We start from the raw sequence: 97,473 nt of genomic DNA, 5'->3' as shown, positions 1-97,473 counted from the left end.
TTAAAGAAAAGACAGAATATCTCCTGTCTATATATTTTCCGGGTCTAACTGCGTTCGAATATGAAAATGTTAGGTATCTCATGATGAACGCTTTTTTAGATACCACCGTAGATGAAAGTGTATTTGTTTTAAGAACAAATGCAATCAGTAAAATCGTAGAAAATCAATCTGATTCAATAAAGGAATTATTTGATAAGGATGTTTTAGCTAACGCAATTAAAGAGATCGAAATAGAATTAATCAAATATGAGCAACTATTGAAGAAAAAAGGAGTTTCAGACAGTTTAGAACGTATTCTAAAAGTCGTGGGTTCGTGTACCGAACAGTGGGTACAGGGGATGAAAGAACTGGGAGTGCAGCAGATGAACAGTAGGTATCTGATGGCAGGAGCCACTTCCTCGTATACCTTAAACATATTGGAATTATTCAAAGCGATGGGAGAAGTGTATTCATTATCGGAAAAGGAACTTGGTAATGTCGAACTCTTTGGACTTGAAGGGATTAACAATGTTTCATTTTCGGAATATAGAGCATTTTCTTTAAAGACTACTCCACATGCAAGTGATAAGCAGGATGAACAATTTTTAATTGCTGCTTTTATTGACCATACTTTAAAGGAACAACATCTCATACACGCTGTCGGCGATGAAACTATTATTTTTGACGCTGAGTGTAAAATATGTGTGCCTGATAAACTAAATATTGAAGATATTGTAATGGACATCTCGAAACCATATGGAACTATAGTGCATCAGGAGTTTTACCGATCCTTTCAATATAAATGTATGCGATGTATTAGATTATTAACACACGACGCCAATTGTCCTTTTAATAAAAGCTTTAAGGAAGGACTGATTTGATGGATAGGATTATGGCCGAATTAGAGATTTCAGATTTTCTTACTTATGAAGAACTTCCTTCCTGTAGAATCTGCAACTTGGATAAAGATAAAGTACTTGTTATTTGTTCAATAACATACCTTGAACAAATTGATGATATCGTTACAAAATTACCCAGTTTAAGAAACAAGATAATGACACAAATGAATAACCCCAAAAACAAGGAATATGTCGAGAATGAAAAAATCCCCATGTCAAAATTTTTGTGGGATATGTATGTAGTCGCCCTTCATCAATATAAAAGTGAAAAGGAACTCTTTAGACCTGCAGATATAGCCAAATACGAACGTGACAGATTTGTAGCAAGAAAAATCGTAATTCAATATGAGCATTTTGAGGAGCTTAAGAGAAAGTTTATTCGGCTGTTATTTCCTGAACGAGTATTGGATGGATTCTCAATTATAGACAATCAAGAGAACGAAGAAGAATTAGATTTTGAAGCAATAAAATTGTTAATTCAAAACATTGAAAACGTAGTAAGTAAGGGGGACTGAATTTGTATCTTTCCCAAGTAAGAATAAAAAACTTCCGCGGCTACGGCGAATACGAAGGCTCACCAGACAATTGCTTTGTTTACGATGAGTTAGATTCTCCCTTAGTAATTTTTCATGGGTACAATGGATTCGGTAAAACATCATTTTTTGAAGCAGTGGAGTGGTGCTTGACTGATAATGTTTATCGTCTGGAAAAGTTCTATGTAGATAAAACTTACCAAGCCAATGAATTAAAGAGAAGCCATTATTTAAAGTTTTATCACCCTAAATATGGGAATAATGAACTTAGGGAGATATATGTAGAATTACTATTTGACAATGGATTGAGAATAGTTCGAAGAAGTAATAATAAAGTTCTTCGTACCACTGATAAGGATGCAAGTTATTCATCAAAAGTATTTATGGGAATAAATGAGTTAGTCGAAACTACAACGGAAGAAGTGTTGCATAAATTCATTTCAAAAACAAAAGACAAAGAAGCATTTTTTCATACTCATATGCTAGGCCAAGAAAGTATAAGCGATTTTCTAAGAAATAATTCTCCTTCGCAGCGAAGGGAAATTTTTATGCATCTGTTACAAGAAGAAGAGCTAAATAATTTGTATCAGGCACTTAGTAAATTTCAAGCAAAAAATAATTCGTTAACTTTAAAGTACAATGACTTGACCACCAAATCTGTAAATTTAAGGACTTATCAACAAGGGATCACAGATTTCATCAAAAAATTGGGTTTTGATGATATTATTCATTATATAAAAGCGATTAATGATGACTATACAAAAATTAAATTGGTTTTAACAAGTAGTGATCTCGGGAATCTCCCGATAAATGCTTCATTGTTAGTGGCTGAATCAGGTATTGGTTTTAGCAATTGTGTTGAATATTTGAAAACATTGAGTGCGGAGCATCAAAAAATTGTTGCGTTTCGTGATGACTTGAATTCAAAATATGAGGAATTACTGCGGCTTAATAAAAGGTTTGAAACATTTTCATTGTTGGAACAAGCTAAAGTACAACTTCAAAGATCAGAGGCGGCTGCACGCTTAAAACTAAACAATAGTGATTCGCTGAGTGAACAAATACGTAGTTTAAATCAAAAAATTGTTTCTTGTGAATCAAGTATTGATTCTATCCAGCGAAAAAAAGTTACTCTGGAAGAATATAGATATACATTCCTACCATTATCAAAGTATATTTCAAGCACAGATGTTGATGAGCGATTTTGGGCTGAATTAATCCAAGAGCAAGTCAAATGGGAAAAGTTTGTTATTGAGTTTAAATCGGAACTTGAAGTAAATATAGAGAATCTCGGTATTGAGGACATAGATAAAGAGTGGTTTCGTGAAATTCAGAGGCAGTTAATCAATATACAGGATACAAAAAAACAATTGAATGAAAATTTAGAAGATATACTTTCTCAAAAAAAATCCGTTTCATTATTAAACGTACAATATCAAGAAGCTTTAATTCATGTCAAAAAGTTGATAAATGATAACTTTCAAAGCACTGATAAGTGCCCAGTTTGTTTAAACGAGGACTTTTCAAATCCTAAATATTCTTCATTGCAAGGTTGGGAAAGTAGTTCATCGATAGCAGAGAAGATTATTCTAATAATTGATTCAACTTTCGCCGCGGGCAACGAACAGGTAGCGCTGTTAGTAGAAAGAGAAAAGGAAATTCATGATAAAATTAGGTCGCTTGAAAATCAGTATTCTCTAAGAATTGAACAGCCGTTGCGTGTGAGATTGGATAATATAAATCAAAAGTTCAAAGAAAAATATGATGTTGTGGAGAAGCATCTTCAAAAAGAGTTGATAGCTCAATCTGCTATTAAAGATTCTTCAATTTCGACGAGAAACGAAACTCAATTACAACTCAATAGGATTCGTGAGTCAATAATTAGTTTATTCGGGAATGAGATTAAACTTGAAGAACTTGAAACTTCTCTTCTTGATCAAATTATTACTCAATCACAAGAATGGTTTCTCTCGAACTTAAGTGAAACGGGTTTTTCAAGTAGTCCAAGTATTAGTGAGGTCGAAAGCGAACTTGCTTTGCTAAGAAAAGAGTACCTTAACGGTAATGAGCATGAAAGTGTGAAAACCAATTTAGAATCCACAAAAAAAAAGTTAGCTGCCATTGAGAGTCTTATAGCATTAATAAAAGAAGTTTTAAACAAGAAGCTTCCTGATGAGTATGAAGTTGCAGTAGTTCGATATGAAAAATTGGGAGAACTGATACGAAGCGAGGCAAGTAAATGGCACGGAAGATTGCTTGGGAAACAAAGACAGATAGTAAAAGAAAGGTTGGAGAATCATCCTATCATAAGCTGGGTCTACGAAACGATAAACCCACATCCATTTCATAAAAGTTTACATATTACAAATACAGAACGTGGAACCAATTTTATAGGGCAAACCCAGTTAGAAGATAAAATTGATCTCTATCTTGACCAGATATTTAGTGCAGCACAATTGAATATATTGGCTTTAAGTATCTTTCTTGGCCTTGGTTTGACCCAACGATATAGTCAACTTCAACAGCTTTTTATGGACGATCCTATTCAGAGTATGGATGACGTTAATATTTTGGCGTTCATTGATGTTTTGCGTGCAATTATGGATTCAAAATACAGCAATAAGCATATAGTCGTTTCGACTCACGATGAAGATTTTGCCCAGTTACTTTCAATAAAAATGAGAAACAGAAAAATGGTACAATACAGAATTGTGGGTTATACAGAGGAAGGTCCCCAAATTATAAAAATGAAGTGAGAATCAAGTTTGATGTAAATAGAGCCCGATTGTACAAGAGAACGCCCTTTCAGCGGCGTTCTCTTTTTATATAGATACTTTCAAAAAGCCGGTTGCCCTGAAATATCAGCGCAAACCGGCTTTTTGCGTGAAAGGAGAAGTGTAAGATGACCAAGGTGATCGCCCTCGCCAATCAGAAAGGCGGCGTGGGCAAAACCACAACGGCGGTCAACCTGGGGATCGGATTGGCAGCCGATGGGAAAAAGGTTTTGCTGGTCGATGCGGACGCGCAAGGCAACCTGACGGATTCGTTAGGGTTCCACGAACCGGATAACCTGTCGGTATCTTTGGCCACATTGCTGGCGAAAACGATGCTGGAAGAATCCTATGAAGCGCGGGAAGGTATTTTGCATCACCATGAAGGCGTTGACCTGATGCCAGGCAATATTGAATTGTCCGCTGTTGAGGTATCGCTCGTCAACACGATGAGCAGAGAAACGATTTTACGTTCGTACATCGATTCCGTTAAAGCCGACTACGATTACGTGCTGATCGATTGCATGCCGAGTTTGGGCATGTTGACCATTAATGCGCTTGCCGCGGCGGACAGCGTCATCATTCCCGTACAGGCGCATTATTTACCGGCCAAAGGAATGACTCAACTGTTGCAGACCATTTCCCGTGTGCGCAGGCAGATCAATCCGAAGTTGGTTTTGGACGGCGTGCTGCTCACGATGGTAGACAGTCGGACGAAATTTGCCAAAGACATTTCCTTTATTCTTCGGCGCGACTACGGCGACAAGCTGCGCGTGTTCAACACCGAAATCCCCTTATCCGTTCGCGCGGCGGAAACAAGCGCCAAGGGGAAAAGCATCTACGTCCATGATCCGGATGGGAAAGCTGCGGGGGCTTATGCCGCCTTTACGAAGGAGGTGCAGAGCATTGGCAGCGAAAGACGACATGCGCGCCAGCATCAAACTGGCCACAGTCGCTGATTTATTCTCGACGGAGGAGAGCCGCGCCGACCAGCAGCGGGAAAAGGTGATGGAAATACCATTGTCGGAAATCAGCGATTTTCCCGGACATCCGTTCAAGGTGAAGGCGGACGAAGCGATGTTGGAAATGGCAGACAGCGTAAAGCAATACGGCATTCTCGTTCCCGGCCTGGTACGTCCGAAGACGGACGGCGGCTATGAAATGGTAGCCGGGCATCGTCGTAAAAAAGCGAGCGAACTGGCAGGCAGAGAAACGATGCCCTGCATCGTCCGCGAACTGGACGACGATCAGGCGACGATCATCATGGTGGACAGCAACCTGCAACGGGAAAATATTGCGCCAAGCGAGAAAGCATTCGCCTATAAGATGAAGTTGGAGGCGATGAAGAGACAGGCGGGCAGACCTAATAGAGAAAATGTGTCCCAAGTTGGGACACAAAAGCGGTCCGATCAATTGTTGGCAGATCAGGCAGGCGAAAGCCGCAATCAAATCCAGCGTTATATCCGCCTTACCGAACTGACCCCCACCATTCTCGAAATGGTGGACGATAAACGGATCGCGTTCAATCCGGCCGTAGAACTTTCATACTTGGCCGAAGAAGAACAGAAAGCCTTGTACGAAACGATGCAGTCTGAAGACTGCACGCCTTCGCTGGCGCAGGCGCAGCGCATGAAAAAACTGAGTCAGGACGGGCGGCTTAACGTGGATGTCATCTTCTCGATTCTCACGGAGGAGAAACCGAACCAGAAAGAAAAGATGACCATTCGGCGCGAGCGGATAGACCGTTTCTTCCCGAGGGACTTTACCGAAAAGCAAAAGGAAGACCTGATCGTACAACTACTGGAAAGCTGGTATAAAAAACGGCAACGGGAACAGGAACGTTAACCTGTATCCTGTTCGGCAGGCACTCTCCCCTAGGACGGAGAGCTTTTTTATGCCCATTTTTGGGGAGGCGATTCATGATGTATTTCACGAAAGGGAGGCGTCGTCAATATGAGCGCCTGATGCAAGAAAAGCCGGGTTTCAACCGCTTTGAAGTTTTGGAGGATGAGACCGAGCAGCCGCGCACGCGAAAGAAGAAATCTCGTGAAGCCGGCCAATCAAAGCGAAGCCGGGGAACGAAGGAAGACCGCAACTTTCCAGGAAAAGAGGACGGACAATGGAAGAAATAAAGCGAATGGTGGACAACTATGAAGTCGATCAGGCCATCTCCATCGGGAAGGTGGAAGTGCTGCTTGGCATAGACGAAACCAATGCCGAGCGTTCGTACATGGTATGTACCTGCACCCGAAACAATTCGTTGGGTGTCGAGCAATATTACGCGATTGCGTTAGGCGAGGATTATCTTGAAGCCGTGCATGACTTTATTTCCCGCGTGCAATGGGAACTGGAGGATCTCAAAGAAGAAAGGGCCAGTGTCAAGGTGCCCCTATCTCCCCTTACCCAAGCCCAATGCCAGCCGATTCGCGAAGACATGCGCATTGACAACCAGGTTGTTGTCATCCGACCGGAACGGTTGCGACCCGAATATCGCACCGCTGTTAACCAGCTTGTGCTGGCACTAAGCGGTTTTGGCACCTCTGCCAATTCCCGAGGTCGCGCCGTCTACGTGATCAATCTGTATACCGGTGAAGAGGCTCGCTGGAATCGGGAGGATTTTATGGGTCTGATAAAACCGGAGCATATGCCTGCATGGGCGCAAGAAAAACTGGAGCAGCATCAGATTGGAACTCAGCAAAAGCCGAAGCGCCGTGACGAAGCCCGGTAAAGTCATTCGATAGCACTTCAATCTCGGATTGAAAGGAGACGTGAGCGATGTCGTGGACTTATCGGCACCGCAAGACGCTTATGATCGCCGCGATTGCCGTAAGCGTTTGTTTACTGGCGGCTGCGGCCATTTATTCTCTGATAAAGCAATCAGAGCAAGAGCAGAAACAGCAGCAAATGAAGGAACAATATGAAAAGCAAATCGAAGAACTGAAAACGATAGAAGAACAATCGCGCAGAAGCGTTTGGACTGTGGCGCGCACCATTCCTGCCGGCGGCACCGTGACGGCGGAAGACCTCAAGTCCGTCCCGATGCCTGCGAATCTGGTGCCGCAAGGGATGATGACCGATCAGAACACGGTTATCGGCAAAAGCGCCAAAATCGAATTGCAGCCAGGCACGCCGCTGATGCCGTCCATGCTGTACGAGAGCGCGCCGATCCCGAAGGATTTGCGGGTGCAGGAGTTTCATGTCATTCAGCTTCCCTCCAATCTGCAAAAGGGACAGTACATCGACGTGCGAATCAACTTCCCGACTGGCGAAGATTTTGTCCTGCTGGCGAAGAAGAAGGCGCGGGAGTTGTCCGGCAATGTCATCTGGCTGGAAATGAACGAGCTGGATATATTACGGACTTCAAGCGCGATCATCGATGCCTACTTGCAAGGCGCGCGGCTGTATGCCCTGCCCTACATCGAGCCGGGCTTGCAGGAATCGGCGGTAGTCAATTATCCCGCCAATCCGAAGGTGCTCGATTTGATGGAACATGATCCGAACCTGCTCGAAAAAGCGACAACCGAGCTTGCCCGCCAGCTTCGCCTGACACTTGATGACAATCTCAAGGCGATGAGCGAGTCGGACAAACTGCGCGTAACGAGCGGCAGCGTAACGGTTCAGCAGCAACTGCAAAACGAACGGATTGTCACACAGCAAGGCAATGCCCTGCATGAGGCGACCCCATCGCCGCCACCGGCAGGCGCAACGGCTACGGTCGACCAGGAACCGCCAGCTGCACAGCCGCTGACCTCCCCTTCCGTTCCGACAACGACGAATGAGAATCGGCCGGAAACGTCTGCGGAGTCTACGCCATCTGTTTCGACAGATCCGGCACCAGCTTCGCCGTCTGGAGAGCCTGCAAAAGTGGATAAATTAGAGCAAATTTTTAATCAGTGAAGGAGGCCGTCATGAAAAAAGTCGTGTTTTTCGGCGCGTCGGACAAAAGCCACCTGCTCCTTGTGCTGGGCAAGCTACTCACGGCGATGGAGCGAAAGGTGCTGATCGTGGACTCCACCCTTGCCCAGTCCATGCAAGGCTATTTGCCGCGAGCGGATTTCGGCTATTCGTTGCGGGAGTTTGAAGGCATCGATGTGGCGACCGGGCTCATCACGCCAGCGCAATTGGAACGCTCCCTGTTTCAAGCCGGAGGCGAAGCGGCATACGATGTCATGCTGCTCGACACCGATCACACCGAATTTGTGAAAGGACGAGAGTTGCCGGGCTATGACAAGCGGGTTTGGTGCAGCAATTGGAGCCGGCTCAGCATGCATAAAAACGCGGAACTGATGCAGCGGCTGTGTCTTCACGAAGCGGAAGGCCAGCCGCTCACGTTTTACAAACTGATTGCTCCCACTCTGCCGATCGCCATACCCGAGTCGTATATCGATTCGCTTCTGGCGCAGCAGTTTGTACGCTGGGAGGACACCGTGTTCCGCTTTTCGCTTGATGAAGGGGATATGTCGGTCGAACTGGACAACCAGCATCATGGGCGCATCGACATCAGGCGGCTATCCGGGACGTATCGCCGGAACGTGTTGGACATGCTGCAACAGTTGTTTGATTGCGATGCCAAAACCGCCCGGCGGGCATGGGCGCGATCCCGAAGGCGCACGTAAATTCGGTAATGTTGCACGAAAGGAGATGAAGCAATGGGTTTTACCGTGGTGTTTTGGAGTCCGGTTTCGGGACAGGCAGGTACGACGAGCAACCTGATCGCCGCCGCGGCGCTGCTCGGACTCGAATATTCCTCGCGCCTTTTGTTGCTTGGGCATTTGCAAAGCGAATACGCGGCCATCGAACGCAGCTTTTACCCGAGACGGAGCTGGATGAGCAAAGCGGACGCCCCGCCTGACGCGGGCATCGACGCGCTGCTCAGGCTTTTACAAAACCGCAAGCTGGAACCGAACAGGTTGCGGGATTACACGCTGCCGCTGCTCGCCGACCGACTCGACATCCTTCCGGGATCGAACAAGCCGGATGCATCGTTTGTTTCCGCCGCACAGGAATGGCTTGGACCTCTTTTGGAACTGACAAGGCGCGCTTACGATCTGGTATTGCTGGACGGCGGAAGCGGCAACCTGTCGGCGTGGACACAGGCGCTGCTGCGTCAGGCGGATTTGCTGGTCGTCTGTCTGCCTCAAAATGGGCTCAAGCTGGAGCAGGTCTTTCCGCTGGTGGAGGCGCAGCTTCAGTCCGACCGGAAGCATTTGCTTGTATTCGGACAATATGACCCCGGGTCGGCGTTGACCGTCAAAAACATTAAGCGCCATTTTCATCGGCGGGAGCTAACGTACCCGATTGTCCATAATACGGGCTGGCTGGACGCGACCCAACAAGGAGAAGCCGTCCGTTTTTTATTTCGCAACCGACAGGTGCCGTGCAATCATAAAAACTATCCCTTTATGCAACAGGTGCGGACACTGGCACAAGCGATCGTCCAGCGCGCCGGATTAAGCAAGCCTTTTTTCGGCGGGAAGGAGGACGATGACCGATGATGTTCGCGCTGAACGGTTTGCTTCTGGCGGGCATCCTCATTGCGATCGGCGTCTTGCTCTATTTGCGTATGAGCCGTCGCTTGCCGGAGCAGCCGGACGAAAAGCCGGTCTATACGCTGGAAGCGATGACCGCGTTTGTGAAAGAGGCGCTGCACGAGATGACGAGCAGCAACCTGATTGACTTCGGCTTGTCGGAAGAAGAATACCGCCGCCGCAAAAACAAGCGCGCAGAACTGAAGAAGGCGCTGCGGGGCTGCACGTCCGGAGATTTGCGGGACAAGGCGTATGTGAAGCAGGTAATCGCCGATTTGCTCGAACAGCGTTATACCTTGGACGATAATAACCTGAATCGCCTCCTGCCGTTTGACGACCCGCAGGCGCTCACATCGCAAGATCAATTTGACATCCTGCTCTATCTCTATAAAAAACAACATCGTTTGAGAGCGCTGGACGAACTGATCCGCAAATACGAACTGGACCGCCCCAAGCGGAGCATGGAAGACGAAGAGACAGAATCGTACCGGATTACCGCCGACGAAATCCGAGATATTTACAAGCAGGAAGCGCGCAAGCTGTCTGCCGGGGACAAAACGCAGATCGTTGTGCAGCGGATCTACCAGCAGTACAAAGGGTTTAGCGTCATCGACGAAATCCGCGACATGAAAATCGACGGCGTATCGGGCGGCGTTTCCGGCATCCCGCCCTCGATGTGGGAAGGCGAATGGAGCCTGGAGGAAGAAGCGCAGCTGCGCGAGGTGCCAAGGTCGCATGACAGCGTGTGGCTGTTTTATAAAGGGAAATCTATCCATTTAAGCTTTCTGTCCTTCGGCTCGGAGCAAGAACTGAGGCGCGTGTGCCAGAACGTGTACAAACATAATTTTCCCGGCCAATTGTCCGAGGCGAACGGCTTTAAGGTGAACGAAATGGCCGATGGCTCCCGCGTCGTCGTGCTGCGCCCCCGGTTCAGCGAATCGTGGGCTTTTTTTGTGCGCAAATTCGATGTGCAAAACGCCACGCTCGAACAATTGATTCAGGACGACCATGCGGAGCTTCCCATCGGACTGATCAGATATCTCGTCATGGGCGAGCGCATAACGGCCATTACCGGCGCGCAGGGCAGCGGCAAGACGACGCTGCTCACGGCTATGGTGCGCTACATTCCGGCCATCTTGCCGATCCGGGTGCAGGAAATGAGCTTTGAGCTTCAGCTGCGGAAAATATACCGGGATCGCAACATTTTAAGCTTGCGGGAAACGGAAACGATCTCCGGGCAGGACGGGCTGGACATCCAGAAAAAAACGGACGGCTCGGTCAATATTTTGGGAGAAGTGGCGACCGACCCGGTTGCCGCCTGGATGGTGCAGATGGCGCAGGTCGCTTCGCTGTTCACCTTGTTTACGCATCATGCCAAAACGTTCCGCGATCTCGTCTATTCGCTGCGCAATTCGCTGCTGAAGACAGGGGTGTTTACGAACGAAAGAGTGGCCGAGCAGCAGGTCGTCAGCGTCATCAATTTCGACATTCACCTCAGGCGGGACGCGGACGGACATCGCTACATCGAACGGATTACCGAATGCGTCCCGGAGGAGCAGGAAACAGCCTACCCGGAGACGTTCCGCCACAAAACGACGACCGAGGAGAAAATGACGGCGTTCATGGAGACGATGCTGGAATATTTCCGCCGCTCAACGGACCGCCCGCTATACGTCGCGCGGAACGTCATCGAGTACCGAGACGGATGCTATGTCGCCGTTCATCCGTTGTCCGAGCGAAACCGCAAGGAAATCGCCGCATGCCTCGCCGGGCCGGACCAGGCGGCGTTCGAAGCGTTTTTGGCGGTTCACTGGGGGGATAGCGATGAAGATTGAATGGCTGTCCCTGTTGCTGGGCGCAGCGACGGTGCTGTTCCTCGCGATGGTGGCGGCGTTTCAATGGGTATCCCGCCACGGTTCGGACGTGGAGGCCGTTCGGCAGTATGAAGCGTTGCGCAAACCGGGCAAAGCCCGCAAGAAGCAAGCGCTGCACAGCGTGTTGCAGCAGCTGTATCGCCTAAGCGAAAGTGTACCGATTTTACGCGGTTATTTGCTTCAACTTCGCAAACGAATGACCATTCTCCAACTTGGCGACGAATGGAAGCTGCGGCTGGAGACGATGAAGTCGGCGCTCCTCATATGGGGCGTGCTGCTCGCGGCGGCTGTTCCGCTGGCTATCGGCGTGCGCGACCCGGCCGCGCTCGGCATGATTGGCATCGGCTTCTGGGTTGGCCACGGAATCCTTTCGGACAATCTGGTCCATCGGCTGGAGACGCGACTGCTTCGGCAACTCCGGCATTTTTTTTCGGATGTGCGTCATCATTATCATCGTCACGGCATGGTGGAAGAAGCCATTTATGAAGCGGCGGACGGCGCGCCGTATGAGATGGCGCTGCACGGACACGAAATATACGAAGTGCTCACGGCAAGCGATGCCGAGCATCGGCTGGCGCAATATATCGAGAGCGCGCCGAACCGCTATTTGCAGGGCTTGGCCGGGCTGTCGCATCTGGTGAAGGAATACGGCGACAAACGAACCGCAACCGGTTCCGTGTACTTGAAGGCGCTCGGGAAGCTCGCGACCAAACTGAATCTAGAACTGCTGCGCCGCGAGCGCCTCAGTTTCCTGTTGCAAGGACTGACCGCCATCACGCTGTTGCCGCTGCTGTTTACCCGGCCGATCGAAGCTTGGGCCAGCCATTACTTTCCGGCCATGGACGCCTTTTATGCGAGCACGACTGGCTGGATCGTGAAAATCGGCCTGATGGCGGTCGTATGGCTGTCCTACGTTCTGCTGCGGAACATTCAGGAACTGGACGCGAGTCCAAAACCAACCGGCCGAAAAAGATGGGAGAAACGGGTTTACGAATGGCCTTGGATGCGCTGGCTTGTGCATCGTTTCGGTCCCGCCCCCGGTTCCCGGGAAGCTGACCGCATGGTCAAGCTGCTTAAAGACACCGCATCGCCGCTTCGTCTGGAATGGCTCTATGTGCAGCGCATCGTGGCGGGTGGCATGGCTTTTCTGGCAGTGCTCGGGATGTTTATTACGCTTCATGCCGCAAGCCGGCATCAAATCCTGTATGCGCCGGTAAAGCCGGGCATCCTGTTCGGCCAACTTTCGCCGGAGGAGGAAGCCAAGGCGCGCGAGGCGGCAGCGCTCGATCGCCGCATCATCGATCGCGTAAAGGAGGTGAAGCATCGCACCGAAGAAACGGTGATGGCCCTGCTCCGCAGCGAAACGCCGACGGCGAATCAGGACGATCAACTTCGCGCTGCGGCTCGGCGCATTATGGGCAAGCTCACGAAGCTGGACAATCAATATTTGAAGTGGTGGGAAGCGCTCCTCGCCGCTCTCGCGGGATGGGGCGGCTACGCTATGCCGGTCGGCGTTCGATTGTTCCAGCGGCGCATGCGGCAGATGGAGATGAAGCATGAAGTGGATCAACTGCATGCGGTCATCGCCATGCTGGCGGATCTGGACCGGATGTCGGTCGAGCATCTGCTTATCTGGATGGAACAGTTTGCCCGCGTGTTCAAGGAACCGCTGCAAACCTGCTTGCTCCATTTCGAACAGGGCGCGGACCAGGCGCTGGCGCAGCTGAAAGAGGATGCGCCGTTTGTGCCGTTCGTCCGCACGGTCGAAAAGCTGGAGCTGGCGGCGCAAAGTTTGCCGATTCGGGAAGCGTTCGACGATCTGGAGTCGGAACAGGCTTACGCGCAGGAGCAGCGCAAACAGGAGTACGAGCAATTGATCGAGCAAAAGGCAGGCTGGGGAAAATGGATCGGGTTTGCGCCGATGATGGCTCTCATTTTCGGCTATCTGGTCATTCCGCTCGTCATCGTCAGCTTGCACCAGATGTCCGTATACTACGAACAGCTTCAGCGCATTCAGTAAGCGGACATGTTGCGGCGCTTTCCAAACGGGAAGTGTCTTTTTATTTCGAATTTCATTTGAAGGAGAGATCGGTTCATGTCTAACGCGCAAAAAGCACTCGTGATGGCGGCAGGCATTTTTCTTGCCATCGCGCTCATTACCCTCGCCGTCGTATTGTTTATTTCCGCGCAAGACTCCACCAAGGCGGCGCAAAGCAATTTCAGCAATATCCAGACGGAGCTGTCGCAAACGGCGTTTACGGTGTACGACAACACGACGTTGTCGGGCAGTCAGGTGGTCAACGCGCTGCGCAAGTTCAGCGATCAAGATCAGTTCGGCATTCAGATCGTCACCGGGAAAAATCCGGCAGGTCAGTGGTACGGCAAGGTGATCAACACGGGTGTTCCGATCGACAGCGTGACCTACGGCTCAGTGGTTGGTGAAGCGCCGGGGCAACTTAGCCATGCGCTCGATGAATCGAATGTGAACTACGTCAATCCGAGCGGCAAATTTCGGGCGCAACTGGTGCACGACAGCAGCAACGTCATCCGCGGCATTGTGTTTCGGCAGCAGTAAGCGCCCGTTGCTGAAATCACAACGCTGATGGGGCGTCCTTTCGGGTATAGACGGACGCCCCGGCGTTTCCAAGGAGGAAACCGATGGAACATGCCCCCAGAACGATGCTGGAAATGAGCGTGGCCTGTCTTCTCTTTCTGATGGCCGCAACGAGCGGACTGCTGCTCTTTCAAACCGGGGCCGCGCTGAACGCCACCGCCTATGTGTCGGGAAAGTCGCTGGACCGCAACATGCAGATGACGTTTTCGCCGATTGCCGGCGACGGCACCGTATCCGGCGCAGAGGTAGCGCAATCCGTTGCCCGGCTGGAGACGGGAGACGCGGAAATCGTGGTGGACGGCGTTCGATACGTGCCGCCGCTCGATCGGGACCAGTTCGTCCCCGCCGGCATTCGCCTGAATGCCCGGTATACGGCAGTCACCCAGCGTGATGCGTCCGGACAACTGCTGCGCCTCATTTTCGCTTCACGCTAAGGAGAATGCCATGAACAGTTTCTCGAAAGTTTTCGCGGTGCTCATTGCCGTTTTATTGCTCTATCTCTACCCCATTTCCGCAGCCTTCGACCAGCAGGACGATATTTCGGAACTGGTCGTATTGAAGGCGACGACAACGTTTGTGGATGCGGTGCGGGACAAAGGCTTTGTGTCGCCGACCATGTATACGGACTATATGGAGACGATTGCGGCAACGGGCAACACCTTCGATGTGCAAATGGAACACGGCAGCAAAAAGTACGTGCCGGTTTACGACGACCCGACAAGGCCGGATACGTTTCGGGGCAGCTACGAAGTGCATTACGACAAGTTTTACAACGCGCAGATTTTGCCTGTTCTGTTCCCAAATAGCGCGGCTGCAAAAGACGATCCGGCGCGACGCTACAAGCTGCGGGTCGGCGACACGTTTGCGGTCACGGTCAAAAATAAGAACCGGACTCCAGGTACGATTCTGTTCGATTTTCTGAACCAGGCCATCAGTCCGAACGAAAAAATCTTCATTCCTTACGGCGGGGTGGTGCGCAATGAGGCTGATTGAATGGGCCATTGTCGGGGCGCTCATTTTCCTGCCGTTTGCGACCGTGAACCGGATCGAGGTCGAAACGCAGCGGAAGGCGCTATTGACCGAGCTGCGCTATAACGCCGCGCTGGACGCAGCGGTGGATGACGCGGCGCGGATGTTGACCGTCAATACCGACCAGCGGCGGGAGACGCAATACGAATCGGCCAAGCGGGTGGCGCTGAACAAGGACGAGGCGATTGCCGCTTTTTTTCGGACGCTGTACGCAAGCTTCGGCATTGCCGACGATCCCGTTGCGCAAGGCGTACTGGGTCGGTATATCCCGGCTATTGCGGTGATTGGTTACGACGGTTTCTACGTCTATGCCGAGGAGGAGTGGACGGGAGCCGACGGGAACACGGAACGGAAACCGGTTTGGGGAGCGAAGAAGCCGTATGCCTACGCCGATTCATCGGGCAACAGCCTTTCGTTCACGCTGGACGATTTCGTCCTCGCTTACGATGCGGGCAGCCGGAGCTGGCACGAAGGCTTGCGGGCCGACGTCGGGCAGCAGACGAATATTGCGCTATTAAAGGATGCGGAGCGATTTGAGCAGGTGCGTCGAAGCACCATCGTCCGCGCAATTGAAGACGAACTCGCCTACCGAATCAACAAACACAACGAATCGGTTTCCCGATACGGCTTTTCTTACACCTTCACGCTGCCGACCATTTCGCAGGAGGAATGGCACAATACCGTGGATGACGTCGGGGTGCTTGCCTTTATCCAAGGCATTCCGATGGGAGGCAAGTTTTACAACAATTATGCGCTCGGCGGAAGCCGCGTGCTCAAGAAGCCGGAGATTTTCGGGGCCAGGAAAGGAAGCATGAAGGTGTATTATCGCAGCACATGCGGCTTTGCTTATCCGGTGGAAGAGACGTTTTCCAGCGAACAAGCGGCCGCGCAAAAAGGCTATATGCCGCTGGACTGTCCTGTCTCGCCATCTTAACGAGACGGCGGTGATTTCGGAAAGTGGACACGCCGTCAGATCGGCTCTATGATGAACCTGACAGTCGAAATCTTCCAAACTTGTCATGACCCCTATTAAGAGAGGAGCGAATGGCGTGAGAAAATGGATAATTACAGGACTTGTCGCCGCGATGCTTTGCAGCTTGTTCACCGTAACGGCAAGCGCGGCGAGCCGACTTCCGTCCTTTGTCGGCGTCGTCATGGACGGACAAAAAATCTGGTTTCCCGATGCGCAAGCATTTGTCGATGAAAACAATCGGACGCTCGTGCCGGTTCGATTCATCGCGGAAAAGATGGGCGCAAACGTAGGCTGGGAGCCCAAAACCATGACCGTACCGATTGAGCGGGACGACCTGCATATTGTGCTTACGATCGGCGATAGCAGGGCGCTCGTCAACGGCAAAGAGGTGGCCTTCGATTCGAAGGCGATCACCAGCGGCGGCCGGACGTTTGTCCCGCTGCGTTTTGTCAGCGAAGCGCTGGGGGCGGAAGTGAATTGGGATAGCCCGACATCGACCGTATTTATTTCCACACAAGAAGACGCCAATGCAAAGTACGATGAATGGGGCCGCCTGATTCGCACAACCCATTTGCCGAAGAACGCGAAAGATTACCCGTACATTCTGGCCGATGTGCCGAATGAAGCGTATGAGATGGCCTATCCCTACTCGCATCCTACGGACAGCAAAGTTTCATCGGTATTGTATTCAACCATACCGGAATTCAATAAGAAAAACGTGGATATATGGATGAGCCGACTGAAAACGTTTGGTGCACTCTGGCTGAACGTGGATTACAAAACGATTGACGATTCTTGGGCGCAGGCGGTATTTGCCACGAAGGTGCAAAGTTCCAATGCGGAATTGAAATACATCCGGCGGTATGTGGATTGGGTTAAAGAAAACAAGATTCAAATTGAAGGATACCTTGATCCCGAGCCTTCCATGATCTATCGGAACGGATTCGGCGATAATTATATCCGATCCAAATTCAGGATTAAATTTGTTTCGTTTAAGGAAAGTAAAGACTTGCTCTATGATGAAAGGTTCCCTAACCAACAATCTTTTGAAAAGGGAATTTGGTATGAAGGCTACACCGATATCTCGATGTCCACGAATGTGGGAGGCGATTGGGGGCCAACGTTGAAAGTAAGTCCGAGCGCTAGTTTATTCTACAACCATACGATTAAAAGGATGGAGTAGAGATATGAACAAATTGCATAAACGATTCTTGAGCATGCTGCTGGCATGCTTATTTTTGTTTTTCTCCATTCCAACCTCTGTTTTCGCGGGACCTCCCGATGTCAGAACTGAAAATGGCACCATTAAATTTAAGATCACCAGTACGGCTGCAACATCGTCCATTAAATACAGAACCGTGGGTTGGACGGTGCGCCGTGACCAATTATGTTCGAATACGACGCCCAAGCAGTGCGGCGATCCGAGAAGCGGCCAACACGCTTCTTTTTTGGACCAGCAAGTACGGCAAGTAGGACAGGAACCGAATCCGCCCATCCCCGGCCAGCCTGTCACGACCTATTACGAAGTCAGCGAGGCGCTCGTCACGGAAGGCATGTGGAAAGCGGGCATGGGCGACATCAAAGACAACGACGACTTATATTTGTATGCCATCATGGTGTCTATCGACGGAAACGGCAACGTGCGCAAAGGGCCCTTTTATACGCTGGATGAGATCAAGAGGGCCGAACCTTGGGCGCATCCGGACGACTTGGACGATTATTTCGGCATTCATGTACCCTATCGAAGCGCGGAATTTCCCGTTGATGTCATTGCGAAAACCGTGAACGGAAAAGTCATAGAGCAACCGCAAGCTACGTTTCTAAAGGGCAAGTACAAAGTCGGGGAAACGATCGATCATGAATTTCCCGAAACAATTGAGGACAACGGAAAAACGTATACGATCGTTCGCTCCTATTTATCGCCCAAGCAGGACCCGACGCGGAAAGACTGGCTGCAAGAAAATCCCGAAACGAATCCGAAGGTGCGAACGAGAAGCTTTACGGTACATCTGGGCGGAACGGACGCGGTTGCCGAATACGCAGAGAACAATCCGGTGAAGGCCATCTATCAAAAAGAAGACGGCACCAAACTCAAAGAAGTGGACAAAGGCGTTTTCGCAACCGGCGAGGAAGCGAACCATACGTTTGAAGGACAAATCACTTCCGGCGGTCAGACGTATGAAATCATCCGCTCTTACATTACGAACAATAACAAACCCGACGAGAAGCTGTTCGTTCTGGAAAAAGGCGACCCGAAGCTCAAAGAGCGCTCCATTCTGGTGGGATCGGGCGGCTCCAACTTTATCGGCATTTACAAAATTCCCTCCTCGGTAACGGTCGCGTCCCGGATTGAAGCGCCGGAAACGGTCGACCAAAACGTGACCGAAGTGGACGGGGATTTTGTTTTTGAAGTCAAGTCGCTAAAGAATTTGAAGTCATACGAAATCACGGATATTCGAAATGCCAGGCTCGTTCAAACGGGCGACAAAACCGGAAACCTCTCCGGCACGTCAACGAGTAAAACGATTCCGATCAAAATCCCGTTCACGTCCGGCGACAAAGTGAGCGTGCAAATCACCGTCGTTGTGAAGGATGTGGACGGCAATACGGGGGACTCGACATCTGATCATACGGTACGCAAAGGCGACGGCGGCGGAGAACCGCAGCCCGGCGCTTCCCAGCAGGCCGAAGCGATGGAGCCGAACGTTTCTGCCGTCATTCAGGCGGATGCGCGCGGCGCAGAAAAATTTGATGTGCTGCAAGGCATTCCGACTTCAGAGAGCCTGTATGTGAACGCTTTGGCCAAATCGTACTTGTATCGCAACACGTTCATGGAAACGAGCGGCACGAAGCAATACCCGATTCAGGTGAGTAAAACATATACCCTCACCTGGACGGAGACGCGATCCGGCCCGCCCGATGCGGACGGGAATCCGACGACCATTACCGTTCCGCGTTCAGATACACAGACGGTCAGCAAAAACTATTCGATTGAACGCAAGTACAGCTTCTGGACGATTCAAAATCTCGAAGTGTACGGCATTCAGAAGGCGACGGTCTCCAATTATGCGCTTCCGTCGGGAACGGTTACGCTGGAGCCGAATGGCTATGCGCCGCCAACCGTTTCCGCCGCGCATGATGCGTCGCTCAACGCGCATATCATCGATCCGGTCTATTCGAATGTGACGCTTCCCGGACAAACGATTTCCGGCGGCTCCAGGCGGCCTTCCGTACCAAACGAGGACTGGACCAACGAGGCCGAGAAAGCCATCGGCAAGATCAAGGTGAAAAATGACTCATTCGTTTTTAACGGAAATACAATCATGGACAATCGAATCGTTGAGGAAAAAGCACCGACGCCGGGGGCGATACCGGCCCCGCCGATGATTGGGCAAGATGTGCTGTACGGCAAAGGTTATCTCATTGACGCTTCCAAAACGAACAAAGCGAATCAGCCGAGTACCGGCACCATAACGTATTCCCTGATTAAAGGCATCGGTGGCGGAGCAAACAAAACGTTTTCCATTGTCGGCATCAACCCGGTAACCGTGCATACGCCGGTGGTGAACTACGCCTCGGTGTCGGACGATCAGGCCCACAACCAGAAAACGCAGCCGACTGCCGGGCGGTCGGCGCTCATTCTGGACCGGCCCTTCACCGTGACGATTCCGACAAGCGGCCCGCACAAGGACATCAAGGGCTACGGCAATCGGGATTATGCCAAGTATGTGAGGGACAAGCAGGTACGCTTTCCGTTCGATGTGTACAAAGCGGATCGCACGTCGTTCGTCCCCAAGGACACGTGGGTGTCCATCCCGGTCGGTCAGTTGCAGACGACCTTCTACTTGCCCGTTTGGGTGGACGAGGGCCATTACGACGTGTTATTCCGAACGTTTGCCGAGAACAGCCCGGCTTCCTTCACGTCCCAAATGAATGCCAACCTGGACTTGTCCAACCATGTGGCTGCGCAGGCGGTTCCAGTGGAAGTGATCGGACGTCTCTATGATTTCCGCATCACCGACATTGCCGATTTTGCCTGGGAATCGGTGTTTCGCACCCAAAAAGGCAGCGCGACGCCGACAGGAAACGCCTATTGGGTCGGCACGAAAGGTATTGACGGCGCACCGCGCGGCAACACCCCTCCTTACGTGCTGCCGGTACGGCAAGGCAGTCACCCGGAGAGCGGCAAGAAAAATGTTGCGGTCAAAACGGGTTACCATTTCAAATTCGAAGTCATGACGAAAGGCAACATGTTCGGCTCGGGCGACGGCATCCTCATTACACCGACGTTTTATTTTGTGGACAGCAAGGGGAAGAACAGGCAAGAAGTCGATCTTTACTATCATTCAGGCGGTCAGCGTTTTATTCGTATCGGCTCCGGCGACGATGTGGAGAAACGGTATGTGACGCTCGACGCTCGCCTGCGCAATGTGCCGAAGCAGGAGTTGACCGACACAGCCGCAACGCTTTGGTCGCTAAACGGTTCGCCCGGAGCGAGGCAGACGTTTATCGATCAATATGTAAAGGATGCGCAGAAGCCGACCTATGTGGGCGGCTACGATATTATGCTGCTGCCGCCTCAGCTTCGGACGTTTGTCGGAAGCACGCAGGTGCCCTCCGGCATCGATGCGGCCCGCGCAAACGCTTCAGTTCAGCGATGGCGGGGGGACTACAGCGTGCCCGCCGCGCCGTACGTGGTGCCGAAAGGCTTCAATCTGGCCGAGTACGGCCGCACGCACCGGCTGGACGACAATGCGCCCGTATTTCTGAAGGATGGGTACATCATCGTCAATTTCAACATCGAAACGATCCGCAATCAAGACTTGAAACATCCGCATCTGCAATACAAAAACGCGCCGCTGGACAATCAGTGGCGAATGGAAGGGTTTCAGCGCAGCTTCGTCGATCCATACGGGGCAACGTTCTCCCTGCTGGACGGCGACGTCGTCTTTTATCATGCCAATTTGTCCAGCTACGACGACTTTGGGACGGGCGGCACCCATTAAATTCACCAGACGGGAGGGATAAACATGTTGGAAAAGCTGCAAAGTGCCGCGCCAGAGGATACGGCTTATTTTTATTCCGCTTCTGCCGCAGAGGAGATCGAACGTGGCTGCATCGGCCACCTGCGCGGCGATTTTGGGCGGTCGGGCGAGGAGTTCTGGGTAACATGGTTTCCCCGGCGCTCTCCCTTGAAACGACTGCTTTTAAAGAAGAATTGGGTAAAGTCTTTCAAGCTATCGGCGATCAGAAGGTGCTGAAAAGCCGCCAGCATATGTTACGATTTTGCAGCGAGCATCCGGAGGCGCGCATCGGCGGTGCTTGGAGCACGGATGTGTACGGGTTTTGCATGCAAACGCAGGATCACCGCTACTATTTGCGCTGCTTTCCCTTTGCCGGGGATTACAACTTTTACTTGTACTGCTATGCCCGGCCGGAGCGCTTGGTGGAGCAGCAACAGCAAGCGCCTTCCACGCTTGCCGCACAGAAGAAAAAACGGAAACGCAACGATAGGAGGACGCAATGAACGATCTCACTCGTTATCGGCTGCTGGACGGAGCCTCGCTTCCGCTTGCGGCCAAGCTGGTGTTCTGCTATTTACTGGATTTGGCGGGCGGAAAAAACAGCCCCGTGTGGCTTTCCTCCCGTCGGCTTGTGGCAGATATCGGACTTTCCCCTTCTATGTGTGTCGCAACCTAGAGCGAACACCTACCAGCCGGGAGGAAAAGAATATGATGGAAAGACTGCAAACGGCCGTGTCGGAAGATGCGGCCTATTTTTAGTGTGCCACGCATGACGATTAACTAGGCGGTGAAAGTCCGCTGTGGGGGTTTGTAGTTACCAACCACTAGCCAAGAGCAAGGGTGTCCATCGCGAGGTGGAATCTGAAGGAAGCTGGAGGCAAAATTCCGACCCGAGGAATACGAACATCATCAGGCATAAGGCATGGGATGAGTTTGCTAAACAAAACGAAGTCCGATCAACTACACGGACATGCCAATGTAAATGGTGCGGGTGCATGGAAGGAAAGTGAATCGTCTTACCGTGGGAGGTCTCATGGACGTGAGGAGATGCAGTTCGAATCACGGTTGAAACAAGATTTATCATGAGAAATCAGCAGAAGCCATAGTACCGCATGCAGTCGACAACGTGCGGGAAGGGCAGAACCTAAGGAGGTGTAGGTCAATGAAAGTCACCAAAACAGGAACAAAGGGCAGCCAACTTTCGAAGGAAGGCTTCACGCAGAAAGATAGTGCGGAACACAAAGGATATGCGGAAGCGCACATTCCTGCGAGGATAACTGAAACGGATAACACCGACGCAAGCTTGACGAAGGATGGACTGCTTGAGCAAATTGTGAGCAGAAACAACCTGAACGAAGCGTTCAAGAGAGTCAGAGCGAACAAAGGCTCTCACGGAATCGACGGGATGGGAGTAGATGAACTTCTACAATATCTCAAAGAGAACGGAGAGACACTCAGGCAGTCAATCCTGGACGGAAAATACCGTCCGAATCCTGTTCGAAGGGTGGAAATCCCGAAGGAGAACGGAAAGAAAAGAAACTTAGGAATACCGACGGTTGTTGATCGAGCCATCCAACAGGCAATCGCCCAAGTACTCACGCCGATCTACGAGAAGCAATTTTCGGAGAACAGCTTCGGTTTCCGCCCCAAACGAAGCGCACACGACGCAATCAAACGAAGCCAGCAATACATTCAGGAAGGATACAAGTACGTGGTAGACATGGACTTGGAGAAATACTTCGACACGGTGAATCAAAGCAAACTGATCGAGGTATTGTCAAGAACCATCAAAGATGGGCGGGTCATCTCGCTCATCCACAAGTACCTGAGAGCTGGCGTTGTTGTGAAGCATAAGTTCGAGGAAACGGAAGTCGGCGTACCGCAAGGGGGCAACCTGAGTCCAATACTAAGCAACATTATGCTGAACGAGTTGGACAAGGAACTGGAGAGCAGGGGCCACAGGTTCGTCCGCTATGCAGACGATCTGCTCATTTTCTGTAAGAGCAGAAAGAGCGCTGAGCGAACGCTGATGAACATCCTTCCCTTTATTGAGAAGAAGCTATTCCTCAGAGTAAATCGGGAAAAGACGGTCATCGATGAAGCGAGAAGGGTGAAATTTCTTGGATTCTCCTTTTACTCCAACAAAGGAGAGACGAGAGTCAGAATCCACCCGAAATCCATCGCGAAGATGAAAACCAAGGTCAAAGAGCTGACTTCAAGAAGCAACGGAATGGGGAACGAAGACAGAGCCATGAAACTCAGAAGATACATCATGGGCTGGGTAAACTATTTCAAGATTGCCGACATGAAGAAACTGCTTCAAACCACGGATGAATGGATGCGAAGGCGAATCCGCGTGATCTTCTGGAAACAATGGAAACGAGTAAAGACAAAGTTCGAAAGGCTAAAGTCACTCGGAACCCATGAGCAAAAAGCTTGGGAATACGCAAACACAAGAAAGAGCTACTGGAGAACCTCCAATAGCCCAATCCTCTCTAAATCCCTCGGCAACAATACCATAAAAGGACTCGGATTCTTATATTTTTCTGATTATTATCGTCAAGTCACTGTGTAAACTTAGGAACCGCCGTATACCGAACGGTACGTACGGTGGTGTGGGAGGTCGGCTGCTCAAATAATGGGCAGCCTCCTACCCGATTTCCGCTTCGATCGAGAAGGATACGGAACGGGGATGTATTGGGCACCTGCGCGGTTACTTTGGAAGCAACGGCGAGACGTTCTGGGTAACCTGGTTTGAGCATTTGCCAACATTGAAAACATTGACTTTTCGGGCAGAACTGGATGCGGTTGTGCAAAACTTGAAGGAGCAAGGGCTGCTTCAAAGCCGCAGCCGGATGCACCATTTGTGCATGCTGCATCCGGAGGCACGTCTATCGGGGGCGTGGCATTCCGGTGTATATGGCTTTTGTTTTCAAACGGAACACCATCGGTACTATCTGCGTTGTTTCCCGCATGCGGGAGACTACAATTTCTATCTGTACTGCTACGTCCGGCCGGAGCGTTTGTCGGAACGATCGCCGGAGCGATAGCGTCTGCCGAGGAGGAAGTTTATGAATGATCTTACCCGGTATCAACTGCTGGCCAAAGCGAAGGTCCCTCCTGCAGCAAAGCTATTGTACAGCTACCTGATGGACCGCGCGGGCGGGCGGCATGGCTGCGTCTTGTTGTCCGGCAAAAAGCTGGCTTCGGAGGTGGGTCTCTCTCCTTCCACTGTCCGCCGAAATCTGCATCGCCTGCAACTTATTGGACTCATTCGGATTACGGCTCGTTATTCCGAGGAAGGCATTCGCCTGACCAATCAAATAACGTTTCGGTAAGGGAGGCGCTCTCATGACAGCCAAGTTGCAGCGCATCGTCGAACTGGCTGCCAGCACGGCTCGCACGGTGACGAATCACCCTGACCGCTGGGCGGATTTTTTGCGGGCGGCGGCCTGGAACTATAAATATCCGTTTCAGGATCAACTGTTAATCTACGCACAACGTCCTGACGCAACGGCCTGCGCGCCGATTGACGTCTGGAACAGACGGCTGGATCGCTGGGTGAAGCGCGGTGCAAAAGGGATTGCCCTGATCGAAGATCGGGGCAACCACTTGGGCCTGCGCCATGTGTTTGACGTATCGGATACCCAGAGCAGACGCCAGCCGCAGGTGTCGCTTTGGCGATTGCAGGACAGCGATACGGCTCATGTCATCGAAACGCTGGAAAATGCGTTCGGCGCGTCGGATGAGATGGAACCACGTGCGGATCTGCCTGCTGCGTTGCTCGCTGCTGCGCGGAATGCGGTGGATGACAACAGCGCCGATTATGTGGCGGAGTTGATGAAAGAGCGGGAACACAGTTTGCTGGAAGACCTGGACATACCACATGTGGAATTACTGTTCAAGCAAATGGCCGAAACGGCCGTCGCTTACATGGCGATGACCCGTTGCGGACTCGATCCCGCACATTACATCAGCATCGAGGATTTGTCCGGCATCGGGTATTTCAACACGCTTCCTGCGCTGTCCCACTTGGGCGCAGCGATTAGCGATGTGTCCGAGATGATGCTGCGGGAAGTGGAATCGACCGTCCGAGCGCTGCGCCGGGAGGCACAACGTGCAAATGAGGGTCAGTCGCTTCATACCCTTGCAAGACCCGATTCCTTGCCGCACAATGAAGCTACCCTGCAAGAAAGGAAGGATGAACATGGAACTGACGTACACGCAGCAAGGGGATTATTTGCTGCCCAATCTGATGCTGAGCGAAGCGGAGACGCCCATCGGGAAGTACGGGATGATGCGCAAAACGTTTCTGAAAACCGAACGGAAGGGTATGTACGCCCAACTGATGTTGTCGGAGCAGTTGAACCGGCATCTGGCGGACATCGACCGGACGGCGCGGGAGCAGATCGACCGGACGATGCAACAGATGCTCGCGTCTCACCCGGCACCGGACAAGGCGAGCGATCCGCTGGGCTGGACGGGACACATGAACAACCTGAAGCAGCAGGCGGAGGAACTGATTCTCGCGGAACTGATTTATCATTAAAATGGTACGACCGGGAAACGGAGGACCGAAGCCTTCCGTTTTTTCATGACCATGCCATCATCAATGACATGCTCCGAGCCGCGCCGCTGCGGGAGAGCAAGTCGGACATTGCAGCGTTTTTCCTTGCTCATGAGGATGAGTTCGAGCGTGTGTTATATGTGCGCGGTTTGTTTCCGGCAGGCATCACCGAACTGACGCTTGATGAAGGCGTGCAGGCCGGGTTTGAACCGTATCGCAACGTTTTGCATCTGTGGACGGGGACGGCGGAGCAACGAACGGCGCAAGGCTTTTACGATTGGGGCGTCATCGCCGGGCATATCGCCAGCATGATGCTGTTGAACGAATTTGACTTGTCGCGAAAGTTAGAACCATCCATCGAGCAACAGACGCTGTGGATGGAACAAGCGGAGGACGCAAAAGCCTCCGCTTTTTTCATGCCGCAAGCGGTCATTGACGCCATTTTGCAAAATGGCAGCGGTTTCGAGAACGGCAAGTATCGCATTGCGCTGCATTTCCAGCAGTCGCTGTCCGCACAGGAGAACGCCGATTTCCTGAAACGGGAATACGGAACCGGCGGGCGCCTTCCCGCGCTGATCGGCACGGATATTCACATGAATTATGACAGCAAAGGCATCACGCTGACCCGCGGCTCCATCATGAACCCGGATACGCGAGTCGTGCTGCCGTGGATGAAGGTGCAGAAACGTATCGGCGAACTGCTGGCAGCGGGTCGTTACTTGAACCGGCAGGAAGCCGAGCGGTTGCCTGCTTTTGCGGAAGAACAAGAGGAAAAGCGGCGGCTGCAAGCGGCGGAAATGGCCAGGCCCGATGTGCCGCAGCCGGATGCATCGTCGGGGCTTTCCCGACCAGACGCACAAGCGGAATCGGAACACACGCCGGTGAATCGGGAACGGGCACGATACGGTTATGACGCAGGCAGCACGGTCTGGATCGGCGCGGACGAATATGAAGTTGTGCAACTGGAGCAACGAACAGTGGTGCTGCAAGACCGTCAGTTCCCGCTCGTCATCAAAGCGTTGAATCGCCGGGATTTTGAGCGAATGCTGCGCGAAAACCCGCTGAACGATCATCTGATTACCGGAGAGCAGGAGCCGGAACGGTTTGACGAAGCGGCATGGGAAACAGCGGAAGATGCGGTTTCACCGGAAGAGCCGGTGACGGAGGGGCCAGAGACCGTATCGCAGCCAGACACTTCCCTTTCCCCTGATCCTGTGGCCGGCCGCACCGCGCCAGCCCGTCCGTCTGTCCCGGCTGTCAACTACCGGATTACGGATGATGAGCTGGGGCATGGCGGCGCAAAAACGAAGTTCAAATGGAACATGGAAGCGATTCGGCTGCTGAACAAGCTGGAGCAGGAGCAGCGGCAAGCGACAGCGGACGAGCAGGCGGTACTGGCTCGATATGTTGGATGGGGCGGCATTCCGCAGGCGTTTGACGAAGCGAACACGCAGTGGGCAGCCGAATATGCGGAACTGAAAAATGTGCTGGAGCCGGATGAATACGCGTCCGCTCGCGCGTCAACGTTGAATGCCCATTATACGTCTGTGACCGTCATCAAAGCGATGTACGAATGGTTGGAATCGATGGGCTTTCGCAGCGGCAATATTTTGGAGCCGTCCTGCGGCATCGGCAATTTCTTCGGACTGGTGCCGGAGTCGTTCCAAGGCTCGCGGCTGTTTGGCGTGGAACTGGACAGCATTACCGGCCGTATTGCCAGGCAACTATACCCGCAGGCGTCGATTGCGGTCAGCGGCTACGAACAGACGAATTTGCCGGACAGCTTCTTCGATCTCGCCATCGGGAACGTGCCGTTCGGCGGTTATGGCGTGGCGGATAAACGTTACGACAAACACAAGTTTCTCATCCATGATTACTTTTTCGCCAAGACACTGGACAAAGTGCGTCCGGGCGGCATCATTGCTTTTATTACGTCCAAAGGCACGATGGACAAGCAGAACCCGGCGGTTCGCAAATATATTGCGGAACGCGCCGAATTGCTCGGAGCGGTGCGTCTGCCGAGCATTGCGTTTCTGGCCAATGCCGGAACCGAAGTAACCGCCGACATTATCTTTTTACAGAAACGGGATCGCATGGTCGCCGTCAGCGAGCAAACCGAAACATGGCTATCCCTGTCCGAGACAGCGGACGGTGTGCCGGTGAATCATTATTTCGCGGAACATCCCGATATGGTGCTGGGCACAATGGTTTTTGACGACCGGATGTACGGCAACCGGCAGGAAACATCCTGCAAGCCATACCCGGACGCCAATTTGGATGAGCTTCTGCGCGAAGCGTTGTCCAACATCCATGCCGAATGGGCGGAGCTGGAACGGGAAGACCAGCCGGAGGAAGAAGAACCTTCTCTCCCTGCCGATCCGACTATCCGCAATTTCAGCTTTGCGTTGGTGGATGGACAAATCTACTACCGGGAGAACAGCCGGATGCGGCGCGTAGACACTTCTGCTACGGCGGCAGGCCGCATCAAGGGAATGATTCTGCTGCGGGACACCGTACGCGAGCTTATCGAGTACCAAACCGAAGACTACAGCGATGAGATCATTCAACAGCAACAGCGCAAGCTGAATGCGCAGTATGACCGGTTTACGGCGCAATACGGCCTGATCAACAGCCGCGCCAACAGCCTTGCTTTTTCGGATGACAGTTCTTACTTTCTTCTTTGCTCGCTGGAAATCATCGACGAGGAAGGACGGCTGCTGCGCAAGGCGGATATGTTCACCAAGCGCACGATCCGGCAGCGCATCCATGTGGAGCAGGTGGATACCGCTTCGGAGGCGCTTGCCGTTTCCATCGGCGCAAAAGCCCGTGTCGATCTGCCGTATATGGCGCAGTTAACCGGCTGGACGGAAGAAGAACTGATAAAAGAGCTGCGCGGCGTCATCTTTCCCAATCCCGTAAATCTGGACGAGGAAGGCAAGCCGATCTACGAAACGGCGGATGCGTACTTGTCCGGCAATGTGCGGGAGAAGCTGCGTGTGGCCAGACAGTTTGCCGCATACGATGCCGAACGTTACGGCGAAAACGTCAAAGCGCTCGAAGCGGTGCAGCCGAAAGACCTGGACGCCTCCGAAATTGATGTCCGTTTGGGCGCAACCTGGCTGCCGCCGGAAGACATTCGGCAATTTCTGTTTGAGCTTGTGGACACGCCGCCGATGTACCAGACCTACATCAATGTCATGTATTCCGAATATACGGCTGCCTGGAACGTCAAAGGCAAAAGCGATGACCGCAGCAACAATATCAAGGCGAACGTCACGTACGGCACTAACCGCGTCAATGCGTACAAAATTCTCGAAGATACGCTGAATTTGCGGGACGTGCGCGTATTTGACACCGTGTATGAGGATGGCGTGGAAAAGCGTGTGCTGAACAAGCAGGAAACGGCCATCGCCCAGCAAAAGCAGGAGATGATGAAAGAAGCGTTCCGCGACTGGATATGGAAAGACCCGAAGCGGCGCGAACGGCTGACCAGGCTGTACAATGACCGGTTCAATGCCATCCGTCCTCGCGAATACGACGGAAGTCATATCCGATTCACCGGGATGAACCCGGAAATCCGGCTGCGCCAGCACCAGGTCAATGCGGTTGCCCGGGCGCTGTACGGCGGCAACTCCCTTTTCGCTCATTGTGTTGGCGCAGGAAAAACGTTCGCCATGACCGCCGCGGCGATGGAGAGCAAGCATCTTGGGCTGTGCAACAAGAGCATGCTGGTCGTTCCGAACCATCTGACCGAACAGTGGGCGGCGGAGTTTTTGCAGCTGTATCCGTCGGCGAATATTCTGGTGGCGACCAAGAAGGACTTTGAAACGAAAAACCGCAAAACGTTTTGTGCGCGGATTGCCACAGGCGATTATGATGCGATCATCATCGGCCATTCGCAGTTTGAGAAAATTCCGATTTCGACGGAGCGCCAACGGCAGCAACTGTACGAACAGATTTCGGAAATTACAAACGGCATCCGGGAACTCAAGGAAGCCAGAGGCGAACGCTATGCGATCAAACAGCTTGAAAAAACAAAAAAGACGCTGCAGACCAAGCTGGAGAAGCTGAACGACACGAGCCGAAAGGATGATGTCGTGACCTTCGAGGAACTCGGCATAGACCGGCTATTCGTGGACGAAGCTGATTCGTACAAAAACCTGTTTCTTTATACGAAAATGCGCAATGTAGCCGGACTGTCGCAAACCGAAGCGCAGAAGTCGTCGGACATGTTTGCCAAATGCCGCTATCTGGACGAACTGACCGGAGGCCGGGGCATTATCTTTGCGACGGGTACGCCGATTTCCAACTCCATCACTGAGATGTATACGATGCAGCGCTATTTGCAATACGAACGGCTCAGGCGGCAAGGCTTGCAGCATTTTGACGCGTGGGCTTCGACATTTGGCGAAACCGTCATCGCGATCGAGCTTGCTCCGGAAGGAACGGGCTATCGGGCGAAAACCCGGTTTGCCCGTTTTTACAATTTGCCGGAACTGATGAATATGTTCAAGGAAGTGGCCGATATCCAGACTGCGGACATGCTCCAACTTCCCGTCCCGAAAGCCCATTTTCACAATGTTGCGGTGCCGCCAAGCGACTTTCAGCGCGATATGGTCGCGGATCTTGCCCGCCGCGCCGAGCGGGTGCGGGCGAAGGAAGTAGAGCCCCATGAGGACAATATGCTGACGATCACCAATGACGGACGCAAACTGGCGCTCGATCAACGGCTGGCGAATCCCCTGCTTCCTGACGACGAAGGCAGTAAAGTCAGCGCCTGCGCGGACAATGTCTTCCGGTATTGGGAGGAACATCAGGCGCAGCGTTTGACCCAGTTGGTGTTCTGCGATTTGTCCATTCCGAAACAGGATGATGCCTTCAATGTGTACGACGAGTTGCGGCGCAAGCTGATGGAGAAAGGTGTTCCTGCCGAGGAAATCGCCTATATTCACGACGCCAATACCGAGGTCAAGAAAAAGGAACTATTCGCCAAAGTACGCAGCGGCCAAGTTCGGATACTGCTCGGATCGACGTTCAAGATGGGCGCAGGCACCAACGTGCAAACGAAGCTGATTGCTCTTCACGACCTTGACTGCCCTTGGCGTCCGCGCGATCTGGAGCAGCGCAGCGGGCGCATTATCCGGCAAGGCAACCAGAACAGCGAGGTGCATATTTTTCGCTATGTGACGGAGAACACGTTCGACGCGTACCTTTATCAGACACTGGAGAACAAGCAGCGCTTCATTTCGCAGATCATGACCAGTAAGTCTCCGGTCCGTTCCGCCGAGGATATCGATGAGACGGCGCTCTCCTATGCCGAAGTGAAGGCGCTGGCGACCGGCAACCCGTACATTAAGGAGAAAATGGACCTGGACATCCAGGTATCCAAATTGAAGCTGCTCAAAGCCAATCACTTGAGCCAGCGGTATGCGTTGGAGGACCGGCTGCTCAAGCTGCTGCCACAGCAAATCAAGTCCACGGAGGAACGAATTGCCGGCTATGAACAGGACGTCGCTTTGTATACACGTTCTCTGGCACCCGAGGCGGATGGGGCAGATAAATTCCCCGGCATGACGATCAAAGATTACACCTACTCGGAGAGGGCGGCAGCGGGCGCGGCTTTGCTGGACGCTTACAAAGGAATGACTTCGCACGATTCGCAGGAAATCGGCAGCTACCGGGGCTTTTCCTTGTGGCTGTCCTTTGACAGCTTCCATAAGGAATACAAGGTTACGCTGCGCAGTGCGCTCGGTCATACGGTGACGCTCGGAGCGGATGCGGGCGGCAACATTAGCCGCATCAACAACGCCTTGTCGGATTTGCCTGTGAAGCTGGAACATGCCCGTGAACAGCTTGCCACCTTGCGTCTGCAAATGGAAACGGCGAAGGAACAAATCGCGGCTCCATTCGAGAAGGAGCAGGAGCTTCAAACGAAAGCGGCGCGTCTAGCGGAATTGAATGCGCTGCTCAACATGGACAAACAGGAAAACGAAGCCGTGGACAGCATGCCGGACGAAGAACCGGAAACGCCGGAACGGCGGGTGGTGGGCCGCGAGCGATAACGGTCTGACACTTCCGTTCCTGCCCCTGTAAGGGAACTTCATGCGGAAAGAACATGGTATCGGTGCGAGCATTTCACAGGTCGAAGTTAGCTCGCTTGTTAAAGTTATCAATCACATGACGAATTGGACTCCGTTTTTGGGGTCCTTTTCTCATTTCCGGAGGAATGAACATGTTGTATGCCATCCCAAGCGGCGGATGCTTTTGTCCGATTCTGCCGCCTTTTTGTTACGGAACCGACTTGATCGAGGAGGGAGAAACCGTGCCGTCATTGGAGTTGATTTCCAAAGAGAAGAACGGATTTGGCGATACGTATTATTACATCCGCGACTCAAACGGGGTGACCAGTCAAGTTTATGAAGGCGATTTAGACGCATTCATGAAAAAGAAAGGTGTTACGAAGTTGCAGGAAGGCAGAGCTTATCTGTACCCCAAAAAGAGGGGTAGGGCACGATGAACCATATACCCTTCGGACGCTGCCAGGATTTCCAGAAGGAGCCGCGGCAATGATCTACGTAAACAAGGAACAAATCGAACGTGCAAAAAGACTGGATCTGCTCACGTATTTGCAAATGTACGAGCCTGCGGAACTGATACGTTGCTCCCGCAATGTCTACACCACCCGTACACATGACAGCTTGAAAATCTCCAACGGCAAATGGTACTGGTGGTCAAGGGGGATCGGCGGGCGCTCGGCGCTGGACTACTTGATCAAAGTGCGCGGCATGTCTTTTCCCGATGCGGTGCTGCAAATTGAAGGCGTTCATCCGGGCAGCGCACCTGCATTTTCGCAATCTTTGCAACAACGCTCTTCTCCAGCGCGGTTTGAGCTTCCAGAACCGTATGAAAACTCTCATCGCGTCATCGCTTATTTGAGCAAACGAGGCATCCACCGCCCGGTGATCGACTACTGTCTCGAAACGGGGCGTTTGTATGAAAGCCGCCGTTACCATAACGCGGTATTCGTCGGATTTGACCAGGGAGGGACGCCGCGCTATGCGGCGATACGCGGTACGACAAGCACCCGTTATATGGGGGAAGCCGCCGGCAGCGACAAGCGGTATTCGTTTTCCATTCCGGCCTCGGGAAACTGTACGGAACTGCATCTGTTTGAGAGCGCCATTGATCTTTTATCTTACTGTACGCTGGAACATCTCGCCGGCCGGGATTGGCGGCAGGCAAATAAGCTGTCGCTGGCCGGCATATACAGGCCCAGGACAAATGGGGAGGACCCTACTCCCCCGTCTGCCCTAACGCATTACTTGCAGTGCTTTCCCAAGGTGAATCGACTTGTACTGCACCTGGACAATGATGAGCCGGGGCGATTGGCGGCAGCCACGATACAGAGGCTCTTCTCCCTCGCCCTTCTCATATCCGATGAGCCGCCCAAGTTCGGAAAGGATGTAAACAACGATTTGATGGAATTCCGGCGAAGACGCGGTGAACCGTCCCGATAGCGGTAGACGCTGAACGGTCAACGCTTTTTTTGCGGGGATACGATAAAAACTTATGGTATGTGGATAAGATGTGAATAGATTGGGGATAAGCGCAATCGCATTGATTGTATAGCATGTAATAGGTATAATAAAATCAATATACAGCTATGCAAGGAGTGACCAAGATGATTATCAAGCCTTCCGCCAGTATCCGGCAAAACTATAATGAAATCGCCGATCTATGCAAATCTTCCGGGGAACCGGTGTATCTGACCAAGAACGGTGAAGGCGATCTCGTCGTGATGGACATTGAGACGTTCTCCCGTCGCGAGAAGATGTTGAAGCTGCGCGAAGAACTGCTCGCTGTGCAAGAGGATCGTTTGGCGGGCCGTGTTGGTATGACGCCGGATGAACTGGACGATTACCTGGAGGGCATTATTGACGAGGTTCAGCATGGAAAAGATGCCCCGTTATAAGATCATCGTCTCCGATCGCGCCCGCCAAATGCTGGCGACTCATGTGCGGTTTCTTGCGGAAAAAAGTCCGGATGCGGCGCGGAAAACGAAAAACGAATTGCTACAATCGATACGTTCCTTGGCGCAAATGCCGGAACGGTATCCTTTTCTGGAAGCGGAATTTATCCCGTCCAACAAGTATCACAAAATGTTCGTAGATAAATGGTATCTGGTGCTGTATCAAATTCAGGATGAAATCGTGTATGTCGATTTCATTGTAGACTGCCGCCAGGATTACCGCTGGTTGGTGCGATAACAAAAAAGTATTGCGGAAGACGCCCGAGCGGATCGGCGTCTTTTTTGTGTTTTTGGGGTCCTCTCTTGTTCCCGGCAGGCGGTTTGATGGCAACGCGAGACGAATGTCTTGCGTTGCAGCAAGCACTGAATTTGGATATCCAAATTCGCTTGTTAGGGGCGCAGCCCCTAAGACCCCATCATCGCGATGCTATCGTTTCGATGATCGAATCGTGTTCAAACTGGTTGTTCATCGCGGCAGCGTTCTGCTTCAAGGAGACATTTATGGAAAGGGGTGATGGTCGATGAGGAAACGTTCGATATCATTTCTGCTTCGCCTGAGTGAAAGCGAACATGCTCGCCTTACTAGAGAAGTGGAAAAAACAGGACTTTCTCGGGAGGCGTACATCCGAGCGCTCATTAATGGATATGTACCGAAGCAGCTGCCGCCACTGGACTACTACGCGATGATTCGTGAGCTGCACGCCATAGGCAATAATCTGAATCAACTGGCTGTGAAGGCACATACGACCGGTCGTCTGGAAAGAGCTGCCTTTCAGGAGGAAGCCGATCACTTGCGCCGTGCTGTTCAGCACATTCAACAGGCGGTAACCGAACCGGAGCGAAGAAGCGAACTACCTTCGATGCATACAAGCGGACATCCGCCGTAAGGGGGCATGACAAATGGCAACGACCGCGATCTGGGATGTGACTGACCGTTTGAAGCGCGTACTGGACTACGCTCGAAATCCCGACAAAACGACACAAGATCGCGCCGAACCAGATAGCTTGCAGCAGGCGCTTGGCTATGCGACAGCGGATGCGAAAACGGAGAGGCAACTGTACGTGAGCGGCATCAACTGCGACCCGCTCACCGCTTATGAGCAAATGCAGCGCACCAAGCGACAATTTCAAAAAACGGATGGCATTGTCGCGTTTCACGGATATCAGTCGTTCGCGCCGGGCGAAACGACGCCGGAAATTGCCCATGCCATCGGGGTTAGGCTGGCGCAAGAACTATGGGGAGAACGCTTTGAAGTCGTCGTAGCGACCCATCTGGACAAGGGACATTTGCACAATCATTTTGTGTTGAATGCTGTTTCTTTTGTAGATGGCAAGCGGTACTACGACAACAAAGCTTCCTACGCTTTGCTGCGGCACACGTCCGACCGGCTTTGCCGGGAGCATGCGCTGTCGGTCATTGAACATCCCGAACCAGGTAAAGCTAAGCACTATGGGGAGTGGCAGGCGGAACGCGAAAACAAACCAACTTGGCGGGGATTGATTCGTGAGGACATCGACACCGCCATCGCAGCTTCCATGACAATGACCCAGTTTTTCGCCGCTCTGCAAAAACAAGGGTATGCGATCAAAACCAATGTGAAACATCTGGCAGTGCGTCCGCCCGGCAAGGAGCGCTTCGTCCGCTTGCGCAGTTTGGGATACGAATATACGGAGGAAGCGTTAAAGGAGCGCATCTTGCAAAACCACATGCCGAAGCGCCAGCCCTCACTTCCGCTACCGCGCCGAAAGCGAGTTGTCAGGGTTCGTGGAGTTTGGAGGGCTGGACGTAAATTCAGCGGCTTGCAGGCGTTGTACCTACGCTATTTATATGAAATGGGCATCCTGCCCCGTCAACGTGCGTCCCCGCGAAGGACGCATTTTTTGTTGCGTCAAGACTTGCGCCACTTGACGGTCATCACCGAGCAGACAAGACTGCTGTGTCGCCGCCGCATCACCACGAAGGATGAGCTACTCGCAAATCTCACCGGGCTTCAGGAGGAAATGAAACAAGGGTACAGCGCGCGCAAGGCATTGTACAACCGGCTGCGCCGTTGTAAGCAGCCGGAGCAGCGTGAGGCAATCAAAAGACAAATTGCCGAGGCGACCCGGCAGCTTGCGAAACTGCGAAAGGAGGTGAAGCTTTGCACGGGTATTCTCGCCCGTTCGGAGGGGATGGTCCATTTATTGCGTGAACGTGAACCCGAACATCACATACGAAAGGAGATGAACGCCGATGAGCGGAAACGAAGCGGCCGATCAAGTCGTCAGCATGAGTCTGCGGGGCATCGAGATGGTGGCCAAAATTTCCGGGGAAGGCGCTAAGCATTTGGCGGTGTATTTGTTCGCCGCCTTGCAGGGACAGAAACGGACAAAAGGGCGCATCCGTTTGGAAAGTTTGCTCCGCAGCGGCAAGGAACTCAAGGTGTTTGCCGTGAAAACCGAGGATCTCCCGACTTTTTGTAAGGAGGCCAAGCGGTACGGTGTGCTATATTGCGCGCTACGCGACAAAAAGAACGTGGACGGGCTTTGCGATGTGATGGTGCGTGCCGAAGATGCGTCCAAGATCAACCGGATCGTCGAGCGCTTCAAACTGGCGACGGTAGACACGGCCAGCATCAAACAAGAAATTGCAAATACCCGCAGCGAAAAGCAGCCGGACGAGAGCCAAACTGCGCAAACGCCGGAGTTAAACGGCGAAGCGCCTGAGCGGGAAGGGAGTCCGCCATCTGTCACGGAGGAAGTTCGAGAAGATTTTTTGGACGAACTGCTGGGAAAGACCGAACAGCCGGAGGAGGTTCGGGCAGCAAGCCAGCAACCGGAAGCCGCGCCTCCGGAACCGACTCCCCCGGCAGCCGCACCTTCGGCCGACGAACGAGTGCAGCAGCAGACACCGCTGCCCTCTCCCCCGATGCAGGAGGGAAGAACGATGGAACCGGCCATTCCGTCCGTGCCTATCTCCGGGCACAGCGTCGACAACGTAAGGGATTCGACTGATCGTAAACCGGCGCAGGAAAAGGTGTCGATCCGTCAACTGTTGCGTGAAATTCGTGAAGAAAATCGCGAAGCGGAGAAAAGACGGCGGCAAATGGAGCGTGAGCCGTCTTTGCCTAAACGCAGGGATCGTGGCAAGGCAACATCGGGCGACAAAACGCCAACGCCCACTACCCGGAATCGAAAGCGAGGGAAATCCAAATGAACGAACTGGACGAATTATTCTCTACTCCTTCCATCCAGCGAGAGCAGTCGTTTGACAAGGAAGCGTGGGTTCACCAAAAACAGGAACAGCGGCAGTGGACTTACGACACGATTGATACGACGACGATGACGATTGTTCAAAATGGAGAACAGTTTCAGCGTTATCTGGATGTGCAAAGCCGTTTTGACCGTTACAGTGTCTCCAATGCGCTGCTGATTTTAGCACAACGCCCGGAAGCGACACGCATAGCGGATTTCGAGGGTTGGAAGGAACAAGGCGTATCGATCCGCCGCAAGGAAACCGGTTTTTATATTTTGGAACCGGGCGAGGAATACCGGCGGGAAGATGGAAGCACCGCGACCAGCTACAACCCGAAGAAGATGTTCGATATAGCCCAAACCACTGCAAAGAAACCGGATCAACCGGTCTACCCGGATGATCGCACCCGCATCAAGGCGCTCATGGATCGTGCGCCAGTACCGATCACAATCAGCGATGCGCTTCCTGCGGATGTGCATGCGCTCTACCAACCGGATGTGCGCAACATTGTCATCCGCCGCGGGCTGGCAGCTGGAGACATCTTCCGCGCACTGGCGCAGGAACTGGCGCATGCGGAAATGGATCGCGGCGATAGTCGCTACAGCCGATCAGAATATCAGTTTCATGCCTACAGTGTTGCCTATATCCTTTGCAAGCAGGCTGGAGTTGAAACGACCGCGTTCCGGTTTGACCGGGTGGCAGAACGGTTCAAAGACATGGAGCCGCAGCCGATTCGTGCGGAATTGACGACGATGAAAGAAGCTTCGCATACGATTTCCCGGCGTATGCACCGCATACTGAACCCGCAGCGGCAACCTTCGCAACCAGGTCGAACCGATCCTACCCGCTAAGGAGCGTGAGGAACCATGAAAACGGAAGAACGCATACTCAGTCTCGACCACTACGAGCATGGCATTGTCATCAACGCGTTGAATAAGCTGCGTAATGACTTGATAGGCGAGCGGCGGCCGACCGATGCGGTGGACGATCTGCTACTGAAAACGTTGGATGCGCCCTATCAAAGAATGAAACGCCGGAGTCGCCATGAAACGCGCTAAAGCCGCAAGGAGTCAACTTGTACTCGTTGCGGTTTTTTTTATTCCCGTCATATGGGTGGCGCTGCTCGTCGCCCCGGTGTTATCTGGGGGATTGCCTGCAATCCTGCTTCATCTAAGCGAGGCGAATCCCTTTCAACTCCAGTGGGTTGAGGATTCAATCCGAAGCCTGCTCGTCTGTACGCTGGCTTATGGGCTGGCGGTTGGCGCGTATCTGGCTTCGCCGCGTAATTATCGTCGCCGCGAAGAACATGGCAGCGCCAAGTGGGGCAAGGCGAAACCGATCAACGCCAAATACCAGAGCAAGCAAGCGGAGCAAAACAAAATATTGACGCAGCACGTGCGCATCGGTCTAGATGGACGCAAGCACCGCCGTAATCTGAATGTTCTCGTCGTAGGGGGTTCCGGTTCCGGCAAAACGCGGTTTTATGCGAAGCCGAACGTGATGCAGGCGCACACCTCATATGTCGTACTTGATCCGAAAGGCGAAATATTGCGTGACACCGGTCATTTGCTTCAGACGAAAGGGTATGACATTAAAGTGTTGGATTTGATTCATCCGCACCGTTCCCACGGCTATAACGCTTTCTCCTATTTGCAGGATGATAAGGATGTGCTAAAGCTGGTCACCAATCTGATTCGCAACACGACGCCCAAAAACAGCAATACGAACGATCCCTTTTGGGAACGTTCTGAAACCGCCTTGCTGGAAGCGCTCATGCTGTACTTGCTCTATGAAGCGCCGCCGGAGGAGCAGAACTTCCCGATGATTATGGAAATGATTGCTGCTGCCGAGGTTCGGGAAGAAGACGAAACGTACCAAAGCCCGCTAGATGAATTGTTCGAGCGGCTTGCCATGCGCGACCCGGAACATCTCGCCGTCAAGCAATACAACATCTTCAAGCTGGCTGCGGGCAAGACAGCCAAATCCATTCTGATCGGACTTGGCGTGCGATTGGAAAAATTCAATTTGCACAGCATTGCCGGAATGAGCCTGGTCGATGAAATGGACTTGCCACGTATCGGCACCCGGAAGACGGCGCTATTTGCCGTCATCCCCGACAACGACAGCAGTTTCAATTTTATCGTGGGCATGCTGTACACGCAGCTTTTTCAATGCCTCATGTACGAAGCGGACTACCGTTACGGCGGCCGTCTACCAGTGCATGTGCATTTTGTCATGGACGAGTTCGCGAATGTCGCCCTGCCCGATGAGTTCGACAAGCTGCTCTCAACGATCCGCAGTCGGGAAATATCGGTGTCTATCATTTTGCAAAACTTGGCACAGCTTAAAGTGTTGTACAAGGACGCATGGGAATCCATCGTCGGCAACTGCGATCTGTTCCTGTATCTGGGCGGCAATGAACAATCCACGCACAAGTATGTGTCGGAGCTACTTGGCAAAGAAACTATTGATACGAACACCTACGGCCAAAGTAAAGGACGCAGCGGCAGCTATTCCATCAACTACCAGCAGTCTGGCCGGGAATTGCTTACCCCTGATGAAGTGCGACTCCTTGATAATCGTTATGCGCTGCTGTTTATTCGTGGGGAACGACCGGTGCTTGATGACAAATACGAGGTACTGCGCCATCCTCATATCGCGCTGACGACAGACGGCGCAGGTCAGGCGTACCAGCACGGCGGTACGGAGCATGCGCTCGATTGGAGGACGGTGCAATTGGATGAGAACGGTGAATATGAGCTTTTGTCAGAGGAAGAACTGGAGGCATTATTTTTACATGAAGGGATGGATCGCGTTTGAAACGTAAAACGAAATGGCTGATTGCTTTCTACATGATGACGGTGCTGTTCGGGACGATGCTAGTTTCCACCGCCTATGCCCAAAGCGACCCGATGACGACAGTCAACAACTTGTCCAATTTTATCTTCGGGTTGATTCGCGCGGTCGGCATGATTATTTTGGGGTTTGGCGTTGTGCAGATCGGCTTGTCGCTCAAGTCGCATGACCCTTCGCAGCGAGCGAATGGTTTTTTAACCTTGGCCGGGGGCGTCATCATCACGTTTACCAAAGAGATTTTGGACCTGATCACAGGTTAAGCCATGGAGGATGAGGAATGAGCCGACGCCCGTTCCTCCCTCGACAGAAGGGTGAGCGTATGTCGAAAAACAGTTGGATTGCAGATAATTTGGAGAATGCTCTAGATACCTGGGAGCAGAAAATGAATGAAATCTGGCACCTTGTTACCCAGTCACCAGTCGATTTCAAGGGGGGCACCATTTGGCGCATCATCACGGATATTCACGGCGCGTTACAGGCAACGGGACTGGCGCTGCTGGTTTTATTTTTTGTCGTCGGTGTGATGAAAACAGCGGGTAATTTTGCCGAACTGAAGCGGCCGGAGCTGGCGGTCAAGTTATTTGTCCGATTTGTGCTGGCCAAGGCAGTTGTCACCTATGGTTTGGAACTGATGATGGCTCTGTTTACGATTGTGCAGGGCATCATCTCGACGATGATGTCCCGTTCGGGGTTTGGTGCGGTGGATGGCATGTCGCTGCCGGACACGATTACCCAGGCGATCGAAGATGTCGGGTTTTGGCAAAGCATACCACTCTGGGTCGTCTCTTTGCTGGGCAGCCTGTTTATTACCGTTCTGTCCTTCATCATGATTCTTTCTGTGTACGGGCGTTTTTTTCGGATTTATCTGTATACAGCGATTGCTCCGGTTCCGCTCGCCTCATTCGCTGGCGAGCCGAGCCAGAGTATCGGCAAATCATTTTTGAAAGGATATGCAGCCGCCTGTATGGAAGGGGCGATCATCGTGCTGGCGTGCATCATCTACGCGGCGTTTGCCAGCGCGCCCCCGGCTGTCGAAGCTGGCTCTGGCGCGGTCACGATGGTATGGACGTACATCGGAGAACTCATTTTTAACATGCTGGTCTTGGTCGGCACGGTGAAGATGGCCGACCGGGTCGTTCGGGAGATGATGGGTTTATAGGCGGGAATTATTGGATGGCGGTCAGAAACAGCTTCAGCAGCGCCAGCGAGTCTTTGCGCTGTTTGTCTGTGCATTGCTGGAGCGCGGCCATAATCAGCTCAATTTCATTGGAAGGTTCAGCGTAAACGTTTTGTAGCAGCAAATCATTCGGAGACAGTTTCAGCACATGACAGATGCTGAGCATCGTTTCTATCGACATGCCGGCTTTCCCCCGCTCAATGTCCGCGCAAAACCGGGGAACACGCCCGATCTGCTCGGCCAGTTGCTCGCGTGACATGCCCCATGCTTCTCTCCGTTTGCGTATCCGCTGGCCTACTATTTTTTTATCGTAAACGTGCATCGCTTGTCATCTCTTTCCGAATAGGAGTTCATAGTTCCTATTATGGACAAGCACAGAATTGACTTACATGAGTTTTGAAATTACTATCAGGGGGGGCTAAAAACTCATATCCAGATATGTTAATCGGTAGCCCATCTGAAAACAAGGCGGTGGAAGAATGAGCAATCTATTGCGTAAATTGGAGAAAGAACGACAGGAGCTGAACAAGCTAGGCGAGCAGTCATTGAAGCAATCCATTCGATTATCCGACAACCAGGAATTGCAGGAGCAAAGTCGCAAAGTGGATGAATTGCTCGTTCGTTATGAGCGTACCCGACGCAAACGGCATCGGAGACATGGTAGATGAGAGGTGTGGGCAAACGATGAAATTTCCGCCATGGTTCAGAGAAGCGATTCAAAAACGGCTAGACAATGTATCCGATCTTATTGAAAATCACTCCGAACTTAGCCGCATTCGGGAAAACGAAAGAAAAGCATTTGAACGCTTATTCGCGGGCATGGACATCGGGCGCATGCCGGAATTTGCGGGTTGGGAAGATTGTCAGCACCTCAAGCAAGCAATTATGAATGAATGGCTATATCTGCAAGGTCTGAAAGATGGCATACAGCTTGCGTCCGCGTTATCGAGTCATCTTCATCCGTTCGATGAGCAGGGCTTCGCCAACATAGATAGTCGCCAGCCCGATGCACGGGCGGCAGATTCGGGAGGTCCTACACATGGAAGTCAAAATTAACCGGGAAATCCGGGAATATACCGAGAGCTTGTTTTTTGGACTGTCCTTGCGGCAGTTCTTTTTTTCAGTATTGGCCGTTCTGGTGGCAATTGGCTTGTACTTTGCTTTGCGAGACCGCTTCGGCGTGGAGACGCTCAGTTGGATGTGCATTCTGGGAGCCGCCCCCTGCGCCGCGCTCGGGTTTATTCACTACCACGGCATGACGGCAGAGCAGCTTCTGTGGACGTATGTAAAATCCGAATTTCTCATGCCCAAACGGCTGGTTTATCGCGCGACGAACATTTACTACGAGGTGCTGCATAAGTATGTCCAGCAGCGTGAGCAAGGAGAGTGAAGCTCGTGATTAAAACGCTTAAACGAATTATCAAGCAAGACAAGGAACGGTTCGCCATTCCGAAGGGTGTCCAGCAAGTCATCCCGATTCGTGCCATCTGGCCGGATGGGATTTTTTTTGTGGGCAACAAGTTTTCTAAGTCGTACCGATTTGAAGACATGAACTACGCTGTCGCCTCCAGAGAAGACAAGGAAGCAATGTTCCTAGCCTATTGCGAACTGCTTAATTCTCTCGATAGCGGCGCGACGACGAAAATCACGATTCATAACCGACGTTTAAATCGGCTGGACGTGGAAGACACCTTGCTGATCCCCCATCGTCAGGACGGACTTGATGGATACCGCGAGGAATACAACCAGATGTTGCTCGACAAGGCGATGGGCGCAAACGGCACTTTTCAGGAAAAATATATTACGGTATCTGTGGTCAAAAGAAATGTGGAGGATGCCCGTCAGTATTTCGCCAGAATCGGTTCGGAACTGATGGCGCATTTCTCGCGTCTTGGTTCCGCATGCGTGGAACTGGATGCGATAGATCGCCTGCGCATGCTCCATGATTTTTTTCGAATTGGCGAGGAGGCTGACTATCACTTTGACTTGTCCGCTACCATGCGCAAGGGACATGACTTCAAGGATTACATCAGTCCGGATACGTTTGAGTTCGAACGGGATTACTTTCGGATGGGACGCTACTTTGGCCGTGTCGTTTTTCTACGGGAATACGCGAGCTACATCAAGGACAGCATGGTGGCTGAATTATGCGACCTAAACCGGAACTTGCTGCTATCTCTTGATGTGATACCGATTCCGACCGATGAGGCCGTCCGCGAAGTGGAAAACCGGCTGCTCGGCGTGGAGACGAATATAACGAATTGGCAGCGGCGGCAAAACAACAATAATAATTTCTCTGCCGTTGTTCCTTATGATATGGAGCAACAACGCAAGGAAAGCAAGGAGTTTCTGGACGATCTGACGACACGCGACCAGCGCATGATGTTCGGACTGCTGACAATGGTGCATATTGCGGAGAGCAAGGAGCAGTTGGACAACGATACCGAAGCCCTGTTGACAACTGCTCGCAAGCATCTATGCCAGTTAGCACCGCTGACCTTTCAGCAAATGGACGGACTCAATACGGTGCTTCCGTATGGATTGCGCAAGGTACATGCGTTGCGAACTTTGACGACGGAAAGCACTGCCGTTTTCATTCCATTCCGGGCACAGGAGGTCATCCATCCCGGCGGTATGTATTACGGCCAAAATGTCATCAGTAAGAATATGATTATGGCCAACCGCAAGCAACTGTTAAACGGGAACAGTTTCATTCTGGGGGTATCCGGCTCAGGTAAAAGTTTTACGGCAAAGCGTGAGATAGTCAATCTGGTGCTAGCAGGCGATGACGACGTGATCCTGATTGACCCTGAGCGTGAATATTCTGCGCTGGTGGAAGCACTGGGCGGCGAAACGGTCCATATTTCCGCAACCTCGCCGAATCATATTAATGCCATGGATATCAATCGGCAGTACGGCGACGGGGCCAATCCAATCATCCTCAAGTCGGAGTTTGTTCTGTCGCTGTGCGAACAACTGATGGGCGGCTATCCCCTTGGCGCAAAGGAGAAGTCGTTGATCGACCGCTGCACCGCAAAAGTGTATCGAACTTATTTGCAAAGCAATTTCAAAGGCGACCCGCCTACTTTGCAACATTTTCACGCTGAACTGCTCAAGCAATCTGAACCAGAAGCGCAAGACATTGCTCTGGCGATTGAGTTGTTTACTTCCGGCAGTCTGAATACGTTCGCAAAGCCTACTAATGTTAATGTCTATAACCGGCTCATTTGCTATGATATTCTTGACTTGGGAAAGCAGCTGCTCCCGATTGGCATGTTAGTCGTACTGGATAGTATCCTGAATCGGATTACACAAAACCGGGCAAAGGGAAAAAATACGTTTATCATTATCGACGAGATTTATCTGTTGTTCCAGCATGAATATAGCGCCAACTTTCTTTTCACGCTTTGGAAGCGTGTCCGAAAGTATGGCGCCTTTTGTACGGGAATTACGCAAAACGTGGACGATTTGCTGCAAAGCCATACGGCACGTACCATGTTAGCAAATAGTGAATTTATCGTCATGTTGAATCAGGCCAGCACCGATCGGATGGAGCTTGCCGAGTTGCTTAATATTTCAGACCTGCAACTCTCATACATCACGAATGTAGACGCCGGAAATGGACTTATGAAGGTAGGCAGTTCCCTTGTTCCATTTACCGACAAATTCCCGCGGAATACGAAACTGTATCGCCTAATGACGACAAAGCCCGGGGAGGGATAACAAAACAGCAGTAAGCGGTTGGTCGCCATTAGATCCATCCGCTTACTATTTTATAAAGATGGTGACAGATAGTAGGGATGATTAATAAGATGATTAGTAAGATCATTGAATGTAGGGGATATTTATGGTACAATAAGGCCACGAAAAGGAGCTGGATGTTATGCCTAAAATAATCCCAATTCGCGATTTGAAAAATACGAGTGAAATTTCTCAAATGTGTCAAGAATCTGATGAGCCTATTTTTATTACCAAGAACGGATATGGAGACATGGTTCTCATGAGCATGAAAACGTATGAGGAAAAGATGTTTATGCTTGATGTCTACGAAAAGCTGAATGCAGCTGAAAAACAATTGGCGGAAGAAAAAGTTCTTGATGGCGAATCTTCATTAAAAAGCATAAGAGAAAAATACGATGTATAGATTGATTGTCACAGAACTTGCTCATCAGGATTTAGATAATATTGTTTCATACATTGCAGTTCAGCTGGCAAATCCAACAGCTGCTTCTGATTTCCTTGACGAGGTTGATAAGTGTTATGCTCATCTAAGAAATAACCCTGTAATGTATCCTAAGTGTCAAGATAATCGATTGGAGAAGGAAGGTTATCGAAAGGCGGTTATAAAGAATTATATTCTTGTCTATAAAGTGGACGAAGGCGCAGAAAAGGTAGTTATTTTACGCTTCTTTTATGGAGCACAAGACTATAATAAATTAATATAGAAACATAATATAATCGAAAGCAACTCTTATCTAGGTTGCTTTTTTCTATGCTTTATATATAAATAACAATGCAGTTACCAAGGAAATACGAAATAAGAGATTTTTCAACTGAATCATTCTATAAAGATCGAGATAGATGGAAGAAGCAAATAATTAGGAACAACATACCAATGTAGAATAACCCCTGGCCAACGGCTAGGGGTAACACATTCCTATATAGGCACAGATAAATGGTCAACTTTTTGGGAGTTCAGTTCTCGTTCAAAGTCTTCGCAAACCTCGCTATACACGGATCTCTCCATCATGCTTATCATACATTATGCAACGGTGTCGTTACTAGGCACGTGCGCTTTTTCCCCGGCAAGTTTTGAAAATTTCTTCTCCTGTTTCGAGTAATTAGTTTTTTGTTGCTCAAGATAAAGTTTCATTTTTAAATGCCAATCCACCTTTTTTGTCGGCAACAATCTTCATGATTGAGGGTGTAGGCACCGCATTGTGTAATAGGTGAAGTTATTGCATACCTCCCTTAGGGGCGAATTCGTGATGTTTGCATCACGTATAACAGTCTATGCTAGATAGCATAACATGAACACGGCATGTGCCCAAAATATGATACGAAACCTGAATTCAACAAAGTATGGAAAGATGTATAAATCAAATGGCAAGTTTGATTTATCGTACGCAAAGTAGACATTTTACGCTGTAACCGATTGTTCGTGACCTCATACAGTAGCTTTACTTGTAAATCAAGACTAATTGGGGCGTAAATTCCCCAGAAACAAATGGATAAGACTTTCAGCCGTTTGGAAATAATATACGGGAAGCCGCAAAGGCAGAAGTTTGAAGTACATCTAAAAGTTACAGATGAAAATCCAAGATGGAGGATTTCGCATGAATAAGCGTTTAAAGATCAATATCCTTTTCTTCGCAGTAATATTGACATTAACTGCATGCACACCGGGAGCTACACAAGGCCAACAAACACAAAAAGGTCAAGTAAACGTCGATCAACAGAAAAACAAAGCGTCAGAGCCTCCTTGGATCGCTTCTAAAAATACAACACGTATTAACAACAGTGATCCTTTTCAAACGGCCGTATTGGTGTCCAAAACGGTTTGGATGGCGACAAACGAAAAGAACCAGCCCGGTGGTGTTATTCTGGCCAACCCAGAAGATTGGCAATCCGCACTAGTAAGTGCAGATTTAATTCATCATCCGAATAATGGCCCCGTATTATTTGTGAATAAGAATAATGTGCCAGAGATTACGAAAAATGAATTAAAAAGGCTCAATCCTGTAGGATCGACTTTGAATAACGGAACACAAGTTATTTTGGTCGGAAATCTGGATCAAAATGTTGAGCAGGAAATCAAAGGAATGGGCTTTAAAATAGATTGGATTAAGGGTGAAGGTCCCGCAGCTATCGCTAAAACAGTAGATGATTATTATGCAAGAATTTCACAGGGCTATCCACAATCTGTAATTATAGGCTCTCTGGATAGCCAAGAATATTCACTGCCGGCAATTAACTGGATTGCACACATGCCTGAGCCGCTACTGTATGTAACAAAGGATGAGATTCCAACGGATACAATAGAAGCATTAAAGCTTAGAAATGGAAAGGCATCTATTTATTTATTGGGACCAAAGAGCATTATATCCGAAAATGTTGAAAAACAATTAGGACAGTACGGAAAGGTCGTTCGGATCTCTGGAAACGACCCTTATGAAAATGCCGTTGCATTTGCTAAATATAAAGACCCCGAGACCGGATTTGGATGGGGAATCACTTCACCGGGACATAACTTTTCGTTTATTAGTCTGAATACAGCATCATTGGCTCTCGCAGCAGCGCCTTTCTCACATCTGGGCAAACATGCTCCTATTCTTTGGACTGATAAGGAGAAGATGCCGGACACTGTCATGGATTACATGATGACGGTTCAACCCAAATATAAGAAATCTCCAACGGAAGGGCCGTATAACCATTCTTGGTTAGTCGGCGATGAACAATCGTTGAATAGGGCTGCACAAGGAGAAATTGACGATATGCTGGAGATCATTTCTTCCACAGGCGAAGGACATGGGCAACATGAGGGAAATTCTAAAAACGGCATGTCGGAAATGCCGGCTATGGGTCATTAGATGTTAAATAAAAGGACTTACTTGCGATTGTCTTCATCGCGGGCGAGTTGAACAGGGAAAAGAGGAAAAGTCATGTTCCATTACACTGTTAAGACAGCAAAAACGCCTAAAGAAGCAATTTCAGCCCTTACTGAAAACCTAAAGGAAGAAAAATTCGGTGTCCTCTGGCAATTAGATATGCAGGAAAAACTTCATGAGAAAGGTGTTGATTTTGACAATACTTATCATATTCTTGAAGTATGCAATCCAAATGAAGCCAAACGTGTGCTTTCAGAAAATGCTTTGGTTGGTTATTTCCTCCCATGTAAGCTTGCCGTTTATGAAGAGAGCGGGAGTACCCGGATCGGCTTGCCGAAGCCTACGGCTTTAATCGGACTTGTAGAGAACGATGAACTGATGGCTATCGCTTCAGATATCGAGAAGCGGCTTATAGCCTGCGTGGAAAAAAAGCCGTTAATCCGCGATATCCAAAGGACGTTGTGATTAACGCCTCTGGTCTGAAAATATCATTAGCTATAAGGTACGTCTAGACACTGCCTCCGGGTATGTGTCATTTTTCATTGAAATTTAGTGTTTTTGGTATGAGAAAAATGGACTTAAAAAAAAACTACTGTTCGAAAAAATAGTGACATAAGGGACGGATTAATGAACTGGATGATGGATGGTATGTTCGGAATGTGAATCGTCATGTTTATTGGAATGGCTTTGATTATTGCGGTATCCGGATTTACTGTCTATATCGTTATTAGAAAATTGCTTCAGCGCAAACACCCGAATTTGCGGATAATAATGATTGACAATTACCATAGGGGGGTATACTATAAATACAAGGAGGTGCAATTTAGTGGAAATCATACAAACTGGGGTTACAGATGTTCAAGAACATTGTTGTTCGAGTTTAGATGAACGGAAAAGTCATCATTCCAGTAAAACGAAAGCTGCACTAACAGCTCGATTAAATCGGATTGAAGGACAGGTCCGAGGTATAAAAGGGTTAATCGAAAAGGATACTTATTGTGATGATGTTTTGAATCAAATTGCCGCGGTTCAATCCGCTCTGAACGGCGTAGGAAAACTGTTATTGGCCGAACATTTAAAAAGCTGTGTTGTGGAACGAATACAAGATGGTGAAGTCGAGGTTATTGAAGAACTATTGAAAACAATGAATACTTTAATGAAGTAAATTTCAAATAAAGGAGACCCGTAACATGCAAAATCAAACATTGAAAGTGGAAGGCATGTCTTGCAATCATTGTGTAAATTCTATTGAAGGAGCACTGCGAAATATTGGGGTAACCGCAAAAGTTGATCTAAAAAATGGTACAGTTCAGGTTCAGTATGATGAAAATAACGTTAATCTTGAGAAAATCAAACATGAAATTGAAGAGCAAGGCTATGATGTGGTTTGAAATTTAACGAAGTAGTCACTCGCATCGAGTGACTATTTTCCATCATTTTTTTACTCAAAATTATACCCCCCATGGGTACATGAAAAGGTGACTACAGATGGAATCCAATCAAATCGAATTGAAGCAAAGTTCCCTGCAAATTACTGGTATGACCTGCGCCGCGTGTGCGAATCGTATTGAAAAAGGCTTGAATAAGTTGGAAGGGGTTAAAGAGGCCAATGTTAATTTCGCGATGGAGCGGGCGACGATAACGTACGATCCTACAGTAATGGATCTTTCAAAAATGGAACAAAGCATACAAAAACTGGGGTACGGGACGGCAAAGGAAACAATCGACCTGCAGCTTAGTGGTATGACGTGCGCAGCCTGTGCAAACAAGATTGAAAAATCGCTTAACAAGCTGCCGGGTGTTACGAATGCAACTGTCAACTTTGCGATGGAAACAGCTCATGTGGAATATAGCCCGACGGAAGTTACTGTCGCCGATATGCAGAACCAAGTAGAAAAACTAGGTTATAAAGCAATGCCAAAACAAGCTCAAAGTAATTTGGAGGAACATCGGCATCAAGAGATAATACATCAAAAGCGTAAGCTATTCATTTCAGTCCTATTAAGTTTGCCGTTGTTGTGGTCGATGGTTAGCCACTTTTCATTCACATCGTGGATCTGGATGCCTGAATTATTTATGAATCCGTGGTTCCAATTGGCACTTGCCACCCCAGTCCAGTTTTATATCGGAAAGCAGTTTTATGTGGGTGCCTTTAAGGCTTTACGTAACAAAAGCGCCAATATGGATGTGCTTATTGCACTAGGAACGTCTGCAGCCTATTTCTATAGTTTGTATTTATCGATTGTGTGGGCATCATCTGCGGATGCTGCACATCATGGACCGGATCTGTATTTTGAGACAAGCGCCGTATTGATTACATTGGTTGTTCTCGGAAAACTATTCGAATCTCAGGCGAAGGGACGAACGTCCGAAGCGATCAAAAAACTTATGGGCTTACAAGCCAAAACCGCGCTAGTCGTGCGCGATGGACAGGAACTGACCATTCCGGTTGAAGAAGTAGTGACCGGAGATATCGTACTTGTGAAGCCGGGTGAGAAAGTTCCCGTAGATGGAGAAGTGGTCGAGGGAACGTCATCCGTAGATGAATCGATGTTAACCGGAGAGAGTATTCCCGTAGAGAAAAACGTAGGCGACTTTGTCATTGGAGCGACCGTTAACAAGAACGGAAGATTGAGAGTAAAGGCAACAAAAGTCGGTAAGGAAACAGCGCTGGCTCAAATAATTAAAGTTGTGGAAGAAGCACAAGGTTCGAAAGCGCCGATCCAACGGGTAGCGGATCGCATCTCCGGCATCTTTGTACCGATTGTAGTCGCCATTGCGGTTTTAGCCTTTGGGGTTTGGTACTTCATTGTAACACCAGGCGATTTTGCCAGTGCATTGGAAAAATCGATAGCTATCCTTGTTATCGCTTGTCCGTGTGCGCTAGGTCTTGCAACGCCAACCTCAATTATGGCGGGCTCCGGTCGTGCAGCAGAGATGGGCGTTCTGTTCAAAGGCGGAGAACATTTGGAATCGACGCATAAAATCGAGGCGATCATCTTGGACAAAACCGGCACGATTACAAAAGGTGAGCCGGAATTGACCGATGTATGGGTCGATAATATGGAGGAATCGGATTTCCTGCGCCTAGTCGGTGCAGCTGAGAAGAGTTCGGAACACCCGCTTGCGGAGGCGATCGTGTCAGGTGTTAAGGGGAGAGGTCTGGAACTTCCCGAAGCTAGCGAGTTTGAAGCCGTCCCGGGATACGGCATCCGCGCTGTTGTAGAAGGAAAGGTGATCTTGGCCGGTACCCGCCGTTTAATGGCCAAGTATGGCGTAACTGCGGAGCAGGCGTTCGATCAGATGTCGAAGTTAGAGCAGGAAGGGAAAACAGCGATGCTTATTGCGATCGATCAACAATATGCCGGAATAGTAGCCGTGGCTGATACGATTAAAGAGACTTCAAAAACGGCTGTTGATCGCCTCAAGCGGATGGGACTAGAAGTAATCATGATTACGGGGGACAACGAGCGGACGGCTCGGGCCATTGCATCGCAAGTCGGTATTGATAATGTGTTGGCCGAAGTGTTGCCAGCGGGAAAAGCGGAAGAGGTCAAGAAATTACAGTCGCAAGGCAAAAAGGTGGCGATGGTTGGCGACGGTATCAACGACGCTCCAGCCCTGGCACTGGCGGATATCGGGATGGCGATCGGTACTGGAACCGATGTAGCCATGGAAGCAGCTGATGTAACATTGATGCGTGGTGATTTAAATAGTATACCTGATGCGATATTTATGAGCCGTAAGACAATGCGGAACATTAGGCAGAATTTATTCTGGGCTCTTGCTTATAACTCCGCTGGAATCCCGATTGCGGCAATTGGCTTGTTGGCGCCATGGGTGGCTGGAGCGGCAATGGCGTTCAGTTCCGTTTCCGTAGTGTTAAATGCATTGAGATTGCAGAGAGTGAAAATTTAAGTTTGAACTAAGCTTCATATATATTGAAAAGGGAGAGTGAAAATCAAATGGCTTTTCAGAAATTTGCCGTAACACCTGGGTTTGGAGTGGGTGGTACAATATTTAAGCCTAACCAGCTTGCATTGCTAGGTTCCATCGTAGGGGAAGATGCCCAGATTGAAATGACGACATTCAAGCAGCTTTATGTGGCATTGCAAGAAGAACGTGTGCAAGAAGTGCAGAAACAATTGCAGGAAGCAGGCTTGGAGATTCACCCTGCAGGCTTTTATTCGAAAAGTTTAATTGCATGCAATTTTTGCAGAGGAGCAGAGGATGCAGGGTTGGATGTAGCCGAAACACTCGATAAGGCAATTGTCGGTCATCCAGTTCCCAGTCCATTGAAGATTGGTTATGCAGGTTGTGCGCTCGGTACGAGCGAGCCTTTACTAAAAGACATTGCTATCGTGAAAATGAAAGATAGATATGATCTCTATGTTGGTGGCGATGCCAAAGGTTTGAAGGCGCGGCTTGCGCAGTTGTTAGTACCTGGCCTTAGAGCAGAACAGCTTATTCCTGCAGTCACCCGATTGATTACAGACTTTCAGCAGAACGGAAAAAAGAAAGAGACCTACGCCAGATATGCGGAACGTATATCGCTGGAAAAATTACGAGAAGTTGCTGAAGCAGCTTAATATTTCAGAGGGGACTACTAGTGAAAGAACAGTATAAGGTTGGTGCTGAGCGGTATTTTAGGAAAATCCAATTTAGTTATATCTTATAATCGCTGTATAAATAAAGTAAATGGATGCCAAGGAAATAGTATAGCAGTCCGAAGTTATTTTAACTTTGTACTGCTATACTGTAATTCTTAGATAAAAACTAAAGCGATATGCATTTTCAAAATATTACAAAGGATATTTCAAGGATCTTAAGATCTTGACATTGCACTTTTTAATACACTACAATAAGTAGTGTATTTTTTCAATTCCGTTCATGAAAAGGAAAAGTTCAGTGAAAACATTCTATCATTTTTTTCTTCTATTCGTCTCGTTCATATTCGTTTTTCAAAATACGGTATATGCAACGAAAGATGATCAGCATTTTTCGCTCAACAGCGAAGCTGCTATCTTAATTGACGGAGCAACAGGCACCATATTGTATGAAAAAGAAAGTAATCGCTTAATGTATCCCGCAAGTATCACGAAAATCGTAACAGGGATAATAGCTATAGAAGAGGGCAATTTGGACGATATTGTAACCGTTAGCGAAACAGCTAGAAATGTTATTGGTACGAGAGTTTATTTACTTGAAGGGGAACAGGTTACATTATTAAAACTTGTCCAAGGACTGCTTATTAATTCAGGCAATGATGCGGGAACAGCGATTGCGGAATATTTTGATGGAAGTGAAGCCCAATTTGCAGAACGTATGAATCAATTTGTCAGGGATACGGTTGGAGTTAAGAACACAAATTTTCAAAACTCGCATGGGCTATTTGATGAAAAACATCAAACAACTGCTTATGATATGGCAATTATTACGCAATACGCGATGAAAAACCCGATATTTCGTTCCATCGTTGGAACAAAGGAAATGGAGTGGATCGGGAAAGGATGGGAAACAACACTCTATAATCATAACAAACTACTATGGCGATACGAAGGAACAACAGGTGTAAAAAACGGATATGTGAGTCAGTCCGGAAACACGTTGGTTGCCTCTGTCAAGAGAGGGAATTCAGAATGGATTGCCGTTACCTTGAAAGCCGATTCGTCAGAATTAGCTTACGGTGATATGGTAAAATTGTTCGACTATGGATTTGAACATTTTCAAACCAATAAGATTACTTTAAATCCCTCAGCATTTGAGTCTTATATCGACCGTTTTGTAATCCCGGAACAATTAATCTTTACAAGCGATAAAGACGAAAAATTTGATATCCAGATCGATGATTCTGCTTTCCTAATCGTTGTTTTGAACTTTGACGGAAAAAAAATATATTCAAAAGAATTGGAAATCAATAATAATAAAGAACTTAAACGAGATAATACGGAAGATCCTTCAATTGAAAAAAAGGCAGCATCATCCCCATTCAGCACCAGTATAACATTTATGTTTATGTTAATTCTTACGGTCGTTATTCTAATCTTAAGGAAAAAGAGAAAGCAAAAAAAATTATCTAAACAAATTTTCGAAAATTAGAGAAAAATCCAAATAAAAAAAGAGGGATAACTGAAAGGGGGACAACCGTCCCCCTATCTCAGTCAAGCTGCCATTTTTCTGCATTCTTCAGCGCATTTTCTGCAAAGTTCGGCGCAGTGTTGGCAGTGTTCGTCTTTAAACTTCGCACATTCCGCCGCACAAGCATCACAAATGCTTGCGCAGATATTACAGATTTGTTTGGCATAGGGACTGTTACGTGACATGAATTGAGATGAGATTGAGCAAATATCTGCACAATCCCGCAGCAACTGAATGCATTGAATTCTTGCCTGCACATCCGGTTCATTCAAACACGCGGTTAGGCAATGTTCACAAGCTTGTACGCAGGCATTACATGTGTCGATACAAGATTGGTGATGCTGTGCAGTATGCGTTGTGACTGGCATGGAATAACACTCCTCCTTATATCGTTGGTTACTTCTTGATGTATAATTCCCAAATGATACATCTATATTCGTGAGGGCAGAGAACCATCTTCCTTTCATTTAATTAATCCGGAAAGATATTATAAAAACATCACCCCTTGCTTGGTTTTAAGGTCATCACGATTTGACCAAACTGTTAATATTAACAGGATTACCTTATGAAGGGGAACTATGTCATTGAAGCGAAGCGATCGTAAAGATATGCTGATTACATTTTCATCGGCTTTTGCTTTTTTAGTATATGAAGTATTCCTCTCCCGTTTTTTTTCGGTGATACTGGATTATAACTTCGTCTTTTTAACGATTTCCCTGGCAACATTAGGAATCGGTCTTGGCGGGTTTTTAGCCTACAAATCTTCAGGATTCGTCTTTAGAAACCGCAATGAATGGTTAGGGCTATTTGCTATCCTGTTGATTATTTCAGTTTTAACAATATATGTGCTTCCTTATCAGAATATATGGTTCTATTCGGCTGTAGCACTTTTACCTTTTTTCGCGGGTGGTTCGTTGCTTGCCGCAATCATGCAGGGGCAACGTGAAAATATTCGGACGATATATTTTTTCGATTTAGCCGGTGCCGGAATTGGTGCGGTATTTTCTATATGGTTAATGGATGTACTAGGTCCGATCGAAATGGTCAGTCTAATATCAGCGGCGCTAGTGTTCATTAGTTTTGTTTGCAGCGTCAAAACCGCTGCAAACCCATTAAAATATATATATATAACGGGTCTTGCTATCTTGATTTTCAACTTAGTTCAACCTTTTACTAACTTTCTTCCATTTCGTGCTTACCAAACGAGCCCGGCAAATTTGTTTTTAGGTGAAAAAGACACTCACATTGTTTATTCGGATTGGAATTCATTTTCTCGCACAGATGTATACGACGCGGGAGATGGGCAATTGTTATATATCACGATCGATGGCGGAGCAGTATCGCCAATTTCGAAATATACAGGCGATTTGCAGCAGGTCGATTATTTGCGATGGACAACGAGTTTTCTTGCTTTTCAAGATGTTACAAAAGAACGGGTCTTAATTATTGGTGCTGGCGGGGGACAAGAAGTCCTGACTGCAAAAATGGCCGGTTTTGAGCAGATTGAGGCAGTCGATATCAATCCAGGAAGTTTTCGGGCTGTTGAGGCAATGTCATCTTTTTCAGGCAATGTATTTAAACAGCCTGGCGTTAGGGAAATTGTATCCGATGGCCGTAACTATATCCGGCAAACCCAAAATCAGTATGACTTAATTTACTTATCGTTGGTAAAAAAGGAGTCAGAAAACGCTTTGGGTATGACCTTAACAGAAAACTATATGTTTACAGTTGAAGCGGTAGGAGAATATCTAAAGAAGTTAAAGCCGGGCGGAAGACTTGCCTTTCTGCTTCATAACGAAATGGAATTGGCGAAGGTTATGACTGCTGTTGAAAAATCCCTTAAAAGCGAAGGGGTTACCAACAATCGAATAAGTGATCACATTGCAGTGATTGGTACGTTTCAGCATCTTGGACACGAGGTTTGGGGTATGGGGGGAAGCGTGATAACACGGCCTCTGTTGATCATTAACAAGCGGCCGATTTCGTTAATGTTAGCCAACCGTTTAAAATCGGAAACGGAGAGCATACAGCAAATTCCGATTCACATTCCTCATGTAAATGATCAATACTCTTCGTTAAGTAAGTTATTAGCCGATCAGAAAGTCAACTTGGCTGCGAATAGCGACGATATGCCGTTCTTTTATAACAAAACAGGAAAAATCCCCTATTCGTTTATTTGGATCGTAGTTCTGACATTTTTGTTCGTATTTGTCTTTGCTAGAATAACGAAAAACGGATACGGAGGGACCGCCTATTTTTCAGGTATTGCCATCGGTTTTATTATCATTGAAACAACGCTTGTGCAACGGCTTATTTTACCGTTAGGCCATCCTACGTTGTCTTTTGTATTGGTTCTGGGTATTTTACTGATTGCCGGTGGAATCGGGAGTTTGTTATCCGGGATATGGTTCAATGGACAAACGAAACGATTTGTCCCTTTACTGATAATAACAATTCTTGCGATAGGAGTGAATTCGGGAATTACTTGGTACAATGAGCAAATGTTTTATTTGCCTTTGATTTATCGAATAGCAGTTGCAGCGATATTGTTATTCCCGCTGGGCTTTTTTATGGGTATGCCCTTTCCTTATGGTTTAACTCAAGTTTCGGAACGGCAGACGGCGGTAAGTTGGGCGATAAACGGATTGATGACAGTAGCCGGTTCCCTTCTTTCCGTAATGATTTCCATGACAATGGGATTTACCGTTGCAATGATGATCGGGGCCGCTGTTTACGGATTGCTATACATTGTGCATCCGAAATTGGTTTATAAATAAGTGAGAACAGGTAGTTACAATTATCCAAATATATACTACAATATGTAGTGTATTAAATTTTTAAATTTATTATGAGTGGTTGTACAACGGGAGAGGCAGAAAGTATGTTGAAAACTCTGAAGTACATATTTGCAACAATATTAGTCATCGGCCTTGTTATGACAAGCGCGTTCTTTACGTTGTTATTGTATTTAAAGATAACTGATCAGGAGTTTTTGATAGGTTCTAATCCCGATGACATGCGACAATCCGTCGCTATCTTAACTGAAAATAAAGATGATTATAATGAAAGTGATAATGTTGATCAGAAAAAAGAAAAGCTCGAATCGGCCTTTATTGACGCACCTGTCGTTCTTCAGTTACCCGAACTTTATAACGGATGTGAAATTGCAACATTAACGATGATGTTCAATTTTTACGGCATCGATAAAAGTAAAATGGATTTGCTTCCCGAACTAAAACAGGATCCTACGCCTATTGAGTATAATAAAGACGGAAGCATCCGCTATTGGGGAAACCCGAATTTAGGTTTTGTAGGAGATATAACAGGCAAGAAAAAAGGATACGGTATTTATCACACGGCATTATTTGAATTACTTATCAAATATATTCCAACCGGAATTGATTTTACCGGAAAAGACTTTGATGAACTGGAGCAACAAGTATCTGACGGTTTTCCGGTTCTGGTTTGGACAACCGTTTCATACACGAAGCCGTCTGAAAAGCAATGGATGGTGTGGGATTCCCCACTTGGGCCGATCCGGACGACGTTTCAAGAGCATACGGTGCTCTTGGTCGGTTACGACAATGATCATGTGTTTATAAACGACCCGCGAAAAAATCAAAAAGGAATTAAAGTCGATAAGAAACAATTTATTGAGAGTTGGGAAGCCTTAGGAAAACAGGCGCTATCCTACAGAGTAGATTAATTGCGAGGATGATAGGGTATGAAGAGCATTTTAATAGTCGATGATGAGGAAAAAATCCGCGATGTCATTAGTTCTTATTTGGTAAAGGAGGGGTACAACGTCGTTGAGGCGGGAACGGGTATAGAAGCCTTATCGTTTATCGAATCAACGGCAATCGACTTGGTCATACTGGATTTGATGCTTCCGGATATTCCTGGAGAAGAAGTATGCCAAAAAATTCGTCAGCAAAGCTCCGTTCCCATTCTTATGCTTACCGCAAAGGTTTCAGAAAATAATCGGATACAAGGTCTTTCGCTTGGTGCAGATGATTATTTGATTAAGCCTTTTGATGTTCGAGAGTTGGTTGCCAGGGTTAGGGCAATCCTTCGACGTTCCGATGACAGTTATTTACTTGCTGATCGCGTCTCTTTTAACGATGGCGAGCTTATTATCGATGTTTTACGCCATGAGGTATATTTAAATGGAGCTCCGATTGTGTTAACTCCGAACGAATATAAACTGCTGATGGTTTTAGCCCGACATCCTCAAAGACATTTTACAAGAGAAGAATTGGTGGAAAAAGTGTATGGTTTTGATTATGCGGGGGATGTTCGGTCCATTGATCAGCATGTTAAAAATTTACGTCAAAAAATTGAGCCGGATCCTAAAAAACCGGAATATATCGTTACCCTTTACGGTGTTGGGTATCGCTTTATGGGTGGTACTAGATGAGAAAAACCGGATTGCGTGCCCGCCTTTCCTTCATTTTTATTTTTACGGTGGCAGCCATACTCGTATTCGTTAGTATAAGTCTTATATTTGAGACGCATTATCACTTCTTGATGTATCAGAACCAGTCGATGGGAATGACTCACGATTTTTCTCAGCTTATTTATCATTTAGAACAAGCATTGATTCAATCCATCGTTTGGACATTTTTGGTAGCGCTTCTTTTGACCATCGGTATTAGCTTATATATAGCGAAACGAGTATCTGCGCCGCTGATCACAATGAAACATGTTGCGGAAAAAATGACACATGGACATTTAGAATCAAGGTCAAACATTAAAGGAAATGACGAGTTGGCGGATCTGGGAGCCTCATTAAATCGACTTGCAGAACAATTGCAAAATCAGGAACATTTGCGCAAAATAATGACTCAAGATATTGCACATGAATTGCGTACTCCGCTTGCAACGTTAAAAAGTCACATGCAAGCATTCCAAGATGGAGTTTGGCAACCGACACCGTCGCGGATTCAAGCCTGTTATGAAGAAATCGAGCGATTAATTCGTTTGGTTGCTGATTTGGAGCAACTCACACATATAGAATCCTCCCAATTTCGATTATCTTTGAAACAAGAAGACATAAGTAAGTTGATCCAACATGGAGTAAGCGTGGTATCAGCTGCCTACATGCAAAAAAATGTTCAACTCATAGTCAAAAGTGCTCCCTCAATCATCATACAGGTTGACAAGGAACGTCTTATTCAAGTTCTTGTTAATCTGTTAAGCAATGCTTTGGAATTTACCCCGGAAAATAGATATGTGGAAATAAAAGCGACGGATAAGGGGGAAAGTGTTCTTATCACTGTGAGTGATACTGGATCAGGTATTTCGCCTAAAGATTTGCCATATGTTTTCGAACGGTTTTATCGGGGGGACAAATCGCGAAATCGAAAATCCGGGGGTGGAGGTATTGGTCTTACAATCGTGAAAAAAATAGTCGAAGCCCACCATGGATCGGTATGGATTGAAAGCAACCATGGAACTATTGTTTATATTCAACTTCCTAAAAATTTGGATTAGTAACTGAAGGAGAAGAGATAAATATGGCCAGTAAGAAAAAAGGATCTTCTTTGAGTATAGGGTGGGTATTTTCGATCGTTATGATTGGAATTTTAGGCGTGGCTGTCTGGGGAATCATAAATAGGACAAGCTCAGCGGACGAGTTAAAACCCGGCTCGGCAACGCATCCTCATGTCTTTAGCTATTCTGCAGATGAATCAACTGTCTGGTTAGGAACGCATACAGGTGTTTATGAATATAACAACGGGAAATGGTTACGCACATTACAACCTTTGCAAAGTAACGACGTAATGGGACTGGAAATCGATCCAACAAATCCGGAAAAAATGATAGTTTCCGGTCATGGTTTTGTTAAGCGATCATTAGACGGTGGAAAGACTTGGGATGTGGCCGAAGACGGGCTACCGAATAAACAAAAACCAAATGAACCGGATGCGCACCTTTTGGCCATGGATACAAATAACCCTGAGCATCTTTATACAATGCTTGCTGGTCCAGGAGACAATCTGTATGAATCCAACAACGGTGGGAATACCTGGACGAAGGTAGGTGTTATTCCTCAAGCTGCATATTCTATAGCAATTGCACCCGGTCAATCTTCATCCATTATTGCCGGCACAGAAAGCGGGCTGTACCGTTACGATATAATGGATAACAATATAAAAGAGACGAAGATCGGTAATGAGCCGACATTTCAAATTTTTATTACGCCAACCGGGGAAATCATTACTATGAATGAAAGCAGATTTCAAAGATCGAACGACTTAACAACTTGGAAGCCAATGCTAGTCGATTTGAATGGAGAAATGCCGCTTGGGATCAAAGGTTCGAAGAAAGACGCCAACCGTCTGTTAATTGTGACTGAAAGGTATTCGGTATATGAAAGTAAAGACGGTGGTGAGAGCTGGGCGAAAACAAAATAACAACCTGCAAAAAACAGCCTGATTTTACGCTAATTTAAGGCGTAAGATCAGGCCATTTAAGGTTATTCAGGCTTATTGCCGGCATTCGGATCAGGTACAAAATCGCTCTTATAGTCGGTATATTGCAAATGCGTAACCATACCTGCTGCAGCATGGTGAAGTTCGTGACAGTGGAACATCCAGTCTCCTGGATTATCCGCAACAAAAGCCACTTCGTATTCTTCTCCTGGTTTCAAATTAAGTGTGTCTTTCACGATGGGTGAGCCTTCTATAGGCTTACCGTTCTTGCTAAGAACTTGGAAGAAATGACCATGAAGGTGCATGGGATGATCGTCGGTCTTGGAATTATTGACTAATCGGACTTTGACGAGGTCTCCCTTTTTGACTTTGATTTTCTCAGTGTCGGGATATGTTTTTCCATTAATCGTATAGACCTGCTGTCCACTCTGTTGATCCGTATTCAGATCCATCGTGTACTCTAAATCATATTTTTGGTCCAATGTGAACACTGAATTTGATGATTGCCCATAACGTGTCAAATCAAGGATTGGCAGCGCGGCAGTTTCGTTTGGCTTGTCTGTATCTGCGTTTGCGCCTTCGTAGGCAATGATGGCCTTCATGCCTTTCACACGCGGATCATCTCCGTGATCTTCGATATACCATTGCCCGGGGTTGTTCGCTTCAAATTCGAGATCGTAGCGTTCTCCCGGAGCAATCGAAATGACCTGATCATTGATAGAAGCAGGATTGTTGATCGGTTGTCCGTCAGTAGAGACGACTTTAAATTCGTGCCCATGTAAATGGATATTATGCGAAAGTAATCCAGCGTTAACGAGTCGAATGCGAACTTTTTCGCCCTTTTTCACTATAAGTTTATCAATCGAGTCTCCCGACTTCCCATTGATTGAATATATATCGTACATACTCATATCATGACCTTCAGCCGAAGAACCGTGAGCATCATCACCCATATTTCCATGGTCCATGTTATTTTCACTCGATGCCTGGTCTTTTGAAGAATCCATATTCATGTTGCTATGATCCATCGATGACATATCCATGTTCATGCTGCTATTGTCCATTGATGACATGTCCATATCGCCCATGCTCATCCATTCATCTAAAACTAACGTATAATCCCGATCCACTTTCTCATCTGTTCCTTCAACAATAAACGCACCGTAGAGGCCCTTATCCACTTGATTAGCACCGTCTTGATGAGAATGGTACCAGTAAGTGCCGGGAACAGTAGCTTTAAATTCATAGACAAATGACTTCCCAGGTTGTACAGCATTTTGAGTTACACCCGGAATGCCGTCCATTTCGTTGGGAACAGGTAAACCATGCCAATGTATCGTAGTGGGTTCAGGCAAATCGTTTTTTAATGTGATTTTGACGGTGTCGCCTTGTTTAACACGAAATTCGGGGCCTGGCACAGAGTTATTAAATGTCCATACAGGCAACGTTTTTCCAGGAGTGATTTCTAAATTGCTTGTTTTTGCGGTAAGCGTAAATTCCTTCCCCTTTAAGGTTGTCATCTTTGATGTTTTATCTTGTGTATTTACATTAGACTGATTGCTGCTATCCGTATTGGTCATACCGGATTGATTCATGTTCGAGTGATCCATTCCTTCCATCGAATCCTTCGAATCAAAGCAGGCTGTAAGCAAAACAGCAAGTATTGCAAAAACGAATACTAATTTAAAACGTGTACCAATCTTCATAATGCTTCCTCCCTATCCTCAATACTTTTGTCTATAACATTTATCACAAACTAATCATAATACATGATTATGTAGAACTTATGTAGGGAGGCCGGATTCATTTTTGCCCGATTTGTGAGCGATTGACACAGTGTATTTAATAGACTACAATTTGTAGTGTGGGGGGGCAGAAAATGACAAATGTGAAGAAGTTTAATGTGAATGAAGAAGGATTAAATCGTTTTTTCGGCCCACTCGAAGCCAAGATTATGAACATATTGTGGTTGTCCGATGGTATGAGTATCAAGGATGTGCAGTCAATTTTAAATCAGGAAAGTCCTATTTCGTTTAACACAGTGATGACCGTAATGAATCGATTGCTGGAAAAAGGGCACCTTAGTAAAGATACACGTGGAAAAGGCAGGAATAGGGTGACAGTTTTCGAACCTGTGCAAACGAAAGAACAATTTCTGCACGTACAAACTAAGGCGGTTACAGATGGCCTCATTCAAGAATTTGGTGATCTTGTTGTGGGACACATGATTGATGCGTTGGAGGATGCCGACTCTGAATTGATCAATAAATTATCGGATAAATTAAATCAACTGAAAAGCAGGAAAGATTTATGAATCCTGTATTCCGAATAAATTTCATTTTCGGTTCCTTGTTACTCGTCGGTGTTATGATTTTAGTACAAATGGGCCTATATATAGCGCATCAACTATGGGATGTTCGCCTTCCCTGGAACTTTTTCCAATATTGTATAAGTGCATTAAAGGAAGAAACCGTAGCCCATAATGTCATAAAATTTTTGATCAACGTGATCATTTTATATACGTTTGGGAAAATGATCTGGCGTCTTTACAAGCAATTACGTTTAACCCAAAAATGGCTCAGGGTGTTTCATAGCAAGAAACATACGAAACTTACCAAACAACTGAATGATAAGTATAAAAAGTGGGGGACAGAGTTCATTGTTGTTAATGATGAGAAGTTTATTGCTCTAACAATAGGATTCTTCCAGCCCCGAATTATTGTTTCAACCGGAGTATTGAGCATGTTTTCCAATCATGAAGTAGAAGCCATTCTGCTTCATGAGTGGTACCACTGCCGGAATCGTGACCCATTGAAAATGTTCCTGTTAGCTTTGATCCTTGACGGGTTAGGGTATATACCGACGATGAAGGCGATGGTACGTGATTTTAAGACATGGAAGGAATTGCTTGCCGACCGATTCGCCATTAAGCAAATGGGGACGGAGTATTATTTAGGCAATGTTCTACTAAAGCTATCAAAAGTAGGCAAGATGCAGCACTCTACTGCAGTTGCTTACTTTGCAGAAAATGCAATCAATTATCGAATTATGCAAGTTCTTGAACCGAAACAGCGGATCCATGTTCCCATGTCTGACTTTAAACCGTTGTTACTGACCCTATCTCTTATATTTATTATGAGTAGCATTATTTTAGGTGGGTGTTCGTAAGCCCGCCCTTTTCAAAACAATTTACACTACAATCAGTAGTGTGAAAAGGGAGGTAACCTTTTTGAATGCTGCAGATTTAAGCATTTGGCTTGTATTTGGCGCAGGTCTTTTATCATTTATTTCGCCCTGCTGTCTTCCATTGTATCCTTCTTATCTATCATACATTACAGGTATTTCTGTAAAAGATTTGCAAGAAGGTAAAGGAATGCTCCACCGGCAAGCGATGATGCATACGGTGTTTTTTATGATCGGTTTCTCAATTATTTTTATTGCTCTCGGTATCTCAGTTAGTTTCATAGGAAACTTATTTACTGATTATCAAGACCTGATACGCAAACTTGGAGGTATTATGGTCGCTGTTATGGGTCTGGTTATGCTTGGAGTTTTTACACCCAAGTTCTTAATGAAAGACGCGAGAGTTACTTTCAAGAACAAGCCAGTTGGTTATTTTGGTTCCGTACTTGTCGGGATAACGTATGCGGCGGGTTGGACACCCTGCGTCGGACCAATTTTGTCGGCGGTGATTATGCTTGGAGTGGCCAATCCGAATCAGGCAATTATCTATACCGTTGCTTACACAATTGGTTTTGCTATTCCGTTTTTCGTGATGGCATTCTTTATCGGACGATTAAAATCGATACTTAAATATTCAGGCATCTTGATGAAAATTGGTGGGGCCTTGATGGTATTGACCGGAATTCTGTTGTATACGGACCAAATGACAAAAATTACGATTTTCTTGATTCAGTTATTCGGTGGATTTACAGGATTTTAAAAGGAAGTAGTATGCTGGAAAATATAACTTTTTGAATATGGTAATGGAGAGAAGGAAAAGGATGAAAAAACAATGGATAGTGCTAGCGACTATTGTTGTTCTCACCGTTGCGGCTGTTTATCAATCGCCATCACCAAATAATAAGGAAGAACTGCCCAAAGTAGGGTATCGAGCCCCGCAGATTTCACTAACTGGACTTGATGGGAAGGCGTATTCTTTTGATGACTTGAATGGCAAACCCGTTGTTATTAACTTTTGGGCATCATGGTGCGGCCCATGCAGGATTGAGGCGCCCGATTTGGTGAGACTGTATGAAAAATATAATGAACAGATCGAGATTTATGCAGTAAACGTTACTGTCGGCGACAGTATTGATGGAGCAAAAGCTTTTGTGGAGGAATACGGTTTTGATTTCCCCGTTTTACTGGATCCGGAAGGAACAGTGTCTGGGCGATATCAGATCAGGCCAATTCCAACAACCTTTTTTGTAAATGGGAAAGGCGTCATTGTGGATCAGGTAATCGGAGTTGTAGATTCCCGAGATTTGGAAAGTAAATTTAAGCGACTTATTCGTTAGGGGGCAAAGGGTTATGCCGGAAATACTGCAATTTGGACCCTTTATGATTAAATTGGACTGGCTGCTGATGGGGTTTTCAGGAATGGTTGGCTACTATGTACTGCAAAAGCTAATCAAAAACTCCCCTTTCTATGATCGTCCAATTCTTGATAAGCTTTTCAATAGTTTTATTATCGTATTCTTCGTCTGGAAATTCAGCCCCTTGCTTTTCTCGCCGTCTATTTTATGGAGTAACCCGTATCGATTAATTACTATGATTGGTTCTTCAACGGGATTATGGATAGGAGTTACGGTTGCCGTATTTTACATGACCATAAGTATACGGCGATTGAAAGTTCCGGCTTTTTTTATTGGTGACCTGCTTGCTATTGGAACCATCACGTCAGTCCTCGTATACAGTTTGATTGGATGGCAATACGGTTCGGCTACTTCGTTGCCTTGGGGAATTTCGATTGAAAGCCCTCAGTTTAAATATCATCCTATCAATGTTTACATGCTGTTTATTACAGTTCCCATGCTCATTTACTTGTGGAGACAACGGTCGAAGGTCGGTTCGGGAAACATAGTTGTTCTGTTTTTAACTTATTTTGGTGCAGGCTTGATGCTAGTGTCGTTATTTAAGCCGAAAGCAATTTTTCTACTAGGGTTATCTGGACAACAAATCGTGTATTTGTTGATGATGGCAGCGGGATTTATATCTTCCATGTTCTTAAACAGATTGAAACATCATGAACAGACATCAATAAGCGAAAGGGATGAAGATCAACATGATGCCGCGTGGGTATTATCTTCTGATCCAGGAAATGCTGTTGCTGACCAAATCCGATCTGAAAATTCGAGCAAAGAGAACAGGACAATATTTTCAGATTAAACAAGATGCATTATCGTTTATACAAACAGAATGGTTTGAAGCGCTCTGCTTTGCGGTGGATTTAGACCCGGATGCGGTAAGGGACTGTTTTTTTGGGCGAACGCCTAATTTGCAAAACAATTATAGGGCAAGGTAGGGTATAGGATGAGAGTGATTCTTTTTTCGATTGGCGATTTCCAAGTTCGATCATATGGATTGGTCGTTGCTTTAGCCATCATGTTGGCCATGGGTGTGGCGTATTATTTAGCAAAAGGGACAACATATCGCAAACATATTCCAAACATGATGTTTTATGTACTAATCGGAGCAATCTTGGTTGCAAGAATTTGGCATGTGTTCTTCTTCCAATGGGACTATTACTCCAAACATTTAGTGGAGATACCTGCTATTTGGAACGGAGGTATTGCCATTCAAGGAGCGCTAGTAGGTGGATTTATCGCTGCGGCGATTTACGCCCGAGTGGCTCGGATTTCATTTTGGGAGCTGGCGGACACGATGGCGCCAGCTATTATATTTGGCCAGGCTATCGGTCGTATCGCTTGCTTTTTAAATGGAGATGCGTATGGATCACCTACAGGCTCAAGTTTTGGCATCGTTTATCCGGAAGGCACAATGGCATATGCCGAATACGGTCCGCAACCACTTTGGCCAGCCGAGATATGGGAAGGTCAGTGGGATTTCATTGTATTTGCGATTTTATTGATCATGAAAAATAAAACATGGCCTAAAGGGTTTTTGTTCTTATCTTATAACATCTTGTATGCGATCGGAAGGTTTATGCTGGAGTTTTTAAGAGGTGACTCTCCTAGATATCTTTTTAATTGGACAGCAGGACAATGGACGAGTGTAGTTGTGATTGTAATTAGTCTGGTAATCATGATGATCTTCACTTTAAGACAGAAACGAAAAGACCCCGAAGATCTTTCGCCCAAGTTAGAACAAATTCATTAAAAGGAGGGTCGCTTGTGATAAGAAATAAGTGGTTTGTCTTACTTGTATTGATTGTAGTTATGTTAGGAGCGGCCTCCATCAAGTTTTTAACAACGAACAAGTCCCTAGAAACTATACCTGAACTGCAAATCGTGGATACTAAGATGCTCACGAATATGATCAACAGTAAAAAAGATATGGTCATTGTCGATTTAAGGGAACCCGAATTATTTTCCAATAGTAGAGTACCCAACTCGATAAACATTCCTTTTGAGGAGATTCAGTTGAGGTATACTGAACTGCCTAAGGATAAGGAAATTGTCTTTGTGTGTCATACCGGTCGTATGGGAGTGGAAAGTGGGAACCTTTTGTTAGAGAATGGTTATAACCAGGTTTATAATCTTGACGGCGGTATGGCTAAATGGACGGGGGACCTCGAGAAGTAACTATCCGTTAAAATACGAGCACGTTAAGAAGGAGGACTAGCGGTTGAAAAACATTTATAAAGCAATTCTAATCCTTCTCATTGCCTCAGTCCTTGGTTCTTGTTCAATGATGGGAATGATGAATCGATCAGAACCCACAAGTGAAAAAAGACAACGGAAAGAAGTGGATATTAATCAGTTTTCAATACTTCCAATCGATGATACCTTTTATACAAGGCCTCAAATCGAAGGCGATAAGATCACATATAATATCGTTGCACAAACAAGAGGTCTCGTCGGGAATAAAACTAAACCTTTATTCCTATAACGGAACTGTACCCGGCCAAGAAATCCGTGTAAAAGTAGGGCAGCAGGTAGAAGTCAATTTGAAGAATGAGCTGGATCAGCCCGTAACCATCCACTGGCATGGATATCCTGTTCCGGTAGATATGGATGGAGTACCCGGGGTAACACAGAACGCAGTGAAACCTGGAGAGAGTTTTCAGTATTCATTTACAGCAACCGTTCCAGGCACCTATTGGTATCATTCCCATTACAAAAGTGCCGAGCAAGTGGATCTTGGGTTATATGGTGCACTGATCGTGGAGGGCGACCGGCAAACGGAGTTGGACCGAGATTATACGTTTATCCTGGATGAGATGAATAGTAAGGGAAAAGCAGGATCAAAGGGTATGATGGGAAGCTCCAATGATGATCTTTTCACTGTAAACGGCAAGTCTGGTGATTTGATTTCTGCGTACGAAATTCAAACGGGTGAGAATGTGCGGTTGCGTTTTATAAATGCAGGATATATAACCCATTATATGAACTTGGGTTCGATCGAATATAGAGTCGTGGCGGTTGATGGGCAGGCAGTAATGGATCCGCAAATAATCCAAAATAAGCTTTTGCCCGTTGGACCAGGGGAAAGATACGATGTGGAATTTACTGCGCCCGATAGCAGCTTTTTTATAAGAGAGATGTTAAATACGCCTGCTGCAGATGGATTAATCATTCCATTAATTAATAGAACATCCAAGAAAACATTGGATGAAACGGAGTATGACGGAATCTTTACATTGACTGGATCCGGGATTGCAACAGAATATGCTTCTCTTGCATCAAATAAATATGATCAAGAATACAAGATGGTGCTGTCGCATGGAATGAAAGGAATGGGGATGATCTATACAATTAATGGAAGGACATATCCTGATATCGATCCGCTTGATGTGAAGAGAGGGGATATTATTAAAGTAACATTAGAAAGCAAAGATATGATGTTCGATCATCCTATGCATTTGCATGGACACTTTTTTCAAGTATTAAGTAAGGATGGCTCACCGGTTGAAGACGGGGCGATCTTCAAAGATACACTTGTTGTAAAACCGGGCGAGAAGTATGAGTTGGCTTTCATTGCAAATAATCCCGGAGAGTGGATGTTTCATTGCCACGATCTCAACCATGCGAGTTCTGGGATGATGACATCAGTACTTTATGACGGGTATGCAATTCCGAGCCATATTGATCAATCGCAGCCGAGCGAGTAAGATTAGCGTGTTTCTACGGACATTAAGGAGTGGTCATCATTGAACGAATGTTGTCAATCATCATCGTTGGAAAAGTCGAATCTTAATTATTGCCCTATTTGTCAGCAAAAGGGCAAGAACGTTCCTCTTATTACACTCAAAGCAATGCTTATACCAAAAGCCTTAGAAACCATAGACAGTGAATTGATATACACATTCTGCTCAAATTCCTCATGTGAAGTAGTTTATTTCAGCAATGATCAAACTTACGTTTCAGACGACCTCAAAATATCTGTATTTCAGAAAAACAAGGCTTTGAATGTGCCGGTTTGCTACTGTTTTGGATGGACGAGAAAACGCCTAACGGAAGCAACTCTAAAAAACCAACGCCCCATAGAACATATACGCATGCAGGTACAAGCCAAGCGTTGTGGCTGTGAAGTTAATAACCCGCAAGGGTCTTGTTGTTTGGGTAATGTAACCTCATTTATACGCAGCATTAACACGGATAAAAATCCTACGTCTTAATATCAATATTGTTCTATAATGGATGAACACGAACGGCAGAGATCATTCCAGCCTCCTGATGGCCAGGCAATGTACACACTGCTCGGTATTCACCTGTTTTCTCCAGAGTGGCGATTACACTGCTTCTTTGCCCTGGTTTTGCATGGACATGAATATCAGTTCCGACAATTTCAAAGTCATGTTCAACATTTCCCGCGTTATACAAAATAATCTTTATTTTTTCGTTCGCATTCATGTGGATTGTGGATGGGGAAAATGAAAATTCATTCGCTATTATTGCGAGTTCATTTTTGGATAGGTCTGGTAAATTCTTCTCTAGTTGGTGTTCATGCGTAGCGTTAGGATCAGCTGTATTATTGTATTGTTTACCGTAGTAGTTATTGTGTAAATCGCTCCCTACACCCAAAATAATTATGACTGCAAACAAAACGATTACGGCAAACATAGAGACTGGTTTGGACAATAATGATGATCTTTTCTGTAAATGTTCTAGCTTTATTTCTCCCTGTAACATCAGAAATAAAAGAAACAGCACACCGGTACAAAGAACTGACATGATTTTTATGGCTGCAATTGTATATGATGTAGGGATCATGACCATAAACATTGTGCCCATCATGCCGCCCATGATACCCGATAAAAGTCCGTCCAATATGGCCATAATACTAATAGGGATTCCAGAAACTGTCCCGATGATTCCCCCGATTAACATACTAATTATTGTTGCATGAAAGATTTCACCCGGGAGCCATATAACGAGCAGCGTCCCTACGCCTAAACCGATTGTCATTCCCTGCACCATTGCAGCCATCATACCGGCCATACAGGATAAACGATGGCGGAAAACGATAATGAATCGAAGAATCCATATGGTTAAAACGGAATAAATACCCAGGAAAAAGAAAGTGTTCGTCATTTTTTGCCCTCCAGTAAATGATAGCTTGTATATTAAAAATATGTATGGAATGTCCTAAATATTAATGTGGAAAAAACTTGATTTCAACAACTTCTACACAGGGATCTCATAATTAGGAATTACAATTGAGTTATAAAAACTCATATAAGATAACCAAGAAAGGAAGTGAAGGTAAGATGAATTGGTACTGGTTGTTAATGCTTGTTTGTCCAATAATGATGATATGGATGATGAAAGGAATGCATGGCGATCATAAAGCCGGAAACTCAAATAACAGTCATTCTCTTGAACAAGTGACTAACGAGTTGAACGAATTAAAGGAACGGAATAACGAACTACATCGACAGGTTGAAAATTTGCAACAAAAACAGCATGTTTAAAATACGGAAGGGGCATATGCCTCTTCTTTGTATTTTTACATCGATTCTAAGCGCTATAACAAGGGACAAAAAAACTCCCTGGTTTGTAGCGCTTTTTCCATGTCGTGGAATTATACTCAAATATGGTTGAAGCCTTTTTTAAACACAGTCAAATTTTCATTTGAATGTATAAAAAGATCGTGCTATGATAATAATCAAATAAAGGTTTGATTGAAGGGGTGACGGAATGAGCAAAAAGGAAAAAGACACTTGTGATATTTACTGTTATGACGAACCCAAGGTTCAAAGGGTACAAAAATCGCTTGAAGGGCAAAATATTCACGGCATGGTCAAAATGTTTAAGGTATTAGCCGACGAAACACGTATGAAGATCGCCTTCGCCCTTTGTGAAGAAGATGAACTTTGCGTTTGCGACGTCGCGAATATTATCGGTTCAACAATGGCGACGGCTTCGCACCACTTACGGACGTTAAATCAACTTGGATTAGCGAAAAACCGTAAGGAAGGCAAATTAGTGTTCTACTCGTTAGAAGACGATCATGTTCGTCAATTGGTACAGTTAGCATCCACACATTCGGGGGATTTGATTACTAATGGCAAGTAATGTAGAAAATAACGCTATAAGTGAAGAAAATAAAAATGTTTTCCGCGTGCAAGGCTTTACATGTACCAATTGCGCGGGGAAATTTGAAAAGAACGTCAAGGACTTACCCGGTGTAAAGGACGCACAAGTTAACTTCGGTGCTTCAAAAATAACTGTTTACGGCAAGACAAGCGTTCAAGAACTTGAAAAAGCTGGCGCTTTCGAGAACTTAAAAGTTACGCCAGAAAAAGAACGTGTAGTCGAGAAGAAAAAACCATTTTGGTTAGCAAACTGGAATGTATTACTTTCGGTCGTTCTACTGGTTGCGGGTTATTTACTTGGTGAACAATACGGGGAAGAAAGCATTCTATCTTCAATAACATACGGCGCATCGATCATAATTGGCGGGTACGCATTATTCATTAAAGGTATAAAGAATCTTTTCCGTCTTAATTTTGATATGAACACGCTTATGACCGTAGCAATTATCGGCGCCGCGGCTATCGGCGAATGGGGCGAAGGCGCAACGGTCGTCATTCTATTCGCTATCAGTGAAGTTCTGGAACGCTACTCGATGGAAAAAGCCCGTCAATCCATTCGTTCCCTTATGGACATTGCACCGAAAGAAGCGCTAATACGTCGCGGTTCCGCTGAACTAATGGTTAACGTTGACGATATTCAAGTAGGCGATATTATGATCGTGAAACCGGGACAAAAACTTGCGATGGACGGCGTTGTTATTAAAGGGACATCAACGATTAACCAAGCCGCGATAACAGGCGAATCCGTTCCCGTATCTAAAACAATTGACGATGAAGTATTTGCGGGAACCTTAAACGAAGAAGGTTTGCTTGAAGTTAAAGTTACAAAATTAGTCGAGGATACGACGATTTCAAAAATTATCAACCTTGTCGAAGAAGCACAGGCGGAACGCGCACCTTCGCAAGCGTTCGTTGATCGGTTCGCGAAATACTATACGCCCGCGATTATGATTTTGGCGTTAGGTATTGCCGTTGTTCCTCCGCTTATCCTTGGTGGCGATTGGGGCGAATGGGTTTATAGGGGATTGGCGCTACTCGTCGTCGGTTGTCCTTGTGCGTTAGTTATTTCAACACCTATTTCGATTGTTACGGCTATTGGTAACGCGGCAAAGAATGGCGTTCTTATCAAAGGCGGTATTCACCTTGAAGAAGCTGGACGCCTTTCAGCAATCGCTTTTGATAAAACAGGTACTTTGACAAAAGGCTTCCCGGAAGTAACTAACGTTGAAACTTTCGGAACGATAGACGAAAAGGGATTGCTTGCTATCGCGGCAGTTATCGAAAAAGGGTCGCAACACCCGCTTGCTTCCGCGATTGTTCGAAAAGCTGAAAGCATCTGCGCCGATTTATCACTTACCGTTGAAGACTTTCAGTCCATTACGGGCAAAGGTGTAAAAGCGAAGGTAAACGGGGAATTGTATTACATCGGAAGTCCGAAACTTTTCACAGAACTTCATTCCAATATGAATGTTGAAACGAATCAGCGTATCGAAGTTCTTCAAAAGCAGGGGAAAACAGTTATGGTATTGGGTACTGAACAACAAGTTCTTGCCTTAATCGCCGTTGCTGACGAAGTACGCGATTCCAGTGAAGACGTTATCAAACAACTGCACGAAATTGGCATCAAGAAGACGATTATGCTTACGGGCGACAATCAAGCAACCGCCGAAGCTATCGGGCAACGACTGAATGTTACGGACGTTAAAGCCGATCTAATGCCACAAGATAAATTAGACTATATCAAGCAACTTCGCAAAGATTACGGCAATGTCGCAATGATCGGCGACGGCGTAAACGACGCGCCAGCGCTTGCGGCTTCAACGGTTGGTATCGCAATGGGTGGCGCCGGTACAGATACGGCACTTGAAACGGCAGATATTGCGCTTATGGCGGATGATTTAAGTAAATTACCATATACAATTCGATTAAGCCGTAAAACCCTAACGATAATTAAACAAAACATTACGTTTTCGCTCGGTATAAAACTTCTTGCATTGGCGTTTATTGTTCCCGGATGGCTTACGTTGTGGATGGCGGTTTTCGCCGATATGGGCGCGACGTTGATCGTTACGCTAAATAGCCTTAGATTGTTGAAGATCAGAAATAGTAAGTAATTGAAGAAGCCCCGCCACTTTCCGTTACATTTAAAGGTCAGCTAAGCGGGGGGTTCGCTTCGAATAGCGAAGGTCGGGCGGCAATAACTATCGGCTTCGGCGTTCGCTTCGTCTACGCTTCATTTCTCGATCTGCATGTTGTTTGTGGATGTTTAGTTCAATTAATGCGACTTTCTTCGACAATACACCCGCCACGGTCAACGAAGTATGGGATTTTCGGCGATGGGAGTATTTATATAGACGTTGGCCACTTCAAGCATCACAACTGAACTATTAAAAAAATTCTCATCATGTTGTTCCAGTAATCCATTCCGTTGTCCATTGCATTGATACGTGTGAGTATGTGCGACTTGCATCATAATATCACTAAATATTGAAACACTATATTTCTACTAACTACTCGGATTTAGCACGACACACTTTATGCAAATGGCTTATGAGATCATCTATCCTAAAACAAGTTTTGTAAAAGTATTTTTTGAATAATACAAACCAAATATGGATACATTTAACTGATGAACCAAACTTGAAGGGGGATTAGGTTTGTTTGCTGGACAAAAACCAAAGCAACCAAAGAAATGTAAGAATTGTATCTGGGGATATTGGGACGGAATTAAACAATTTTGTTCGAAACAAACATGTGTTCATGCGCGTGACGCGAAAACACGGAATGAAACGGTGACGCTAGAATAGCGGTATCGGACCAGTTGTAAGCGAATATGTCTAAAGAGAAGGGGCAACAAAAAATGACAATATTATCACTGAGATAACATTGTCATTTTTATTTGTTACTTTAAAATACTTCCTCCGAACAAGAAGCGCTTTTCCCACTGTTTACCTTCAATCGTATCGATTCTGACTCCACCCGACTTTTTGGAATAAGTGTGAAGGATTTTTCCATTCCCTAGATAAATACCGTTATGTGTAATACGTTCCTTACTTTTATCGATCCCGCGATAATTCGAATCTTTGCTGCCTTTATAGGACATAAAAAACATAATATCCCCTGGTTTTAGTTTTCGCCAATCTGTTGTGACTGTTCCATTCTTCTTTACATAATCCCCTTGCTTTCTCGAATCAGCCGGAAGCTTAATTTTGGCTCCCTCCAGGTAGGCTTGTCTGACAAAATCGGAACAATCAAATGTCCTGGTGTTAGAACGGCTCGACCCAAATTCATAAGGAGTTCCTAAATATTTCTTCCCGCTACTGATCACACTATGCCTGACCGAAGAAATGTTTGTTAGCTTAATATCCTGTTGATTTTGCGAAGCGGCATAAGCTTGTCCTTGGTAGAAGAGAGGACTTACAACTAGAGTGCTGGTTATCAACCCTATTGCTGCGATCTTTTTCATAGAATCCCTCCAAAAATTAAAGATATATAACTTGCTTGTTCACCCATGGTAACATGTGCGATAGGAGGGGGTTGGATGGAATGTTTTCCAATATACAAAAAGAGATAGGGAAAACGAATTGAGAGATTAATAGTTAATAGAGTTGCCGTGTTCATAAATCATTCAAATTTACAAGATAAATTAAACGATAAGACAGGTAAGCATGGCTGCGCAAATTGACACTAACTCGACATTACACTACAATGAGTAGTATAAAAACGGGTTAAAATACTACAATGAGACTTGGTAATAGGTTGCGATAGAAATTTCACTTTGAAGTTTGAACAAACGATTGGCGGTAAACCCGATTTCTTACAGAAAGGCTAATAAACCGGATGGCCCCTTTATTTAATGTCGATGTTATTGCAGAATGGCTAAGAAGTTATGGGGTATGGGCCATCCTGATTAGTTTACTGATCAACATTCTGATCAGTATATTAGGACTCGTTCCCACCCTGTTTTTATCAGGAGCTAACGCTGTTGTATTCGGATTTATCCCTGGATTTTTTCTTTCCTTGGCAGGGGAAGCACTTGGGGCAGCAGTTTCATTCTGGTTGTATCGATGGGGGTTCGGTAAGCAAAAGAAAGTAAAAAAAGAGAATTGGAAATGGTTACAACGATTTAACGAGGCGGGCCGCAGTCGTCGGGCAATGATTCTGTTTATAGCTCGGTTGACTCCACTGATTCCTTCCGGCGTCATAACTTTTGCCGCAGCGATCTCGCGAATGCCTTTTACCGATTTTTTTCTTATTACTTCGCTGGGCAAAGCCCCTTCCATTGCGTTGGAGACAATGGTGGGACATGATTTGATTCGCATCGGCGAATATTATCCCAGACTATTAATTTCGCTTTTTTGTTTATTATTAATTTATTTGTTATATAGAAAGAAACGAATATGAGACAATGTTCAGTTGCATTAGATTTGACTACATCATTACAGAAGAAGGGAATTTCATTATGAACACATTATTAATTGGAACAGGTGCATTATTTGTTCTATTCTTTGCATTACATTGGAACGCATCCCACAAAGTAAAGCAGCTCAAAGATGTGAAGAGGCAGGAAGACCGATATCAGCGACAGAAGTGGACCAAAATAGCAACCGGATTCAGGTGGGCATGGGTCGCATCTCTAATCGCGGTCATCATTAGCGGCGTGTTGTCTTTGCAGGGAACGGCTTCAAAAACGATTACGTTGACGCATGTCCATGGTCTCGGTTATTCAGGGGACGGACAGCGAATTTTAATCCCTTCTCACCTCGGTTTGAAAGTTTACTCACAAGGGAAATGGTCAGACGGTCAAGGAGAAAAACACGATTATATGGGATTTACCACTGTGGACAACGGTTTTTATAGCAGCGGGCATCCGGCACAGGGTTCGAATAAAAGGAATCCTTTTGGAATTGTAAAAAGTTCAGATGAAGGTAAAAGCTTTGAAATCCTGGATTTGTATGGGGAAATTGATTTTCATTTAATGAGTGCAAGTTACAAGACGCACACCATTTACGCAGTTAACCCGGAGCCGAACTCTAGGTTAACAACAACGGGATTATATTATTCCAAAGACGATGCAAAGACATGGAACAAAAGCGAAATGACTGGAATAGATGTTGAACTGTCCGAACTGACATCTTTAGCTGTTCACCCGTCCGATGATTCAATCGTTGCAGTTGGAACGACAAAAGCGTTGTATGTATCCAAAGATTCAGGCAACCAATTCGAAAAAATAGCCGATCTACAGGTAACTTCTCTTACCTTTGGTATGGAAGGAAATATAATCGTTGGCAGCTACAAACAAAAAGGGGTTATTTATCAAATGGATCTGCAACAGAAACAGTTGGTTGAGGTGAATATTCCAGATCTTGTTGAAGATGCAGCATCGTATATTGCACAGAACCCAACGAATACCAAAGAACTTGTTTTCGCCACTTTTAATCTGGATGTATATATATCCTTGGATGAAGGGATGAACTGGAGGAAAATTGCGGATAAAGGAAAAGGGGTTTAAGAATAACAGTGAAACGTAATCGAAGATGGATTCAAATTGTTGTATTGTCGGTCGTATTGGTAATTGGAGCTTATACAATTGGATCAGCGTTATTTAGATCAGATTCTTCCGTAAAAATTGGCTCAAAAGCCCCCGAGTTTAAGCTTTTTGGTTTGGATCAACAGGTTCATCAATTAGCAGACTATGAAGGGAAAGCACTGGTAATCAATTTTTGGGGTACGTTTTGTCCGCCATGTGTGAACGAGATGCCGGCTCTGCAAAAACAATATGATCAATGGAAAGACGACAATGTGGTAGTGCTTGGCATTAACTTAAGTGAAAGCCGGGTTACAGTACAAAGTTTTATTGATCGATACGCGATTACGTTTCCGATCATTATCGACAACGACAACGAAATCCGAAACAAATATAATGTTATGTCTTATCCCACGACGTTTTTCGTAGATTCATCTGGCGTGATCAAAGATAAATTTATTGGTGAGATGAAAGAACAAGATATCCTCATCCGGATAAATCGATTATTACAATAATTGCTTCGTGAGCAGTTTATGATCAGGAGGCTGCAATGGATAAATTATTCAACAAATATTATGATCGGTTGATGCAGCCGCTAGAAACAAAAATATTCGGCCGGATAAGAAAACAGCTTCTTTCTAAGGCGAAAGGAAAAGTGCTGGAAATTGGCTCAGGTACGGGTATTAACTTTTTGTACTATGAGTTTGCAGATCAAGTCATTGCAATAGAGCCAGATCCAATGATGTTGGAGCAATCCCTAATTAAAGCACGTGAAGCTACAGTTCCGATCGAAGTGGTACCGGGAGATGCCCAAAATCTACCGTATCCAACCAATTCGTTCGATTCAATCGTTGGAACACTAGTATTATGTACGATACCTGACCCGGCGAAAGCTCTGGCCGAAATCCATAGAGTATGCAAGCCTGAAGGAACGATTTTAATTTTTGAACACGTAAGGTTAAATCATCTGGTCCTTGGTAAAATACAAGACTGGTTAACGCCCGTTTGGAAACGATTATGTGTTGGTTGTCATTTAAACCGCAATACACTTGAAACCGTTGAACAAGCAGGTTTCAGAGTGGTGCAAACGACGTCGATGTGTAGGGAACTGTTCCTAGTAATTGAAGCAAGAATAAAATAAATTGGAAATGTGAGACTGCGGTGAACGATAAAGCGGCAGTTATTCTGGAAATAAAATAGACTGCTTTTATGTATCCGCGAAACACTACGTTATGTAGTTTATAATAGATGCTTGTCAAGGTTCGATGTGTGATGAAAGCATAACTGCCAAATCTATTTAACGGATTTTGGGGGGTGAATAGTTAATGTACTCCTTTTTTAGTAAAATTAGCGCCTTCCTTAGCGAACCATTCGTTAACGCGGCGAACACTGATATCGCCTTTCTTGCGGCGCTGTTTCTCGGTTTTGTTGGTTCGGTTGCTCCTTGTCAAATGTCAGCGAACGTTGCGGCTATTACTTACTTTGGGCAGCGTCAAGCGCAAGCAAGGTTGTCGTGGCCCGAAACGTTCATGTATTTATTAGGGAAGATGATTGTATTCAGTATTTTCGGTGCTTTGTTTTGGTTTTTCGGTCAAAAGATATCCACTGACATGATCCCTTTATATTCTTTTGCAAGAAAGCTGCTTGGGCCGTTATTGATTTTAATCGGATTGTTTTTGCTTGGCTGGATTCGGCTTCCTTTTCAACTTGGGGCTCGAGTGGCAGGATTTTTTGAAAAATTGGCCGATCGAACCGGAGGAAGGAGCGGAGCCTTTCTAATGGGGATTGCATTTTCGCTAGGATTTTGTCCAACAATGTTTGTTTTGTTCTTCGGTTCGCTTATGCCTTTGGCATTGCAATCAACATATGGCGTAGTGTTGCCATCTGTTTTTGCAATCGGTACCGCAATGCCGTTTTTACTAATTGCCGGGTTTGCTGTAGGTTTCGGGTTAGATCGAGTCATTGTTAAGCGTGCCAAAAGGTGGGGGTTGTGGATACAAAAACTTGCGGGTGTGTTATTTATAGTGCTGGGCATAAGCGATACCTTGACATATTGGACTCTAATGTAAATCATGGGAGGTGCCAACGGAAAAATAATGCAGAGTGAGAGCCACGAGTAGTTGATTAGACCTATTGTGTGATCAAGAAATTTTTCGCGAACTTACAATTTGTGACGCTTCTATAGTTTATCCTGTATCATTCGATATGAAATGATATAGAATCGACAAATATCAACACATTTAAACACGTGGGACTTAGGGCGGTGCCAGAAAAATAAAAATTATGGTATTATAAGGCTATGATTTGGAAGAAATAATAGGAAAAATGGCAAACCAGATCGAAAGGCTGGGACGCAAAGCCACGGGTCTTCTGCACTATTGCAATGATCGCCGGGTTACCCTCACAAATCTCACATCTACGAAAAACTAGACACGGCCGTTTGAGGGTACGTGTCTTTTTGTCGTGATTCTAGAATGAATACGAGGTGATGATATATGGAGGAGCGTGTACGCTATGCTGCAAAAGTTGAAGAAGTCATGCGCTGGCAAGAAAGCAGGATACAAGTATTGCTGGTGGACAGCGACCCCGTATGGCAACAACGGTTGACGGCGTTGATCGATGCTGAGCCGGATATGAGTATATCTCATATTGCAACAAACAAAGAATCGGCTATTCGAGCCAGTATGCAATTGGATTTAGACGTAATGATTCATGACCCGGTGTTACATTCGTCGCAACAGGATGGATTGGATACAATTGCCGAAGTGTTGAAGATCAAATCACTGCCAATCATTATCTTGACTTCACTCTACCAGCCCGAGATCATTGTGGATGCAATGCTGGCCGGAGCGATCAATTATATTACCAAGATCAATTATGTGGATGTCGCAAGTGCCGTCAGGGAAGCGTATCAAGGGCAATCCTCCCTTCACGCCGATGTTGCATCCATCATCCGTAATGAAATTGGACTTGTTAAGCGAAGGGAATTGCATCGAATGCTGACTCCTACTGAAAAAGAAATCTTGCAGTTGATCGGTTGGGGCTATACACAACCGGTAGTTAGAGAATTGCTCGGAATCACGTCTAACACAATGAAGACGCATGTTCGCAATATCATTCGCAAATTCGACGTATCTTCCATTCGCGAAGCAGCGGAAAAAGCGAAACGTAGGGGCTTGTACGATCAACTAGATCGCATCACCTGTTAGCGATTCGTTTCCGATTCGAGCCGTTTCGCGATGGTTTGACAACCAATGATCTGTTGGTATGAGGGAAAAATCACCCTCCTCTTTCGAATGTATTATTGGTAAAATGTGGACAAATGCAGGTATCTACAGAGGAATTTTATTACCAAGTTTGTAGGAGGTGAGAATCAAAAATTGACTTAAGTTGCGAAAAATGGCATCCTTACTGCTTCCTCCACTTTACTAGAGAAGGGACGATGATAATGAAAACGGAGCGTGAACAACCTATAATCATGACGATTAACAGGCAGGCTGGCGGAACAATTTCAGGCAGCATGCACAGCAAGGAGGGAATTGTGATGACGCTGACCCAGCACCCCGTCCCCTATGAGAAAGTAGAATTATGGCTGAAGTCTTACAAGGACTGGAAGGCGAGACTGAAGTACATGCAGTCAGAACTGTCCTACATCCCTGAATTAACGCGTACGCTACAAATGGTTGCGGCTCACAGCAGCGGCAGAAAACAGGAAACGGTTTTACGGACGGTTATACGACGTATCGAAATCACCGAACATGAAATCCCGTTGCTGCTATCCAGAATCGGTTTGATCGACTATGCTTTCTCGGCTCTCACCCCGGAAGAAAGCTTGTTCATTCGGTTACGATATATGGATCAACTGGCGCTTTCAGACGCCATGAGCCGCCTAGCACTTTCCCGCCGCGCGTACTTCTACCTTCGAAAGCGAACATTGCACAAAATCTATATGAAAATCAAAGATCGGGCGGTTTTGTTGGATTTGGATTCGTCCCAAAATGATTGACCGGTTTCAGAAGATGCATATGCGCATCTTCTTTTTTTGCGTCCATTTTTCATTTTAATACGTTTTTATTCGTTACGTCCAATCCCAGTAAATACGATTAATGTCTCGCCAATTGATTCAATGAGTATTGAGGAGATTATAACACATACATTGGATACTGAGAATAGCGAATCTATCGAATGTTCATTTGACTTACTCTGCCTTATAAGCTGAAAGAATAAGGTGGTGGAAATGTGAACTCAATTCGGGATTCGTTAGGTCAGCGCATTCGCACATTGCGGGAACAATACGGATGGACGCAAGAGCAGCTTGCAGAGCGGGCAGACCTCCATCCTAATTATATCGGACAAATTGAACGCGGGCTAAAGAACGTTTCATTGGATAATATTTATAAACTGGCTGTTGGTTTGCGCATGGATTTGTCTCAGTTATTTGTTTTTGAGAATCGCGAACTTCCAGAGCCGTTGTCCCAGATTGGCCAAATGCTACAGCATTGTTCCGAAGAAGATTTAGATTTTCTGATTCAACACATCGAGCATTTGTTGAAGTGGAGACAAAAGTAAGTAACTGCTCGAAAGGAAGCGCCGGAACTGCATCGAACATGCACCGAACGCAGCACTGGATTTGCTCTCTTTTTGCACAAAGTCTGCACGCGTTATGCACATGATCCGTGTTATGATGTTAGTGTGGACAGGTTGTGCAACCACAAGCATCATGAAGACTGGTTGTCCCTTTCATCAAGCGCCGTTTCTTTCCCTGCTATCCCAGTGGGAAGAAATACGGCGCTTTTTTTATTTTGTTACTGATACAGCAGTCGTCGACTATATTCCGAATGTAAAGGAGTTGAACTAAACATAGGGCAACGCCAACCATCAAAGGCCCGCACAATTTCTCGCACGGTGTTGCCAGGTGAGAAAGGGAGTTGATGTTGATGTATCCCGACGACACATAATAACAAGCGGCGAATGATTCATCGGCATGCGTGGAATCAAGTTTATCAAGTCTTACGATCAGACCTGGTCGCAATCAAGCGTTGGCACGCTCTGCGGCAAGGTCTTTTTTGTTGTCCTTCCCGCTTGTCAGGAAGCGTCGGCTGTCGCTCTCCCCCCTCTGTTTTGATTGATCAAACAAACCAAAACGGAGGGACGAGTATGAAAAAGATCAATTTGAAAGACATATATCCTTTTTGGAAAACGGATGTATGGGTTGAAGTGGATGACGAGGTGGCTCAGGAGCTGCATCGGTTTGAATTAATTGAAAGCGCATACAAACTGCGCACGTATCGTCACCGGGCGTATTACTCGCTGGATCGAAACGATGGAATTGAGAAGGACGTTCTTTTTCTTTCGATTTCGCCGGAGGAGTACTATGAACGCAAGCTCTCCCGGCAACAGCTTTACGAAGCGTTGTGCCAGTTGCCGGAGAAATCGGCCAGACGAATTTATGCACACTTTTTTCTAGGCATGAGCAAAGTCGCTATTGCCAGAGCTGAGCATGTCGATGAACGGGCCGTTCGTAAATCTATTAAACAAGGCTTAAAGATAATGGAGCGTCTACTCAAAAACATGTGATTTTTCGTCATTGGGTCCGGTTTTCCCGTCAGAATGAAATGTTATATAGAGGATCTTTTCAGACAGCGGCTGGTTGCATCCAGCCGCTCATCATTCTCGGTGAGAGGGGCAAGTATCGATGCATCCTATTCGATTTCGGGATGAAGAACACGAGAGGTTCTATCATCAAATGCTGGCTGAAAGGAAATGCAACGACGGCTATCATCGTGCGCTTTTTTACACATTGGGCATTTCCCGGGAAACTAGGAGTCATGTACGTGATTTGTTTGATTTTTCTAACGGCGGCATTAATCCCAAGGGCCTTTCGGCCCCATGGCAAACCGGCAGTTCCATTCGAATATGTCGGCTCGCCTTTAATCTATGGAACGGGTGGACCGAACCAGGTGGGGAACGCTTCTCCACTCCCAACGAATTATTCGATTGCAGCTACGCCCCTTTCTTTTTCGAGGCAATTCATCTTCGTTATCCGGAATATTTCCGAAGTCAGGAAAAGATTTTCAAACGGCTATCTGAACAAACCCGCTGAACAGATACCGATTGTCGGGGGTGCATAAGAAGATGAAAGAAATTAAAACGAGGGTTGTTGTAAAAAACATAAAACGGCTGGATAGGTTCAAAAATTTAATGGAACGAGTAAGGAAAACGGGTGTCCGAGTCAAGAATCATACAGACAACGATGAGTCGACTTCCCCATCTCCTGTTGAATTTGCGCAACACCGCACCGCATCGTCAATTAAAACAATGGCTCAAATGGGCATTCGCATGAAGACCAACAGCAGACTGATTCGGTTGATTCAAAAAAAGAGGGCAACTCCAGTTGAAGATGCTGCTAATCCACAATCGAGTGGGTTACCCGTAAAAAAGTATAAGAAAACGACAGACGGGGTTATGAAGGCGAGAAAAAATCCCGTTAACGATTCCCGACTTTCCCCGAATGCCGATGCTTCTAACATGAGTACACTGCGATTTACCCGTAGGATGCAACCCCGTGAGCCGTTCGATGGAAAATACCTTTTGCCTTCTGATCAACTACCGGGAAAACAACGCTTTGTACGAAGCCGGGTCAATGCCCGGCTTTTGCATCGTTCTCAAAAAAACAGCTTTCCTGACCAGATGCTAAGAATGGACGTTAGACATCCAAAGTCCGTCGTAAAAAATGAAATAATCATCACCGCCGCGGCATCTCATTCAGCAAATGTACGAAGCAATCACCCTAAAACGCTAACGCCGGAAAGATTGAAGCCACGACATTTCAGACAAGCGTTATCCCGTATCCCCTCCGCTATATCAAAACAAGCAGGTTCAACGATCAAACGTAAAGAACGAAAATTCAAGGTATTACCCCTATTTATTAAAACCGGGCAACGACTGGGTCAGACTAATAATCATCCGGATTCGCAAGCCGAAGGGAAAATGAATGCGTTCAAAACGGCACGGCGGACAGTACAAATGGTGATGACTGCCCGCCGATCTGTTCAAAGGGCACAAGCCGCCGCGAGATTTAATCTTCGGATCATTAGAATGGTTGCAAAAGCAACCGCCCTGCTCGTCAAGGGATTGACGGCGCTTTTGGGGATCAGTAGTTCCGTTATCATCTTGTTGTGCATTGTAATGGCGGTAGCCGCAGTCATTTCCTCTCCCTTTGGCATCTTTGTATCCGGCGAAAATACGGACGCCGATGTAAAGCCGCTTTCCCAAATTGTTGAACAAATGGACGATGAATTTGCCGCCAGACTGGAAGAAGTACAGCAATCAGCCGACCCTGTAGACCGGGTGGAAATTCATTATCCTGGCAGCGCGGACAATACTCGAATGGATAATTGGATGGATATTATAGCCGTCTTCGCCGTGAAGACCGTCATGGATGCTGAAAATGGAATGGATGTGGCTACGCTCGATGCAACAAGAATCGGTATAATCCAATCCGTTTTTTGGGATATGAATCCAATAGAAACTCACGTTGAAACGATAGAACATAAGGAAACAATGACGGTAGAACATGAAGACGGGAGCACCAGCGAAGAAACGATTACCAACTACGAGTACATTTTGCATATTACGATTGCCAGCAGGACTGCGGAGCAACAGGCCGACATATACCGCTTTACAAGTGAACAGAAAGACATAATAAATGAAATGCTATCCGTAGAGTTCCGACCTTTCATGTTAGCGATCTTAGGTAAAGAACAGGATATTGGATTTACGCCGGAATAACCTGAAACGATTAAACATCATCTGCCCTAAGAGGAATTGTTCGATTTGGATAAACAAGTCCTGTTTGGCAGATCGCATTCTACGAACGCAAATTGATCCTCCGAAAAGATAAGGCTCAAGTTCTGAGCCTTATTCGCGTTAGCGTGCCCCATAAAGCATATATCTTCTTGCTGGACAAAATTGGTTCACGGGCGGTTATCAAGTGTTGGCTTCAATAAACTTTGGCTGTGGAAAGCGCGTTTATTGCGAAAAAGAAGGAATAAAGTCCCCTTTTGTCAAATAGGTAACTTTCGGGAGTAGCGAAAGGTGGGTCTTCATGAACATATGTAATTATATGCATGACGATTTGTTTTATCAAAACAGGTCGGAATTATTTTATACTGTTCTCCAGTTTATTCTTTACGGATCGAGCTTGCTTTATATGACTGGTAACGGGCGGTATTTTGGCACGACAGCCATTGTCAGTTCTATGTGGAGGATTAATATTATGAGTACTGGTACCCTACCTCGAGTAAATGAACGATTATTTTTTTTCGATAAAGAGGTAATCGTTGTGAAAGTATTTTCTATTTTTCAATTGGCAGAAATTCGTTACGCTTGCTCACTCGCTACATTTATGGTTGATATAAAAGTTTTGCGCCAAGAAGCAGATAAAAGTAGTTCTATCTCTATTAAGTTATTAGGTGGTACAGATAAATGATCTTAAATTTTATTGAAGGACCTTTAAACGGTGATTCTTGGGAAAGTCTAATTACCTCTTGTTACAGGATGAAATACCAAGATGAGCACTTCACCGAAATTCCAGCAGTTCATGGAGGTGATGCTGGTATTGAGGGATTTACACGTCATGGAAGGGTTTATCAATGTTATTGCCCTGAACGTGAGTATTCTGATGATGAATTGCACGATCATCTAAGAGATAAAATGACAGCAGATATAAACAAATTGATATCGCCCAAATATGCCAAAAGATTAAAGGAATTGGGTGTGCCCAAAATAAAAGAATGGCATTTTGTAATTCCTCAGTACAGGGATTCAAGAATTGTTACACATGCAGAGACTAAACGTAAAGAAGTGCTTCTGAAGAAAGAATCCGAACCAAATAATTATGATTATATAGATGATGATTTTGTAATAGTCATTAAGCAAGCAGAAGACTTTAAAGTGGAAATATCTAAAATCATTCGAACAACATTGACGGATATGCAACTTAACTTTGCAATTTACCATACTACTAGTCCCGACTGGTCGAAATGCGATTCTGAGAAAGCCGGCAATATTAAAAGAAAGGTTAAAGCAGTAATGGGAGATGTTGAAGAGTCTGATGAGGATTTCAATGATATTGTTAATACTTACATAGATTCCTACATTAAAGGCATTGAAATTCTAAGAATATTACGTGTTTCTTACCCTGAGGTCTATGAAGAAATTTACATGCTGGAGCAATCGTATAAAAAGCAGGTATCCCTAAAAACTAAAATGAATACAGACAGTTCAATTAACTCTAAGTTATTTTTCGAAATACTCGATGATTTTCAGAATAAGCTAGAACAACAGTTTAAATATCTTACAACTGCATCAGTAATGGAATTAAAAATTGATCTTATTAGCGGGTGGCTTGCTGATTGTTCGATGCAGTTTAGAAGTAGGTGAACTGGGATAATGCTAGAGAAAAATTTTCTAATTGCGGATGAGATATTGTTTGATGCGAAGCCCGATGCAGTACCGTACAACTATAGAATTAGTTATAAGTTGGCACAACTTTGCTTAATTCTTGAAATGTGCTGTGGCCGTGGAGGGTGTTCATTGTTAAAGTTGCATATGATTTCAATCGGTCTTAGTACAAACAATGACATGGAGAAATTAAGTGATTTCGCTAACGATAGACTAACCAATTATACTATAGTGAGATTTGATCCAGCAGTAAACCATGCTGTAAAGTATGCACTTGCTGAAGAACTGTTCTTTCAACAACAAAATGGTTTATTTCGTCTGACAAAGAAGGGTAAGGCCTACGTAAAGAAAATTATTAGAAACACAGATTTATTAAGTAATGAAAAGCGGTATTTATTCACCTTGTCAAATAAACTAACAGAAGAAAAAATTAACAACCTCACTTCGCTTTGGAGGTATTCCAATGTTGAGAATTAGAAGATTGAAAACTGAAATTAAGACAAGTAACGGTGTGTTTGGATCTGACGATAAATTCACTGAAGGTCTGAATTTTATTGCAAGTGAAGATAACACCTGTGGAAAGAGTTCAATAATAGCTGCAATTTATTACTGTCTTGGTCTTGAAGAAATAATTGGTGGTCGCGGTGAGAAAGTCCTGACATCAGTGTATAAAACTTCTATTGAAGAAGGAGAAAGCGTATGGCCAGTACTTGAGTCAGGGGCATATTTGGAAATTTCAAATGGTAAAGACGTGATTACAATTTACCGGGCAGCTAAGATGGAAAATAGAGATAGTAAACTGATTACGGTGTGTCACAGTGAATTAGACGATATCGGAAAACCCAATATATTGTGCGAAGATATGTACGTACATATGCCCAATTCAGCAGTTAACAAAAAAGGATTTCATAGCTTCTTAGAAACATTCTTACATATTGAATTACCGTTAGTACCAGCTTCTGATGATGCAATTAGAAAGTTATATTTGCAATTAATTTTCTCAGGGATGTTTATTGAACAGAAGCACGGATGGGCGGATCTCTTATCAGGAATGCCTGTTCTCGGAATTAGAGAGTCCAAGAAACGGGTATTAGAATTTATTTTGCGCCTAGATACTTTGGAAAATGAAAAGAAAAAGGATTACCTTCGGACATCGGAAAGTAACATTAAGCATAAATGGGAGTCCCTTGTAAAGGAATTAATCATTTATACAAATAGGGAGTCATGTACAATAAGTGGGCTTCCAGCAAGCCCGAAGTTGCTGTCCGAGGATGATTTCTCAAAAATCCTTATTAGTAAGGATAATGACAGTATAGAGGAATATATTGAAGACCTTAACGAGCAGTATAAAGAATTGGGGCTTATGAAGCCCAAAATCATCGATAATTTTGATGAGATTCAAGAAGAACTAAATGAGACTGAAAATTCAATAGACCAATTCGAAAGCGAGCTTCATAAACATAGAGATATGTTGCTTTCAGAAAATAGCAGTATTGAAAGATTAGCTAGTAATCTGGAAATAATCGATTCTGATATTAGAAATAATAAAGATGCTGCACGTCTTCGAGATCTCGGTTCTGAATTGAATTTAGCTACTTCGAAGGATCTTTGTCCTGTATGTAGTCAAGCTATTCAGGATACTTTGATTCCAGATTCAAGTCATATGCAGGTCATGAGTATTGATGAAAACATTAGGCATTTGAACGCACAGAAAGAGATGCTAGAATTTGCCCGAAATAGTCATAGACAAAATAAAGAGAAATTGCAGGGTAAAATAACTCAATTGGAAAATAGCTTATTTAAGCTTCGTAGTTTAGCTAAATCGTTACGCAGCGATCTTTATTCGACGAACGATAATATGTCAGAATCTATTGTTTATAAGAGATTGCAACTTGATTCCGAAATAAACAATCTCAATAAATTGTGTGATTTTTTATCAAGCCAGAAACTGAAACTAAAAGAGCTATCGGATGACTGGAAACAATATCTAACAGAAAAATCCGGATTGCCAAGTAAAAAGTTTACGGACTTGGATGAGGAAAAAATAAAGACATTAAGAAATCATTTTATTAACAATCTGAGGCAATTTGGTTATAAAAGTATTCTCAACTTAAATCAAATAGATATCTCTTTAGAGTCATATCTACCCGTAATTGAAGGATTCGATATGAAATTTGATTCTTCAGCAAGTGATAATATACGAGCGATATGGGCTTTTATACTGGCATTACTCCAAACATCTAATGAAAAAGCAGGAAATCACCCCGGAGTATTAATCTTTGACGAACCTGCCCAGCATAGCATCGTTATTAATGATATGGAGCAATTTTTTAATTGTATTATCAAGTTGAAAAAGAGTCAGGTCATTGTTGGAATTACGATAAAGGATAGCGATACACGTCAAGCAATAAGTAAATTACCTTCGGAAGATTATAATTTAATTAGAGTACCCAATAAAGCTTTTCGAAAGTTCGAATCAGAAAGCGAATAGCAAATATCTAGAATCCCCGGGGAATTTATAACTAAGTTCAATCCAAAACCAGAATGAATGAGGGATTGAATGTTCTCGTTATAATAATCGTTCCGGGGATTTAGCTTGTTCAGGAGAATTGTCAGCACTTACAACTTATGTGCTTCGTCGGTGACGTAATACCGCCATTAACGTAAGCGCTTGTGAGTCAGACTCGACCACAGCGTAAAGAGTCTAACGCTACTGAACGGCGGTAATGCATTAAACCAATAAAGTCTGTGCCTATTTATCTCGACAGAGTAGCAATACCCCTTTCACGTCTGGCATCAAAAGAACGTATCCTCGTGTCTCGTTTTCCTTAGCCCCCTCGCCTTTTTCTTAGAAAACGCTCTCCGATCTGATCGATAGTTTTGCAACCAAGGTCCGATTTTGCATTGAAAATGAAATGAATATTAGAGGGACACTATTCAACCCCTCATTGATCCTTGAAAACTGAATAAAATCTTATCCGGTACGTTCCCCGCATGACCTGAAAGGAAAGCCAGATTGCAGGCGCGCCATGACCATTTTGCCGGTTCTTGTTTCTACATGCCCTGAAATCAGAAGCGGTAAACTGCGAGCGATTTTGCCCATGCAATGAAAAATGGTGGTGCTATTTATGGCGAAGACCCATGCGGAGGGATAATGATACTTCCGTCCAGCCACAGTTCAGCGCAATGGGGGCGGCTTGCAGCGATCCTGGAAGAGGTTTGAAGCCTATGAGGACGGCTAACCACTGTCCGCCGGATAGGATATTTGAGAGAAGCAACCAAAACAGAGGCGAAAACAGAGATGCGCACATACGGTTATGTTCGTTGCGCATCTCTGATTTTCAGCTTTGATGGATTAATGGGAGGTTATTATGAACCATAAACTCATCCGGTACAGCATGCAAATAGCTATGATAAGACAGTTACTGGCTTTATCTTTGATTACCGAAAACGAATTTCATTTGATAAAGAACAAAACGATGCGGGATTACGGCATCATTTCGGACCTTACTTCTTGATTCGCACATTTGTCGGTTCGCCCATCTCTTATTAAACTGATGGCGAGTAAATAAGAATGGAGGACAACACCATGGCTCTTGAAGTGGAAGTGATTAAAGCAAGTCGGAAAATATCGGATCGCAACGCCGGAAAGTTATCGGATGTTCTTCGCGTCGCCCCTTATGCCCGCGTAAGTACCGACACTGAGGAGCAATTGAACAGCTACAAATCGCAAGTCGCATATTATACCGATCTCGTAAGCAAGCGCAGCGACTGGATGCTTGTCGATATTTATGCGGACGAAGCCATAACCGGGACACAGGTAACGAAGCGCGAGGATTTTCAGCGCATGATTAACGATTGTATGGATGGGAAAATTGATATGATCATCACAAAGTCTATCTCCAGGTTTGCAAGAAACACGCTGGATACGTTGAAATACGTCCGAATGTTGAAGGAAAAGAACATCGCCGTATTTTTTGAAGACGAAAATATCAATACGCTGACGATGGACGGCGAATTGTTGCTTGTCATTCTAAGCTCCGTAGCGCAGCAGGAAGTGGAGAATATCTCCGCCAACGTGAAAAAAGGTTTGAAAATGAAAATGAAGCGCGGCGAACTGGTGGGCTTTCAAAGTTGTCTGGGATACGATTACGATGTGAATACGAAACAGATAACCGTTAATCAAGAAGAAGCCGAAATCGTCCGCTATATTTTTGAACGATACTCATCGGGAATCGGCGCTTACGTTATTGCAAAGGAACTGACTGAGGCGGGACATAAAACCAAGTACGGAAGAGTCGAATGGCAGGACACAACCGTTCTTGGTATCATAAAGAATGAGAAGTACAAAGGCGATTTGTTGCAAGGAAAGACATTTACCGTCGATCCCATTTCCAAGAGAAGATTGGACAATTACGGCGAGGAAGATCAGTTTTATGTCAAAAATCATCATGAGCCGATTGTCAGCGAGGAAGTTTTTGAAAAGGCGCAGGACATATTGCATCGAAGAGGCGAGAATCGCCGCCGCGGCGCAAAAGGCAAGCGGGACAAGTACAGCAGGAAATTTGCTTTCAGCAGCAAGTTGGAATGTGCTTTCTGCGGAAGCAATCTCTCGCGGCGGAACTGGCACAGCGGAACCCCGCATGAAAAGGTGATTTGGCAGTGTGTGACAGCCACGAAAAAAGGGAAGAAATACTGCTCTCTCAGTAAAGCCTTGGAGGAAAAGCTGATTGAGGGTGCTTTTGTCGAATCGTACAAATTGGTGTGCCGCAACAATTCGGATGTGCTAGACGAGCTTATGAAAAGAATGGAGTCCGTGTTTAGCGACCAGAATAATCAAAAGCGACTGAACAAAATTATCAGCGATATTCAGGCTACGGAGCAAAAACGTTGCAAACTGATTGATTTGTGCCTGGATGAGAAAATAGACAGGGCTACTTACGAACAGAAGTATGCGGAGCTCGATACTTCGCTTACTAAATTGCTCGAAGAAAAGGAACAGTTAGAGCAATCCGCGCAAGATGAAATTGACTTGGGAAAACGGCTTGAACATTTTCGCAAAGTGCTTCAAACGAATGAGCTTCTGACCGCATTCGACCGGAACGTATTCGAAAGCATTGTCGATAAAGTGATTATTGGGGAGAACCCCGATCAAGGTAGTCCCGAGCCGTACAAATTGACCTTCGTCTATAAAACCGGCTTTCATAACAGCATCCAAAGCAAGATGCATAAGCAAAAAAAGTCCATGCGAAGTGAAAGGGGGAAAGTGCATTCCTATTCCCAGCACAACACATGTGGAGTGCGTAATATTGATGGAATGGAGGGGCGAGCCTAATTAAAGGCTACGCCCCCTGTTTTAGTGGGTTTTGGAAGTTGTAACTGATTTCGATTGAACCGTCTTCGTGAACGTCCACACGGTTAATCATCTTGTGAATCATATCCCTCAGGATTTCCTCGTTGCTGACGTCTAGGGCGGCGAACTTCATTAACTCCGCCTAAATGCCAATACACGCGATTCTGTATCGTATTCGTGGGCGATTTCGGTTTGAAGACGTGCCGCCCGTTCCTCTAGTGCTTGGCGTTCGTTGCTGACTGCCGTACAGCATGCATCGAACATCTCTTTTTTAATATCGCCAGTAGTCCAATTCCTCGTAAGCTGAACAAGTTCCTTATCCAATTTGCTAATTTCTCGTTGAACCTTTTCAAGTTCCTTAGCGGCATTGTTTTTCTTTATCCCTGCTCGTTGAATTGTTACATCTACTAGCGATTGCATATTCAGAGAGTTATCAAGCAAGTCCTTTAGATTAGCAAGGACAGCTTTCTTTAGTACGTCATGCTTGATGATATGCGAAGAACACTTTTTAGCTGTGTTCTTCTGATAAGTTGAGCAGACGTAGGACTGACGGTCATTCTTGAAGTTCATTCCTGCTCCACAATCCGCGCAGAATGCTACCCTTGCGAATAACGATTTACGCCCCCTGCCCCTGAACACTCGAACGGCTTTTTGCTTCATTTTCTCCTGAACGGCTTCAAACATCTCGCGAGTAATGAGCGGTTCATGTTGGTTAGGAATGACTATCCATTCGCTTTCCTCAATTTTATGCCGCTTCTTGTATCCCTTCTCTTGAAGGAACTTCTTATTCTTAACGTCAACTTTGGAACGCCCCTGAACCAAATCGCCAATATAGTGTCGGTTAGTTAGCATCAAGCGGATAGATGAATCATACCACTTTTTTGTGTTCTTTCTTGAAGGAAGTACGCCTAATTCATCATTCAAGTAGTTGGCTATTGCTTGAACGCCCATCCCTTTGTTTAGGTAGAGGTCGAATATTAGCTGTACCGTTAGAGCATGAACAGGATTCGGAACTAACTTCCCCGGCTTTACTTTGTCATAACCGAAGGGCGGCGTACCGTGAAAGATGCCGTTACGAGATTTTACAGCAATGCCCCAACTGACGTTATACGATGTGTCTTCGCTTTGCCGTTGATTAACTATCGAGATGACCGTCAATTGAAACTCATCTTTAATCTCGCCTTCTCTTGAAGAATACAATTTAACGTTGTGACTGTTTAGCGTTCTGACTATGTTAATTGAGTCCGAGGTGTCCCTAGACAATCTTGATAGAGCCTTTATCAGAACAACGTCGAAAAGTCCTCGTTCGGCATCTTTCAGAAGTCTCTTCAATTGATGGCGTTGGGCGGTACTCGTACCAGTTATGCCTTCATCGGCATAAATATCAACGAGTTCCCAACCTTTGTCTTTTATATAGTTTTCAAAGTGCGAGACTTGACTTTCAAGGCTATCCTTCTGACTGTCGAGAACTGTACTTACTCTTGCATAGATGGCACATCTCATGCGCATTCTCCCCCTTTGGAAGCATGTTTTTGAGATGTGACAGTATTCGCTTGATTATTATGGTAAGACTGCTCAATCAGCGTGTCAACACGAGATTTCAAGAGTTCAAGCATGAGGTCTTGAATGTTGTTTTCATTGGCGAATTTGCAAGTTACTTTCATATCGTCTACCCCTCCTTGGCGTTCGCAGTAACAATCGCGCCAAGGTCTGAAATAATTGCGGTGGAATGCTTAAAATACTTTGACATCGTTATGACCTGAATTATGCATTGTGGTAAACACTACTATTTATGAGATTTCCTGATGCCATCTCGGAATTAACTAATTGTGACGTAGCAATAAAGTGCAGATTACGTTGAAAAAAGGTAAGCTTCGTTCTCTTGTTGGTCTAATGATTTGATTTGAATAGGTGCTTCCTCAGTATTGTATTTCTATTATCAAACGCCTACATTCCCTTGTTATTTTTATCAAATGGCTTCTTATATTAGAAATGATTCAAAAATCCAATGAAAGGGGCTGATTTCGATAGAACGCCTTTATTCGCTAAAGCAAGTAGCGGAAGTATTGTCGCTATCGTATGCGACCGTTTACAGGATGGTAAACGACGGAACACTACCAAGCACAAAAGTTGGCGGCTCGATTCGCGTAACCCAAGAAAGTCTGAGGAAATTCATAGTGGAAAATACCAAAGGGGGTAACTAAAAGCATGTACGATGTAGAAAAGTATCTCGGTCGCCTATATTCGGCAGAACAAACTGCTGAACTGCTGAATATTGAAATGGTTACTTGTTACAAATGGCTTCGTGAGGGGCGCATTAAAGCTATGAAGCTATCAGGTTCGTTATGGCGTATTAGAGAAGCCGACTTGATAGACTTCATTGAAAAGGCAATCGAGGAAGGGAGACGGTAAGCATGAAAACATATTGGACGCTATCGAGTATCGCCCATAAGCTGACCGCAAACAGCCGTAGTCGCATCGTTACTGAGGATTCGCTAATGAGATGGATACGTGAAGGTAAGCTTAACGCTGAGCGCCTTACAGGAAACGTAAGAGGTCACGGAAAGTTCCCTTTCCAAGTCGAAGAACAACAATTGAAGGCTGACCTTCATAAGCTAGGCTTCGATGCTGACGTGCTCTTTCCTTAGTCAGTGTAGCCGTCTGAATGACCGAACGCAAATGAACACAAAAAGCCCCTGCTTGAGTCAAGAGCAGGGGCGGAACTAAGGACGTGTCCTTATTATAAGCACTTCCTTTCGCAACTAAACGCCTTCATGCAACGATTCTTAGGTTGTGAGGGTTATTTTTTTGCCCTTAGCTGTCGCTAACTTATTCCAACTCTAGGGGGACAGAACATGAAAGAGATTTACAGCCGCAAAGAAGCTGCTAAAGTCGCAGGAGTGAGCCCTAGAACGATTCTAAGGGCAATACACGCTCGTCAGCTTGACGCTGTGAAGATAGGCGAGGGTAAGACTTGCTCTTACATGATAAGCCGAGAAGCCGTTGCAGAGTACGTCCATAGAAGGGGATGCAGATAATGGCGGATAGATTCATACTGTACCAAAACGGATTCTACTCCCTTCCGAACGAAGTAGCATGTTGTAGCCGCCTGACAGGCGACTCATTAAAGTTGCTTGGGCTTATTACCAATCGCGTCAATACCGCAGAAAAACAGGGTAAAGAACTGAAAACTGTCGCAATGTCGAGACTTCTGCTAAAGAGAGTATTCGGGAACAGTGTTGACAAGACAGTAAAAAACTACGCAAAACGGTTGAAGGAACTTGGTTTCATCGAAACCTATTCCCTACAAGGTGGAGACGGTGGGGAGTTCGTATTCACTATCAATGACCGCCCTGTGAATAATCCTTATGTGCTTTTGAGTCGTATCGAAAATGAATTGATTGCACTTACCGAATTACAGACAGGACTTGGAGCAGATACCTTGTTAGATGCCTTCACATCTGCTATTCAAGACGTAGAACATGATTATGTCGTCAGACTTAAGAACGCCGCTGAGAACGAGCGTCAGGCGATTCTAACGGAATACAGCAATTATCTGAGGGAAACCCTTCAATGTAAAGGAATGGCGAGCGTAGGTAAGTGCTTACCTAAATCAAAGAACAAAAAAAGCAGTCCTTTACCGAAAGATACCGTCTTGCCTGAGGACGTGCAGTCATGGTCATATCCTGAATTTGTGAATCACTTCCTCCAAGAGTACCATAGAGTTACAGGAAAAAATCACGCCGCTAAGAGTAGTAAGACTGGAAAAACGGTCGAGGATTGTATTAAAGACTTACAGCACCATTATCGAGACCATGAGAATGCTGAGCGTAAGCCGATGATGAAAAGGCACATTGAAGCGTTCTTCATAAACTATCCGCCGTCTGAAAAAATCTCTCCGACAGCTTTTCTAATGGCGGATTGTGATGCTCTCTATAATGTCCAACGCTACCTAGAGACCGGAAGCAAACATACCCCGTATGAAGAACGGTCATTTAAGGACAGAAAGGGCAAAAGTCTAGAAGAAATTAGAGCACAACAAGCACGAGAAACCAAGCAGGAGTACATGGGCAAATCAGAAGATGAATTTATAGAAAGGCTCATCTCAAGAAAGCGTAGAAAACTGTAACGATTTATGAGAAGGAAAATAAATTCCATACACAAGGAAATATTTTTCCCTGTAATTGGAATTTATTTTCCACCTACTCGAATATTTAAGGAATTATCTTTCCCTCTCTTGTTCGTTTTCCGTAAGTAGCACCTAAACATTTTGCTTCCCTAAGAAAGTACATATAAGAATAATAAAGAACTGAGAACAAGTAGTACAGCACTACGGGGAGGATAAGTTCAAGGGTTATGAAATGCGGCGGATTAGGAGAAGAAATAATTTACTGTGATTTCATTAACTTTTCTAATCTCCTTCTTTCCGATTCCGCCAAGTGCGGCACAGCCGCCTTTATCATGGCTTTTACTGAGCCGAAGCGTTTACCAGTAAAAGGACAGATAAAGTTGGGTTTAACCTCTAATTGTGCTGATTCAACGCCCATGGGGAACAGTACCCTTAAGAAAACCGCTCTCGCCCCCTCTAATACCTCAGGGGCGGCTGATTCTTCAAAGTTCGCAAAGATTGACCAATATTCCTCCGCTTCCTTCCTCTTTAATCCCTGATACTCCCTATGATTTGTGTTACTTGATTCAGAATGAATCTTGGTTTCTTTTATGATTGGAGTTACCTTATACATAAGGCTCTGAATGTATGCCGCAACCGTTGGTTCGCCCGATGATTCAATCTGATTCCATTGTTCTTCGGTTAGAGTCAGCGACACTTTACGAGTTATCCCCTGTGCTTTACGTCCTGCACCTGCACGTTTACCACCGCGCGACATAGTTTACACCACCTTTTGAAAATAGTTACCTAAATCATAAAATAAAATATAATTACTGTCTATGCTTATTGCAACTACTCAAAGGGTTACCACGATATTTATTGTGTAAGGAACATAAACCACGAGAGGGGTAACACGATGAGTAAAATTATTGACTATGACGATTCGCCTTATCAAGTCCAAGAACTTCTGTCTAGCGACAAGCCATTTGAGCAGTACAGTACCATTCTCCACTGCATCTTTAATGGTTGGATGGATTTGTACGAGAGGGAAGACGGCTCTTATTACGTAGCAACACGAGTATCTTCACATAGTGCAGAGCACCCTGATGAAATACTTAAACGGATGCATAACGCATTATACGGAAGTGATGCTGTATTCCTCAAATGTCTAGAAAAAGGGTATCTTGATTTAGTGCCCAACGATGATACTAAGATGTGGTGGCTATTCAAATAACTGCCGATTGAAGTAATTGAATACTGATAGCAATAAAGAACCTTGTCAACCGCGCAGGGTTCTTTTTATTTTTTTATATTCAGTACGAAAACGATTATTTATGAAACGATTACGCAATATGAAAAAAATAAAGTTTTTAAATCCCTAGTTCGGTACGAAAGTCGTTCCAAAATCATATTTACGAAAACCTTCGTTTATGGTACTGTTCTATTAAAGTCGAAGAAGGGAATGATTGTGAATTGAAAATCGCTTACGCTAGAGTATCGACCGCCGACCAATCTCTTGATCTTCAGATAGATGCTTTGAAGAAGTATGGGTTTGAAAAGATTTATACAGAGAAGGCAAGTGGCGGTAAAGATGACCGCCCGGAACTAGCGAAAGCACTGGACAACCTTCGCCCCGGCGATACATTCATCGTTTACAAGCTTGATAGGTTAGCACGTTCAACTCAAAAATTATTTGATGTATTATTTCAATTAAATAAAAATGGCATCGAGTTCGTAAGCCTATCCGATAAGATAGACACTAGTACAGCCGCAGGAAAGGCACTGTTTGGTATTATGGCGGTATTCGCAGAGTTTGAACGGGACATTATTCGTGAACGTACACTTGCAGGGTTGGAAGCTGCTAGAGCGCGTGGACGCAAGGGTGGTCGCCCTGCTACTGATAAGAAAAAACTAGACAAAGCAGTAATGCTTTACGAAAGTGGGAGCTTTACAATAGCTCAAATTGAAGAAATGTCGAGTGTGAGTAAAGGGTCTCTTTACCGAGAACTGAACCGGAGGAGCAAAAAAA

General features: G+C 46.1%; 99 protein-coding genes and 1 riboswitch. Of the genes, 90 read left to right on the top strand and 9 right to left on the bottom strand.

Going from position 1 to position 97,473, the window contains the following annotated elements; translation table 11 throughout:
• The 23 genes from PVA01S_RS13655 to PVA01S_RS13545 all read left to right on the top strand — a co-directional run.
• On the top strand, positions 1–860 hold an 860-nt coding region (locus tag PVA01S_RS13655; protein ID WP_218029639.1), incomplete at its 5' end, for a hypothetical protein.
• Complete coding sequence (locus tag PVA01S_RS13650) at positions 860–1,393, top strand: ABC-three component system middle component 1 (protein WP_127608070.1); 534 nt, start codon at positions 860–862, stop codon at positions 1,391–1,393. The genes PVA01S_RS13655 and PVA01S_RS13650, both read left to right, overlap by 1 nt.
• 2 nt (positions 1,394–1,395) lie before the next feature.
• Positions 1,396–4,167, top strand: coding sequence for an AAA family ATPase (locus PVA01S_RS13645; RefSeq protein ID WP_164751827.1), 2,772 nt, complete (start codon positions 1,396–1,398; stop codon positions 4,165–4,167).
• Between the two features lie 146 nt (positions 4,168–4,313).
• Complete coding sequence (locus PVA01S_RS13640) at positions 4,314–5,141, top strand: ParA family protein (protein ID WP_127608068.1); 828 nt, start codon at positions 4,314–4,316, stop codon at positions 5,139–5,141.
• On the top strand, positions 5,089–6,027 hold the full coding sequence (locus tag PVA01S_RS13635) for a ParB/RepB/Spo0J family partition protein (RefSeq protein ID WP_430016618.1): 939 nt from the start codon (positions 5,089–5,091) through the stop codon (positions 6,025–6,027). Before PVA01S_RS13640 ends, PVA01S_RS13635 begins: the two co-directional genes overlap by 53 nt.
• A gap of 74 nt (positions 6,028–6,101) precedes the next feature.
• A complete protein-coding gene (locus PVA01S_RS13630; RefSeq protein ID WP_127608067.1) occupies positions 6,102–6,314 on the top strand; it encodes a hypothetical protein in 213 nt (70 codons plus the stop codon).
• A complete protein-coding gene (locus PVA01S_RS13625) occupies positions 6,302–6,910 on the top strand; it encodes a hypothetical protein (RefSeq protein WP_127608066.1) in 609 nt (202 codons plus the stop codon). Before PVA01S_RS13630 ends, PVA01S_RS13625 begins: the two co-directional genes overlap by 13 nt.
• Positions 6,911–6,957: 47 nt before the next feature.
• On the top strand, positions 6,958–8,079 hold the full coding sequence (locus tag PVA01S_RS13620) for an SAF domain-containing protein (protein ID WP_127608065.1): 1,122 nt from the start codon (positions 6,958–6,960) through the stop codon (positions 8,077–8,079).
• A gap of 11 nt (positions 8,080–8,090) precedes the next feature.
• Positions 8,091–8,798, top strand: a complete 708-nt coding sequence (locus PVA01S_RS13615) for a hypothetical protein (RefSeq protein WP_127608064.1) — start codon at positions 8,091–8,093, stop codon at positions 8,796–8,798.
• Positions 8,799–8,831: 33 nt separating this feature from the next.
• Complete coding sequence (locus PVA01S_RS13610; protein WP_127608063.1) at positions 8,832–9,677, top strand: CpaE/TadZ family protein; 846 nt, start codon at positions 8,832–8,834, stop codon at positions 9,675–9,677.
• The gene (locus PVA01S_RS13605) at positions 9,674–11,545 is read left to right on the top strand and encodes an ATPase, T2SS/T4P/T4SS family (RefSeq protein ID WP_127608062.1); all 1,872 of its coding nucleotides are present in this window, start codon (positions 9,674–9,676) and stop codon (positions 11,543–11,545) included. The genes PVA01S_RS13610 and PVA01S_RS13605 overlap by 4 nt, the downstream gene beginning before the upstream one ends.
• The gene (locus PVA01S_RS13600) at positions 11,535–13,604 is read left to right on the top strand and encodes a hypothetical protein (RefSeq protein ID WP_127608061.1); all 2,070 of its coding nucleotides are present in this window, start codon (positions 11,535–11,537) and stop codon (positions 13,602–13,604) included. Before PVA01S_RS13605 ends, PVA01S_RS13600 begins: the two co-directional genes overlap by 11 nt.
• 75 nt (positions 13,605–13,679) lie before the next feature.
• The gene (locus tag PVA01S_RS13595; protein ID WP_054798840.1) at positions 13,680–14,159 is read left to right on the top strand and encodes a hypothetical protein; all 480 of its coding nucleotides are present in this window, start codon (positions 13,680–13,682) and stop codon (positions 14,157–14,159) included.
• A gap of 83 nt (positions 14,160–14,242) precedes the next feature.
• The gene (locus PVA01S_RS13590; protein WP_054795910.1) at positions 14,243–14,632 is read left to right on the top strand and encodes a hypothetical protein; all 390 of its coding nucleotides are present in this window, start codon (positions 14,243–14,245) and stop codon (positions 14,630–14,632) included.
• A gap of 10 nt (positions 14,633–14,642) precedes the next feature.
• The gene (locus tag PVA01S_RS13585; RefSeq protein WP_127608060.1) at positions 14,643–15,191 is read left to right on the top strand and encodes a hypothetical protein; all 549 of its coding nucleotides are present in this window, start codon (positions 14,643–14,645) and stop codon (positions 15,189–15,191) included.
• On the top strand, positions 15,178–16,161 hold the full coding sequence (locus PVA01S_RS13580; protein ID WP_127608059.1) for a hypothetical protein: 984 nt from the start codon (positions 15,178–15,180) through the stop codon (positions 16,159–16,161). The genes PVA01S_RS13585 and PVA01S_RS13580 overlap by 14 nt, the downstream gene beginning before the upstream one ends.
• Positions 16,162–16,276: 115 nt before the next feature.
• Positions 16,277–17,383 (top strand): copper amine oxidase N-terminal domain-containing protein, encoded by a 1,107-nt coding sequence (locus tag PVA01S_RS13575; protein ID WP_244932952.1) that lies wholly within the window; start codon positions 16,277–16,279, stop codon positions 17,381–17,383.
• 4 nt (positions 17,384–17,387) lie between these two features.
• A complete protein-coding gene (locus PVA01S_RS13570; protein WP_244932951.1) occupies positions 17,388–21,206 on the top strand; it encodes a DUF5704 domain-containing protein in 3,819 nt (1,272 codons plus the stop codon).
• A gap of 164 nt (positions 21,207–21,370) precedes the next feature.
• Positions 21,371–21,727 carry a hypothetical protein gene (locus PVA01S_RS13565; RefSeq protein ID WP_054798839.1) on the top strand — a complete coding sequence of 119 codons (357 nt, stop codon included), beginning with the start codon at positions 21,371–21,373 and terminating at the stop codon, positions 21,725–21,727.
• A complete protein-coding gene (locus PVA01S_RS26625) occupies positions 21,724–21,900 on the top strand; it encodes a hypothetical protein (protein WP_164751826.1) in 177 nt (58 codons plus the stop codon). The genes PVA01S_RS13565 and PVA01S_RS26625 overlap by 4 nt, the downstream gene beginning before the upstream one ends.
• A 486-nt stretch (positions 21,901–22,386) precedes the next feature.
• Complete coding sequence (gene ltrA / locus PVA01S_RS13555) at positions 22,387–23,799, top strand: group II intron reverse transcriptase/maturase (RefSeq protein WP_127608057.1); 1,413 nt, start codon at positions 22,387–22,389, stop codon at positions 23,797–23,799.
• Positions 23,800–23,995: 196 nt separating this feature from the next.
• A complete protein-coding gene (locus PVA01S_RS13550; protein ID WP_127608056.1) occupies positions 23,996–24,274 on the top strand; it encodes a hypothetical protein in 279 nt (92 codons plus the stop codon).
• A gap of 21 nt (positions 24,275–24,295) precedes the next feature.
• Positions 24,296–24,562, top strand: coding sequence for a helix-turn-helix domain-containing protein (locus PVA01S_RS13545; RefSeq protein WP_054795916.1), 267 nt, complete (start codon positions 24,296–24,298; stop codon positions 24,560–24,562).
• A gap of 148 nt (positions 24,563–24,710) precedes the next feature.
• On the opposite strand, the gene PVA01S_RS27255 is transcribed toward PVA01S_RS13545, so the two are convergent.
• Positions 24,711–25,112 (bottom strand): hypothetical protein, encoded by a 402-nt coding sequence (locus PVA01S_RS27255; protein WP_244932950.1) that lies wholly within the window; start codon positions 25,110–25,112, stop codon positions 24,711–24,713.
• Between the two features lie 235 nt (positions 25,113–25,347).
• Between PVA01S_RS27255 and PVA01S_RS27245 the strand changes: the two genes are divergently transcribed.
• The 14 genes from PVA01S_RS27245 (at position 25,348) to PVA01S_RS13480 (ending at position 41,070) form a co-directional block, all read left to right on the top strand.
• Positions 25,348–25,773, top strand: a complete 426-nt coding sequence (locus PVA01S_RS27245) for a TnpV protein (RefSeq protein WP_307720682.1) — start codon at positions 25,348–25,350, stop codon at positions 25,771–25,773.
• 68 nt (positions 25,774–25,841) lie between these two features.
• Positions 25,842–31,853: a helicase-related protein gene (locus tag PVA01S_RS27635; protein WP_307720681.1), complete on the top strand. Its 6,012-nt coding sequence runs from the start codon at positions 25,842–25,844 to the stop codon at positions 31,851–31,853.
• Positions 31,854–32,023: 170 nt separating this feature from the next.
• On the top strand, positions 32,024–32,308 hold the full coding sequence (locus tag PVA01S_RS13535) for a hypothetical protein (RefSeq protein WP_054795917.1): 285 nt from the start codon (positions 32,024–32,026) through the stop codon (positions 32,306–32,308).
• A 49-nt stretch (positions 32,309–32,357) separates the two neighbouring features.
• On the top strand, positions 32,358–33,308 hold the full coding sequence (locus tag PVA01S_RS13530) for a DUF3991 and TOPRIM domain-containing protein (RefSeq protein ID WP_054798837.1): 951 nt from the start codon (positions 32,358–32,360) through the stop codon (positions 33,306–33,308).
• 164 nt (positions 33,309–33,472) lie between these two features.
• The gene (locus PVA01S_RS13525; protein ID WP_054795918.1) at positions 33,473–33,763 is read left to right on the top strand and encodes a type II toxin-antitoxin system Phd/YefM family antitoxin; all 291 of its coding nucleotides are present in this window, start codon (positions 33,473–33,475) and stop codon (positions 33,761–33,763) included.
• On the top strand, positions 33,741–34,058 hold the full coding sequence (locus PVA01S_RS13520; protein ID WP_127608054.1) for a type II toxin-antitoxin system RelE/ParE family toxin: 318 nt from the start codon (positions 33,741–33,743) through the stop codon (positions 34,056–34,058). The genes PVA01S_RS13525 and PVA01S_RS13520 overlap by 23 nt, the downstream gene beginning before the upstream one ends.
• Positions 34,059–34,341: 283 nt before the next feature.
• Complete coding sequence (locus PVA01S_RS13515; RefSeq protein ID WP_127608053.1) at positions 34,342–34,707, top strand: MobC family plasmid mobilization relaxosome protein; 366 nt, start codon at positions 34,342–34,344, stop codon at positions 34,705–34,707.
• Between the two features lie 13 nt (positions 34,708–34,720).
• Positions 34,721–36,142, top strand: a complete 1,422-nt coding sequence (locus tag PVA01S_RS13510) for a relaxase/mobilization nuclease domain-containing protein (protein WP_127608052.1) — start codon at positions 34,721–34,723, stop codon at positions 36,140–36,142.
• The gene (locus PVA01S_RS13505; RefSeq protein WP_236595683.1) at positions 36,054–37,016 is read left to right on the top strand and encodes a PcfB family protein; all 963 of its coding nucleotides are present in this window, start codon (positions 36,054–36,056) and stop codon (positions 37,014–37,016) included. The genes PVA01S_RS13510 and PVA01S_RS13505 overlap by 89 nt, the downstream gene beginning before the upstream one ends.
• Positions 37,013–37,906 (top strand): hypothetical protein, encoded by an 894-nt coding sequence (locus PVA01S_RS13500; RefSeq protein ID WP_127608051.1) that lies wholly within the window; start codon positions 37,013–37,015, stop codon positions 37,904–37,906. The genes PVA01S_RS13505 and PVA01S_RS13500 overlap by 4 nt, the downstream gene beginning before the upstream one ends.
• A gap of 15 nt (positions 37,907–37,921) precedes the next feature.
• Positions 37,922–38,113 carry a hypothetical protein gene (locus PVA01S_RS13495; RefSeq protein ID WP_054795919.1) on the top strand — a complete coding sequence of 64 codons (192 nt, stop codon included), beginning with the start codon at positions 37,922–37,924 and terminating at the stop codon, positions 38,111–38,113.
• Entirely contained in the window at positions 38,100–39,875 is a 1,776-nt protein-coding gene (locus tag PVA01S_RS13490; protein WP_127608050.1) for a VirD4-like conjugal transfer protein, CD1115 family, read from the top strand. The genes PVA01S_RS13495 and PVA01S_RS13490 overlap by 14 nt, the downstream gene beginning before the upstream one ends.
• A complete protein-coding gene (locus PVA01S_RS13485) occupies positions 39,872–40,171 on the top strand; it encodes a glutamyl-tRNA amidotransferase (protein WP_430016623.1) in 300 nt (99 codons plus the stop codon). Before PVA01S_RS13490 ends, PVA01S_RS13485 begins: the two co-directional genes overlap by 4 nt.
• A 59-nt stretch (positions 40,172–40,230) precedes the next feature.
• Positions 40,231–41,070 carry a VirB6/TrbL-like conjugal transfer protein, CD1112 family gene (locus tag PVA01S_RS13480; RefSeq protein WP_127608049.1) on the top strand — a complete coding sequence of 280 codons (840 nt, stop codon included), beginning with the start codon at positions 40,231–40,233 and terminating at the stop codon, positions 41,068–41,070.
• Positions 41,071–41,077: 7 nt separating this feature from the next.
• On the opposite strand, the gene PVA01S_RS13475 is transcribed toward PVA01S_RS13480, so the two are convergent.
• Positions 41,078–41,410, bottom strand: coding sequence for a helix-turn-helix domain-containing protein (locus PVA01S_RS13475; RefSeq protein WP_127608048.1), 333 nt, complete (start codon positions 41,408–41,410; stop codon positions 41,078–41,080).
• Positions 41,411–41,567: 157 nt separating this feature from the next.
• On the opposite strand from PVA01S_RS13475, the gene PVA01S_RS13470 reads away from it, so the two are divergent.
• From PVA01S_RS13470 to PVA01S_RS13410, 13 genes are all read left to right on the top strand, one after another.
• Positions 41,568–41,756 carry a hypothetical protein gene (locus PVA01S_RS13470; protein WP_054795922.1) on the top strand — a complete coding sequence of 63 codons (189 nt, stop codon included), beginning with the start codon at positions 41,568–41,570 and terminating at the stop codon, positions 41,754–41,756.
• Positions 41,757–41,772: 16 nt separating this feature from the next.
• Positions 41,773–42,144 (top strand): hypothetical protein, encoded by a 372-nt coding sequence (locus tag PVA01S_RS13465; RefSeq protein WP_127608047.1) that lies wholly within the window; start codon positions 41,773–41,775, stop codon positions 42,142–42,144.
• A complete protein-coding gene (locus PVA01S_RS13460) occupies positions 42,128–42,478 on the top strand; it encodes a PrgI family protein (RefSeq protein WP_127608046.1) in 351 nt (116 codons plus the stop codon). The genes PVA01S_RS13465 and PVA01S_RS13460 overlap by 17 nt, the downstream gene beginning before the upstream one ends.
• Positions 42,475–44,811 (top strand): VirB4-like conjugal transfer ATPase, CD1110 family, encoded by a 2,337-nt coding sequence (locus tag PVA01S_RS13455; protein ID WP_430103021.1) that lies wholly within the window; start codon positions 42,475–42,477, stop codon positions 44,809–44,811. The genes PVA01S_RS13460 and PVA01S_RS13455 overlap by 4 nt, the downstream gene beginning before the upstream one ends.
• 160 nt (positions 44,812–44,971) lie before the next feature.
• Positions 44,972–45,232: a type II toxin-antitoxin system Phd/YefM family antitoxin gene (locus tag PVA01S_RS13450; protein ID WP_127608044.1), complete on the top strand. Its 261-nt coding sequence runs from the start codon at positions 44,972–44,974 to the stop codon at positions 45,230–45,232.
• Positions 45,225–45,533, top strand: coding sequence for a type II toxin-antitoxin system RelE/ParE family toxin (locus PVA01S_RS13445; protein ID WP_054795924.1), 309 nt, complete (start codon positions 45,225–45,227; stop codon positions 45,531–45,533). The genes PVA01S_RS13450 and PVA01S_RS13445 overlap by 8 nt, the downstream gene beginning before the upstream one ends.
• A gap of 891 nt (positions 45,534–46,424) precedes the next feature.
• On the top strand, positions 46,425–47,678 hold the full coding sequence (locus PVA01S_RS13440) for a cell wall-binding repeat-containing protein (RefSeq protein WP_054795925.1): 1,254 nt from the start codon (positions 46,425–46,427) through the stop codon (positions 47,676–47,678).
• 72 nt (positions 47,679–47,750) lie between these two features.
• Entirely contained in the window at positions 47,751–48,161 is a 411-nt protein-coding gene (locus PVA01S_RS13435; protein ID WP_127608043.1) for a DUF302 domain-containing protein, read from the top strand.
• A gap of 361 nt (positions 48,162–48,522) precedes the next feature.
• A complete protein-coding gene (locus PVA01S_RS13430) occupies positions 48,523–48,861 on the top strand; it encodes a metal-sensitive transcriptional regulator (RefSeq protein ID WP_372814415.1) in 339 nt (112 codons plus the stop codon).
• Between the two features lie 25 nt (positions 48,862–48,886).
• Entirely contained in the window at positions 48,887–49,087 is a 201-nt protein-coding gene (copZ, locus tag PVA01S_RS13425) for a copper chaperone CopZ (RefSeq protein WP_054798833.1), read from the top strand.
• A 97-nt stretch (positions 49,088–49,184) separates the two neighbouring features.
• Positions 49,185–51,614, top strand: coding sequence for a heavy metal translocating P-type ATPase (locus PVA01S_RS13420; protein ID WP_127608042.1), 2,430 nt, complete (start codon positions 49,185–49,187; stop codon positions 51,612–51,614).
• Between the two features lie 47 nt (positions 51,615–51,661).
• Entirely contained in the window at positions 51,662–52,285 is a 624-nt protein-coding gene (locus PVA01S_RS13415) for an NAD(P)/FAD-dependent oxidoreductase (protein ID WP_127608041.1), read from the top strand.
• A gap of 319 nt (positions 52,286–52,604) precedes the next feature.
• Positions 52,605–53,795, top strand: a complete 1,191-nt coding sequence (locus tag PVA01S_RS13410) for a D-alanyl-D-alanine carboxypeptidase family protein (RefSeq protein ID WP_244932948.1) — start codon at positions 52,605–52,607, stop codon at positions 53,793–53,795.
• 62 nt (positions 53,796–53,857) lie between these two features.
• On the opposite strand, the gene PVA01S_RS27825 is transcribed toward PVA01S_RS13410, so the two are convergent.
• Positions 53,858–54,202 carry a four-helix bundle copper-binding protein gene (locus PVA01S_RS27825; protein WP_127608039.1) on the bottom strand — a complete coding sequence of 115 codons (345 nt, stop codon included), beginning with the start codon at positions 54,200–54,202 and terminating at the stop codon, positions 53,858–53,860.
• 216 nt (positions 54,203–54,418) lie between these two features.
• On the opposite strand from PVA01S_RS27825, the gene PVA01S_RS13400 reads away from it, so the two are divergent.
• From PVA01S_RS13400 to PVA01S_RS13380, 5 genes are all read left to right on the top strand, one after another.
• A complete protein-coding gene (locus PVA01S_RS13400) occupies positions 54,419–56,611 on the top strand; it encodes a spermine synthase (RefSeq protein WP_127608038.1) in 2,193 nt (730 codons plus the stop codon).
• A 104-nt stretch (positions 56,612–56,715) separates the two neighbouring features.
• Positions 56,716–57,540: a C39 family peptidase gene (locus PVA01S_RS13395; protein ID WP_127608037.1), complete on the top strand. Its 825-nt coding sequence runs from the start codon at positions 56,716–56,718 to the stop codon at positions 57,538–57,540.
• Positions 57,541–57,558: 18 nt separating this feature from the next.
• On the top strand, positions 57,559–58,251 hold the full coding sequence (locus PVA01S_RS13390; RefSeq protein ID WP_127608036.1) for a response regulator transcription factor: 693 nt from the start codon (positions 57,559–57,561) through the stop codon (positions 58,249–58,251).
• Positions 58,248–59,327, top strand: a complete 1,080-nt coding sequence (locus PVA01S_RS13385) for a sensor histidine kinase (RefSeq protein WP_127608035.1) — start codon at positions 58,248–58,250, stop codon at positions 59,325–59,327. The genes PVA01S_RS13390 and PVA01S_RS13385 overlap by 4 nt, the downstream gene beginning before the upstream one ends.
• Positions 59,328–59,350: 23 nt before the next feature.
• On the top strand, positions 59,351–60,250 hold the full coding sequence (locus PVA01S_RS13380) for a WD40/YVTN/BNR-like repeat-containing protein (RefSeq protein ID WP_127608034.1): 900 nt from the start codon (positions 59,351–59,353) through the stop codon (positions 60,248–60,250).
• Positions 60,251–60,312: 62 nt separating this feature from the next.
• Here PVA01S_RS13380 and PVA01S_RS13375 read toward each other — a convergent pair whose 3' ends face one another.
• Positions 60,313–61,974 carry a multicopper oxidase family protein gene (locus PVA01S_RS13375; RefSeq protein WP_127608033.1) on the bottom strand — a complete coding sequence of 554 codons (1,662 nt, stop codon included), beginning with the start codon at positions 61,972–61,974 and terminating at the stop codon, positions 60,313–60,315.
• Between the two features lie 173 nt (positions 61,975–62,147).
• Between PVA01S_RS13375 and PVA01S_RS13370 the strand changes: the two genes are divergently transcribed.
• From PVA01S_RS13370 to PVA01S_RS13330, 10 genes are all read left to right on the top strand, one after another.
• A complete protein-coding gene (locus PVA01S_RS13370; RefSeq protein WP_127608032.1) occupies positions 62,148–62,582 on the top strand; it encodes a BlaI/MecI/CopY family transcriptional regulator in 435 nt (144 codons plus the stop codon).
• Positions 62,579–63,436, top strand: a complete 858-nt coding sequence (locus tag PVA01S_RS13365; RefSeq protein WP_127608031.1) for a M56 family metallopeptidase — start codon at positions 62,579–62,581, stop codon at positions 63,434–63,436. Before PVA01S_RS13370 ends, PVA01S_RS13365 begins: the two co-directional genes overlap by 4 nt.
• Positions 63,437–63,497: 61 nt before the next feature.
• Positions 63,498–64,211 (top strand): cytochrome c biogenesis CcdA family protein, encoded by a 714-nt coding sequence (locus PVA01S_RS13360; RefSeq protein ID WP_127608030.1) that lies wholly within the window; start codon positions 63,498–63,500, stop codon positions 64,209–64,211.
• Between the two features lie 61 nt (positions 64,212–64,272).
• The gene (locus PVA01S_RS13355; protein ID WP_127608029.1) at positions 64,273–64,788 is read left to right on the top strand and encodes a TlpA family protein disulfide reductase; all 516 of its coding nucleotides are present in this window, start codon (positions 64,273–64,275) and stop codon (positions 64,786–64,788) included.
• A gap of 13 nt (positions 64,789–64,801) precedes the next feature.
• Positions 64,802–65,659 (top strand): prolipoprotein diacylglyceryl transferase, encoded by an 858-nt coding sequence (locus PVA01S_RS13350; RefSeq protein WP_127608028.1) that lies wholly within the window; start codon positions 64,802–64,804, stop codon positions 65,657–65,659.
• A 144-nt stretch (positions 65,660–65,803) separates the two neighbouring features.
• On the top strand, positions 65,804–66,610 hold the full coding sequence (lgt, locus tag PVA01S_RS13345) for a prolipoprotein diacylglyceryl transferase (RefSeq protein WP_127608027.1): 807 nt from the start codon (positions 65,804–65,806) through the stop codon (positions 66,608–66,610).
• Between the two features lie 14 nt (positions 66,611–66,624).
• Positions 66,625–67,035 (top strand): rhodanese-like domain-containing protein, encoded by a 411-nt coding sequence (locus tag PVA01S_RS13340; RefSeq protein WP_236595681.1) that lies wholly within the window; start codon positions 66,625–66,627, stop codon positions 67,033–67,035.
• A 43-nt stretch (positions 67,036–67,078) separates the two neighbouring features.
• A complete protein-coding gene (locus tag PVA01S_RS26620) occupies positions 67,079–67,342 on the top strand; it encodes a hypothetical protein (protein WP_164751825.1) in 264 nt (87 codons plus the stop codon).
• Positions 67,233–68,564, top strand: coding sequence for a multicopper oxidase family protein (locus PVA01S_RS13335; RefSeq protein WP_236595690.1), 1,332 nt, complete (start codon positions 67,233–67,235; stop codon positions 68,562–68,564). The genes PVA01S_RS26620 and PVA01S_RS13335 overlap by 110 nt, the downstream gene beginning before the upstream one ends.
• A 39-nt stretch (positions 68,565–68,603) precedes the next feature.
• The gene (locus tag PVA01S_RS13330; protein ID WP_127608025.1) at positions 68,604–69,071 is read left to right on the top strand and encodes a putative iron-sulfur cluster-binding metallochaperone; all 468 of its coding nucleotides are present in this window, start codon (positions 68,604–68,606) and stop codon (positions 69,069–69,071) included.
• A gap of 13 nt (positions 69,072–69,084) precedes the next feature.
• Here PVA01S_RS13330 and PVA01S_RS13325 read toward each other — a convergent pair whose 3' ends face one another.
• Entirely contained in the window at positions 69,085–69,987 is a 903-nt protein-coding gene (locus PVA01S_RS13325) for a cupredoxin domain-containing protein (RefSeq protein ID WP_127608024.1), read from the bottom strand.
• Between the two features lie 176 nt (positions 69,988–70,163).
• Between PVA01S_RS13325 and PVA01S_RS13320 the strand changes: the two genes are divergently transcribed.
• The 3 genes from PVA01S_RS13320 (at position 70,164) to PVA01S_RS13310 (ending at position 73,105) form a co-directional block, all read left to right on the top strand.
• Complete coding sequence (locus PVA01S_RS13320; protein WP_054798818.1) at positions 70,164–70,367, top strand: DUF2933 domain-containing protein; 204 nt, start codon at positions 70,164–70,166, stop codon at positions 70,365–70,367.
• A gap of 226 nt (positions 70,368–70,593) precedes the next feature.
• A complete protein-coding gene (locus tag PVA01S_RS13315; protein ID WP_054796030.1) occupies positions 70,594–70,971 on the top strand; it encodes an ArsR/SmtB family transcription factor in 378 nt (125 codons plus the stop codon).
• A complete protein-coding gene (locus PVA01S_RS13310) occupies positions 70,961–73,105 on the top strand; it encodes a heavy metal translocating P-type ATPase (RefSeq protein WP_127608023.1) in 2,145 nt (714 codons plus the stop codon). The genes PVA01S_RS13315 and PVA01S_RS13310 overlap by 11 nt, the downstream gene beginning before the upstream one ends.
• A gap of 788 nt (positions 73,106–73,893) precedes the next feature.
• On the opposite strand, the gene PVA01S_RS13305 is transcribed toward PVA01S_RS13310, so the two are convergent.
• The gene (locus PVA01S_RS13305; RefSeq protein WP_127608022.1) at positions 73,894–74,457 is read right to left on the bottom strand and encodes a C40 family peptidase; all 564 of its coding nucleotides are present in this window, start codon (positions 74,455–74,457) and stop codon (positions 73,894–73,896) included.
• A 374-nt stretch (positions 74,458–74,831) separates the two neighbouring features.
• Here PVA01S_RS13305 and PVA01S_RS13300 point away from each other — a divergent pair, with 374 nt between their 5' ends.
• The 16 genes from PVA01S_RS13300 (at position 74,832) to PVA01S_RS13220 (ending at position 91,318) form a co-directional block, all read left to right on the top strand.
• Entirely contained in the window at positions 74,832–75,395 is a 564-nt protein-coding gene (locus PVA01S_RS13300) for a TVP38/TMEM64 family protein (protein WP_127608021.1), read from the top strand.
• A gap of 58 nt (positions 75,396–75,453) precedes the next feature.
• Complete coding sequence (locus PVA01S_RS13295; protein WP_164751823.1) at positions 75,454–76,503, top strand: F510_1955 family glycosylhydrolase; 1,050 nt, start codon at positions 75,454–75,456, stop codon at positions 76,501–76,503.
• Between the two features lie 8 nt (positions 76,504–76,511).
• Positions 76,512–77,033, top strand: a complete 522-nt coding sequence (gene resA, locus PVA01S_RS13290; protein ID WP_127608019.1) for a thiol-disulfide oxidoreductase ResA — start codon at positions 76,512–76,514, stop codon at positions 77,031–77,033.
• A gap of 35 nt (positions 77,034–77,068) precedes the next feature.
• On the top strand, positions 77,069–77,659 hold the full coding sequence (locus tag PVA01S_RS13285; protein WP_127608018.1) for a class I SAM-dependent methyltransferase: 591 nt from the start codon (positions 77,069–77,071) through the stop codon (positions 77,657–77,659).
• A 184-nt stretch (positions 77,660–77,843) separates the two neighbouring features.
• Positions 77,844–78,587, top strand: a complete 744-nt coding sequence (locus tag PVA01S_RS13280; protein WP_127608017.1) for an urease accessory protein UreH domain-containing protein — start codon at positions 77,844–77,846, stop codon at positions 78,585–78,587.
• Positions 78,588–78,835: 248 nt separating this feature from the next.
• Positions 78,836–78,921: riboswitch (cyclic di-GMP riboswitch) on the top strand.
• Between the two features lie 92 nt (positions 78,922–79,013).
• The gene (locus tag PVA01S_RS13275) at positions 79,014–79,727 is read left to right on the top strand and encodes a response regulator (RefSeq protein ID WP_127608016.1); all 714 of its coding nucleotides are present in this window, start codon (positions 79,014–79,016) and stop codon (positions 79,725–79,727) included.
• Positions 79,728–79,966: 239 nt separating this feature from the next.
• A complete protein-coding gene (locus PVA01S_RS13270) occupies positions 79,967–80,524 on the top strand; it encodes a hypothetical protein (protein WP_054796027.1) in 558 nt (185 codons plus the stop codon).
• A gap of 233 nt (positions 80,525–80,757) precedes the next feature.
• The gene (locus PVA01S_RS13265; RefSeq protein ID WP_054796026.1) at positions 80,758–81,087 is read left to right on the top strand and encodes a helix-turn-helix domain-containing protein; all 330 of its coding nucleotides are present in this window, start codon (positions 80,758–80,760) and stop codon (positions 81,085–81,087) included.
• Positions 81,088–81,675: 588 nt separating this feature from the next.
• Entirely contained in the window at positions 81,676–82,095 is a 420-nt protein-coding gene (locus PVA01S_RS13260; RefSeq protein WP_127608015.1) for an RNA polymerase sigma factor, read from the top strand.
• Positions 82,096–82,213: 118 nt separating this feature from the next.
• Complete coding sequence (locus PVA01S_RS13255; protein ID WP_127608014.1) at positions 82,214–82,621, top strand: DUF6075 family protein; 408 nt, start codon at positions 82,214–82,216, stop codon at positions 82,619–82,621.
• Positions 82,622–82,653: 32 nt separating this feature from the next.
• Positions 82,654–84,309 carry a hypothetical protein gene (locus PVA01S_RS13250; protein ID WP_127608013.1) on the top strand — a complete coding sequence of 552 codons (1,656 nt, stop codon included), beginning with the start codon at positions 82,654–82,656 and terminating at the stop codon, positions 84,307–84,309.
• A 487-nt stretch (positions 84,310–84,796) separates the two neighbouring features.
• The gene (locus PVA01S_RS13245; protein ID WP_127608012.1) at positions 84,797–85,009 is read left to right on the top strand and encodes a hypothetical protein; all 213 of its coding nucleotides are present in this window, start codon (positions 84,797–84,799) and stop codon (positions 85,007–85,009) included.
• On the top strand, positions 85,006–85,962 hold the full coding sequence (locus PVA01S_RS13240; RefSeq protein WP_127608011.1) for a hypothetical protein: 957 nt from the start codon (positions 85,006–85,008) through the stop codon (positions 85,960–85,962). Before PVA01S_RS13245 ends, PVA01S_RS13240 begins: the two co-directional genes overlap by 4 nt.
• Before the next feature lie 9 nt (positions 85,963–85,971).
• Positions 85,972–86,460 (top strand): hypothetical protein, encoded by a 489-nt coding sequence (locus PVA01S_RS13235; RefSeq protein WP_127608010.1) that lies wholly within the window; start codon positions 85,972–85,974, stop codon positions 86,458–86,460.
• Positions 86,447–88,474, top strand: coding sequence for a coiled-coil domain-containing protein (locus PVA01S_RS13230; RefSeq protein WP_127608009.1), 2,028 nt, complete (start codon positions 86,447–86,449; stop codon positions 88,472–88,474). Before PVA01S_RS13235 ends, PVA01S_RS13230 begins: the two co-directional genes overlap by 14 nt.
• Positions 88,475–89,572: 1,098 nt before the next feature.
• Positions 89,573–91,318, top strand: a complete 1,746-nt coding sequence (locus tag PVA01S_RS13220; protein ID WP_127608008.1) for a recombinase family protein — start codon at positions 89,573–89,575, stop codon at positions 91,316–91,318.
• Between the two features lie 150 nt (positions 91,319–91,468).
• Here PVA01S_RS13220 and PVA01S_RS13215 read toward each other — a convergent pair whose 3' ends face one another.
• Both PVA01S_RS13215 and PVA01S_RS26615 read right to left on the bottom strand, forming a co-directional pair.
• Entirely contained in the window at positions 91,469–92,839 is a 1,371-nt protein-coding gene (locus tag PVA01S_RS13215) for a recombinase family protein (RefSeq protein ID WP_164751822.1), read from the bottom strand.
• Positions 92,836–93,000, bottom strand: coding sequence for a hypothetical protein (locus tag PVA01S_RS26615; protein WP_164751821.1), 165 nt, complete (start codon positions 92,998–93,000; stop codon positions 92,836–92,838). The genes PVA01S_RS13215 and PVA01S_RS26615 overlap by 4 nt, the downstream gene beginning before the upstream one ends.
• A 354-nt stretch (positions 93,001–93,354) precedes the next feature.
• Between PVA01S_RS26615 and PVA01S_RS27720 the strand changes: the two genes are divergently transcribed.
• From PVA01S_RS27720 to PVA01S_RS13190, 4 genes are all read left to right on the top strand, one after another.
• Positions 93,355–93,540, top strand: coding sequence for a helix-turn-helix domain-containing protein (locus PVA01S_RS27720; RefSeq protein ID WP_127608072.1), 186 nt, complete (start codon positions 93,355–93,357; stop codon positions 93,538–93,540).
• Positions 93,541–93,544: 4 nt separating this feature from the next.
• Positions 93,545–93,748 (top strand): helix-turn-helix domain-containing protein, encoded by a 204-nt coding sequence (locus PVA01S_RS13205; RefSeq protein WP_127608006.1) that lies wholly within the window; start codon positions 93,545–93,547, stop codon positions 93,746–93,748.
• A gap of 443 nt (positions 93,749–94,191) precedes the next feature.
• Positions 94,192–94,374 carry a helix-turn-helix domain-containing protein gene (locus tag PVA01S_RS13195; protein WP_127608004.1) on the top strand — a complete coding sequence of 61 codons (183 nt, stop codon included), beginning with the start codon at positions 94,192–94,194 and terminating at the stop codon, positions 94,372–94,374.
• Complete coding sequence (locus PVA01S_RS13190; RefSeq protein ID WP_127608003.1) at positions 94,374–95,465, top strand: hypothetical protein; 1,092 nt, start codon at positions 94,374–94,376, stop codon at positions 95,463–95,465. The genes PVA01S_RS13195 and PVA01S_RS13190 overlap by 1 nt, the downstream gene beginning before the upstream one ends.
• A 259-nt stretch (positions 95,466–95,724) precedes the next feature.
• Here PVA01S_RS13190 and PVA01S_RS27235 read toward each other — a convergent pair whose 3' ends face one another.
• A complete protein-coding gene (locus PVA01S_RS27235) occupies positions 95,725–96,222 on the bottom strand; it encodes a hypothetical protein (protein ID WP_244932947.1) in 498 nt (165 codons plus the stop codon).
• A gap of 138 nt (positions 96,223–96,360) precedes the next feature.
• On the opposite strand from PVA01S_RS27235, the gene PVA01S_RS13180 reads away from it, so the two are divergent.
• Complete coding sequence (locus tag PVA01S_RS13180) at positions 96,361–96,678, top strand: hypothetical protein (protein WP_127608002.1); 318 nt, start codon at positions 96,361–96,363, stop codon at positions 96,676–96,678.
• 239 nt (positions 96,679–96,917) lie between these two features.
• Positions 96,918–97,473 (top strand): recombinase family protein (locus tag PVA01S_RS13175; protein ID WP_164751819.1); only part of this gene is annotated, 556 nt, incomplete at its 3' end.

It is taken from the genome of Paenibacillus validus NBRC 15382 (genome assembly GCF_004000985.1).
Lineage (GTDB): Bacteria > Bacillota > Bacilli > Paenibacillales > NBRC-103111 > Paenibacillus_G > Paenibacillus_G validus.
This window is presented reverse-complemented; position numbering and strand designations above follow the sequence as displayed.

What these genes read in the sequence shown, in the direction of transcription:
- PVA01S_RS13325 (WP_127608024.1), bottom strand. Translation starts at nt 69,987, where the DNA reads ATGACGAACACTTTCTTTTTCCTGGGTATTTATTCCGTTTTAACCATA.
- PVA01S_RS13355 (WP_127608029.1), top strand. Translation starts at nt 64,273, where the DNA reads ATGAAAAAACAATGGATAGTGCTAGCGACTATTGTTGTTCTCACCGTT.
- PVA01S_RS13520 (WP_127608054.1), top strand. Translation starts at nt 33,741, where the DNA reads ATGGAAAAGATGCCCCGTTATAAGATCATCGTCTCCGATCGCGCCCGC.
- PVA01S_RS13195 (WP_127608004.1), top strand. Translation starts at nt 94,192, where the DNA reads ATGAAAGAGATTTACAGCCGCAAAGAAGCTGCTAAAGTCGCAGGAGTG.
- PVA01S_RS13380 (WP_127608034.1), top strand. Translation starts at nt 59,351, where the DNA reads ATGGCCAGTAAGAAAAAAGGATCTTCTTTGAGTATAGGGTGGGTATTT.
- PVA01S_RS13640 (WP_127608068.1), top strand. Translation starts at nt 4,314, where the DNA reads ATGACCAAGGTGATCGCCCTCGCCAATCAGAAAGGCGGCGTGGGCAAA.
- PVA01S_RS27235 (WP_244932947.1), bottom strand. Translation starts at nt 96,222, where the DNA reads ATGTCGCGCGGTGGTAAACGTGCAGGTGCAGGACGTAAAGCACAGGGG.
- PVA01S_RS13605 (WP_127608062.1), top strand. Translation starts at nt 9,674, where the DNA reads ATGATGTTCGCGCTGAACGGTTTGCTTCTGGCGGGCATCCTCATTGCG.
- PVA01S_RS13300 (WP_127608021.1), top strand. Translation starts at nt 74,832, where the DNA reads ATGGCCCCTTTATTTAATGTCGATGTTATTGCAGAATGGCTAAGAAGT.
- PVA01S_RS13385 (WP_127608035.1), top strand. Translation starts at nt 58,248, where the DNA reads ATGAGAAAAACCGGATTGCGTGCCCGCCTTTCCTTCATTTTTATTTTT.
- PVA01S_RS13625 (WP_127608066.1), top strand. Translation starts at nt 6,302, where the DNA reads ATGGAAGAAATAAAGCGAATGGTGGACAACTATGAAGTCGATCAGGCC.
- PVA01S_RS13435 (WP_127608043.1), top strand. Translation starts at nt 47,751, where the DNA reads ATGTTCCATTACACTGTTAAGACAGCAAAAACGCCTAAAGAAGCAATT.
- lgt (WP_127608027.1), top strand. Translation starts at nt 65,804, where the DNA reads ATGAGAGTGATTCTTTTTTCGATTGGCGATTTCCAAGTTCGATCATAT.
- PVA01S_RS27255 (WP_244932950.1), bottom strand. Translation starts at nt 25,112, where the DNA reads ATGTGGTATGTCCAGGTCTTCCAGCAAACTGTGTTCCCGCTCTTTCAT.
- PVA01S_RS13395 (WP_127608037.1), top strand. Translation starts at nt 56,716, where the DNA reads ATGTTGAAAACTCTGAAGTACATATTTGCAACAATATTAGTCATCGGC.
- PVA01S_RS13365 (WP_127608031.1), top strand. Translation starts at nt 62,579, where the DNA reads ATGAATCCTGTATTCCGAATAAATTTCATTTTCGGTTCCTTGTTACTC.
- PVA01S_RS13190 (WP_127608003.1), top strand. Translation starts at nt 94,374, where the DNA reads ATGGCGGATAGATTCATACTGTACCAAAACGGATTCTACTCCCTTCCG.
- PVA01S_RS27635 (WP_307720681.1), top strand. Translation starts at nt 25,842, where the DNA reads ATGCTCCGAGCCGCGCCGCTGCGGGAGAGCAAGTCGGACATTGCAGCG.
- PVA01S_RS13370 (WP_127608032.1), top strand. Translation starts at nt 62,148, where the DNA reads ATGACAAATGTGAAGAAGTTTAATGTGAATGAAGAAGGATTAAATCGT.
- PVA01S_RS13570 (WP_244932951.1), top strand. Translation starts at nt 17,388, where the DNA reads ATGAACAAATTGCATAAACGATTCTTGAGCATGCTGCTGGCATGCTTA.
- PVA01S_RS13375 (WP_127608033.1), bottom strand. Translation starts at nt 61,974, where the DNA reads ATGAAGATTGGTACACGTTTTAAATTAGTATTCGTTTTTGCAATACTT.
- PVA01S_RS13495 (WP_054795919.1), top strand. Translation starts at nt 37,922, where the DNA reads ATGAAAACGGAAGAACGCATACTCAGTCTCGACCACTACGAGCATGGC.
- PVA01S_RS13465 (WP_127608047.1), top strand. Translation starts at nt 41,773, where the DNA reads ATGAAATTTCCGCCATGGTTCAGAGAAGCGATTCAAAAACGGCTAGAC.
- PVA01S_RS13415 (WP_127608041.1), top strand. Translation starts at nt 51,662, where the DNA reads ATGGCTTTTCAGAAATTTGCCGTAACACCTGGGTTTGGAGTGGGTGGT.
- PVA01S_RS13525 (WP_054795918.1), top strand. Translation starts at nt 33,473, where the DNA reads ATGATTATCAAGCCTTCCGCCAGTATCCGGCAAAACTATAATGAAATC.
- PVA01S_RS13585 (WP_127608060.1), top strand. Translation starts at nt 14,643, where the DNA reads ATGAACAGTTTCTCGAAAGTTTTCGCGGTGCTCATTGCCGTTTTATTG.
- PVA01S_RS13460 (WP_127608046.1), top strand. Translation starts at nt 42,128, where the DNA reads ATGGAAGTCAAAATTAACCGGGAAATCCGGGAATATACCGAGAGCTTG.
- PVA01S_RS26625 (WP_164751826.1), top strand. Translation starts at nt 21,724, where the DNA reads ATGAACGATCTCACTCGTTATCGGCTGCTGGACGGAGCCTCGCTTCCG.
- PVA01S_RS13490 (WP_127608050.1), top strand. Translation starts at nt 38,100, where the DNA reads ATGAAACGCGCTAAAGCCGCAAGGAGTCAACTTGTACTCGTTGCGGTT.
- PVA01S_RS13310 (WP_127608023.1), top strand. Translation starts at nt 70,961, where the DNA reads ATGGCAAGTAATGTAGAAAATAACGCTATAAGTGAAGAAAATAAAAAT.
- PVA01S_RS13620 (WP_127608065.1), top strand. Translation starts at nt 6,958, where the DNA reads ATGTCGTGGACTTATCGGCACCGCAAGACGCTTATGATCGCCGCGATT.
- PVA01S_RS13475 (WP_127608048.1), bottom strand. Translation starts at nt 41,410, where the DNA reads ATGCACGTTTACGATAAAAAAATAGTAGGCCAGCGGATACGCAAACGG.
- PVA01S_RS13510 (WP_127608052.1), top strand. Translation starts at nt 34,721, where the DNA reads ATGGCAACGACCGCGATCTGGGATGTGACTGACCGTTTGAAGCGCGTA.
- PVA01S_RS13440 (WP_054795925.1), top strand. Translation starts at nt 46,425, where the DNA reads ATGAATAAGCGTTTAAAGATCAATATCCTTTTCTTCGCAGTAATATTG.
- PVA01S_RS13470 (WP_054795922.1), top strand. Translation starts at nt 41,568, where the DNA reads ATGAGCAATCTATTGCGTAAATTGGAGAAAGAACGACAGGAGCTGAAC.
- PVA01S_RS13215 (WP_164751822.1), bottom strand. Translation starts at nt 92,839, where the DNA reads ATGAGATGTGCCATCTATGCAAGAGTAAGTACAGTTCTCGACAGTCAG.
- PVA01S_RS27825 (WP_127608039.1), bottom strand. Translation starts at nt 54,202, where the DNA reads ATGCCAGTCACAACGCATACTGCACAGCATCACCAATCTTGTATCGAC.
- PVA01S_RS13630 (WP_127608067.1), top strand. Translation starts at nt 6,102, where the DNA reads ATGATGTATTTCACGAAAGGGAGGCGTCGTCAATATGAGCGCCTGATG.
- PVA01S_RS13315 (WP_054796030.1), top strand. Translation starts at nt 70,594, where the DNA reads ATGAGCAAAAAGGAAAAAGACACTTGTGATATTTACTGTTATGACGAA.
- PVA01S_RS13530 (WP_054798837.1), top strand. Translation starts at nt 32,358, where the DNA reads ATGATCTACGTAAACAAGGAACAAATCGAACGTGCAAAAAGACTGGAT.
- PVA01S_RS13610 (WP_127608063.1), top strand. Translation starts at nt 8,832, where the DNA reads ATGGGTTTTACCGTGGTGTTTTGGAGTCCGGTTTCGGGACAGGCAGGT.
- PVA01S_RS13295 (WP_164751823.1), top strand. Translation starts at nt 75,454, where the DNA reads ATGAACACATTATTAATTGGAACAGGTGCATTATTTGTTCTATTCTTT.
- PVA01S_RS13515 (WP_127608053.1), top strand. Translation starts at nt 34,342, where the DNA reads ATGAGGAAACGTTCGATATCATTTCTGCTTCGCCTGAGTGAAAGCGAA.
- PVA01S_RS13280 (WP_127608017.1), top strand. Translation starts at nt 77,844, where the DNA reads ATGTACTCCTTTTTTAGTAAAATTAGCGCCTTCCTTAGCGAACCATTC.
- PVA01S_RS13180 (WP_127608002.1), top strand. Translation starts at nt 96,361, where the DNA reads ATGAGTAAAATTATTGACTATGACGATTCGCCTTATCAAGTCCAAGAA.
- PVA01S_RS13350 (WP_127608028.1), top strand. Translation starts at nt 64,802, where the DNA reads ATGCCGGAAATACTGCAATTTGGACCCTTTATGATTAAATTGGACTGG.
- PVA01S_RS13545 (WP_054795916.1), top strand. Translation starts at nt 24,296, where the DNA reads ATGAATGATCTTACCCGGTATCAACTGCTGGCCAAAGCGAAGGTCCCT.
- PVA01S_RS13285 (WP_127608018.1), top strand. Translation starts at nt 77,069, where the DNA reads ATGGATAAATTATTCAACAAATATTATGATCGGTTGATGCAGCCGCTA.
- PVA01S_RS27245 (WP_307720682.1), top strand. Translation starts at nt 25,348, where the DNA reads ATGAGGGTCAGTCGCTTCATACCCTTGCAAGACCCGATTCCTTGCCGC.
- PVA01S_RS13240 (WP_127608011.1), top strand. Translation starts at nt 85,006, where the DNA reads ATGATCTTAAATTTTATTGAAGGACCTTTAAACGGTGATTCTTGGGAA.
- PVA01S_RS13600 (WP_127608061.1), top strand. Translation starts at nt 11,535, where the DNA reads ATGAAGATTGAATGGCTGTCCCTGTTGCTGGGCGCAGCGACGGTGCTG.
- PVA01S_RS13535 (WP_054795917.1), top strand. Translation starts at nt 32,024, where the DNA reads ATGTTGTATGCCATCCCAAGCGGCGGATGCTTTTGTCCGATTCTGCCG.
- PVA01S_RS13305 (WP_127608022.1), bottom strand. Translation starts at nt 74,457, where the DNA reads ATGAAAAAGATCGCAGCAATAGGGTTGATAACCAGCACTCTAGTTGTA.
- PVA01S_RS13250 (WP_127608013.1), top strand. Translation starts at nt 82,654, where the DNA reads ATGAAAGAAATTAAAACGAGGGTTGTTGTAAAAAACATAAAACGGCTG.
- PVA01S_RS13595 (WP_054798840.1), top strand. Translation starts at nt 13,680, where the DNA reads ATGTCTAACGCGCAAAAAGCACTCGTGATGGCGGCAGGCATTTTTCTT.
- PVA01S_RS13255 (WP_127608014.1), top strand. Translation starts at nt 82,214, where the DNA reads ATGCATCCTATTCGATTTCGGGATGAAGAACACGAGAGGTTCTATCAT.
- copZ (WP_054798833.1), top strand. Translation starts at nt 48,887, where the DNA reads ATGCAAAATCAAACATTGAAAGTGGAAGGCATGTCTTGCAATCATTGT.
- PVA01S_RS13615 (WP_127608064.1), top strand. Translation starts at nt 8,091, where the DNA reads ATGAAAAAAGTCGTGTTTTTCGGCGCGTCGGACAAAAGCCACCTGCTC.
- PVA01S_RS13480 (WP_127608049.1), top strand. Translation starts at nt 40,231, where the DNA reads ATGTCGAAAAACAGTTGGATTGCAGATAATTTGGAGAATGCTCTAGAT.
- PVA01S_RS13275 (WP_127608016.1), top strand. Translation starts at nt 79,014, where the DNA reads ATGGAGGAGCGTGTACGCTATGCTGCAAAAGTTGAAGAAGTCATGCGC.
- PVA01S_RS13270 (WP_054796027.1), top strand. Translation starts at nt 79,967, where the DNA reads ATGAAAACGGAGCGTGAACAACCTATAATCATGACGATTAACAGGCAG.
- PVA01S_RS13235 (WP_127608010.1), top strand. Translation starts at nt 85,972, where the DNA reads ATGCTAGAGAAAAATTTTCTAATTGCGGATGAGATATTGTTTGATGCG.
- PVA01S_RS13390 (WP_127608036.1), top strand. Translation starts at nt 57,559, where the DNA reads ATGAAGAGCATTTTAATAGTCGATGATGAGGAAAAAATCCGCGATGTC.
- PVA01S_RS13450 (WP_127608044.1), top strand. Translation starts at nt 44,972, where the DNA reads ATGCCTAAAATAATCCCAATTCGCGATTTGAAAAATACGAGTGAAATT.
- PVA01S_RS13565 (WP_054798839.1), top strand. Translation starts at nt 21,371, where the DNA reads ATGGTTTCCCCGGCGCTCTCCCTTGAAACGACTGCTTTTAAAGAAGAA.
- PVA01S_RS13580 (WP_127608059.1), top strand. Translation starts at nt 15,178, where the DNA reads ATGAGGCTGATTGAATGGGCCATTGTCGGGGCGCTCATTTTCCTGCCG.
- PVA01S_RS26615 (WP_164751821.1), bottom strand. Translation starts at nt 93,000, where the DNA reads ATGAAAGTAACTTGCAAATTCGCCAATGAAAACAACATTCAAGACCTC.
- PVA01S_RS13230 (WP_127608009.1), top strand. Translation starts at nt 86,447, where the DNA reads ATGTTGAGAATTAGAAGATTGAAAACTGAAATTAAGACAAGTAACGGT.
- PVA01S_RS13335 (WP_236595690.1), top strand. Translation starts at nt 67,233, where the DNA reads ATGATACCTTTTATACAAGGCCTCAAATCGAAGGCGATAAGATCACAT.
- PVA01S_RS13505 (WP_236595683.1), top strand. Translation starts at nt 36,054, where the DNA reads ATGAGCGGAAACGAAGCGGCCGATCAAGTCGTCAGCATGAGTCTGCGG.
- PVA01S_RS13205 (WP_127608006.1), top strand. Translation starts at nt 93,545, where the DNA reads ATGTACGATGTAGAAAAGTATCTCGGTCGCCTATATTCGGCAGAACAA.
- ltrA (WP_127608057.1), top strand. Translation starts at nt 22,387, where the DNA reads ATGAAAGTCACCAAAACAGGAACAAAGGGCAGCCAACTTTCGAAGGAA.
- PVA01S_RS13245 (WP_127608012.1), top strand. Translation starts at nt 84,797, where the DNA reads ATGAGTACTGGTACCCTACCTCGAGTAAATGAACGATTATTTTTTTTC.
- PVA01S_RS13445 (WP_054795924.1), top strand. Translation starts at nt 45,225, where the DNA reads ATGTATAGATTGATTGTCACAGAACTTGCTCATCAGGATTTAGATAAT.
- PVA01S_RS13320 (WP_054798818.1), top strand. Translation starts at nt 70,164, where the DNA reads ATGAATTGGTACTGGTTGTTAATGCTTGTTTGTCCAATAATGATGATA.
- PVA01S_RS13590 (WP_054795910.1), top strand. Translation starts at nt 14,243, where the DNA reads ATGGAACATGCCCCCAGAACGATGCTGGAAATGAGCGTGGCCTGTCTT.
- PVA01S_RS13220 (WP_127608008.1), top strand. Translation starts at nt 89,573, where the DNA reads ATGGCTCTTGAAGTGGAAGTGATTAAAGCAAGTCGGAAAATATCGGAT.
- PVA01S_RS13420 (WP_127608042.1), top strand. Translation starts at nt 49,185, where the DNA reads ATGGAATCCAATCAAATCGAATTGAAGCAAAGTTCCCTGCAAATTACT.
- PVA01S_RS13260 (WP_127608015.1), top strand. Translation starts at nt 81,676, where the DNA reads ATGAAAAAGATCAATTTGAAAGACATATATCCTTTTTGGAAAACGGAT.
- PVA01S_RS13500 (WP_127608051.1), top strand. Translation starts at nt 37,013, where the DNA reads ATGAACGAACTGGACGAATTATTCTCTACTCCTTCCATCCAGCGAGAG.
- PVA01S_RS13650 (WP_127608070.1), top strand. Translation starts at nt 860, where the DNA reads ATGGATAGGATTATGGCCGAATTAGAGATTTCAGATTTTCTTACTTAT.